An 87,354-nucleotide genomic window follows, 5' to 3' on the forward strand; every position below is an offset into this window, starting at 1 on the left:
ACACCGAGCCGGACGTGAACGCCTGCGCCGCGCGGGCGTCGGCCGCCTTGGTGTCCTTGCCGGTCTGGCTCTTCGACGGCGTCAACGGGGCCGCCTTGCCGGACGCGGGGTCGGTGTCGATGTCGGCGGTCAGCGTGCCGGTCTTGATGTCGTTGTGCGCCTTCACCTGCTGCGGCCGCACCACGCAATCGCGCGGGCGCGGGATCGTCAGCGCACACGCCGGCACACGGAGCACCTGCAGACGGGTGGCGAAGTTGCCGCCGTAGGCGTCACGGAAGCCCGCGTACGAGAACTCTGCCCGCACCTTCCCGGCGCTCTGGCCGGTCAGCCGGGCGGCGATGCCCACTCCGCCGAGCTTCCGTACGGTGTCGGCAGGCAGCGTCTCCACCTTCACCGTGCCGACGTCGGCGGCGCCCTTGACCTCGGAGATCCGGACCGGCAGCCCGCCCGCCGCAACCGCCTTCGCGCCAGGATCCACCTCAGCGGTACCCGGCTGCGGCCACACCGGCTCCTTACGCTCGACCTGCGGCTGGGACTCCTCCGCCCCCTTGGCCACCTTCTCCTTCGCCACCGGACGACCGTCCACCGACGTCTCCGGATCCGGCCCCTCCACCGACGCCGCCGCCGGAACCACGAGGTTGTCCGGCACCCCCAACCCGGAAATCAACACCGCCATCGCCACCGCGATGACCAGCACCATCGTCCGTAACCGCCGCCAGACCCGCATGTCGCCACCTCTTCAAGGCACGCTGACGCAGACCCCGAGAATAGGGCCGAGTTTGTGCCATAAGGACTTGATAAAGACGATCGTTTGGATCGTGATCGACGATCACCACATGGTCAATACCTAAATATCGACAATGAGTATTACGGAATGTTGCCTTCGCGATTCACAGCGAGACCAACTCCATGTCAACCAACTCAATACGCCAGACGGGGCCCGCCTGTGTGATATGCATCACATCTGTGTCGACTGCCGAAATGTAGAACATATGTAGAGGCAGCCTATACGACCGCTAAGCTCGGCCCACCACATCCCCGATTGCCCGAGTGGAAGCTTGAGGCCACGATTCAAACGTTCCAGAACACTCGCATCCGAAGCGGAAGCACCTCGCGCTCGCACTCACCACGAACGTCGTTCTGACCAGACCAAACAGCAGTCAAGCGACGAGCGACAAAGGCCATTATTGAATGCTTTTCATCCTCACGCTGCCTGCCCAGCTCGGTGATTCTGAAGGACAGCGATGGCCTTGCACAGGTGGCCGGCCTTGCTGGGGCTGCAGCGTAGCTTGCGAAGGATCTTCCAGCTCTTCAGCTGGGCGTTCGCCCGTTCACCGGGACCCCGAAGCTTGGCGTGGGCGCGGTTGGCCTGCTTCTGGGATTCGGGCTTGTTCTTGCCCTTGTACGGAGTGCGGACCGGGCCTTCGGCTCCCTGATACGCCGTGTCGGCCAGGGTGATGATCCCGGCCTGCTCCAGTGCGCGCAGGATGCCCCAGATCCGGGCGGCGATCAGGTCGTGGGCTTTTCCGGGCAGTGCTCCGGAGGTCCAGAGGATGGCGCCGTTCGGTGAGGCGATGACCTGCACGTTCATGCCGTGCACCCGGCGCTTGCCGGAGAAGTACGGACGGTCTGCGGCGATCCGGTCGGTGCGGATCAACGTGCCGTCGAGCACCAGGTAGTGCAGCCCGTCCCGCTTCGCTTTGCGCAGCGCCTGCTGCCCCGGGTTGAGCAGCCGCCAGGCCGATCCGATCGCCTTGCGGTGCCGGCGGATCACTCCGGCGACGTAGTTCAGCGTTGAACGCGACAAATCGACGGCGGCGCGATAGAAAAGCATCCGAGGCCCCTGGCTGTGACGGATCTGGTTGTGGTGATCAATCCATCTACCAGGGGTTTCTTACGTCGTCAGGCGAACACCAGGCTCGCGATCATGCTGTGACCAGCAACCCGCCACCAGGGGATGTAAAGCCTCACTGTTGCTGAACGCCGCGTCCGCGCTGGGGCCGGGGGGTCAGCATCCGGCCGCAGGCATTGTCACTGCGATTTCTCCTGTGAATACGAGGCCATCCTTGGGAGAAAGACGCGGCGATGTTGATCACTCTGAGGGCGTCTGGAGCAGGCGAGCACGCATGGAGCACCATGACCCTAGAACTTCATTCCGCCCAGGGCTCAGCCTCACGTTACTCGAGGTCAGCATCATGAGTGCGAGCTATCCTGCGGGATTCGAACACGTGGCCATCGGATTAGGCGGTCGATGCCCCAGGATCCTTGGGCCGACCCCGTCGAGACAAGGGACAGAGAGTTCCGCACATGTTTCGTAAATCATTGGCAATGCGCCACGTTTCGATAAGCCAAGCGTTGCCCACCAACGCCGTCGAACACAAAAACTAGATCAAGCATCATCTCGACTCGTCTTGACAACGTAGCATCGGATTTACGAGCACAGCGGCCATCAGATTAGAAGCAAGATCCTTTAGTGTCGCGCCGTGCCGTTGGGTGACGTTTCGTGCCACCTCAATGCGTTTTGCGTGTCAGGCAATGCCGGGTTCTGACGGCGCATGACGGGGCGTACGAGCACGCACCGAGCCTACCGGCCCACCATACCCATCGTCCCCTCAGCGGCGCTTGGACTTGCCTTACCGCTCAAGAGCCTGTCGGCCAAACGCATGATGCGGTGACGGGTTTCACGGGGTGAGATTGAGCGGTGTGGTGGCCATCAGCGACCATTTGCTGTCGGAGAAGTACGAGCCGTTGTCGTCCGTCCAGACGATCACCGGCCGTCCCTCCCGGTCGAGCGTCATGGCCAGGCCGTCGCCAGGCCCGTTTGCGCATCCCGCTCACCGCGGTACGAGCGCAATGGCCATCCGCGCAGGTGGCGAGCATGACGTACGGGCGGCGGGCCTCCTGGTAGGCCACCAGGACGCGCCCCGCCCGATCAATCACCGGCACCGGCGGTGCGTACGACTCACCGGACAGCGTGACCGTGACGTACTGCGCGCAGTCCCGGGTACGGCAATCGACATACTTGATCGCCGAATCCCGAATGTCCCGATACGCCAGCACCGTCCGGCCGTCCGAGCGCACCGCCACCGCCACGGCGTGACGCGGGCTGTACTGGGTCGGCTCGATCGTCTGGGGCGCCACCGGCCGGGTGACGCGCGGGCGCGCGCAGGCGGGGTCCTCGCACGAGACCACGTGGACCGCGCCGGTTCTGCTGTCCATCCGCGCGACCACCGGACGATCGTCAGCGCCGACCGCGACGGACAGGGTCTGCGGCTCGGGACCGAAACCTCCCGAGGGGACCCGCGCCACCTCCCGGCTGACCGGGCGCGGATATCAAGCGTTGTCCACCGGCCAGCACATTCACCCGCCGGTGGACGACGTGGCCAAGATCCTCGCTGCGGGCGGCCGGGTCTACTTTGACCTGCCGTTTTGGCTTCGCGAGGCGGCCCACTTCAGGCCGTCTCCATCGCCTCGACCAGGACGCGCCAGCCGCGCATGAAGTGCTCGCGCTCTTGGCCTGAGAGCGCCGCCAGGGCGGCGTGCACCGGCTGGAGCTGCCGCTGGACCAGCGTGACCACGGCCTCTCGGTGGTCGGGGTGGATCGTCAGCAGCGTGCGGCGACGGTCCACCTCATCCTCCTGGCGCGCCACCAGGCCGCCCCGGGACAGCTCATTGACAAGCTGGCTGGTCAGGCCGGGTTGAGCGCCAAGTGCCGGGCCAGCTCTCCGACCGCCAACGGGCCGTGCACGGCGATGACGATCAGCGGGGTGAGGTGGCGGAGCCCCAGCCCGGCGGGGATGACGACCGGCGGACCGGTTCGGCGTGACGGACGGGGCGGTGCTCATCAGGCCAGACGGTTTTGTGGCGGCCCGGTGGCGCGAGGCTCCGGAGCGACCTCGCGAGGCGCTGCGTCTCGCCCTCACCTCCTAAACAAGGAGACCTCCGCCCAAATCACCCCCGAGCACGACCTCTGCCGACCGACGACGCGTCCGCTGATGTAGTACGCCTTCGGGACCGTCGCCCTCACAGCGGCTTCTCGCGCAAGATCATCGTTCGCAAAATAAGCACTAAGGACGCAAGACGCGCTTCCGGCGGACCTGCAAGAAGCCCGCCAGAAGCCCCCGCTGGTCGCATGATGTGTATTTCATCCACGTCCGCGGCCTGCCGCTGGCCACCACCGCCAGTAAGACCGGCAAGGCTAGCCGTGTTGTCATCGCCCGTGACGACCTCACCAACCCCGACAGCACCTGAAAGCCCACGAAACGGTGCGACTGGGCAGTTGGGCAGCGCGGAGCCGGCCGGCCCAACGCGCCATGTAGTTAAGTGACGTACTCACCCGTCCTCGCTCGTGGACGGTTCGGCAATGGGCTACACACATGCCACAGATGATCGCTTCGTTGCAGGTCCGTGTCATCGGGCGCCAGTTGCCACAGGCGGGGAAGCCGCCGGGCGGTGGCGGGTCTGCCAGACGATGACGTCGACGGCGCCGCCCTTACATCGCACCTTGGCACACCAGGTCCTCACCGAGGCGCCGAGGCTGCACTGCCGCGACTGACTGACCCGACCGAGTGCGTGGTCTCGGCGTCAGGAGTCCAAACTCCAGTCGGTCTTCGCCCGCTCCAATACCTCCTCCAACGAGTCGACCTCGGCCAGGACGTCGATGGCGGTCTCGCAGGCGCGAGCGGCCCACGCGGCACCGACACCGGTCCCAATGTGGCTGCTGGAGGTAGTTGGGGCGACCACTTGCGACAGCAGGCGAAGGGTGGTCTCCTTGGGGTTGGCGAACGCGATGAGGACCATCTCAGCCAGGGTACGGGGGGCGCCTTCAGGCCACATCTTGGCGGTGTCGCCGACCCATCCGCGGATCGACCTGACGGTGGGGAGATCTCCGCAGTCGTCGGCCGCGCTCTCCCACAGTGGCTCGCGGGGGTCGGATGGGAGTAGCAACATGAGCCGGACAAGCCGCTCCGCGGCGGGGAGCATCTTCTGCACGCGCGTCCCTCCAAAGAGGCAGGTGTAGGCCTCCCCAATGCCGTTTAGTCAGCGATCTTGCTGGTAGCGTCGCTTGGTGATCTTGAGTGGTGTGTTGGGCGGTCCGGGTCGGTTGACGGATCTGGTGGCGGTCGGCGCGTTGACAGCGCTGATCCCCCGCCAGGTCCTGGACGGGGCCATTGCCACACACGAGTGCCGGGAGCGTCGGGTTCGCAAGCTGCCCGCGCACATGGTCGTCTATCTCCTGATCGCATTGTGTCTGTTTCCTGACGATGACTACGAGGAGCTCGCCGAGAAGCTGACCGGGATGCTCGCGTTCGTGCCGGGCTCGCGGTGGGAGCCGCCGACGCGAGGGGCGGTGACTCAGGCCAGGCAGCGCTTGGGCGCCGAGCCGGTCAAGGAGGTGTTCGAGCGTGTGGCCCGCCCCGCCGCCTCCGCGACGACGGCGGGTGCGTGGCTCGGCCGTCGGCGGCTGATGGCGATCGACGGATTCGTGCTCGACCTGCCCGATACTCCGGCGAACCCCGAAGAATTCCCCAAGGACAGCGCGGGCGGGTATGAGACCGCATTTGCGCAGGCCCGGGTCGTGGCCATCAGCGAGTGCGCCAGTCACGCAATCGTCGCGGCGGACGTGTCGGGCTGCTGGGACGGTGAACAGACCTTGGCCTACTCCCTGTACGAGCGGCTGGAGGAGGACATGCTGCTGCTCGCCGATCGCGGCTTCTACAGCTTCTACGCCTGGGGTCAGGCCCGCCGTAGCGGCGCCCAGTTGCTGTGGCGGGTGCAGGCCGGGCTCCGCCCGGACTGGCTGCGCGACCTGGAGGACGGATCCTGGCTCGCGGTCATCACCAACCCCGTGGTCGGCCTGCACAAGTCGCAGAAGGCCCGGCTGCGTGAAGACGCCCGCCAGGGCCGGCCCCTCGACCCCGACCGAGCGGTGATCGTTCGGGTGGTCGACTACACCGTGCCCGACCGTAAAGGCGACCACATCCGGCTGATTACCAGCATCCTCGATCCGGCCGAGGCCACTGCTGAGGATCTGGCCCATTGCTACCATGATCGCTGGGAAGCGGAAACCGGCATCGACCAGCTGAAGACGCACCTGCGCGGGCCAGGCCGGATTCTACGGTCCCGCACTCCCGACCTGGTGCGCCAGGAGATCTGGGCCTATCTCCTCATCCATTGGGCCGCGGCCACCCTGATCTGCGTCGCGGCCACCACCGCAGGGACGGACTGCAAGGTGCGAAGTGGCACCGACCAGACCAAGGACGTCTCCGAGTGGTATGCGAAGCCCGACTCCCAGTACATCGTTCGGGCGATGCCGCCTGACGATCCGACGAAGAACAACTGGTGCTAGATCGAGCCGCAGGTCGAAATCTTCGACGATCCTGAGCGGCCGGACGTCCCGATGAGGTTCTATTTGTGGAGTCAGATCGTTAAGGACGAAAACGGCGACGACCGTCGTGTGCGCCGGAAGGGCGATACCATCAACGCCCAGAACGGAGATCAGGCCGCGGTGCCGCTATTCCGCTGCGACTGGAAGAAGTTCGGATTCCAGAAGGCGGACATCCATATCGGCGGATGCATCAACCACTACGCCAGTCGCGTCTTCGCGATGTCGAAGAAGCGAGATACTCTGTTCCCTGAAGTAATTGAGCACATCGAGACGGCGCTGAATCCAGAGACGAACGCCACCACATTCCCGTACCTGAGGGATGGGCACGACTGGAGCCAGCCCGGGTACCCGCCCACGCGAAACAAACTCGGAAACGAACGTCCCAAGAACATCGCCGGAAACTGGGCCGATCCGAATAGCGAGCCCCTGGCACGCAACCCCGATAAGACAATGAACACAGCGAACCGGAAGTATTTTAGTGATCTAGAGCTACATTTGGATTCCGGAACCACAAGTCAGCAGATCTGGCCAAAGGGGGTCGGCACCAACTACTGCAAGTACTACATGCCGGAGAAACACGGAGAGCCATATTACAACGGCGGCCCGCCTCGAGGCCTAACCAATTCCTGCGACGAATATCCGTTCGCCAGTACCATCCAAGGTGCCTTGCACGCGAAGGGGCGTTTCTCGGTACGCGCCGTGGATCACCAGCAGAATATCGACCATGGTCATGTGCTGCGATCCTTCTTCTCACACTACCGCGTCGGCGGCGACAACGAATTCTGGGGGCTGATCCAGCCCTAATCGTGTAGTCAGTCCGATCCATCCGAGGGAGGGCCCTGTGGCCCTCCCTCACCCCTTCGGCCGCTTGCGGCAGTATCTATCCCAGCTCGCCGTAGAATGCGCTCCATGAACGGCCCCAACACCCCCCGGTACGCATGGGCTGAACGCCTCCAGGTCGTGAGTGGCACAGACCACGATCTCCACAACGGTAGGGGATCTTCGCCGCACCCAACCGGATGGCTGGGAGCGGCTCCCGTCAGTGAAGCCGAGCTCCTCCGTCAGGAAGAGCGCCTCGGCCGCCGCTTGCCACCGAGCTACCGAGAGTTCCTCCAGGTAAGCAACGGCTGGGACGTGAACTCCTTTACCAGTGTGCACCTTCTCCCCATCGCCGAGGTCGGGTGGACGCGCGACGTGGATCCGCACCTCGCGAACACATGGGGTCCCTCGCCTGACTCCCCGATCCCGGAACTGCCCGCCGACTATTTCTTCGACTACGACGCACCTCAGGATCGGGATTTCTTTGAGGTGGGAGACTTTCTGCCGCACACGTTGTGCATTTCCGAGAACGTCGAGGGTAGTGTTTATCTGCTCAACCCGTACATTGTCACCTCGAACGATGAATGGGAAGCGTGGTACTTTGACTCCTTGTACGAGCTCGATGCCACCCGCTTCCGGTCGTTCTGGCACTTGATGGAGCACTTCTTCCGCGATAACGGATTTTGATTCAGTGCGTTATCCCGGCCCGCGAGTGCTCGCAAAGAACCGGGACGCATGGACGTTCCTGGCTAGTACGGCAGCCGCCATTCGTTAGCTGAGCTGGATATATGCGGTGGTCAGGCGGGCTCGGTGATGGAACCAGCGGGCACGTGCTTGATGGCGGCGTCGCCAGGCTGACCACTGAGCAGTCTGTTCCAGGGTCGGTGTGTGGTCGGTGACGGCGTTGAACAGGCGCTTGACCTCTGCGACCGTTAGCCTCGATTCGTCAGAGGGTTGTTCAGGTTCATGGAGTCCGCGGCCTTGCCCGTAATATCCCCGGTGCGGTTGGGGCGGGCCGTCGCATGTCGCTGCGGGGGCGCCGGGTTCCAGTCCGCGAGGAACAGGGACCGGGCCTGGCCGCGCTTGGTGGCCGGCGGCTGACGGGGTTCGCGCTCGTGCGTTTCGTCGAGGACGGAGACTGGTTCGCTGACTGCCCCGTCGTCTTGCACTTCGACGGCATCCAGGTGGAGATCTGCCACTGGAAGTTCGATGAGCTGTCGATCGGCTGGAACACCATCGACACGACGGCCGCGATCAGCGGCTGGGAGTACGTCGAGCAGACGCCAGCGTGGTCCGACGCCGACGAGCGCCTTGAGCCGTTCGTCGGCCAGGAACTCCGCGAAGTCGCTCTGCTTGAGTGGCGGCCATCATCACGTCATGACATGGCGGACGGCACCCTCGCTCTGGGGTTCATCTTCGATACCGGTCGTTTCCACATCGCCAACGCTCTTGATGAGAACAGCATCGAGGTCGGCGAAGCCCATCCAGAGTTCGTGCGACACCGGCTGGACTGGCGCACGCAGCTTGACTAGAACGGCATCCGGTTAATCTCCGTGATCGGTAACAGGGTCGCCTGACCCGGTGCTGATCCGCGAGGACGTAGGCCAGCGGCGTGGGTATGCCAGCGAACTGACCGAGCAACCCGTCGAAGGCGCCCATGCTGTCGTCGACTGCGGGGCCAGCCTCGCCCTGCCGCTGCACCGGCCGTGAGGCCAGCCGGGCATGGCGGAGAAGCGCTCATCGGATCCGTCCGACGGAACGCCCCGTACGTCTCCCACAGCCCCATACCGCGTCCAGCCGGGCCCAGTTCGCGCACATGTCAGTCCGGGCCGTCCCAACTCAGCACGGGACGGTAATCTCACCTGCCGGCGGAGAAGCCGGGGGAAAGCCGCCCATCAGCAGCACATCGTATCGGCCCGATCACGGGAAGCTGATCTTTCTGGCCTTGCCTGAAGCCAGGCAAGGCGTTCAGGGACAGCAATAGCGTTCAGGGGTCAGAACGGACATTCGTCATAGCGTTCCTCAGCGGCGCTGGGCACGATGGCGGGGGTGGATCGCGGTCGGCGGCAGAGAGCGACAGCCTCATCTACGCGGCCCTGCTCGATCAGCAGCCCGGCCACGTGCGAACGACTGCGGCCGGACTCTATGAGCACGGCGATCGCTTCATCGTTTCGCCCTGCCTTTTCCAGCAACCGGGCGAGAGAATCGGCGCGAAGCCCGAACGTCTCTTCAGCGAAGGCCGACGCCTCGGCGAGAGCCTCGTCGATACGTCCGGATTCGGCCAGCAGCATCAACCGCTGATGGCCTAAGAAGGCTTGCAGGTCCTCATCGCCTTCATGGTGCCGGGCCAACTCGGCGACCAGATCGAGGGCCTCTCCGACGAGGCCGTTGTTGACCAAAACGTCCACCACTTCCGTCAGCAGACACCCGCACTCCCGGTCCTCCATCTCCGGACGAGCCGCCGCGACGATCTCGTCCACCCGGCCACTCTCTACGAGCAGACGCACCAGGCTATACACGACGTTCGAAGAGCGCTTCGCGGGCGTGCTGCGCAGGATCGCAATGCCCTCGTCGATCCTCCCAAGTGCCGCCAGCCGTTCAGCCAGAGAACAAGCGGCGTACCCGCCATCAGATCCGGCGTCGAGCTCACGAAGCTCCTCCAGCCGATCATGGCGGGCCAGCATCGCGGTGAACTCCTCGACCTCGTTCACGAAACCGTACCCACCGGCCTCGTTGCTACGTCGCAGCAGATCGAGGGCCTCGTCCACCCGTCCTTGCCGTTCCAGCACCCGACCCATCATGATCACAGCGTTCCACGGTTCACCGGCGCTCATCTTGTCCTCGGCCGCCGGTCGCAGCAACTCGGCCACTTCCTCGTCGCGACCGTGTCCCTCAGTGGCCTCGGCCAGCGCCTGGAGCAGGAACCAGTCGTCCAGGCGAGAACGCAGCACCTCGATCGCCTCAGCCACCCGCCCAAGCCGGGCCAGCAATCTGGCCAACGCGTCCCAGGCGAGGCGCTCACCACCTTCGGCCTGCGCCCGTACCAACCCGATGGCTTCGTCCACGCGGCCTTGGCGCCCCAGCAGATCAGCAGCGGCCTTGACGGCGTACCACCAGCCGGTCTCGGCATACGGCGCGACGACCTCCCAGGCAGACTCCCAGTCCTGCCTGGCGGCCAGTTCCTTCACCGCGCCGGCGGCGCAGGACCACTCACCCGAGCGGGCGGTCGCCACCACCGTGTCGAGGTGTCCGTGCTCGATCAAGCGGTCCACGATGTCCGGCGTCACCCCTTCGTACAGACGCCATTGCCGATCGAGATCATCAGCGTTCATGAACCTGAACTCTAAGGCGAGATTTATGCCACCATGATCGCATCGTTCCGGCAAGGGAGGCTGCTTGGTCGTTTTCGCCTGCGCAGGATGCGGCGCGATGATCACCACGCGAGTGGCGCGGGTGGCGCTTCCCGACCACGCTGGCCAGAAGTACGGCCATGTCCTCCTCTCCGGTCTTCTGGAGCCAGGAACATACGCGGTGGACACTGGAGACGGCCGGCCTTGGCAACCATTGCAGCCCGAGCCGGAAGAGCATGGCGTCCGCCTACAGACGTACTGCATCACAGGGCCCCCGAACAGGATCGGAATCGCGCCGGGCGACGTCCGCGAAACCACCTTCATCCCGAAGCGGTTAGGCGGCTGCTGTTGCGGCTGGGACGGCCAGTACGGTCCCAACCTCGCGTGCGCGGAGTGCGGCAGTCCGGTGGCGACCCGTGTCGACGACTGCGGGTTCTGGCAGGTGGTGTGGCTGGAACCGGACTCCGTGCGCCCCGTCGCCGTCGCTGGCCCCGTCCAGCGGGTGATGGACTGGGAGGAACTGCCGAGCACACCGCCCGTTGATCCACGCGGTTTCTGGAGCCCACAGTGGGAGGCCGCGGTCGCGGTGTCACTGGCGCACCTGCTGGTGGTCTCGGGTGGTAAGCGGGTGTCTGTCCCTGATGGGCCTGTCGCAGAGGCGTTTCGCCGAGCGATCGACAGTCTGCTCCCTCCGGGGCCACCGGAACGACACCTCGTCCTGGCCGGGCCGGGCCTGTCCGCCGCGATCACGGACATCGCCCTGGTGCCACGGCATCCGCAGACCGGTGAGGTGTGGCCGTGCGAGGCAGATGTGGTGGTGCCGCTGGCCGCGGACGTGTGGACGTACATGGCCTTCAACGATGATCGGCGGCTCGTGCCGGCGGCGTACGGGATGCCTGCGGACGTTCGCCGTGATGATCCGCCCCCGCTGCTGCCGCACACTCTTTTCCATCCTGATGGGCGGGTATTTCTCAGCGCGCTAGAGCGGCTGGCGGCGGTTCGGCAGCCGTGGTTGCGTCGCATCTATGACCGGGTGAAAGACCACCCGTACATGGACCCGTTCTCATAGATGTCAGGCTTCGAACCCGGGCGCATGCGCCGCGAGAAGAGCACACGGCAGCCAACCGAGTCGTATTCTTCGCGCAAGAACTCTTTGTCGACTGAACGCGTGGCGAATCAGCGATCCAGCGCTTCGATGAGAGCGAGAGATCGCTTCTACCAGGCCGCGCGTCAATCTCATCAGGGGTGGCGGGCTCCAGATCCCTCGTTCTCCAGGCCGTCACGTCGTGATGTTGAATCGGGAAGGGGTACGGGGTGCCGATGCTTCGCTGCGGCACCCCGTCCCCACGCGCGCGTTAGAGGTCGTCCATCTGCCGAGACCTTTTATAGGCGTTCAGGTGCGACTCGCAGCTGGACCAGCGTCGGCCGATACTGTCAACTACGGTGTACTTGATGTCCTCGGTGCAAGGGTCGTTGGATCCGTTCCCTCCCCATGTGCACCGGTCTCGGCTGGTCCGACCCGGGGGGAAGTCGTTCGGGTCCCAGGGCTTGATGTCCTCGATCTCCATGAGATGCCCTTTGCGGCTTGTGACGAGCGACTGGAGTCAACGGTGGCTTTCAGCCGACGGCGAGATCCTCCCCCGATACGTGCTGATGCGCCCATCCTCTCTCATGGGCGTAGGGATCTGAACCAGCCTGGGCTGGATAAAGAAGAGACCTCCTCGTAGCCCCGTTGCGGCTCCCCCCGAAGAGACGTCGTCACCGAATCTGCGCCCACACGCCAAACACGGCGTGCATGCCTGGCCCAACGAAGAGCCCGTCTAGCCAATCCGTTCCAGTACCAACACGGTGAGAGCCTGCACGTCAGGGCGAAGAACCACACGCGGACCAACCTGCGGCAGGCGCTGAAGAGCCACGTCGGGAGCGAGCCTATAGATGCTCGAACCCGTGTCCTCTATCCCATAGATGCCTCTCACGATCACACATGACCTAGCGAACCTGCCCGCATAAATCCGTCAGGAGGGTGGGCCATATTGAACATTGAGCTCTTTCCATCATGAAGGCGCTGGTCAGGATGGGTCTGCGGAAAGCAGTGGCGGATGAGAGGAGGCTCCCGATAAGACAGCAGTCGACCAAGATCCGATGCCCCAACCGGGAGCCTCGTTGCCGTCTTACCGTGCCTCGATTCCACTGTCCAACGACACCCTGATTCGCCTGGCCGAACTCATCCGCACCCGGCACGCCGAACGCCGCTCCCGGTGCCGGATGTTAGACCCAGCGCAGCAGGCGCTACTGGTCCTGGCCCATTTGCGCAATGGCGACACCGGGCCTTCCCCCACGGAAGTGGACACGCGTTGGGGTGTGTCATGCAGCCAATGTCAGGCTACTTGATCTTTGCTGGCGTAGGTGCTCGTAGGCGACGGGGCTGAGGTGCCCGTTGGCTGATGCCTTCTGCGGGTGTTGTAGCGAGTCAGCCATCGAAAGACCGCGCGGCGGCAGGTGGCGGCGTCGCCGTAGTGGGGTGCGCCTTCGAGCAGCTCAGCGGCCTGCTCCGCCGCGCAGTACGCACCGCCGCAGGCCACAACCCCGAGCCCGGCGCCTGCATCATCGACGCCCAAAGCGTCAAGACCTCCGCCAACGTCCCGGCCACCAGCCAGGGCTACGACGCCGGCAAGAAGATCGCCGGCCGCAAGCGCAGCATCGTCACCGACACCCTCGGCCTGCTGCTCGCCGTGCTGGTCACTGCCACCGGCGTCTCCGACAGCGCCGCAGGCCTGCCGCTCCTGACCCAGGCCGCGGCCGCCCAGCCCACCCTCACCAAGGCCTGGGCCGACAGCGCCTACCGCACCACCGTCATCGACGGCGCCGCCAGCCTCGGCATCGACGTCGAAGTCGTCACGCGCAACCCCGCCACCAGGGGGTTCACCCCACTACCACGCCGATGGGTGGCCGAGCGAACCTTCGGCTGGCTGATGCTCCACCGCCGCCTCACTCGCGACTACGAAGCACGCCCCGACCGCTCCGAAGTCGTGATCCACATCGCCATGATCGACCTCATGGTCCGCCGCCCGACCGGCGAGAACACCCCCACATGGCGCGGCACCTGAACCCGGGACCAAACAGGATTAAAGGCCCACTAAGTAACGGCAGCTTAAGTCCCATTTATAACTACTTGGTCACTTCCGTTTTTCCGCACCGATCGCCAAATTGCCAAGACCGTCCAATTGAATGGCCTTGGTCGTCATATCGATGGATAGCGTCACCCAACGTGACGATCTCTTCAGTTGTAGATCAGTAGGTCTGTGGGAGTTCATGGATCTCGGGCGCGGGTAAACGACCGCGCATGCAGGCGCCTTTGCCGGATATCCCGCCGACCGTCACGGATCGGGAACGCGCGGGATGAACGGGCCGATCAGTTAGAGGATCCGTTGCCGGAGGTGGGGCAGATCTTCTCGCGTGCGGATTCACGGCGCCGGGCCGCGGGTGTGCGTGGCCTGCTGGCGCCGCCGTCGTGCAGAACAGTTGGCAACTGGCTGAGCATGTAGGCGACGCGGGTCTGCACGTCAGCAACACCTTCTGTCCCGGGTGCGTTGGGATGCCGATGAGCTGCGTGATTTCACGCGCCGCTACTCTACGTGGTCGAGGGCGTGAATGATCAGGGTGCCGGGCTGAGCTTGGCGGAGCGGGCGTGCTGGTGGTCGATGAGGCGGGGCTCGCGAACAAGGACCGCGCTTCGGCCAGGGTCTCTCGCCAGTTCGCCGGCTCGCTGAGCGGGTTTCCCGTGCCAGGTGGGGCGTGATGGCGGTCTGGGCCACCGGCGCGTGGCCAGGTGTTCATGGCAGTTCGGCCGTGAGCAAATCATGGTCGAGCCAGTGAGTGGATCACGTTTGGCGATCACGGAGTATCTCGTTCCCGTTACTGAAAACGATCTTTACGTTTAGTTCTGCCTTATGTGATGATCAGGGCCGTTTTGCCATATCCGTTCGAAAGGTTGTGAGTGAACACACGCCGATTAGCGTCCGGCTTATCTGTTCGGACGCGCCGCCGCGCTGCCCTGATCGCGACTCTAACAATGCCGCTCTCGCTCATGAGCGCGCCCGCGATCGCCCAGGGCCCCACGCCACCCCCCACCCCGGGCTCCGCATCGACACCACCACCAGGCGCCACCTCGGATCCCGCCCTCAAGACCGCCTGGGACAAGGCCGCCAAGTCCGGCAAACCGGTCGAGGTCCCCGCCCACTTCACCGAGACCATGAAGGTCTGGGCCAACCCCGATGGCAAGGACCTGCGCGCCGAGGTGCACACCCGGCCCGTGCAGCTGAAGAACTCGGCCAGCGGCGCCTGGGAACCCATCGACCCCACCATCGTCACCCGCGACGGCAAGCTCCAGGCCGCCCGCGTCAAGACCCCGCTGACCTTCGGCCCACGCGGCACCAAGCAGCTGGTGACCGCGGACGGCACGCACGGCAAGACTGGCCTGGGCGTGACCCGCGCGCTGCCGGAACCCAAGATCTCCGGCAACGCGGTCACCTACCCCGACGCCGTTGCCCCCGGCGCCGACCTGGTGGTGCTGGCCCAGGCCGACGGTTTTACCTCCCAGGTGGTCTTCCGGCAGCGGCCGACCGGTCCGGTGACCGTGCGGCTGCCGCTCACCCTGCCCGAAGACACCACGTTCGGTAAGACGCCCCAAGGGCTGCCGCAACTCCAGGACGCCAAGGGCAAGGCCAAGGCCGCCCCGATCGTGCTGACCGCGACGGACGCCAAGGTGGAGGCCTCCCCCGAGCAGGGCAGAACCTCCCCGGTGAAGGCGCGCGTGGAGACCTCCGGCAAGACCTCGGAGCTGGTGTTCTCCCCGGATGAGAAGTTCCTGGCCGACCCGGCGGTGACCTACCCGGTGACGATCGCCGCCGCCTCCGAATGGTTCGGCGGCGGTGCTCCCGCCGACGGCTGGGTCAGCAGGAACGACCCGTACAACAACAACGCCGCGGCCGGGTACCTTCGCGCGGGCACCACCTCCACCAGCGCGGATATCGCCCGCGTGTACATGAAGTTCGACCTCACCGACCCGGTGCTGCAGGGTGCGACCGTCAACGACGCGGACCTGCGGATGTGGAACTACAAGTCCGGCGGGCCCAACGGAGAACTGTGCGGGGACCCGATGGGCGGCTCCGGGATTCGGGCCGCGCGCGTCACCTCCGTATGGACCCTCGACGGCACGTTCGACAGCCTGGACTGGTACAACCAGCCCTCGAGCACGGCCGCCGAGACGGTGAACTGGGCTGGCTACAACTACGACGACCCCAGCGGCAGCTGGTGCGCCAAGGACTGGGAACTCTTCTACGAGGTCACCGCCATGACCCGCGCCTGGATCCAACAAGGCGAGGCCAACCACGGGATCGTGCTGAAGGCCGCCAGCGAGACCGCCGCGATCAACTGGCGCCAGTACTACTCCAGCCAGTTCGGCGGCGGCCAGCCTTACCCGGGCTACCGCCACCCACCCGCCCTCATCATCAAATACACGCCCGCGGTCCAGGAATTTCTCGACATTCCAGCCAATCCTGACGGCAGTCACAGCTCCGCCACCTATCCCGAGGCCCTGGCCTCCCTGCAGAACGACATCTTCACGGGCGAGGAGCCGGTGGTTCCGGCCATCTCACGAGCAGAGGCCGAGGCTGAGGCGAAGCAGTCCGACGTGACGTACGGTACGGCGGACACCGACGTCCAGGTCCCGCCATGGACGACAGCGGAAGAGATCGCTGAGGCGAACAAACCCGAGAACCTGCTGCCAGGGGCGCCCGAGCCCACCCCCACGCCGTCCGCGGACTCCACTCCTCCTGCGATCGTCGATCTGAAACCCGCGGCGAACACCAGGGATGTGGGCAACAAGACGGAGATCGTCGTCGCCTTCGACGAAGCCGTGCAGAACGGCTCGATCGTCCTGAAGGACGGCCAAGGCAATGTCGTCCAAGGCCAGCCCAACCTGCCCACGCTGATCGATGATCCGTTCGCGACCTTCGCGCCGGCCCAGCCGTTGGCGCTGTCGACGACGTACACCGTGCTGATCAGCGGTTTCACCGACGCGTCAGGCAATGTCATGGCGCCCTACTCGTACACGTTCACCACCGGTGCCAGTGAGCAGCCCGACCCCACCCTCCCGCCTTTGCCCACTCCCACGGGGCCACCGCCAGGGCAAGCCCCCGGGCTTGTCGGAGCGTGGGGGCTGAACGAAGGCTCAGGGACGACCGTGGCGGACTCCTCCGGGAAGACCAACACCGGTGCAGGTAGCAACACCACCTGGGCCAACGGCAAGTACGGCAAGGCGCTGTCGTTCAACGGCTCCTCCAGCATGGTCACGGTCGCGCACGCCGCGTCGCTGCGCCTGACGACCGGGATGACGCTGTCGGCCTGGGTCAATCCGACCACGGTGACCGGCACCCCGTGGAAGAGTGTGGTGACCAAGGAACTGAGTGCCGGTGGGGCCTCCTACGCCCTGTACGCCGCCAACGGCAGTGCGCTGCCGTCCGGCTGGGTGCAGACCGCTCCTGAGACCCCGACGACGGCGGAGGGGCTCTCACCGTTGCCGGTGAACACCTGGAGCCACCTGGCGCTCACCTACGACGGCGCCGCGCTGCGGTTGTTCGTCAACGGCCAGCAGATCGACCAGACCCCGCTGAACGGCAGCCTCTACGACGACGGCAGCCCGCTGCGGATCGGCGGCAACGTCATCTGGCGGGAGTACTTCAGCGGCCTGATCGACGAGGTGCGCGTCTACAACCGCGCCCAGACCGCCGCCGAAATTCAGACCGACATGACCACCCCAATCGGGGGAGGCGCCCCGCCGGACACCCAGGCGCCCACCGCGCCCGGCTCGCTCGCCGCGACGGGCGGTCCCCGCAACGCGCAGCTCACCTGGACGGCCTCGACCGACAACGTGGGCGTGGACGGCTACCGGATCCACCGCTCCACGACGCCGGGATTCACCCCGTCGGCCGCGAACCAGGTCGGCTCGTCGCCGACCACCACGTTCGCCGACGCGGGCCTCGCCGCGGGGACGTACTACTACCGGGTCCGCGCCGTCGACGCGGCCGGCAACCTCAGCCCATCCTCGAACGAGGTATCGGCCACCGTCACGGCCCCGCCGACGAACCCGGGCCTGGTGGCCGCCTACGGCATGAACGAAGCCACCGGCACCACTGTGGGGGACTCCTCCGGGCAAAACAACACCGGAGCAGCCCGGGATACCAGCTGGGCGGCCGGTCGGCACGGCGGCGCACTGTCGTTCAACGGCGTGACCAGCTGGGTCACCGTCCCGCACGCCGCCTCGCTGCGGCTGACCAGCACGCTGACGCTGTCGGCCTGGGTACGGCCCGCGACACAGGACAGCCTCTGGCGCAGCGTGCTGATGAAGGAGCACGCCGAGGGCGGCGGCTATGGCCTGTATGCCTCCACCGAACGCTCCGGCCCGGGAGGCTGGCTGCAGACCACCCAGGAGGCCGCCGGCATTGCCAGTCGCACCGCGCTGCCGCTGAATCAGTGGAGCCATCTGGCCTTCACCTACGACGGCGCCGCCGCCAGTGTGTACGTCAACGGCACCCTTGTCGGGCAGGTGCCGATGGCCGGCGAGGTCGTCGACGACGACGGCGCGCTACGCATCGGCGGCAACACCTTCTGGGGCGAGTTCTACAGCGGCCTGATCGACGAGGTACGCGTCTACAACCGCGTCCAGACCGCCAGCGAGATCCAGGCCGACATGAACACCCCCATCGGCGCTGCGGCGGCCGGCGGCACAGCGCGGAAAGTGAGCACGGACGCCGCCTCGAAGCCGGCAGCCGGGATTGGGAAACTCACGGTGTCCGACAGCCGCACCATGGGCGGTACCACCGTCACCTCGACTCTCACTCCGCGCCTGACCACCTGGACGGCTGCTGGGCGTGATGGTAAGGCGAAGGTGGAAGTGGAGATCGCCCACCCGCCGACCAAGATCAGCAAGGCCGCCGGCCCGGGCAACCTCGCCAAGATGGACCAGGCGGGCGCAGGTGAACAACTGATCTGGTCAGGCTCGGCCACCGCCACGAACGGCGAATCACGGATAACGGTGCGCGTTCCCAAGGGCAGGCTGGAGGCCGGTTCGGAGGTGCGCTGGCGCTCGCGCGTGACCACGAGGGATGACAGCACCGGCGAATGGTCGTCATGGCAGGCCCTGCGGGTCACGACCGAGGAGTCTCCAGCGAAGCGGAGCACGGCCTCCACGGCAGCCGCCGCCAGCCGCCTGGAGGAATGCCGGGCCCGGGAAAATCCGCGAGATCTGGGCGAGGCGACGAACAGGTATTCGTACTGCTGGTACCAGTACCGCGACTACACGACGTTCAACGGGCAGACCCATCGGTCCGTAGGGTACATACGCTACCGGGTGACCGTCCTGGGCACGCTCAATCCGAACAGCCGCACCTTTAAGTACGAAGCGTACATAGATGACCTCACCCCATGGGGGCAGGCCTTTGGATGGAACGACGAACTCAGGATCGGCTTTTCCATTTCGAACGAGGAACTCCGTCCGGATGGCACGTCCAACTGCAACCCGGATCCCAGCAACATCCACCGGACGGCCACTTTCAGTCAGTGGAAGGGGTACGACGACCACGTGGTGGTTGAAGCCACGTTCACCTCGCCCTACAACACGAAAAAGACCAAGGCCAGCGAACAACGCAATTACTGTCAGGTGCGGGTCTGGGGATACAATCCTCAAGCACTCAAGAATCCCCGGATCACCTATCGCATGAAATCCAACCTGCGCTGCGACAGTGCGATGTACCTGACGAATTCCGGGTGCGTGTACTACTGGTCCATCCCGCATATGGCCATCAGGCCCTCGACAACCTATCCGCAACAGGTGAATCACCTTGCGTACGCCATCTGGTACCCAGACGGTACTGATCCGCAAACCGACCACCGCGGAAGGTCACTCTTACCTAAGGACATCCCCGGCGGAGACTTGCATGACCGCATCACGCGAACCGGTGACGAGAATCGTAATGCGCGCAACCGAGGACGGTCGGTGCGGACATGCGTGCGAATTCACGGAAGCGGATACGCCGCTGCCTACGCCAGATCGCACCCAGCACCAAATGGCGCACCTGGCAACCCCGGCAACTGTGATGAGTTTCCCTTCGCATCGGTCAGGGAAGGCTCCACCGCCCGCGACCCCAGTACGAACAAATTCCTCGACAACTACTCCGTGGCGGTAATCGACGGACCACAGAATACGAACTGGGGGACCCAGGTCCTGAACACATGGTACAATAACGAGCGCATAATCGACGGCGACGAATTCTGGATTAAATTGACGGGCTGGTAATAATCGCTGTCATAGCTTCAAGCGCCGAAGGTCTCAGGGGCAGCCCTCTGAGGCCTTCGGCCATCACTCCCAGCCTCTCAGACTCAGTCGAATCGGGAACGCATGAACATGCCCGCTCCAAATCCTGCCGACCATGCTTGGCTGACAGGCGATGACTTCCCCCATTGGACGACCGGGTTCTGCGTCACCTTGCTCCCGAACAAGTCGCCCGACTGGGTGGAAGACATCCTGCGCACGTTCCTGGGTGCCATACCGGCCCTCGACACGACACAGCCGTACATCGCCCACATACACGCCGCCGGCAGCGGGTCGATCATGTTCGAGAATGGCGGGTTCGGCGGCATGATGCTTGAGGTGATCCGCCGCCTTTCCCAGGACACAAAGGCCGTCGTGGTGCTACGTGACTTCCTGGGCAACGCTGCGTTCGCCTATGCCATGGACGGCGAGATAATCACCGCATTCGATATCTATTTCCCGGGCGACCGCCGGGGGCGGTCTCCCGACGCACTCAATGACCAACTGTCGGCAGTCGGCCTGCTACCGGCATACGAGTACGTGTTCGATGAGGACGTGGAAGAGGAGGACGAACCGGAGCGAGACCTGAAGGCCGAGGCGATCCGAGCATTGGCGGTGGCTACCGCTGTGACCGGAGTACGGTTCGACAAGAGCCACTTGAATGCCGCCCCTCACGCGGTCTCGCTAGCACACCTCTACGAGAGCGACATCGCCCGACGCTTTGCCTGATTAGGTCACAGGTCGAGCGGCGTGGATCCTGCGGGTCACGATGTCAGGTGGGCCGGGCGTCCCCTTCGGCGCCGACCACGGCCATCCGCGTCGGCCCGGCAGGACCTGTCTCGGCCACAAAGCCCTGATCAAGCACGACAGCTGATGCCCGTAGCGGGCCGGTGCCCGGCACTCGAAGTCACGACCCGAGCTGGGCGCGGACGCGGGCGGTCTCCATGTGGCGGTGGTGCGGTTCGTACAGAGCGAGTGCCGCTGCCAGGCCGTCTCGGCCGCCGTCCGGTCGCCGAAGGCGTCGTGGGCGTCGCCGAGGCCCACCAGCGTGTCGGCCGCCGCCGCGGCACGGGCCGCCTTCGGCATCGGCGCGGCGTTCCCGCTGCTCATGGGCCACGTCACAGCGCCGCGCCACCGGAGCGGGAGCCGCCCTGGCCCAGGTCAGCAACGAGCTCGGCATCGCCATCGGGCTCACCGTCCTCGGCTCCCTGGGCACCGTGATCTACCGCGTCCGGCTCGGCCTTCCGGACGGCACGACCGCCGCCGGCAGCGTCGTCGGCCTGGCCGGGGTGGCCGTGCTCATCCTGGTGCTCGCCCTCACCAGACACGCCCCTGCCCCAAGCCACTTCGTACCAGCGGAAAGCGGCACAGCAGGTGAGGGGCCGGGAGCAGGCCCTGCGGGCACGTCCTTGAGCCGCTACGGCAGCGAGGACCATTGAACGGCAGGCGCCCCGGGTGGAACGCCCGTGCGGGTGCCGACAAATCAGGTCTCAGAGGGCGTCTGAAGAGCGAAGTTTGTGGTTGATTGCCAGTTATGTGTATCGCCAGGTTGGGGTGGTTTCGCCGGTTATGCGTCGGGTGAGGTTGTCGATGGACGCCAGGCGGATCATGGCCGCGGCATGGTCTGGCCGTGTCTCGTAGTCGCGGGCCAGCCGACGGTGGAGCATGAGCCAGCCCAAGGTGCGCTCAACGACCCAACGACGTTTGACGATGTGGAAGCCGGGCTGATTGGAGCGCCGTGCGACGACCTCGACGTCGATGCCCAGGTGGGCACCGTGTTCGACGGCGGCGTTCTTGAAGCCGGTGTCCACCCAGGCCTTGGTGATCGTGGGATAGGTGCGGCTGGCCTGGGTGAGCAGGGTTTTGCCGATGGCGTTGTCGGACAGGTCGGCAGCGGCGACGGTGATGGCCAGGAGTAGGCCGAGGGTGTCGGTCAGGATGCCCCGTTTGCGGTCGACGATCTTCTTGGCTGCGTCGATGCCTTGGGTGTCGAGTGGGACGTTGGTTGAGGTCTTGACGCTCTGGCTGTCGATGACGCAGGCGCTGGGCTTGGGGTTGCGTCCTTCTCTGGTACGGGCGAGGCCGGTCAGGTCGATGCCTAACTGCTCGAAGATGTCTTCCTTGGCCCAGGCGGAGAAGTAGTAGTACACGGTCGTGCGGGGTGGGAAGTCGTGGGGCAGGTACTTCCAGACGATGCCGGTGCGGTTGACGTAGAGGATGGCGTCGAAGATGTCGCGCAGGCTGGTCGATGGGTCTGCGACGGTGATCCCGGCCTGCGCGCGAGCCTGCATGCGTGCGGCTCGCCAGGCGCTCAGGGTCGGCTCGATTAACGCCCAGCGGGCGTCGGACAGATCCGAGGGGTATGGGCGGCGTGAGGTCATAGTCCTCGTGCTAGCAACTATCGCCGCAGAAGGCTCGCACCAGTCGAGTTGGGCGATTCTTGGGTTTTCCGAGATCGGACGGGCAGGAGGGGTCTCATCAGGCAAAATGCCAGCTTGATGACCCCTGTTTGGAAAGGCTGAACAGGGTGAAAGTCTGCCAATCCCTACATCTCGGGCCAGGCCAATATTGGGACCAACTCTGACAATTCATCACCAGATGCCCGCTAAGAGGATGTTTTGTGAGGGTTTGAGGCTTTGATACCTTTATTTCGGTAGCCGGGTTCACCATCGGCGCTGGGGTGTTGCATCGACCGCTGTGGCGAACGTACCGAACACAGGTGGAATCATTGTGCTGGTCGAGGAGGCAGCGTGTGCTGAACGAGTTGAGGAAGACTCAGGCTGGTCGGGCGGCGTTACGCCCCAGACTGGTGGCGGTTGGCTGGGACTATCTGGTGATCGTCGCCTGGCTGGCCCTGCTGGCTGTGGTGTTCGTCCCGCTGTACCTCGCGGGAGTACGGCCGTTCGATGGGCTCGGCATGGTGAGCATTGATCTGCTGATCACTGTGCTGAGCGTGCTGCCTGCCGGAGCGTATCTGACCATCGGCGAGGCAGGGCGGCACCATGCCACGTGGGGCAAGCGACGAGCAGGGCTTGTTGTGGCCACCACGAGGGGGGAGTGGCCCGGTGCGGTACGGATCGTAGTACGCAATCTCGTGAAGTTGCTCCCGTGGCAGTGCGCTCATATGGCGGTGTCTCGGCTGGCAGGCGGCCACGAAGTAATCATCGCCATGCCCCTTCTGGTTGCCGCGTACGCTTTGGCCGGGGTCTCGATCGCGCTACTGCTGGTGCGCCGTGACAGGGCTGCTTTGCACGACGTAGTGGTGGCCACTCGAGTCGTACAGTCACCGTAGTCCTCCGAGTCACGTGCCAGTGCTGAGGACTATTGATCGAAAATCCCTATCGAAACACGGGCATCAAAGCCTCAAACCCTCACAAAAACGCCCTCCTGCGGCTGTGGCGTAGGAACAGGGGGATGTATTCGTCGTAGAAGGCGCCGAGGACTTTCTTTGGTCATGCGGACCAGCCCGCGTGAGTCTTTCGCCCTGCCGGGGTCGGTCGGCGTTCTGCGCGCGCAACTTGGCGCCTACTAATTCTTCCCATCTGGTCGGCGCCCTCCTGATCCATATGGAGTGCGATGAGTTTCCGCCGGCATCCGCCGTGGAGCGGACACCGGCCGGGGACAGAGCAAGGAACTTGTCGGTGTGCGCCATGCCGGGCACGGCGGCCGGCCCCAACGGTAAAGCCGGCAAGGCCATGACGCGCTTCTACAATCGCGACCGGCTCTTGTACAAGGACGATCCATGGTTCTCGCGGTTCGCCTCCAAGCTACTCCCCTATCCGGCCACACCGTCCAACCCGTCGATGGATTCCAACTGCTGGAAACCTGCTGTAGGCGGATACACGAAGTGGCCATAACCGGGACGTGACGCGCGTGTCGCAGAATTAGCATTCATGAGAAGCAGCCTCCGTCGCCGTGCGGCAGCCAGCCTGCCGCACGGCGACGGAGGCGCATATAGGAGGGAACCCCGCTTGAATCCTTCAGATTTCCAAGAGTCAGTGCGGCGCTATCGAAGCTTGTTGAAAGAGGTGGCATGGATGGGCGAAGGGATGGCATGGACGGTGATCGTGCCGGAGTCCGGAAGCCTTTCTCTCGACGAGGTGAGGCGCCGTGTCACCGGTGGCGCGACTCCGCAGTTCCAGGAGTACGAGCCCGGTTACGCGGACCTGACGGCCTTCCGGCGGTCCGGAACGTCGGTGATGCTCTTCCAAGCCGAGGGTTTCACGCCTGTCGGGGAGCAGCCGATGCTGGGGCGCGTCAGTTCGGGCGCGCAGGTCTGGCATGTGCAGTGGAACATCACCGGAGCCCGCAGGCTGCTCTATGCCGCCGACGGTGGGGTCGTGGCCGAGGTCCGCGACTTCGATCCGAAAGGGATTCACGGCACGAACGCCGAGGCTCTCCGGGAAGAGGCGGCTCTGCTCGGTGGCACCCGGGACGCGTTCACTGTCCGGGCGAAGGCCATGGCGATCGTGGAGCAACGGACGAACGTCCGGCTGGAGAGGGAATGGCTTGATCATCCTCAGCCCTCCCTGGAGATCGACTGAGCCTCGCGGGCGCTGGAGCCGCCATGCCCGCCCACGGGTCAGGGAGATGGTGGGGTGGGCGGCCGGCTTGGTACCGGTGAAGATCGCGGTGCAGCGCGGTGACCGGCGGTGATCACCCCTGCTGACACCTGGGTCGGCTATTTTCCGGCAGAGCCCGGCGGCAGCAGCCGCTATCCGTTCCCGACGACCTGCCGGGCCGCGCGCAGCTCGGCGTCGCGGGCACGCCGGAACCGGTCGAAGTCCCGGCGGTGGGCGGCGATGGCGTCGAGCTGAACGCCCTTGTCAGCGGCGGACCGGGCGGCGACCAGCCCGGTTGCCCGCTTGCAGCCGATGTCGGCCGTGGCGACGGCGAGCTCCCGGGACGAGGCGTGGCCGGGTTTCGCCCACGCCGGATCGGGGGTTGAGGAGTTCCTCCTCAACCCCCGTCCTACCGGCGAGCAGCCGAGCTGTTCGCCGGCATCATCAAATGGACGAACTGGCGGGACGGTCAAGGAACAATCAAACTGCCGAACCAGCCGACCTACTACGGCGACGTATCCCTGATCCAGGCGGGATCCGGCCGAGTCACGAGCCCCACCATCTTCATCGGCGGCAGGGACTCATCCGTCAAGGAAGTGGGTGGGCGGGCGGTTCTCGGTCCGCTCTCGGGAAGGCGACCAGTACTGCATCGGCGGCGCCAGCACGAATCCCGAATCCAACGGCCAGATCTGCCGCTTCAAGGTCACCGACATCGGCTGGAAGGTCGAGTACGTAGACCCGAAAACCCGGGAATACATCGGCACGGTGCGGTGGGTTCAGGTCGGCAAGAAAACCGGCAAGTGCCCGGTCGGCGGTGATTCAGGCGCGCCGGTCTACACTTTCCGCCAGAGCGATGGATACGTGGTGGCCAAGGGCATCTTCAGCGGCGGGGGCGGCGATGACGCGCCTGTCCAGTCCACCTGCGTGACTTACTTCACCGACATCCATGACGTGATGAAGACCGTCGGCAAGGACATCTACAAGAAATGACTCCCCTGGGCCCGTCCTTCCTGTGGCGCATGTGCTGCCTCCTGGTGCTGGCCGTCGCGATTTCCATGGCGGCCTCCATACGGGAGTCTCAGCCGCCTGAACCACCCTTCAATGGGTCGATCGACACGGTCGAGGTGGAAGGACGGGCCCTCATCCTGCACGCGTTCAGTATGAACCCCACGGAATGCCTCAAGGCCGACGAAGCCGAAGCGACCGAGCTCGAGACGAGCGTGCGGGTCCGGGTAGTGCTTCGCGACATCTGCCCGCGACATGAGCGCACGCTGCTTGAGAAGTGGCGGGACGAATTGTGGCCGCGTTCTTACATCGGTGGTCGCGGCGGGGTCGTTTTTGTGCCCATCACGCTCGACCAGCCCTTGGGGCGCCGGAAGGTCCTCGACGAGGCGGGCCGCGAAATCCGGGGCTGCCCGATCACGGGCTCGCGATTGAAGACCATGCGACAGTGCCTGACGTAGGCGTAGGTGCCGAATGTCATGTCATGTGACCTGCTGGTATTCGATGCGTGGATGAGTCCGCCGACTCGGTCGCGCAGGAGGATGCGTAACTGTACAAGATGGCGTTCACGATTTCTCGCAGGTCGTGCACAAGCGCTGTCGTACCCGGCCCGCGCCGGGCCGGGTACGACAGGCCGTCAAGGTCGGTTCGATCAACGCCCACCGGTGTGCGGTGCCATAACTCATCACGCCATCTGATCTGACCTTCTAATCCTCAGCACTCGTGTTCTCACGCCTCCTGCACCTGCTGATGGTCCGGTTGTTCGGCCGGTTGACACTCCTCATGCGGGGTGACACCTCCAAGGAGGTGGAAATCTTGGTGCTGCGTCATGAGGTCGCCGTCCTGCGTCGTCAGGTCACCCGGCCACGACCGGACTGGCCCGACCGGGCGCTGCTGGCCACACTGGCACGGCTGCCCACCAGGCTTCGGCTCCATCAGATCGTGACATCAGGCACCTTGTTGTCCTGGCACCGTCGGATGGTCACCCAACGCTGGACTCCACCGATCCCGGATGAGCTGCGTGATCTGGTGGTCCGGTTGGCCAGAGAGAATCCCGATGGGGCACCGGCGGATCCGGGGTGAACTGCTCAGCCTCGGCCATCGGATAGGAGAAGGCACCATCCGCCGAATCCTGGCCACGGCCGGTCTGAGCTTCCCCCCGTACTCCGAACACTTGATCTAAGGTCACCCCCGATCGAATGCGAGCCCTCGCTGGCGCGTCTGTCGTCGCACACCGTGGGGGTGGAGGTGGGACCGATGGCAAAGACACGTGTGCAGGTCAGCAGGCGATACGGCTGTGTGGACGCGGAAACGGGACGTCAGCGAGGCATGGCGTGTCCGCGTCTGCCGGTAGATGACGATCACGGCAGCTGGTATTTCGCGGTGCAGGTACGCAGCCTGGATGGGGAACGGCAGCGCGTCCGCCAGGGCGGTTACGCCGATCCCGAGGAAGCGCAAGCGGCAGGCCGAGCCTTGGCCGCTGCCGATCACGACGGCGGGCGGCGGGCGGCGGGCGGCGGGCGAGCTGAGCCGGGCCATCCCCTTGTATGAGGCGACCCTCGCTAACAGCGAACGGGTTCTGGGCAGCGACCACCCCAACACCCTGATCTCCCGTAACAACCTCGCCGGAGCGATCGGGCGGCTGGTGATCTGAGCCGCGCCATCGCCCTGTACGAGGCGACCCTCGCTGAAACAGTGAGCGGCTGCCGGGGGCGGAGCATCCGACGACAGGCGTAATCCGGAGGAGGCTAGGCGAGACAGTGGTATGGAGGAGGGCTGATCGTTTTCGGGTGTGTTTCATAGGGCGATGCTGATGATGCGGCCGCGGGGCTTGAGTAACGTCCGCGCGGCTTTGATCGGCAGCGTGCCGGCAGTGACGAGGACGAGGTCGAACCGCATTGTGAGCGAGACACTCTGTGGCGTTACATAGGCGAGGGCGGGCACCGACGGTTCGCGGAGTTGACCATCGCGGCAGCCCGGCGCGGGGATCGGCCGTGCGTCCATGTCCGCATCGGCCGGACAGCCGATCTCGGCCGGGCGTGCCGACGGCGTCCACCCGTCGGCACGCCCGGGCCGGGCCGGGAAACGTCAGTCGAGCGGGCCTCCGACCACGACGACGTGGCTGCCCTCCGCGGGCATGTGCGCCAGGCCGCCGCTCCACTTGACGGTGTAGGTGTATTCACCGCCCGCCTGGGGGGTGTCGGTGAAGCCGAACGTCGACTCGCCGTACACCTGGATCGACGGCAGCTGGACCGTCTCGGTGCCGTCGCGATTGGTGACGGTGCGGAAGACCTCGATCAGCACAGATGACGGGAGCCGGCTTGCGGAGGTCAGCGCGCCGCTGAACTGGAGCTCCTTGCCGGCGGCAGCTCTCTCGGGGCCGGAGAGCGTGAGCTCCGTCTGGGCCTTGGCCACCGTGATGTCAAGCGTGGCGGTGGCCTGCCCGTAGAGGGCGTTGCCCGGCCAGCGCACCTCGTACTTGCCCGTCCCACTGAGCGGCCAGGTGTCGGTGATCGTGAAGGTGCCGTCCGCGGCGGTCGTCACCGCCGGGAGGGTCTCGACCGGGCGGGTCGGAAGGTCGCGGGTCACCGTCAGCCGTTGCTCACCGGGGACCGAGCCGCTCGCCAGGGTGAGCCGGCCCGTCAGGGTGAACGGCTGGAGCGCGGTAGCCGAGGACGGCGGCGTCAGGCTGATCGAGGACTTGGCCTTGACCACGTTGACGGTCGCCGACGCCCTGCTCAACCGGAACGCCGAGTTGCCTTGCCAGAGCACCTCGTACCCGATCGTCCCCGTGACCGAGGGCGTGTCGGTGATGGTGAAGGCGCCGTCGGCGGTGGTCGCCGCCGCCGGGAGGGTCTCGCGGGTGCCGTCCGGCAGCCGGCGGGTCACCACCAGCGGTTGCGCCCCCGGTGCCGAGCCGTCGGAGAGCGTGAGCCGGCCCGTAAGCGTGAGCGGTTGGAGCACGGTTGCCGACGACGGGGCCGTCAGGGTGAGCTCCGACATCGGAAGGGCGACGTCGGGCACTCTCCACAGATAGAGCCGGTCGGACTCGCCTTCCACCACGCCGAAGACGTCCTTGCCGGTGTGGACGAGGGTCTTGTCAACCAGCCGCACGTCGGAGTTCGCGTATGTGAAGGTCTTCGTGCCCGTGGCCGTGTCGAAGACGCCGACGGACGTGTCGTCCCACCTCCCGCCGACCACGGAGGCGCCGTCGGGACTGAGTGCGACTGCGTTCGACCGGCCGGTGAACGTCGGCTCCACACCGTAGCTGCGGATCAGGGTCAGATCGATCGTGTCCCAGGCGTCGTACCTGCTGGGAGTGTTGTACGTCGTGAACACCGTCGAACCGTCAGAGCTGATGGCGAGGTCGTTCAGGGCGGAGAAGTCGTGATCGTGGCCGTTGATCTCGCCCCGGAGGGTGGCGCCGGAACCGGACACGTCGTAGACGGCGAAGGAGCCGGGATATAGCCCCTGGCTGCCGACCACCAGAGTCGTCCCCGCGGCGCCCACGATGGGGACGCTGTAGGCACCCGTCACCAGTTGGGTCTGCTCCGGCTGCGGTGCCGCCACGTCGATGCTCACGACGCCGCCGGTGCCGGGCTGGGCGTAACACCCGTGGCCGACGTAGAGCCGGCTGCCGGACAGCGACAGGTACCAGGGCGAAGGGCAGGCGAACGCCTTCAGGTCGATGCGCCGGGTGACGGCGAGGGAGGCGGTGTCGATCTCGGCGACCTGGTTCGCCTCGCTCAGCGCTGCATACAGCCGGGCACCGTCGGGTGCCGCGGCGAGGCCGATTACACCGGGCAGGTCGGTGATGACACCGGTGAGCGAGCCCCGCGAGTCGGCGACAACGATCCGGTCGCTGCCGGAGATGAAGATCTTGTCGTTCGCCGTGGTCACGTCGGAGGCCCAGGAGAGGTGCTCGCCGAGGTCGGTCATGAGATCGGTAGCCATGGCCGCGGGGGCCTGGGCCACGAACAGGCCGGCCGCCAAGGCGACGGCAGCGCCGCGGGTGAGGAGCCGGTGGGTTAATCGGGAGAACGTCGTGCGGGTCGACGACGAGCTTTCTGACATCACAGTCCTTTTGGTTCACAAGTTCGAATAGCAGTAACGATCAACCCATAAAGGATCTTTGGCGTCAAGTTGGACAAGGAGTCATCCGATCACGAATTGACAACGTGTCGAACTCCCGGCAAGCGCCCTGGCGGGCTGCCTGCCCAGAACCCCCAAGCAGCCTCCGACCGCGCCGGGAATGGGGTCCATCGCCGTGCTGGCCGAGAGCTTGCCAACCTCTCGCCGCCGGGCGGACCGATGCGCTCCCAGGGCCCTGCCGAGAGAGGGCCCTGGGAGCGCGCCCAGGACAAACCTGGAGACAAAGCCGGGACCATGGCCAACCGCGGTCCCGTTTTGCATGTTCAAGGCTGTCCTGAAAACGGGTCTTGGGCTCAAGTGATCAGTGCACCACCATAAGTTGATCTTGTGGCGATGGAGGGTCATGTGCGGGACTTCGGGTTCTCGCCAGCTCAGCAAGATGAGATCTGGCAGCGATGGCGCGCGGGTGAGTTGTTCAACTCGATGGGACGCACGCTAGGCGTGCCAATGCATCACGTCCGGCGCTTCCTGGCGCAGACCGGCGGCATCTGCCACCGGCCCCAGCGACGCGCCCTGGCGCGCCTTTCAGCAGCCGAGCGATTTCACGCGGGTTGGCGGCCGGGAAGCAAGATCCTTTAGTGTCGCGGAGCGTCATTTGACGGTAGTTCGTACCGCCTCCGCGCACATTGCGTGTCAAGCGGTGCCGGGCCCTGACGACACGTGACGGGGCTTACGAGCACGCACCGAGCACGGCGAACACCCTATTGATCATTGCATCACAGCTGCGCAAAATGATTCCGCGCTCCAGACCACAGGTAGAGATGACGCCGCTGTGCGTGCTCAGCGCGTGCTCGCACGCCCGAACGGTCCCTCCGGCGCCCCACGGACAAGCCGCTGTCCGACCTGCCTCGAGGAGCGTCATGCCCTCCGTTCAGACCCGGCACGAGCAATCCGAGCCCTTTCCGACCGCGGATGCCCTATTCCGTATGTGCACTACCACGAGCGAGGACGGCAAGGTGGACGATTGAGCGGGCGAGCCGTTCGGCATCGCGTCAAGCCATGCCTCCGTCAACCACAACACGGCAGGTGCTGCGCTGAGCGCTGGTGCCGATGTCCGCCCCGGCCGCCTTGTCCCTGCCGCTCCTATCAGGCAGGCCCTCGTACGCCGTCCTGCTGAATGACGCTCGAGCAGGCCCTCATCGCCGACGTGCTCCCGTCGGGCCAGCACCTTGCCGTGATGAGATGGAGATCATCATCTGCGACGATCGGCGTATGAAGCGCATGAGCGTCGCGCTGGTCATGGCCGGCCTGCTGAGCGTGACGATCCCCGGCGGCGCCGTGCACGCGGCTCCCGCATCGGAGTCCCTCGACTCCGTCGTCAAAGCGATCAAGAAGCAGTTCGCGAAGAAGAGCAGCGTGCACTTCTCCGTCAGGCGACGCGGCGGCCCTCCGCCCTCGGAGGATCTCAAGATCTCCGGCGCGTACCGCTTCAACGCTTCAGGCATGTACGCCGCCGACCTCACGGAGATCTCCTACGAGAAGGCAGCGACGGGGCGATCCCGAGAGATCACCATAGGCCGAGAGTTCTACTCACAGAGCTACGTGCGTTCCGACAAAGGCAAGTACACCTGGAAGTCGCCACCGACACTAGGGGAATGGGACTACGGGCGGAACTTCGCCGGGGTCGTCTGGGGCAAGGATCTGGTCAACGGGATCAACCCGGGCTTTCTCGAGCTGGTCGCCTCTTACGGTGCGACCAGCGCCGACGGCGGAACCTTCGAGGGAGTGAAGACGACCCTCCACAGCGGCACGGTGACGGTTCTCGACCTGGGTGAAAGACAGGCCGGGATCTCCTTCGGGACCGAGGACGGCGGCCCTGGGTTCTTCGGCGGACAGATCACCTGGAAACTCTGGGCGGGCCCGGACCACCTGCCGAGACGCTTCCACGCCATCATGAAGTTCACCCGGCCGGAGGGCGGCAAGGCCGAGACCATGACGATGAACATGATCTATCGAGGATGGGGAACCCCCGTCAAGATCGCGGCCCCGCCCAAGCACCTCATCGCCGACGGCTGGTGATGGACAATCCGCAGAACAACGCGGTACTTCGGAGCTCTCACAGCAAGCCACTCCTGCGCAGCAGCCGGTGAACAATGAGCACGGCGACGACCACGACGCCCAGGCGCGGGGATAGCCGAACGGCCTGTCCCGCTCGGAAACACGGTTTCGTGCTCTGAACTGCATGTGCTGCTCTTCATCGAGCACGGCACCCGACGCCTACACCTGGCCGGAATGACTGCACACTACGCATGCCGATAATTGCATCCGTCCATGTCATAGCCCTGCAAGGGCTTCGCATGGTGTAAGGCTCGAATACTCGATTCATGCGCTGGCCTACAGCCCCTCGGCATGCCTGCAGATCTTGAGGGACCGCTTAAACCACGGAGCTGGAGATCCATTGTGTTCAGCGAACCCTCAGGTCGGACGCAATGGCCGAATATTCGAGCCCCACACGTACAGCGCGGCGACTTGAAGTCCACTGCGCTGATGAAATGCTCGTCGACGGCGTCCTCCGGGCAGATCAGCTCCGCTGCGCCAATGCCAGCGCGATCGGTCGGCCGGTTCTGTGTCCGTAATCTGCCAGTAGGTCGGTCAGGGGCCGAACCTCCATCGCGACATGTTTTGTGCCATGAACGCCCTGAGCGTGGTGAAGTACAAGCACGGTGAGCTGCAGGATGCTCGTGACCTGTTTGAGCGGGCGCTACAGGGGTGGCGCCGGATGCCGGGCGAGGACCACCCCGACACCTGATCTCGATGGACAACCGCGTCCGAAACGCCCTTGAAGATCGCGAAGCCAAGCGCTCATCTCTGGCCAGCAGGTCGCTGCCATCGTCGATCACGCCCTTCTCCCCCTGACCGCCCCACGCCGCTGACCTCGTGCCACCGGCAGTGCGCGGGGCATGAGGGACGCGCTCATCCCGGCCTGCGACGAGGGCCGCACTTCCAGAATTGGGTCAACTATCGCACTCCGTGCGGGTCGTCATGGACGCCGTGGGTACGGATCGAAGGTGATGATCGACGAGCGGGAAGGCGTGGACGTCACGCCCACAGTGGACTGGCTGTTGCATCCCGTGCCCCGGGACGAGTACCTGCGGGACTTCTGGAAGAAGCGGCATTTCCTGCTTCGTCGAAATGCGCCGGATCACTACGGCGACCTGTTCTCACTCGCCCGCTTCGACGAGCTCCTTTCCGGCTCCGACCTTGACGCGGGCTCGGTGCGCGTGGTCCGGGCCGGACGCGCCGACGCGGCGGGCGATGCCGTAGGGAGCCGGCGGCTGGAGGATCTCTACGACCGTTACCGTCGCGGCTCGACGATGATCATGCCCTCGGTTCACGAGCGATGGCCTCCGCTGCGGGACCTGTGCCGGCGTCTTGCGTACGAGTTCAGCGCGAGATGCCGGGTCAACGCCTATCTCACGCCGCCGATGGCGCAGGGGTTCGGCGTACACCGTGATTCCCACGAGGTGTTCGTGCTGCAGGTTGCCGGCGGCAAACGCTGGAAGGTGTACGAGGCCGGACCTGAGCCGGAGCGGACCGGCCCTTGCGAGGAGTTCGACCTGCGGCAAGGTGATCTTCTCTATCTGCCTCGCGGCATCCCACACGAGGCCGCGTCGACGCATTCGGCGTCCCTGCACCTGAGCCTCGGCGTCTTTCCCATCACCTGGGCGGACGTGCTGTTGGCCGGCTGCGAGGCGGCCGTGGACGGCGACGCCGCCTTCCGCGATTCGCTGCCTTTCGGTTTCGCCCGCACAGCCAGGGCTCGTGACGAGACACGGGAGCGCATGCAGGAGCTGACCGCCCGGTTGTGGCGGGCCGTCGCGCCGGATGCGCTGGTCGACGACGCGGTCGACCTGGCGCTCCTCACGGAAGGAGACCGGCTGAACGGGCATCTCCTCGACCTCGTGTCATTGGCTGCCCTCGATCACGACACCGTCGTCCGGCGCAGGCCCGACCTGCGGTGGGAGATCCGGAGGGACGCGGGGACCATGGTCGTCGCGTTTCACGGCAAGCGGCTGAGCATCCCGTCCCGCCACGAGGAAGCCTTCCTCCGCATGGCGACCGGCGAACCCTTCACGACGAGCGGGCTGAAAGGGGAGGCCCGCCACGAGATCAAGCTCTCCCTGGTACGCCGTCTGCTGGAGGAGGGCTTTCTGACCCTTTCACCGCCACTGTGACCGGCTCTTCCGGCTTGCGGAAGATGCAGCGCACCACATGCCAGTGTTTTGGCTCGTCCCTGGCGTCGATTCCGTCGTATCGGTCCTCGCGCACGACGACCGGCTCCAGCCGCTGGAACACCGACCCGGCCGCCGCGCCGCGCAAGAAGGTCCTCCCTTGCCTCCGCCCCGCCCAGGCGTCCTCGGGGCCGAAGAACGTGCAGCACAGGACGCCGCCCGGGGCGAGGCCGCCAGTCATCGCCTCCGCGAGCCGGACGACGTCGGCCCTGGGCAGAAAGGGCAGGACATGGATCGCGACCATGAAGGAGTAGACCCCGGCCGCGATGTCCAGGTCACGGACGTCGGCGTGGACGACCTTGAGTCGCGGGTGCCGCCGCGTGGCCGCCAGCGAGACGGTGCATGGGTCGGTGTCCACAGCGTCGACCGAGAAGCCGGCCGCCAGCAGGAAATAGGTGTCGTTGAGCGGGCCCGCGCCGATGTCCAGGGCACGGCCCCGTACGTCGCCGAGGACGCCGAGCCCCTCGACGACGAGAGAGTTGGGCCCTCGCCCGGCCCGGAGGGAGGCGTAGGTCACCCTGTCCGCTAACCGCTCACCTTGAGGACCATCTGTTCGGCCAGCACCTCGATGAGAGCGATCCGTTCTTCGCCGGTCAGGCCGCCGGGGAGCTCCCTGACGTAGAAGGCGCCGGTGCGGGCGATGAACGCCAGGGCGTCGGCGGCGATCGGGTTGGCGCTCATCAGCGGTCTGCCCGAGGGGTCGAGCAGTTCGACCTGGTTCCCGCCTCGACGCGTCGTCAGCAGCCCCGCCTTCTCGTTCACCACCCGCCGGCGCAGGGTGACTTTGCGGTGGTCGTACCAAACGTCGGGAAGGGGCGACCCGAAGATCTCCGCATAACGATCGCGGAACATCGCGAAGGAGGCGACCGGGCGCTCCCCCTCGCTCGCGCCGGCCACCCCGGGGTCGTTGCCTGGGCTGTGGTGGATGTAACGCCCGAAGTAGTCGCGGCAGAACTTCGTGTACAAGCCGGTGAAGAGGATGAAGTGGTGCCAGGCGTCGTCGACCCGCATCGAGTGCATCCGCCAGAACTTCGTCTCGTCGACCTGAGTGAGCACCAGATACTTCTTCGCCTCGGCGAACAGTTCCTCCGCCTCCTCCTCCGTGTCCGCGATCTGCTCGTTCATGAGCCGTTCGATGAGGAAGGGGGCCTTGTAGTCCAACGCGGCGAGTGGGCTTTTGGTGATCATGGTAGTTCCCTCACTCCTGCGGTGGTTTCACCCGGCAGCTGGAGATACACACGCTGCTGCAGTCCCTGCAGGTCGCACAGGGGCTATGGCAGTCGGAGCGCTGGGTCTTGACCCGCATGTGGAGCCGGCCCGTGCGTATATCCCGCATGTCCTCCGACGTCACCGCGTCCTCGGCTGTGTCGGCCTGCCGGACGACGACGGTGGCGCTCCGTCGCACCCAGACGACCTTCGCGCCGAAGAGCATGACGCTCTGGGGCACGTTTTCGACATGAAGGATGTCCCCTTTGGGGATCTCAATGGCCGAGCCCAGGTTCTCCAGGCTCGGATACAGCGCGATGGATCCGTCGTGCTCCGAGGGGCCCACGTATCCCCAGAGCGTCATCGTGTCCGGCTTTCCCTCCCGGAGCAGCTTGACCAGAAGAGGGTGCTCTTCAAGCGAATCAGCGTCGATGCTCATACCGGTGCTCCCCTTTCTCCCGAAGAGTGACATCGCGCGCCTTTGCCAACAGCGTGACGCGCCGCCGCTTTACCGAATCCGGTGCCGACGCAGCCGAGCCCGGCCGGTCCTTCGCCGGCCTATCGATACTCCGTGATCGCGTTCCGGCCGATCGCCTGCAGCGGCAGGGGCATAAGGTGCAGAGCTACAACCTCGACATCGTCGGCGTGGCTCCGCCGCACCGGTCGGAACAGGCCCGTACGCTGGCTGGACCTGTGCCGCGGCACGGCCGACCCTCGACGAGGCCGCCCACCTACTCGGGACCGACGCCGAGATCGTCGGCGTGGACCTGGACGTGCGCAGCATCCGCCTACCGATCGATCAGTGGCGCTCAGGCCGTGCGCACCTTCTGCGCTCAGCTCAGCACGACCTGGTCGGTCGAAGTGCGGCCATACTGGTGGAACGCCAGCGACCGCTGGGAGATCGACTGTGCGCCTGCCGACAACTGGCTCCCATACCCGCCGTCACGGACGGTGGATGGTGGGGGTGGGGCAAATGGCGAAGGCCCGTGTGCAGGTCAGTAGGCGATGCGGTTGTGTGGATGCGGAAACGGGACGTCAGCGAGGCGTCACGTGTCCGCGTCTGCTGGTAGATGACGATCACGGTAGCTGGTATTTCGCGGTGCAAATACGCGGCCTGGACGGGCAGCGGCAGCGCATCCGCCCTTGCGGGTATGCCGACCGCGAGGAAGCCCGGGCCGCTGGCCAGGCTCTGATCACCGCTGACCGCGACGGTGCAGGGGCCGGATGCAACGTCGGACAGTGGCTGGCAGGCTGGCTGGCCACCAAGGACGCTCTGCGTCCGTCGACCCAGCAGGGCTACGCGACACACATCCGCCTCTACCTCATCCCCCACCTGGGACGGATCCGGCTGCTAAAGCTCACCTCTCGCGACATCAACGGACTACTCGCGTCCCGTCCCTCGCCGCCCGGCCACCAACTGTCGCCAGCCATCGTGGTGCGGATCCACGCCACCTTGCGGACCGCGCTGAACGCGGCGGTCCGTGCCCGGCTGATCCCGGTCAATCCGGCCAACGGCGCCGAACTGCCCACCCCCGGCGACCGCATCCGATCGTCTGGACCGCCGGGCGGACGGCCCGGTGGCAGCAGGCGGGAGAGCGTCCGGCGGTGGCGGTCTGGACCGAACAACAGCTCGCGGCGTTCCTGACCGACATCGCGCAGGACCGCCTGTATACCGGCTGGTGGCTGGCCGCGCTGCAGGCCCGCGCCGCGGTGAGCTGGCCGGGCTGCGCTGAACGGACGTCAACCTGCAGGGCGCGGAGCTGACGGTAGCGCAGCAGCAGGTGCACGCCGACGACCAGATCGTGGTCGGCCCGTCGAAGAGCGCCGCCAGCTGCCGAGAGGTAGCCCTGGACGCGGAGACCGTGCGGGGGCTGATACGGCGCCGCGAGCGGCAAGAGAGGCTCAGCGCGAGGGCGGGAACCCGCTGGCAGGACTCGGGATACGTGTTCACCACCGCGGACGGCGCGCCGCTGCGGCCGGACTACCTCACCGGCCGGTTCCGCCGGCTGGTGGCCGCCTCCGGGCAGCCGCCGATCCGGCTGCACGATCTGCGGCATGGCGCCGCGACGCTGGCGCCGGCCGCGCGCACTGATCTGAAGGTGGTGCAGGCAATGCTGGGGCATGCCAGCATCGTGCTGACCGCCGACACCCATGTCTCGGTGCTGCCGGAGGTGGCCCACAAGGCGGCCCGGAAGACGGCCCGGCTGGTGCTGAACGCCGCGTCCGCACGGGGGCGGCAGCTCAGCGACTGACTCAGCTTTGCCTCATATTTGCCCCATGCCGTCCCAGCGCACGAGCGCGGCTGGAGTTTCCGCAGGTAGAGAAGCGCGCCCTGCAGGATTCCAACCTGCGACCGTCGGATTAGAAGCAAGATCTTTTAGCGCCGCACGGCGCCGCCTGATGGCGATTTGTGCCGTCTTTGCGCGCTTTTCATCTCCGGTAGGGCCAGGCCCTGACGGCACGTGACGGGGCCTACGAGCACACACCGAGCACGACTGACCGCCGGTGGTGGGGTCTGACGGCACGCTCCGGGGGTCGCGATCCTGACCGGGCGCTTCGGCATCGGCCACCGGGCTTATCGCCCAGACCCTGCTGACGTGACTCCCGCGGCGGTCAGTCGCAGCCACAGCTGCAGCCGTCGCAGCAACAGCCGTCCTCGCCCGGGCAGCAGGAGCAGCAGTTGCCGCAGCAGTCGTAGCCGGAGCAGTCGAAGCGCTCGCAGAAGGAGCCCTCGCGGTCCTCGTCCCAGGCGGGCCGGTACAGGCCGCACGTGCAGCAGGTCAGCGCGGCGCACGCCAGCGACAGCAGCCCGCCGGGATCACGCTTCGGCGGCCGTTGTCCCGGCGGCACGTCGGGGTCGCCGAGCGGGTGGCCGGTGCCGTGCGTTCCGGCGATGGCGAAGGCTCGGGAGACGGCGCTGCTGGTCTCCCGCACCAGCAGGGCTCGCGTCAGGCCAGGTCGGGGCAGGTCCAGCCCGTCCACGGCGGCGCGCAGCTCGGCGTGCGCGGCGTCGCAGTGGCGGCGCGCCTCGTCCAGGCCGGTGCCGGTGGCTGCCAGCGGGTTGTACGCCCCGGACGCCCGGTCGTCGGCCAGGTCCTCCACCGCGTCGATCAGGTGTGCCAGCTTCCCGAATCCGCGACCGGCCGCCTCCAGGGCCTCCCGGTTGTGCGGCTTCCCCGCGAGCACCGCTGTGTGCGCGAACGCGGCGGCTACGGCGTCCTCAGTAGGCCCCGTCAACTCTCGTAACCCGGGTGCCGCGCTGCTCCTCGGGGACGCCTGGGCGTGGGCGCGTTCCAGGAGGGTCTGGCGGTCGGCCGCTGCCGTCAGCGGGGTGGGGTCGAACTCCAGCGTGCCGGCCATGGCCGTGCCGGCCGAGGACCAGCGGCCCGCCAGGCGGGTGGCGCCGGCGGCCACCGGGCGGCGGGCGTACACGCCGTCCCCGTCCGCCACGTGGTCGCTCACCTTGCCGGCCGCCAGGAGCAGCGACACCGAGGCCGCCAGCCGTACCCCCTCCGACTCCACTACGTCGGCGCCCTTGAAGCCGCGTAGCGCACACGGGCCCGCCCTCCGGCGCGACGTGGACGTGGGCGACTGGGCTTCGGTGAGGACGGACACGAGCAGGCCGTCATAGTTGGTCACCAGACGGGACAGGTGTCCGTGCTCGTCGCGGAGCGCCAGGCAGAGCCCGCACAGGTGGCCCATCCAGTCCGCGTAGAGCCCTTTGCACAGGACGTGCCGACACGGGCGGACAATGCCGAACATACGTCCCCTTATATGCGTACTAGAGAGCTAACCGTAGCACCAGGCCGCCGGTAGATACCGCGGCCGCGAACGGATCCGCAGGAAGGAGAAGGTGCCCTCACCGACCGGCCTGGAGCACTGCGCCTGCCGACCTAAAAGGACCAAAATCGTTTGGACAACGGGTACCCACATGGCCACCGTTTGCCGTGATCGGATCCGGCTCGGTGCGCAGCCGCGCCGCTTGTCTGACCACCACCCGCGGGCAACTGCGGAAGCCGTTAGAAGCTCAGAACGGATGGCCAGCGGCAAGTCGTTACATCTGGGCCCGCACCTGACCAGCTTGGGGTCATCCACCGGAGCAGATACACCCTCTGTCGACGTGGTGCAGGCCCGGCGGGAGCGCTGAGCTCGTCGTCGCGGTCGGCGTGGTGTTTTCGCGCGACCGCGTCGTCGCGATGCGGCCCGACGGGCGCCGCGTCCTTCCGGTTCACCGACTTCGACCGCATCTCGGGGGAACTGGGCGAGTACGGATGCACGCCGAACGTCTACCTGTACCCCATGACGACCCATTAACGATCCCCGCACCGCCACGACCGGCCCTGGCGGCGCGGGACCTACACGGCTGGTACAAATGGGGCATGAGCGAATCCGTCGGGTATCCCCCGCGGCCGAATGTGCCGGCGGCCCGGCGTGTCTACAGTCGGACGTACCGTGTGTGGGCCCACGTGCTCCTGTGGACGCCGATCGCGCTCACGGTGGCCGGCGTCGTCCTCGGCCTGGGGCTGTTCGCGGCCGCTGACGCCGACCCGACGCACAGTTCGTCCGCGCTTGGCTATCTCGGCCTCGTTGTGTGGGGCGCCCTCGCGGTCCTGTCACCGGTCCTGCTCGGGTCGTTCATCGCCGGGCTGGTCATGCTGAACCGTACGCGCAGTTGAGGCCGCGGCGGGACGCGGCCCGACCCAGAGTGCCGCAATGACCGCCATGACGGCTGCCGCTTGCGCCGGCCAACGAGTGCGGCAGGGTCGGCGCCGTGCAGCGCGCGCGGATCCAGTTCCGGGATCATGGCAAGCCGCCACCTGTTGGCCGCGTACTCCAGAGATCTCCCACCTGTGAGGTTCCACGACACGTGCCGCACCTGGGCGTCCTGGCTGAGCCATTCCAGGACGGGCACCCGCGCGGCGTAACCGAAACCGCCGGGGATCAGTATGCCGTCCAGATAGTCGTTGCCCGTGCTATGCGAGGACGTCGTGTTACGTTGAAGGCGCCTCGTCGAGCTGCGGGCTCGGTGGGGTAGGGATAAGCGGGTCGATCCGAAACCCTTCGGCCGCGAACACCTCCCAAAACGCGGAGGAGAAGAGTGGATCGCGATCGTGGATCAAGAACCGCAGCTCGGCGATGCGCTCCCCCAGGTCCATCACCAGATTGCGGGCCTGCTGGACCGTCCACGCCCCGCTCGGACGCGCGGTCACCCCACCCAGATGTAGCCGCCGAGTGCCGTGCTCGATGAAGACCAGCACATACAGCCGTTTGAGCACGCGATGATCGCGTGGGCCTGAGCGGCCAGGAACCGCCGCCAGGTCGGCCCGGCCCGGCGGGGCGCCGGATCGACACCGGCGGCTTGCAGGATCTCCCACACACTGTGGAGGCCGCGATCTGATAGCCCAGCCGGGCCAACTCGCCCTGAATCCGCCCATGCCCCCCGGGTCGGGTTCTCCCGAGCCATCCGCACCATGAGTGGCTTGACCTGCCGGCGAGTGCCAGGCCGTCCCGGGCGCCGTCTGTCGGTGGAGGTTCACTTGTGTTCGGGTACGACCTCGTTCGGGAGATGAGGTCGTACGCGGACACGCGTAGGCGAGGACTGGACATAGGGGGATTCCGGATGAAGGCGATTGTGGTGACGGACAAGGCCGCGGGAACGGCCGGAATGACACTGGTGGAACGGCCCGAGCCGCAGGCAGCGCTGAACGACGTCGTCGTTCAGGTTCATGCGTCGGGATTCGTCCCGACGGAGATGGAGTGGCCCTCGACCTGGACCGATCGCCTCGACCGTGACCGAACACCGTCGATCCCCGGACACGAGCTGGCCGGAGTGGTCACCGCTCTCGGCTATGGCACCAGGGGCAGGTCGGTGGGACAGCGGGTGTTCGGCATCACGGACTGGACTCGCGACGGCACCCTGGCGGAGTATGTGGCCGTCGAGGCACGCAACCTCGCACCGCTGCCCGGCGACGTCGACTTCACGGTGGGCGCGAGCCTGCCGATCTCGGGACTGACCGCGTGGCAGGGACTGTTCGAGCACGGCCGCCTTCAGGCAGGGCAGAGCGTCCTCGTGCACGGCGCGGCCGGCGCAGTCGGGACGATGGTGACGCAACTCGCACGAGAGGCCGGCGCCTACGTCATCGGCACCGGACGCGCCGCCGACCGTCAGAAGGCGCTCGACTTCGGCGCGCAGGAGTTCGTCGACCTTGAGAACGACACGCTGGAAGACGTCGGCGAAGTCGATCTGGTTTTCGATGTCATCGGCGGCGACATCGGCAGGCGGTCCGCAGGCCTGATCCGAGCCGGAGGAACACTGGTGTCCGTCGTCGGGCCGCCCGAGGCGCGACCCGCCGACGGCCTGGCGATCGACTTCGTCGTCGAGTCCGATCGCGCCCAACTGAGTGAGATCGTCCAGCGGGTACGGGACGGACGACTGCGGACGAACATCGGCAACGTCGCGACCCTCGACGATGCCGTCACCGCCCTCAACCCGACCGAGCGACGCAAGGGGAAGACGGTCATCCGCGTTCGTCCGTGAGGACTCCAGGGCTCGAGGACTCGATCATCGGGCGGCAGGTCGGCACAACCAGGCCGGCATTCCCCGGGCAGCCCGTGCAGATCAAGCTCGTCGACAAGATGTAGCCAGCTTGTTCTGAACTGGGATTTTGCTGCATGATCAGGGCAGCGGCTGTGACCATCGCGAGGTGTTGTTGTCGCTGGTCCACCAGTTGGCGAGGTGCTGATCCGCTCTGACCTGTCGAAGGATGTCGACCTGCTGGTGCTCCGTCACGAGAACCAGATGCTCCGCCGTCAACTCGGTGGCCGGCCGCGGTGGGAACCCGCCGACCGGCTCCGGCTGGCGGCGTAGTCTTGGCTGGTTCGCCGTAGCCAGTGGGCGGAGCTGTTCCCGGTCACCCCGGCGACGATCCTGCGTTGGCATCGCAGCCTCGTGGCGCGTAAATGGACCTTCACCGACAGGCGGCGCCTGGGACGGCTCTGCACCCGCCAGTCGGTCAAAGCACTGATCGTTCGGATGGCGCGGGGGAACCCGACCTGGAGCACCGGAGAATCCAAGGCGAGTTGGCCCGCCTCGGGACCCGATCGCTGCCTCCACGGTGTGGGAGGTCCTGCACACCGCCGGTATTGATCCCGCACCCCGCCGGGCCGGGCCGACCTGGCGGCAGTTCCTGGCCGCTCAAGCCCACGCGATCATCGCGTGCGACTTCCCGGTGGTCGAGACCATACCGCTCAAACGGCTGTATGTGCTGGTCCTCATCGAGCACGGCACCCGACGCCTGCACCTGGCCGAAGTGACCCCGCACCCGACCGGAGCCTGGACGGTGCAGCAGGCCCGCAACCTCGCCATGGACCCGGGTGACCGCATCGCCGGGCCGCGGTTCTTGATCCACAACCGGGATCTTCAGGGAGGTCTTCGAAACCGAAGGGCTGCGGATCATCACCACGCTGCTGCGGACGCCGAGAATGAACGCCATCCGCGAGCGCGTCACCGGCACCCTGCGCCGCGCGAACTCCTGGACCGCACCCTGATCCTCAACGACCAGCGATCCACCCGCCGAAAACCCGTCGTTGCAGGCACGATCAACGAATACCACCACGCCGCTTAACCGCAGCTCAGACCACGTGACTCACCGATGTGCGCACTTCCCACTTACGCGGCTGCTTCTGGTCGCACATGATGGACTTGGACTCATCGATGGCTAGATCTCCTGTCACGATAAGGAAGGCATCATGCCCCCTTCCATCGTCGGGCACGACGGCCCCCTCACCGACCGCCACTTCCCGCTCGGTGACACGCCGACCACCTTCGGCCGCAGGCAAGACTGCAGCGTGGTGCTCTCCAGCGAACGAGCTTCGCGCCGCCACGCCGAGATACGCCACGAGGCAGGGCGTTACATCCTGCACGATCTGGGAAGCCGAAACGGAACGCTGGTCAACGGCAGGCGCGTCACCTCACAGGTGCTCCAACCGGGCGACCTGATCACGATCGGCGACGAGCAGTTCCGCTTCCTGCCCTCCGACGACGTCGCCACGGTCTACGGCGCATCCCCGCTGCCGCAGGCGAGGAGACCCGCCCCATCGGTCGATCCGGGGCCGGTACTCCGGGTGACCGTCTCCGGCGGTGGGCCTGTCGGGCTGAGCTTCGCGCTCCTCCTGGAGCACCTCATGGGATCACGGGTCGTCGTCACTGTTTACGACGGCCGCTGGACGCAGGACGGTGCTCAGGTCGCGTGGAAGGGGCAGGATCAGGGAAATGTACGGCGCCAGCAGGTCGTCACGGTTCAGAGCCGCCAGTACCTGAACCTCCCCGACCCGGTGCAGGCTCGGCTGTTCAAGCCCGGGGCGTACTCCGAGATGTGGCCGCCCGGCCCCGACTCCATCCGAGGACAAGCCCCGCGCAACCTCCGCATCGCCTACATCGAGGACACGCTCCTGGAGATGGCCGGCGAGATGTCCGACCGCATCCGGCTCGTCCCCACCCGCTTCGATCCCGACGAGCATGGCGACAGCGCGAAGCAGGATCATGTGCTCGCCATCTGCGAGGGTGGCCGTTCGCGCACGCGGGAGCATTTCACCGGCAAGTTCGGCACCGCCGACAGCTCGATCTACTCCCTGAACGGCAAGCACCTGCAGGATGTCGTGCTGGGCTTACGCGTCAAGTCCGACCTGCCTGACGCCATGTCGGTCCTGCTGACCGTGGCCCAGAACCGCTACCTGCTCAACGCCCTGGGCGGCGAGGGTTTCCTCAACATGCGACTCACCGACGAGGAGGCCGAGGAGGTCATCGGCATCGATCCCGTCCGTCGCGTGTTCGAGGAGTGTGTCGCCGCCAACCCGTGCATGATGGGCCGCACCGGCGACGGCGACTTCCACTGCTCCACTCACGGCACCTTGTTCCTGCCCGCCCTGATCAAAGGGTCCGCCCTGTGGCGGCGGGTGCAGGAAGGGCTGGCGATGTTCGGCGTGGCCGAGTACAACCTCAGCGCCGTCACCGCCTTCCGGCTCGACATGGTGCAGCGGCCCCGCTTCACCGCGCGCCTGCACGCCCCTACGTCCGCCACTCCGGGCACCTACGGCTTCCTGCTCGGCGACGCCGCCAACGCCATCCACTTCTGGCCGGGTCGCGGGCTCAACAGCGGGCTGGCCTCGGCCATCTCTCTGGCCCGGTCGCTCAACCAGGCCTGGCGCGGGCGGGCCTTCCGCGACGCGGACTTCATCCGCCACGAGGCAGCCATGGCGATGCTCCAGTACCGGCACAAGAGCCGCGCCTGGCAGGCGATGGTCACTACCGACGAAGATGGCGTCACCCGCGCCATCAAGGACAACATCGCCAAGGGCAGCGCCGACGCGCAGGCCGCTCCGAGTTCCGACGCGCAGGCCGCGGCGGACATCGACACACTGATGAACCGGCTCGGGATCGTCCGGGGCCGTCTGTCACAGCGCGTCTCCGGCCTGCCCGACGACGCCGCCCTGCGTGCCCACCTCGGCCGGCTGTCGGCTGAGACTCTGCGCATCCTGGTCATCAGCGACGCGTGGGACACAGTGGTCATGGGCGGTGAAGAGGTCGATATCGACATCTTCTACCGCGAGGAGCCCGCGTCCGCTTCGGGTGGAGAACCTGTGTGGGCTCCACGACTCGCCAGCGAGCGCGAACAGCACACCAGGCTGATCTCCAGGTCGGCAAGCCGATCGCCACGGCCAACGGCACAGGCTCCCCGGTAGACATCGCCGCAGGTCAGCTCACTGCTTCTCTAGGGCTCCGCCTCCGTCCGGAGCTGGATAGGCTCCAAACCATGACCTCGATTGACGTGACTCGGTGAGCGCCACCCGTCTGCTGGTCATTGGAGCCGATGCAGCAGGGATGAGCGCGGCGCACCAGGCAATCCGGGCGGCCGGGACCAAGCTGGCCGTGACCGCGCTGGAGGCGACCGGCGATACGTCGTACTCCGCCTGTGGCATCCCCTACTGGGTCGCCGGAGACGTGTCCGGTGGCAACGCCCTGGTGGCCCGCACCGCTGAGGAGCACCGGGCAGCCGGGATCGACCTGCGGCTCGGCGCCACCGCGACCGGGATCGACCGACAGGCCCGCACGGTCACCTACCAGGATGCCGACGGTGAGCAGGTGTTGGGCTACGACGAGCTGGTGATCGCGACCGGTGCGTCGGCCGTGGTGCCGGACTGGGCCGTCCACCCCGGCACAGGACAACGGTATGCCGGCGTCGCGCCGGTCAAAACGCTCACCGACGGCGCTGTCTGGTTGGACCTGCTCGGGAGGCTGCCCAAGGGCAGTGGCCGGGTGGTTGTCGCCGGCGGCGGCTACATCGGCGTCGAGATGGCCGAGGCCGCCAGGAGACGTGGCTACGAGGTCACCGTGATCACCCGGACTCGGGTGATGAGTTCCTTGGACCCGGACATGTCCGCTCGCATCGAGAAGGGGATGCACGAGGCGGGAGTCCGGGTCGTGGTCGGCTCACCGGTCGTGCGGCTGGACGTGGCGGACGGGCGAGTACGTGGCGTGTACACCGCAGAAGGCGAGCGCTATCCGGCGGACCTGGTCGTGCTGGCGCTGGGGATCACGCCGAACACCGGTTACCTTGACCTCGACACGTTGCCGAGCGGCCCGAATGGCGGTTTGCGACCCGAGCCGGACGGGAGCCTGGCCGACGGGATCTGGGCCGCCGGTGATTGCTGCGAGACCCGGCATCGGCTCACCGGCACGTGGACCTACATGCCACTCGGCACCCATGCCAACAAACAGGGCCGGATCGTCGGCACCAACCTCGTCACACCAGGCGCGCTGCGGTTCGGCGGCGTGCTGGGCACTGCGATCACCCGATTCGCCGAGGGCACGACCTACTTGGAGATCGCCCGCACCGGTCTGAATGAGCGTGAGGCAGCCGCCGCCGGCATCGAGGTGACCTCCCTGGTCACCGAAGGCAGCACGGCCAGCGGCTACATGAGCGAGGCCGACCCGGTCGCGGTGAAGTTGCTGGCAGCGCCGTCGGATCATCGGCTGGTGGGCGCGCAGATCGTTGGCGGGCGTGGGGCGGGCAAACGTATCGACACCGTTGCCACCGCGTTGTGGCACGGCGCGACCGTTGATGACTTAGCCTGGTCAGACCTGTCCTACGCGCCGCCGTTCGCCACCGCGTGGGACATCGTACAGGTCGCGGCCCGGCGGCTGGCCGACCAACTGTAGCTGCAGCTCTGGCTCGACGAGCGCCCCAACTGGCCTCGCGCCGACCACAACCGAGCCCTGTTCCTCAAGATGGCTGACTGCACGCGCCGCCAGCCAAGTCGGGAGTGTTCGCGAGCAAGAATCCTCACCAGTTGGTGAAGGCGCCGTCGCGGGTGCGCAGGTGGGGGCGTTCAGCGGCGATGGCCTGATATTTCCGGGCCTCGGCCCGGTCGATGTCGACGCCGAGGCCGGGCAGGTCGGGGATCTCGAAGCGACCTCCTCGAACCACCGGCCGGGCGGTGAACACGTCCGGCAGCTCGGGCAGGGCTTGGTGCTCCTGCACTCCGATGTACGGTGAAGCCAGGTTCAGGTGCAACGACGAGGCCGCCGTCACCGGGCCGAGCGGGTTGTGGGTGGCCAGCTTGACGTAGTGCGCCTCGCACATGGCGGCGATCTTCCTGGCCTCGGTGAGCCCGGCCGCCACGGCGATGTCCACCCTGGCGTAGTCGACGAGGTCCTGCTCGATGAGCCGCTGGAACTCCCATTTCGACCCGAACTGCTCGCCCGCCGCCAGCGGCACCGCCGTGCGGGATCTCAACGACCGGTACACCTCCAGGCTCTCGCACCGCAGCGGGTCCTCCACGAAGTACGGCTTGGCCGCCTCGATCTCGCGGCACAACGTCACGGCCTCGGGCAGGTCGAGCCGCGTGTGCACGTCGAGGATCAGCTCCACGTCGTCGCCCACGGCCTGCCGTACGGCATGGAACAGGTCGATGCCCCACCGCATCGAGGCCCGCTGGTCCAGGGTGCCGTCCTCGTCATGGGGCACGGCGAAGCGAAGGTGCCGCCAGCCTTCCGCGACGAGCGCCCGCGCCCGGTCCAGGAACGCCTCAAGGTCGTAGTACTCGTCGCCCAGGTGGGCGTAGGCGGGGACGTGGTCACGCGTCCGCCCCCCGAACAGGTCGTAGACCGGCACTCCAAGCGTCTTGCCCCGGATGTCCCACAGCGCCACGTCGATGGCGGCTATGGCGGACGACAGGATGCGATCGGCCGGGAAGAAGCCCCGGCGGAACATCACCTGCCACAGGTGTTCGATCCTGGTGGGATCCTCACCCAGCAGCAGCTCCCCCAGGTGCTCGATCGCCCCCGAGACCGCCTTCTGCCGCGAGCGGATGCCCACCTCGCCGATGCCGTGCACGCCCTCGTCGGTGTCGACGACGACCAGCATCATGCTGTCGCCGTGCTCGGGCAGCGTGAGCACTTCCCAACCAGTGATCTTCACAGATGAACTCCTATGAGAACGTTACCGGGATTCTCAGAAACCCAATCATGCATCCTTCTTGCGGCGATGGCCAGAGCGGATTTAACAGGTTGGTGACCGCGAGGAAACGCTCTTGACGCTTCCGGGAACGTTTGCAACCATCCTCCATACCGGTACGAGGAGGACAGCGTGGCAGTGACGATCAGGCAGGTGGCGCAGGCGGCCGGGGTGTCGGTCTCGACGGTCTCTCGCGCGTTCACCGCCCCCGATCAGGTGCAGCCCCAGACCTTGCAGCGCGTCCGGGACACGGCCGCGAAACTGGGGTACGCGCCCAACCCGGCGGCCCGCTCACTGCGTGGCGGGAAGACCGAGTCTCTCGGGCTGATCATCCCCGACATCGCCAACCCGTTCTTCCCGCCGATCTTCAAGGCGATGCAGGCCCGGGCCCGCAGGCTCGGCTACACCGTGCTGGCCGCCGACACCGACGAGCGGGAGTCCGACGAGCTGGAGACCATTGCCGCGGTCTCCAAGCGGGTCGACGGCATGATCCTGTGGGCCTCCACCCTCTCGGAGGACAGGCTGGGCGAGCTGGCGGAGACCATGCCGGTGGTCCTGGTCAACCGGCACGTGCCCGGCATCCCGGAGATCCGGGTCTCCCTGACCGCCGGCATCTCCCAGGCGGCCGAGCACCTGAAGGCCTACGGCCACACCAGGTGTGTCTTCATCAACGGCTCGCGGCCCGAGCACAGCCGCGGCAAGTCGATAAGGGAGGCGTTCGAGGCGCACGACCTGTCCCTCGTCGAGCTCGGCCCCTACGAGCCGCGCTTCGAGACCGGCCTGCACGCCGCCACCTTGGTCACCTCCGCCGACGCCACCGCGGTGCTCGCCCACAACGACCTGGTCGCGCTCGGAGTGCTGCATCAGCTCGCCAAGCTGGGCGTCGACGTGCCGCGCGACGTCAGCGTGATCGGCATAGACGACACGCTGCTCGCCGAAACCGCCACCCCGTCGCTGACCACCATCCGCATCTCGGCCGAGGAGCTCGCCACCCGGGCCACCGACCTCCTGCTCGACACCATCGGCGGGCGGGGCGGCGGGCGCGTCGTGGAGATCGGCTCCCGGCTCATACCCAGATCCTCGACCGGTCCCGTCCACAGCTGACCGAAGACCTCGCGGTACCGTCCGCCACTCACCGAAACCGACAACCCCGTGGTACGGCCATGCCGTACCACCGCCCCGCCCTGCCGTCTTTAACACCTTTTTTAATGCTATGACCTGAACGCGGGAGTTCAGATGAAGAAGATCACCGCCTCCCTCGGCGTGGCCGTCCTGGCCACGGCCGTCGCCGCATGCGGATCGTCCTCCGGTGCCGGGCAGGAGTCCGGCACCATCACCCTCAGGGTCCAGGGCATGCCACCGGCGACCGACAAGCCGAGCCTGGCCGCGTTCGAGAAGATGGTCGCCGACTTCGAGAAGCAGAATCCCGGCATCGCCGTTGAAGGCTCCTCGGCCGCTTACGACCCGCTGACGTTCTCCGCCAAACTGGCCGGCGGCAAGGTCGAGGACGTGATCAAGGTGCCGCTCACCGAGCCGCAGGGGCTCATCGCCCGCAAGCAGGTCAAGCCGCTGGCCGCGGAGCTGGCCAAGTGGCCGCACTACAAGGAGTTCAACCCGCAGGTCCTGCGGCCGCTGAGCGACTCTGCCGGTGAGGTGTACGGCGTGCCCCAATCGCCCTTCGCGATGGGACTCGTCTACAACCGGGAGCTGTTCACGAAGGCGGGCCTCGATCCCGACAAGCCGCCGACGACCTGGGACGAGGTTCGGGCCCGGGCCAAGCGGATCGCCGAGAAGACCGGCAAGGCCGGGTTCGTGCACGAGTCCAAGAACAACCAGGGCGGCTGGCAGCTCACGAAGCTGACCTACACCTTCGGCGGCGAGATGGAGAAGCCCGCCGGCGACACGTGGGTGGCGGCCTTCAACGCCGACCCGACCAAGCGGGCGCTGGCCCTGCTCAAGGAGATGCGCTGGACCGACGACTCCATGGGTGCCAACCAGCTCAACGACCAGAACGACGTGATCAAGCGGTTCGCCGCCGGCGAGATCGGGATGTACCTGGGCACGCCTGGCACGTACCGGCTGGCCAAGATGACCTACGGCATGCCGAACATCGACGCGTTCGGCATCGGGCCGCTCCCGCAGGCGGGCGGGAACGCCACGCTGACCGGCGGTGACGTCTACATGGTGCCCAAGTCGGCCTCCGCCGAGAAGACGGCCGCGGCCGTCAAGTGGCTGCTGTTCGCCTACGCCCAGCCGCAGTACGACACCGGCGCCGCCGCCGAACGGGCCAAGGCGCTGGCGGCCGACCCGAACGCCGCCGTGGGCGTGCCGACGCTGCCGATGTTCGACGAAGCCCAGCAGGCCAAGATCGACGAAGCCGTCAAGCCTTACGTGAACGTCAAGCTCGAGCACTTCCGGCCGTGGATCGAGGGCACCCCCAGGCTCCGGCTCCGCGCCGAACCCCCGGTGCAGGCCCAGGCCGTCTACGCCGTGCTCGACAGCGTGGTGCAGGCCGTACTGACCGACCGGGACGCCGACGTCGACGCCCTCCTCACCAAGGCCGAAACCGACGTGAACGCCAAGCTCGCCGCGAGCCGGCAGTGACGCTCGCCCCGCGCCTCGCTCGCCGCGAACCGGCGGTGACGGTCGCCCCACGCGCCGGCAGGCGGGGGAACTCCGTCATGGCGTTCCTCTTCCTCGTCCCGGCCTTCGTCGCCTTCGGCGTGTTCTCCTACTGGCCGATGATCCGCGGGCTGCTGATCTCCTTCCAGGAGACGAACCTGGTCGACCCGGCCACGTGGGTGGGGCTGGACAACTTCACCGCGCTCGTCCGGGACCCACTGCTCTACACGGCGATCGCGAACACCCTGCTGTTCGTCGGGCTGGGACTGCTCATCGGGTTCCCGGCGCCGCTGATCCTGGCCACCGTCATGTCGACGGTGCGAAAGGGCGCCGGGGTCTACCGCTTCCTCGTCTATCTCCCGGTGGTGATCCCACCGGTGGTGGCGATCCTGCTGTGGAAGTGGTTCTACGATCCCGGGCACGGCCTGTTCAACGAGTTGCTGGGCCTGATCGGCGTGGGCCCCTTCCCCTGGCTGGAGTCGCCCAGGACCGCGATGCTCAGCCTGGTCATCCAGTCGACCTGGGCCTGGATGGGCAGCACGGTCCTCATCTACCTCGCCGCCCTGGTGACCATCCCCTCGGAGCTCTACGAGGCGGCGCAGATGGACGGCGCATCGATCGGGCGCAGGCTGTGGCACATAACCCTGCCTCAGCTACGCCCCACCATCGGCCTGCTGCTCCTCCTCCAGCTGGTCAGCACCACGCAGGTGTTCACCGAGCCCTACGTCTTCACCGATGGCGGACCGGAGAACAGCACGCTCACGATCCTCCTGCTGATCTTCAGGTACGCCTTCCGGGACGGCGCCTACGGCCAGGCCGCCGCGCTCGCCTTCCTCCTGGCGATCTTCCTGGGCCTGATGTCGGCGATCTACCTGCGAGCCACCCGCGCCTGGAGCTCCTCATGAGCCTGATCTCCCCCGTCGAGGAGCGCCGCCCGGCGGTCAGGGCGGCCGTGCGCGCGGTCCAGTGGCTCACCCTCGCGCTCCTCCTGGTGATCGGCATCGGCCCGCTCTACATGACCGTCAAGGGCGCGGTCTCCCCCGCCACCGACCTGATCGCCAAGCCGCTCGAACTCTGGCCGGGCGACCCGCGGCCGGAGAACTTCGGCACCGCCTGGAACGATCTGGGCATCGGCCACTACCTGCTCAACACGCTCCAGGTCGTCGGCGGCTCATGGGCCGTCCAGCTCATCGTGGCGATCACCGCCGGCTACTCCCTGTCGGTACTGAAGCCCAGGCTCGGCAGGCTGATCTACGGCGCGATCCTGGCCACGATGTTCGTCCCCTACACGGTCTCGATGACCAGCCTCTTCCTGACCATCATCGACCTGGGCCTCGTCGACTCCTACTGGTCGATCTGGCTGCCCGCGGGGGCCAGCGCCTTCAACGTCCTGCTGGCCAAGCGCTTCTTCGACGCGCTGCCGCCGGAGCTCTTCGCCGCCGCCAAGGTGGACGGCGCCAACTCCTGGCAGCTCCTGACCAGGATCGTGCTGCCGATGAGCCGCCCGATCCTGGCCGTCATCAGCCTGATCGCGATCATGCACAGCTGGAAGGACTTCATCTGGCCGCTCGTGGCCATCACCGACCCGGACAAGCAGCCCGTCAGTGTGGCCCTGGCCACGCTGGCCGACCAGGCGCCGCAGGACGTGCTGATCGCCAGCATGGCGATGGCGCTGGCCCCGCCGGTCCTGCTGTTCCTGGTCTTCCAGAAGTACGTCGTCGCCGGGCTCGGTTTCACCGGTGTCAAAGGCTAATCACGAAAGGCAGACCCCCGTGCCGGAAGTCTCCCGTCGTACCCTCCTCCAGGCCGCCGCACTGACCGGCCCACTGATCGGCGCGGCCTCCGCGCTCACCGCCGCCCCCGCCCGGGCGGACGGCCTGTCGATCTCGGCCGACGGCATCGCTCTTGTCGCCGAGGCCGACGGCTCGATCGTGGTCCGCGACGGTTCGGGAACCGATCGTCTCAGGATCGGCCACTTCATGATCAAGGACAGCGTGCTCGGGCAGCAGCGTACGTTCGGCGGCACGCCGAGCCTGACCACCGTGGACGGGCAGCCCGCCCTCCAGGTCGTCTACAAGATGTCGGCGAGCGCCTCGGCGGTGACCGTGCGCGGCACGTTCACCGTGGCCGCCCGCCGGGCGGGCCTGAAGTGGGAGGTGAGCGGCAGCGCCACGCTGACTCCCGCCGGCTACATGTTCGCCCGCACCCTGATCGGCAACACGGCGCCCGAGAAGTACGTGCCCGCCACCGCCTGGACCAAGGACGCGCGTGGCGGCGTGCCGTACGAGGTCAACGCCGGCTCGCTCTATCAGGAAACCTGGGCGGACACCCGAGCCTACTTCCGGCTGTGGAGCTCAAGGCCTGCCTTCACCAACGCCACCTGGATGCACGCACCCGCGGGCGAGGATGGGGCGACCCAGGTCGAGCTGGTCCTCGGCGACATGCGGCCGGGCGCGGCCAACGCCGTGGCGAGCGCCGCGCCGCTCGGCGTGGACGTGTGGAGCGACCAGCCTTTCGGCCTCTACGAGCCGGGCGCGGCCCTGGCCGTGAACGCCCAGGTGGTCAACGGCGGCGCCGCGGCCAAGCCGGTGAGCCTCACCTGGTGGGCGCGCGACTTCAACGGCGCCGTGCTCGGCGGCGGCCGCCTCGACAGGACCGTGGAGCCCAGCGGCGCCTGGACCGAGGCGCTCACCGTGCCGGCGCCCTCGCAGGGCATCGTGTTCGTCGAGGTCAAGGCCGCCTCGGGCGGTGAGGAGGCGTTCGCGCGCACCAACCTGGCCACGCTGAAGCCGCACGCCTACCAGAGCGAGGGCATCTTCGGCATCTCCAACTACACCTGGCTGCTTGTCCCGGACAAGGAGCAGGTCGGCCGGTTGATGCAGAAGATCGGCGTCAAGTGGGTGCGCATCGCCTACGACGGCGCGCCGGGCATCCCGCCCGCCGAACTCGACGCGCTGGGCATCGGGCACAACGTCCAGCTCGGTGGGGTGATCTACAACGGCACGGCGGAGCAGGTCGCCGCCTGGGCGGACGACCGCGCCAGGATCGCCCGCGAGTCCGGCGCGACCTACTTCGAGGTGGCCAACGAGCTGAACCAGCCCTGGATGTCGGGGCAGAAGGCGGCCGAATACGTGCGCGACGGTCTGAAGCCGATCCACGACCGGCTCAAGGACTCCGGCATCAAGCTGATGAACTGCGGCCTCGGCGGCATGGACTACCGGTGGACGGCCAACTTCCACGCGGCCGGCGGCTGGGACCTGATCGACGCGTTCGCCTTCCACCCGGGCCGCGGCAACTTCACCGCCGACCACGCCCCGCCGCCGGAGGAGTGGGAGCAGGGCTCCAACGGCTCCTACTGGAACTTCCTCGGCTCGTTGCGCAAGGCCAGGCAGACGTTGGACGAGTACGGCGGGGACAAGGAGCTGTGGCTGACCGAGGCCTACGCCTGCACCCGGCCCAACGCCTGGTGGAACGACACGATCCGCCAGGCCGCGGAGAACACGCTCCTGCAACTCGCCCTCTGCCTGTCGGAAGGGGTGGACGGGGTCAACTGGTACCAGCCGCACGACAGCACCATCCATCACCCGCAGGAGGCGGACCCGAACAACGCCGAATACCACCACGGGCTGCTGAACCGCGACACGAGCATCAAACCCACCCTGCTCGCCTTCGCCACGGCCACGCGCCACCTGGAGGGCGCGACCTTCAAGCGCTGGCTCACCTTCGCCGACCCCGATCTGAAGGGCCTGCTGTTCGACACGCCGCGGGGCAAGCTGGCCGTCCTGTGGAGCCGCAAGGACGGCTACATCCTCAACCGGGACCATGGTGAGGACCAGTGGTATCCGCATCCCGAGGCCTGGGAGGACCACTGGCCGACCAAGACCCGCCTGTCGCTGAAGACCTCCGGGCAGACGGTCCGGGAGATCGACTGCATCGGGCAGGAACGCACCATCACCGCCACCGGTCGCCGCGTGCGGGTCACCCTGGACGGCGCACCGCGCCTCTACTACGGGCTGGAGCTATGAGATCGGAAACCCTTTCCCGCGACGTGACCGTGGTCGGCGGCGGCCTGGCCGGCGTCAACGCCGCCGTCGCCGCGGCCCGGCTGGGCCGTACGGTCGCCCTCGTCACCAACCGGCCCGTGCTCGGCGGCAACTCCAGCAGCGAGGTACGGGTCTGGGTGGTCGGGGCGACCGGCCACGGCAAGAACCACCACGCCCGCGAGGGCGGCATCATGGGCGAGCTCTTCCTGGAGAACCAGTACCGGAACCCACACGGCAATCCGTACTTCTGGGACACGACCGTCCTCGACCTGGTGCGGCAGGAGCCGAACATCGCGCTCTTCCTCAACACCGACGTACGGGAGGTGTCGTGCTCGGCGGGGCGGATCGACTCCGTGTCCGGCTGGATGATGGGCTCGGAACGGCTGATCACCTTCGAGTCGCCGATCTTCCTGGACTGCACCGGGGACGGGCTGGTCGGCCACCTGGCCGGCGCCCGCCACCGGATCGGCCGTGAGGGGCGCGCGGAGCACGGCGAGCCGTGGGCGCCCGAGGCGCCCGACGACATCACGCTCGGCAGCACGCTGCTCTTCTACACCAAGGACGCGGGTGAGCCGGTCCGTTACGTCCCGCCGGGCTTCGCCAAGGACATCACCGAAACCTCGATCCCCGAGCGGCGGATCATCAGGGCGGGCGACAACGGCTGCGCCTACTGGTGGATCGAGTTCGGCGGCGAGCTGGACACCGTGCACGACAACGACCGCATCCGGGACGAGCTGTGGTCGGTCATCTACGGCATCTGGGACTACATCAAGAACTCGGGGAAGTTCGACGCCGAGACCATGACCCTGGAGTGGGTGGGCGCGCTGCCCGGCAAGCGGGAGTACCGCCGCTTCCTCGGCGACCATGTGCTCACCCAGCACGACGTGCTGGACCAGACACCCTTCGAGGACCGGATCGCCTTCGGCGGATGGTCGATCGACCTGCACCCGCCGCAGGGCATGTACGCGAAGGAGGACGGCGCGAGGCAGCGCTACGCCGACGGGATCTACCACATCCCGTACCGGTCCATCTATTCGCAGAACGTGCCCAACCTGCTCATGGCCGGGCGGAACATCTCGGCGTCGCACGTGGCGTTCGGTTCGACCAGGGTCATGGCCACCTGCGCCACGATCGGCCAGGCAGCCGGGACGGCGGCCGCATTGTGCGTCGCCGACGGCGTCTCCCCCCGGGAACTGGACGTGCGCGCTCTGCAGACGACCCTCCTGCGGGAGGACGGCTCGATCATCGGCCTGCCGTACGAGGACCCCGCGGATCTCGCTCGCGCGGCCACCGCCGCCGCGTCGGGCACGTTGTCCCGGCTGGAGGTGGAGACCTCGGCCGAGACCTGGCCGCTGGAGGCGGACGCCGGCCTGATCCTGCCCGTCGACCCGGCCCTGGACTCGGTGGAGCTCATGCTCGACGCGGCGGCCGGGGCCGAGCTGATCGTGGATCTCTACGATCCGATGCTGGGCCAGAACTACGTGCCGCGGGACCTGATCGCCTCGCTCACCGTTCCGGTGGAACCGGGGAAGAACCAGTGGGTCCGCGTGGATCTGTCGTTCCGGCCTGCTCGGGCGCAGAACGCGTTCCTCCTGATCCACGCGAACCCCGACCTCGCCCTCCACGTCGCCGACCGGCCCACCCCCGGCGTACTCTGCCTGACCCGGGTTCCGCTGCGCCCCCAGGACGAGGCACCCCAACTGCTGCGGGAGTGGTCCGACTCGGGCCTGCTGCGCCGTACGTTCTGCCACCGGACCGGCCCGACCGATGCCTTCGCGCCGTCCAAGGCGCTCGACGGCTTCCAACGCCCGCACGCGGGGCCCCACATGTGGGTGTCGGATCGGCTGCCCGCCACCCTCGAACTGTCCTGGCCCTCGCCGGTGACGATCAGCCGCGTCGATGTGCTGGCCGACGACGACGTGAACGAGGACCTGATCAACCTGCACCACCACCGCACGCCGTTCGAGGTCATGCCCACGCTGGTCCGCGACTACCGGTTGGAGGTGCGGCAGGGCGGCGGCTGGCGGACGGTGTCCGAGGTGCGCGACAACCGGCGGCGCCGCAACGTCCACGACCTCGAGCCGGTCACCACCGACGCGCTGAGGATCGTGGTGGACGCCGGCAACGGGACCCCGTACGCCCATGTCGTCGCGGTTCGCGTGTATTCGCCGGTATGAGTAGACGCATGAAGCGTGTCCTGGTCACCGGCGCTGCCGGCCGTATCGGCCGGGCCGTCCTCGACCTGCTCGGGCAGCAGGGGATCACGGCCAACGCCCTCGTGCTGGAAGATCCGGGAGATCTGAGGGCCGAGCTGGTCGTCGCGGGATCCGCGACGGACTCGCACGCCGTACGGAAGGCCCTCAAGGGGGCGGACGCCGTGATCCATCTCGCGGCGATCCCCACCCCCGAACGGCATCCGGCCGAGGAGGTCTTCGCCACCAACACCCAGGCCACCTTCACCGTGCTGGAACAGGCGGGCCGGGCCGGGATCAGGCAGGTGTGCACGGCCAGCAGCACGGCGATCTCGGGCCTTCCTTTCGCCGCGCGCACCCTCCACCCGCGATACGTCCCGGTGGACGAGGAACAGCCGTCCCTTTCCGAGGATCCCTACGCGCTGTCCAAGCAGGTCGACGAGCTGACCGCCCAGATGATGTCGCGACGCCACCGCATGTCGGTGACCGCCCTGCGCCTGCCGTACGTCGGCGGCTTCGACGAGCGCCTCCTCGACTTCGCAGGCAGGTGCGAGCTGGACCCCGGCCTGCACGCGGCCGGACTGTGGGCCTACCTCGAAACCCGGGACGCGGCCCGGGCGTGCCTGCTCGGCCTCGCCCTCGGCGGCTGCCACGTCATCACCGTGGCGGCCCCGGAAACCCTCGTCTCCCACCCCACCGAGGATCTGCTCCGCCGTTTCCATCCCACGACCGAGATCCGCCGTCCGCTGCCGGGCCGCACGGTCCCCCTGAACCTGGCCAGGGCGACCGGCGTTCTGGGCTTCAGCGCGGAATTTCACGTGTGACGATGACCTGTGCGCAGGTGGCCGGGATCGGGTGGGCGCGGGGTGCGTCGGAGGTCAAGGTCCCACAACCTGACCGTTCCATCGACACCGGCGCTGGCCGGCATCGCTTCGCGTCGGGACAAGGACGTGGAGCTTCTCGTCCTGCGTCACCAGATCGCCGTCCTTGAACGCCAATTCGGCGCTGACACCGGAGTGAGATTCGCGCCCGAGGACCGGGCCCTTCTCGCGCTCTCCTGACCTCGCTGCCGCGCGAGGTCCTGCGCCGATTGCGGCTTCTCGTTCGCCCGGATACCGTCCTGCGCTGGCACCGCGATCTGATGAAACGATGTCACGCCCATATCTGCCGACCAAAGCGACGTGGGCGCCCCACCCACGGTCCGCTCCATCCGCGCCCTCATTCTGCGCCTGATTCGGGAGAACTCCGGCTGGGGTTATCGGCGGGTGCACGGTGAGCTCGCCACGCTCGGTATCGCGGTCGCGCCGTCCACCGTCTGGGAGATCCTCACGCAGGCAGGTCTTGATCCGGCGCCCGAGCGGGCGTCCACCACCTGGGCCGACTTCCTGCGCTCGCAAGCAAACGCCATGCTGGCCTGCGACTTCATCGAGACCGTCGCTCTCAGCAGGCAACGCCAGCGCCTGAGCGTCGAAAGGCCGGATCCAGAGTTCGCGGTGTCTCTGCAGGCATCGTGGCGCGCCACCATTGTGGGAGGTCCTGCACGCCGCCGGTATTGATCCCGCACCCCGCCGGACCGGGCCGACCTGGCGGCAGTTCCCGGCCGCTCAAGCCCACGCGATCATCGCGTGCGACTTCCCGGTGGTCGAGACCATACCGCTCAAACGGCTGTATGCGCTGGTCTTCATCGAGCACGGCACCCGACGCCTGCACCTGGCCGGAGTGACCCCGCACCCGACTGGAGCATGGACGGTGCAGCAGGCCCGCAACCTCGCCATGGACCCGGGTGACCGCATCGCCGAGCCGCGGTTCTTGATCCACAACCGGGATCTTCAGGGAGGTCTTCGCAACCGAAGGGCTGCGGATCATCACCACGCTGCCGCGGACGCCGAGAATGAACGCCATCCGCGAGCCCGTCACCGGCACCCTGCGCCGCGAACTCCTGAACCGCGTGCTCCACGAATACCTGATCCACCACAACGGGCACCGGCCGCACCAGTCCAGGCAACAACGATCTCCGGACACCGCGCCGCTCGCCAGAGGCGACTGGGCGGACGTCGCCCGCGTGTCCCGCAAGGAGGTGAAATGACGACACATCGAACAGCTCTGCATGCAGGCGATGAAACTTACCTCGGAGGAGGATCCAGGCGCGCAGTTCGGCCACGGTGTCGTGGGATTGAGTAGGGGCTACTCAGGTGAGCCGGGTCCGCCTGGCCGACACTCGCGGTCATGCGGACTCTTCTCGCCCTGCTTCTGATCGCCGCGGCCGGCTTATCCGGCGGGCCCGCCGCCCACGCCGCCGCCGGACCGGTCAGCGCGGCCTGCACGTTCCTGGACTCCTCCCCTGTCTCCGTCAGGGAGGGGGAGGGACCGCGGATCCGGATCACGTACCTGAACAGCAGCGACGAAAGTGCCTGGTTCGAGTCGATGGTGGAGGCGAACTTCCACTACTGGCATCCCACCGTCTTCCACCGCCAACTGCTGGCCAAGGAGACGGGACTGGTGCAGGCCGAGATCAACCTGCCCCCGGCGTACGGCCAGGGGCCGGGCGAAACGTCGGGGCTGCGCGTGAAGATCACCTCGTCACAGACCGGCGACACGACGATTGGGACCTGCGGGACGATGATGCGCGTACGGCAGGCCCCGGACGGCGATCAGGACGGGCTGCTGGACTCCTGGGAGCGCGACGGCATCGACTACGACGGTGACGGCACCGTCGACCTGGCGCTGAACGCGGCGCCGTACAACGCGGACCCCGGCCGCAAGGACATCTTCGTCGAGCTGGATTGGATGCGCTGTGAGGCGACGTTCTGCAAGCGCCCGCGCGAGCTGTCGGACGCGGCAATCAAGCAGGTCGTCGACGCGTTCGCCTGGCGGGGAATCGCCCTGCACGTCCACAAGAGCGAGCAGATCCCAGAGGCGGAGGGCATCGCGTTCGACACCAAGGCTCCGGGGAGCTGGGACGACTTCGACGACATCAGGACCGGGTACGAGGAGTACAAGTGCGACGGTGCCTTCGGTGACGTGCTCGACCGGATCTCGCGCAACTGCGAGAACATTCTTGGCGCCAAGCGGCTGGTCTTCCGTTACGCCGTCTCGGCGCACGGGGTGACCGGCAAAGGTACCCAGTCGGGGCAGGCCGAGGTCGGCGACGACTCCCTCGACACGGTGAACGGCTCCGCCCTCGCCAACATCGCGCTGCCCGGCGGCAACGACTTCGCGATCACCCTGGGCACCTGGGACGGCACGGACATCAAGGATCGGGAAGGCCAGGTCTCGGTGGAGGCCGGGACGTTCATGCATGAGCTCGGCCACACGCTGGGCCTGCAGCATGGCGGCGTCGACAGCTTCAACTGCAAGCCGAACTACCTCAGTGTGATGAACTACACCCACCAGTTCGCCAACGCCAACAATCCGGGCAGGCCCCTGGACTACCAGGAACACGAGCACGCCAATCTTGAGGAGAACGGAGGGCTGGACGAGACGAGCGCCGCCGTCCCCGGCACCGGCAACCGCACAGTCATCTATGGCGTGGCAGGCGCGCTGAAGACCACAGACGGCGGCCTCGCGGTCGACTGGAACGGCGATGGCAAGAACGAGAAGGGTGCGACCGGCGACGTCAACCACATCAATCTCAAGGGCGACACGACCTCCTGCCCCGCCTCACCCGGCCAGCGGCTGCGCGCGTGGAACGACTGGGAACACCTGAACCTCGACTTCCGCAAGAGCTCGATGTTCCCCGACGGCGCGCACAAGGGTGTGCTCGGCGCCGGTGCTGCGGAGATCACCGAGGAAGCCGCCGAGGCACTCAACCCGCACGTCGACCTGACCGCCGCCAAGACCGTCGACAAGGAGCAGGCCGCCCCGGGCGAAACCCTCACCTACACGGTCACCGCCGGCAACAAGGGACCGGCGACGGCCACCCGGGTGTCGATCGACGACGCCATGCCCGACGGAACGCGCACCGCTCGCTCGGTCGCCGACCTGCCCACCGGCGGCTCGGCCAGGGAGAACTTCACGTACACCGTGCCGTGCACCGCGCCCGACGGGACCGTGCTGACCAACACGGCGACGGTCGCGGGCGTCAACGCCGCGGGCTATGCCGAGAGCGGGACGCTGGCCGACAACACCGCCACAGCCTCCACCACGGTCCGCCGCCCTGCCCTGACGCTGCAAGCCACCGCGACGGGAAGCGATCCCCTCACCTACACGATCAGCTACCGCAACGCCGGAGGCGGGCCCTCCTCGGGCGCGACGCTGACCGCCACGCTGCCCGCCGGCCTCTACTACGGCACGGCGCAAGACACGCCGCCCGACGCCGTCACCCGCGACCCGGACGGCACCACCACGCTGCGCTGGAACGTCGGCGCGGTCGCTCCGGGAGCGTCCGGCACCATCACCTTCAGCGCCCGGCCCAGCCTGCTGCTGGAGGAGGGTACGACGGTGACCATGCCGGTCTCGCTCTCCTTCGGCGACGGCGGCGATTGCCCCTACGCCCCGGCACAGGCCACGGCGCAGACGCGCATCACGCTCCCGGTCGCCACTCGGGACCCCAGGCCGCTGGCCATCTGGACAATCTTCCCGTCGCTGCGCACTCCTGAGGCACTGGCCCGCGTCCAGGCGACCGACCAGCGCTATGACATCTCCCCCGCCGACGGGCAGCTGACGCAGGCGGAGTTCGCCAACGCGGTCGGAGTGCCGCTGCTGCAGCCGCGCGCCCTGCGCGCCGAACTGCTGGCGACTTACCTGAACCTGGCCACCCGCCGGATCCACGCGAGCACCGCCATCCGTACGCCGCAGTCCGTGGCGCTCGGGCTGGAGACCGTGGGCGACGCCGTACGGCACGCCCAGGCCACGCTGGCGCTGCCGGTGGGCGCCCGCCACATCGCAGCCACGGTGCTGCTCAAGGAGATCAACGCCGGGCTGGCCGAGCGCTGGTGAACATGACGGTTCCGTGATGCGGGCCGGGCGGATCGCGGCGGAGTCGGCGCGACCAGGGCTGTGGGTGGCCCGCGAATGGCGGACCGTTAGCAGCGGGGCCAGCGCCATGACAGCGCTGGCCCCCTACTTGCGCCGCGTGACGTCAGCCCCGAAGGGCGGCGCGGCGGTTGTCAGTGCTCAGGGGTAGGGTGTGCGGTCCAGCGACGCTCAATGAGTGAGCCGCCGCGGGCTCGGCCCTGTTTGCCATGATGCGTGACCAGCAGAGAGGAGTACACCCGTGACAGACGCGACGTCCCTCCTGCTCGAACGCCTGCACGCGGCCGGCCTGACCGACGTCGTCGCGGTCGAGCCAGCCACTGGAGGCCTCGCCGCGACCGCGGGGCTCGCGCGCCACGGTGACGGCACGTCGGTGTTCGTCAAGGCGTTCGGCGAGCCGCCGTCGGACGACGCCTTCGCCGCGGAGGCCGAAGGGCTCACCATGCTCCGCGAGGCGGGCGGCGTCGCCACGCCCGAGATCATCCTCGCGGACCGCGACCTGCTCGTGCTGTCCGTGCTGCAGCCCCGGCCGGGCACCGAGGCCTTCTGGGAGCAGCTCGCGCATGCGGTCGCCCACCTGCACACCACCACGCGGTACTCCCGATTCGGGTGGCATCGGGACAACTGGCTGGGCCGTCGTCGGCAGGTCAACACCTGGGATGACGACGGGTACGAGTTCTTCGCCCAGCACCGCCTGCTGCGCTGGCTCGGCGAGCGTCGCGTCCGGGAGGCGCTCGACGTCGCGGACCGGGCGGCGCTGGAGCGGCTGTGCGACCGGCTGCCCGAGCTGCTGCCGGTCAGGCCCGCGTGCCTGACACACGGCGACCTGTGGGCGCTGAACGTCATGGCCGCCCCCGACGGGCGGCCCGCACTGATCGACCCGGCCGTGTCGTACACGTGGGCCGAGGTCGACCTGGCCCACCTGTGGACGACGGCGCCGCCGCCCGAGGCGCACGTGTTCTTCGAGCTGTACGCCGAGCTGACCGGGCTCGACCGCGACTGGCGCGAACGCATGCCGATCCTCCAGCTGCGCCAGCACCTGGCCGTGATCGCCCAGTTCGACCCCGACTGGGGCGCCGCCGATCTCGTGCGCGCCACGCTCGCCCCGTTCCGGCGGCGGCCCTGAGCTCAGCTCAGACCCACCTCATAATCTTTCCCGACAGCGAGGATCTCGCTGCCTACCGCGCGGACCCTCGGCGTTTAGCCGCTGCACCACTGCTGGAATCGGCTGGGGCAGCGGTCGAACTGCTCCCGGTCCGCGACGCGCAAAGCCGTCGGGAGGCCGGCGTCCGCTTCGGTGGCCAGGACGATGTGGTCATCCCCGTCAGGAAGGTAACCCACGACCAGGGTCTGGCTGACCGGCGCGGCCGGTCCGGTGATGGTGAGGAGGACACATCTCATGCCGAAGCGGTAGAGCACCACGCGGCCTCCAGAGACCCGGAACATCGCCTGGTTGACCCAGCCGAGGAGAGACAGCAGTGCCGTGTCGATGGCCTGACGCACAGCGTTCTCCTTCGCCGGGCCGGTGCGGGTAGACGTCAGCATTCCAGTGAGCGCGTGATGGAGAAGATCGTCTTCGGCGGGGGTCCGGTCACCGATGCTTTCTCCGTCATCTCGTCGGCGATCTCCACGCCGCCGCGCAAGGACTCGACGACCTGGCGAAACCGCCCAGCTGCCCCTCGGCCTGGCCGCCTGTAGCCGACCCTCCAGTGCGGTGGCCACCAGCGTCGCCGGAAAGGCGATCAGCCGCCACCCGGCGAAGTTCGGTGTCCGCCAACCCGTGCTAGGCCGACCGAAAGCCAGGGCCACAGCGCTGAATCAGGTCTACATGCCCTGCCTAAGAGAACCGACGCCTCAGGTGCACCGTCACCTCGTCGCCGAGGTCCTTGCCGATGATCTTCCGGAATGGCGCTCGAAGCGGCATCATGTGTGTGCCTCCACCGATCGGCAGCATGGTTGCCTCATAGGCGTGCCCGTCCACGGTGCCTGCGACCTTCACGGCCTTCCCGGTGCCGAAGAAGTCCGCCGAGCCGGACATCTGCACGCAGGGCCAACCGCTGTTGGAATCGGCAACTATTGAGGCGGTGAACGTGACATCGATTTCGCGCGTCGTCGTTCTCTTGTCATCAACCATGGTGGAGTCCTCCGTTTCGGGTAAGGGCTGGGGCGCCCGGGCCCGTCAGCTCATTTGAGTCGATGGGCCGCCCGGACACGTACGCGACCGGATGGTCCCGGCGGAGGCCGAGCGGGCGCCGACAAGCCGGGTGACCTTCGGCACCGCGGCACTGGTGGTCCGATGGCTCGCCGCAGGGAAAGAAGCGAGCTCTGGGTCCTGGCGGAGATGTTCCGGTCTCAGCGCTCGTGCAGGACGTCGCGCAGCCGGGCGGCGAAGCGATCGGGGTCCTCTACGAAGCCGGTGTGGTCGCCGGGGAACAGTGTGGGCTCAAGGCCCAGTGCCGTGGCCAGCGCCCGAGAGGTGCGGTCGCACAGCTGCCTGCTCGAGTCGTCGCCGATGCCGACCACGATGTCGATCGGGGTCGCGCGCAGGACGTCCAGGTCAGGCTGCCATCGGGTCGTCGCCCGCAGTTCGTGGGCGAACCAGCGGCGTTCGTCGGCGACTTGCCGCGGATCGCGGTCCCCGCCGAACATCGTCTCCAACGCGCCCTCGGGCATGATGATGTTGGCCTGGGCCATGACCTTTGCCCAGGCCCCGACGACGTCGCCGGCGAGATATGTGGCAATGAGGTCATCGGTTGTGGCGTGTAGCCGCTCACGATCTGCCAGCAGCTCGATCAACGGGGGTTCGTGGGCGATGACGGTGCGGACCTGCTCGGGATGGGTCTGCGCCAGAGCCAGGGCGGTGACCGCGCCGCCGCTGGAGCCCAGGATCGTGGCCGGTCCGGCGTCCAGATGTGTGAGCAGCCGGGACAGGTCGTCGGCGCGCAGCGGCGGGGTCGAATCCTGGCCGGGGTCATCGAGTGGGCTGCGGTTGATGCCGCGCGGGTCGGTGGTGAGGACGGTGTGGTCGGAGGCCAGCAGGTCGGCCAGCGGCGCGAAGGAGGTGGCGTCCATCGGGGCGCCGAGAAGCGCCACGAGCGGACCCTGACCGCGCACCTCGTAATACAGGCGTCCGCCCGGGATCTCGATGATGTGGCTGGTGAAGGGAATGGTCGACGAATGGGTCATGGGAGTTAGCCCTTTCCGGTCACGGGGTGGAATTCCGGCCGGCGATGCGGCCGGCAGGTCAGTCATGTGGTGGAGCTGGGGGCATCGGCTCGACGGTGAGCGTTCGAGGTGGTGGTCTGGGTCCGGATGACCGCGGCGAACAGGGGCGGTGCCGCGGCCGCCACGACCAGGGCCAGGGCCGCCGGGATCACCAGGGCCAGCGACAGCGTCGCCGCCGTGGCGACGTAGCCGATGAGCGCCGGTCCGACCAAGCCTCCGCCGTAGCTGATGGTGGTGACCATGGAGAGCCGTCGAGCGCTCCCGTCGCCCGCTCCGAGCAGACTGGTCACGATCGGCCACACCACCGCCATTCCGGCGGCCGCGAGGGCCCAACCGGCGATGGCGCACCCCACGCGCGTCGACGCGGCCGCGGGTAGTGCACCCGCCAGCAGCACCAGGCCATATCCGGCGGTAGCGGCGCCGCCGGCCAGCCGGATGGTGCGTACGGCGCCGAGCCGGGCACGTACGGCGTCACCGAGGAAGCGCACCAGCGTCATCGCCGCGAAAAAGACCGTGTAGACCAGCGAGCCTGTTGCCAGATCGCCACCGAGTGTCCGGGTGGCGTGCACACCCGCCCAGTCCGTGGCGGCGCCCTCGGTGATGAAGGCGGCAGCACCGACCACCCCAAGGGCGATCACCAGCCCTGGACGGAGCGGCGCCGACTTCTGTACGGTCCTGCCTTCCTTCCGGACGTCCGGGCTCGGCGGCGTCGGCTCGTCCAATTTGCCGCCGGCCGCCAGCATGGCCAGAGCCAGCGTGAGCGCACCGGCGGCCATCAGCAGCCGCACGTCCGTACCGACACGCAGAGCTGTCGTGACCACCGCGCCGCCCGCCACCGCACCCAGCGTCCAGGTGCCGTGCATCGTCGCCATGATGGGCCGCTCCAGCGCACGTTCGACGGCCACGGCTTGAACGCTCAACGCCACGTTGAGCACGCCCATCGACATTCCGAGTACGATCACGGCGATCATCAGCGACTCGACGGAGGCCGCGACGGCGGAGCCGGTCAGTGCGAACGACGCGGCTGGAGCGGCCGCCTTCAGCACGCGCCGCCCGCCCCACCGATCAGCCAGCCATCCGGCGACCGGCATCGCCGCGAGCGCCCCGGCGGCCAGGGCCATCAGGAGGCCGCCCAGCAGCCCTTCGCCGAGGTCCAGTCGTGCGTTCGTGGCGGGGAGCGTGGCGCCCCACAACGCGTTCAGCACACCGGTCAGTCCGTAGTAGAGCGTGACCGTCCCTCGTGCGGCCATGGTCTCCTCCCTTCCACGGTGGATCTCGTGATGCGATCCTGGCCGACCTCACCGCACAGGGTCCAACACTTGTTCGAGTGATACTTACGCGCCAAGTGTGTTAATCGGGTAAAACGGAGCCGTGCCTGACGACGTGGAGATGCGGCTGCTGCGCAACTTCGTGGCCGTGGCGGAGGAGCTGCATTTCAGCCGTGCCGCCCAACGGCTCTTCCTGGCGCAGCAGGTCCTCAGCCGCGACATCCAGCGCCTGGAGGATCGGATGGGTGTCCGGTTGCTGGAGCGCACCACCCGCCGTGTCACGCTCACGTCGGCAGGCAGTCTGCTGCTGGGCCGGGCGCGAGAAATCCTGGCGCTCTATGACTCGACCATGCTGGAACTACGCGGCCAGCCACGCTCATTGACCGTCGACGTCGTCGGCTCCGGCCTCACCCCCGCGTTGGTCCTGGCGGCGGCGCGTGCGCGGGCTCCAGGGGTGGAGTTCTTCGCCCGCTTCTACACCGGCACCGAGGCGGCTGTGCCGCTGGTGCTGTCCGAACGACTGGATGTCACGTTCGGCCGCCATCCGGGGCTGCTCAAGGGAGTGCGCCACCGCGTTGCCCGGTACGAGCCCATCGCTGTGCTGTTGCCCGAACACCACCCGCTGGCTCGGTTGGACGTCGTGTCACTGGAGTCGCTGCGCGGCACCGGGGTGTGCATCCGCGCAGGCAACCACGCGACACCTGGCTGGGAGCACGCGGTCCTCCAGTTGCTGGCCCCCTTCGGGGTCGATCCGGCCATGGCACATCCACACGTCCAGGGCGTCGATGAGCTCGTCCAGCACATCCGCGACCGCAACGCACCCATCCTCACCATGACCACTCAGCCGGCCGTACCCGGCGCTGTCCTGCGTCCGCTCAACGACCCGGTCGCCCTGTTCCCCTGGACGATGGTGTGGCGCGCCGACCTCGATCACCCCGGCCTGCGCGCCCTCCACGAGGCAGTGGACGATCTGACCGCCACGCACGACTGGCTGTCGGCACCGGACGACGCCTGGGTCCCCGAACCCGAAGCAAGCCGGCCGACCGGGTCGAGATGACCATCGGTCCCCTCTGCGGGGATGCGAGTCGTCGAACACCGGTAGCGCCACACGACGCACCAGGTCGGCGGGCCTGGCACGGAGGCGCGGCCCATGGTCGGGTCCGGTGACGGCAGCCGCTTCACGTCTCCGTTTTCTGCTCGGCGATCAGGGCCTCTATACCGTCCAGAATCCGGTTCAGCCCGAATTCGACGTCGCTCTGGGGAAGCTCGTCCTCGATGTAGGCCAGATTCATCATCAGCGTGGCCGCTCTCGGATAGCCGCGATCGCCCAGCAGCGGCAGCAGGAACTCGAGCGTCGCCGCTGACGCCTCCGCCTGCGCGGTTTCCTTCATGGTGTGCGCCAGACGCGCGACGCTGCGCGCGTAACCGTCGAGGAGCAGGGCGCAGCCGAGCGTGTCCTGCTCGTTCAGCCCGGAATCGGCCATGCCCTCCAGGAAGGTTTCCAGCCATCCCACCAGATGAGGCGTCATGGGGGCGGTGTGGACGGGCACGTCCAGCACCCATGGGTGTACCTGCGCGCGGCCGATCATGGCGCGGGTCCACTCGGCGGCCGCGTCGCGCCAGTTTCCGGCCTGCCGTACGGATTCGGGAGGCGGCCCCCAACCGGCCTCGGCCAGCAGGACGACCAGCTCTTCCTTTGAGCGGATATAGCGGTAGAGGGCGTTGGCGGTGACGCCCAGCCGCCCGGCGATCTTGGGCATCGAAAGCCCGGCGAAGCCCTCCGCGTCGGCGACCTCGACGGCGACCGCGACGATCCGCTCGACGCTGAAGGCCGGCTTGGGCCCGCGCCGTCGCGCGGACGGCGTGAAGCCCCACGCCAGCGCGATACCGGGCGGCAGCTCCGCCTCCCTCTTGTCATCCACCACGGAGCATCATCCCACGACAAGAAAACTGTTCATGCCTTACACTAATTCTGCTGGACCAGGATGAGGAGGCTGAAAGTGAGCGAGTCGGACAGCGCGGAGGCGTTAGTGGGACGCCTCCTCAGGCCCGGGCAAGTGCCTGTGTCGGCGGCGGAGCGGCAGGCGGCGGCCGACCGGCTCGACCGGGCCGAGTTCGCCGGATCGATCTCTGGTGAACAGGCGGACGAGCGGCGTGCCCGGTTGTCCACCGCCAGGACGCGGAACGATCTGGGAGTGGCTCTGAGCGGCCTGTCCGGCTCGGAGCCGACGATTCTGCCGCGCCTGCTGAGCCTCGTCACGCTGGTGTGGTTCGGCGCGGTCCTCATCCAGCTCGCCGTCTGGTTGATGATCGGTTTCATCGGAGGGCAGTTCTCCGACCTGTGGTGGTTGTGGAGCGTGGTCGTCGGCGGTGCCGTGGTGGGCGCGCTGTGGCTCGTCGCCGAAGGTCAGTACCGCGCCTGGCTGTCGGGGGATTCCCGATGACGACGGCGAACGCGCCGGTCCACCTCGACCAGGTGCGCAAGACCTACGGAAGCGGCCAGAACGCGGTGACGGCGCTCGCCGGGGTGTCCATCGGCTTCCCCCCGGGCAGCTTCACCGCGGTCATGGGGCCCTCCGGTTCGGGCAAGAGCACACTGCTCCACTGCGCCGCCGGTCTCGATGAGCCGACCTCCGGCACGGTCACCCTCGCCGGCCGGCCACTGGCTGGGATGAGCGAGACGGACCTGACCCTCCTGCGCCGTGATCACGTCGCCTTCGTCTTCCAGGCGTTCAACCTCATGCCCGCCCTCAACGTACGCGAGAACGTCACCCTGCCCGCCATGCTGGCCGGACGCGAGGCAGACCCGGCCTGGGTGTCGGAGGTCATCGCCAGGGTCGGTCTCCAGGACCGGGTCACGCACCGCCCCGGTGAGCTCTCCGGAGGCCAGCAGCAACGGGTCGCCATCGCCCGCGCGCTGGCGAGCAGAGCGTCGGTGCTCTTCGCGGACGAGCCGACGGGAGCGCTGGACAGCCACACGGCGGTCGAAGTGCTCACGCTGATCCGCGACCTCGCCCGCATGGGGCAGACGATCGTGATGGTCACCCACGATCCGGTCGCCGCGTCGTACGCCGACAACGTGATCTTCCTCCTGGATGGCCAGTTCGTGGCGGAGATCCCCTCCCCCACGGCCGCGGAGGTGGCCGATCGCCTGGCCCGGCTCGGCTCCCTGGCGAAGGCGTCCCCCGCGAAGAAACACGACAGCGCGGCACGAGGTCAGCGATGATCAGACTCTCTCTGGCCAGCCTGCGCTTCCGTGCTGCGCAGTCCCTCGCCACCTTCGCCGCCGTGCTGCTCGGCTGCTCGCTGCTCACCGCATGCGCCGGGCTCTTCGAGTCGGCCATCCGCCTCGAAGCACCGGCGCAACGGCTCGGCGGGGCCGCCGTCGTCATCGCCGGTTCAGCCGGTTTCCACCTGCCCGACGAGGAGCCGGAGACAGTGCCCTACGCCGAACGGCCGCGCGTGGATCCGGCTCTGGTGGCCCAGGTGGGCAGCATACCCGGCGTCGGCCGCGCGATCCCGGACTTATCCTTCCCCGCTGTCGTGGTCGCGAGGGGCCGGCTGCTGGGAACGCCGCTGACGGGACACGGGTGGGAGTCCGCCGCGCTCACCCCGTACACGCTGGGCCGGGGTGCGGAGCCGCGCTCCGCCGGCCAGGTCGTGCTCGACGCCGCCCTGGCCGGCGCTGCCGGCAAGGGGCCGGGCGACAAGATGGACATCGTGGTCGGCGGGCAGCCGCAGTCCTTCACCGTAACCGGTGTCGCACAGACGCGACACCAGGTCGATGCCCCAGCGATCTTCTTCTCGGCCCCGGACGCGAAGCGGTTCTCCCCCCGCCCTGGCATGGCCGACGCCATCGGCGTGCTCCCCGCCGGCGACACCTCGGCCGAGGAACTGGCGCGGCGGCTGGAGGGCAGGCTTGCCGCGGATCTGACGATCCTCACGGGCGACGATCGGGGCACGGCCGAGTTCGCAGGCATCACCGCGAGCCGGTTGCCCCTGATCCTGCTGTCGAGCATCTTCGGCGGCCTGGTGCTCGTGGTCATGACGCTCGTGGTGTCGGCCACGATCAGTCTCACCGTACGCGGGCGCCGGCGGGAGCTCGCACTGCTCAGAACCGGTGGGGCCACCCCTCGGCAGGTCCACCGCATGGTCGTGGCCGAGACGATGCTCGTGTCCGCGCTCGCGGCGCTCGCCGGAACGCCGCTCGGAGGGCTGCTCGGCCGCTCGATCTTCTCCCTGAGCGCGGAACGCGGTGTCGTGCCGCCGCAGCTGGAGTTCCGGCCGGGCATCATCGCGTTCGCCGCCGGACTCCTCCTGGCCCTGCTGATCCCCTGGCTGGCCGCCGTCCTCGCGGCACTACCCGCCGCCCGGGTACGGCCCATCCAGGCCCTGGCCGAGGCTGCGATCCCCCCAGCGGGCGTCGGGCCGACGCGCCGGCTCCTCGCCGTCGTGCTGGCCGGAGCCACCGTGATACTGGCCGTGACGACGATGTTCCTTGATCCGGACACCGCATCGGCAGTCGGGGGCCCGGCGGTCCTCACCGGAGGCGTCGCCGTCGCGCTGGTCGGCCCGGAGCTGCTCGACCGGCTGGTCGGCAGGGCAGCCGGCGTCATCGGCAAGACCGGCGGGCCGGGCGGCGTACTCGCCGTCATCAACACCCGGGCCAGGGCCACGCACTTCGCGTCCGTGCTGACACCCCTCGTGCTGGCCACGGCCATCGCCCTGAGCAACGTGTACGCACAGACGACACACGATGACGCCGCCGTACGGCGCCAGGTGGAGCAGTTCCAGGCGGACGCCGTCATCACCTCCGGCGCAGGCGGTGTCTCCGCCGCTCTCCTGGCGCAAATCCGCAGGACACCCGATGTGGCCGGCGCGTCCGAGCTCGTGTCCAGCAGAGGCTGGATCGAGAAGCCCTACGACTCTCGCGGCAGCGACCCAGGCACCCTGCTGGGCATCGACACCCAGGACAAGGCACCGGTCCTGGCCACCCCGGTCACCTCGGGCTCGCTGCGCGGCCTCACTGGAGAGACCGCCGCCCTGCCCGAGGCCCAGGCGGAGGAACTCGGCATCAAGCTGGGTGACCGGATCAGGGTACGGCTCGGGGACGGCACGCCCGCCGACGTAAAGGTCATCGCCCTGCTCGACAGCCCTGCCGACCAGGGCGCAGTCGTGCTGCCCGCCGGACTGCTCGCCCCGCACACGACCGCGGGCCTGCCGTCCGCGATCCTCGTACGCGCCGCCTCGAATCAGGACACGCTGGTCAGCGCGCTCGAGAAGCACACGAGAGCCTGGCCGGACATCGCTGTCGGCGACCGGAGCCGCCTGTCGGCGATGTTCTCCGCGGAGCTGGGCATGCAGGCCTGGATCAGCTACCTCCTCGCCGTGCTGGCGATCGCGTACGCCGCCATAGCCACCGTCAACACACTGGCCGTGTCGGTGTTGTCGCGGCGCCGGGAGTTCGCCGCGCAGCGCCTCGCCGGCGCCACCCGCCGGCAGGTACGGCGGATGTTGGTCGTCGAGGGTTCCATCGTGGCCGCGATCAGCGTGGCGGTGGGCACGGTGATCGCCGCGTTCACCGTCCTCCCGATGGCCATCGCCGTCGGTTCGATCGTACCCACTGGCCCGATCTGGGTGCTTCTGGCGATGATCGCGGCGATCATGCTGATCGTGGTGCCGGTCACGCTCATCTCGGCCCGGCTCGCCATGCGGCGCGGACCCATGGAAGTGATCAGCTCCCCAGCCGTCTGAGCAAGGAATTCCCCGACTCACTCACCCCGCTGTCGTCACGACTTTGAGGCATCCCATGAGAAACAGCCTTCGGGCCACCATGACCGTACTCCTCTGCCTTTTCACCGCGCTCACCGCAGCCCCACTGGCGACAGCCGCGAGCCGTCAGGCCGGCGCGGATCCGGCGGTGGTCCGTACCGAAACGGGACTCGTCCGAGGCACGCTGCACAAGGACTACCGACTCTTTCAGGGCATCCCGTACGCGGCGCCGCCCGTGGGGGCGCTCAGGTGGGGATCGCCACGCCCCGCCGCCGGATGGACAGGAGTGCGCGACGCGACCCGGCCCGGTCCCTCATGCGCCCAGACCATGGACTTCATCGGGGACAAGCCGAGCACCACCGAGGACTGCCTGTACCTCGACGTGACCACACCAAGGCGATCCGACCCCTTTCGTACGAAGCAGCTGCCCGTCATGGTGTGGATCCACGGCGGTGGTTTCCTGGGCGGCTCCGGAGCGATCTACGGCGCGGAGCGGCTGGCCGCCAAGGGCGACGTCATGGTGGTGACGTTCAACTACCGCCTCAATGCGCTCGGATTCCTGGCGCACCCCGCGCTGAACGGCGGTCCGGCCCGGCACGGGTCCGGCAACTTCGGGATCGAGGACCAGCAGGCGGTACTGCGGTGGGTACGAGCGAACGCGGCGTCGTTCGGCGGCGATCCACGCAACGTCACCCTCTTCGGAGAATCCGCCGGCGGCATGTCGAGCTGCGTCCACCTGACGGCACCGGGATCTCGCGGCCTGTTCCAGCGCGTCATCATGCAGAGCGGACCGTGCACCCTGCGCTGGCCATGGGCCCCGAGCTCGGCGGGACCGGATGCGGAGACCTGGCGTCCCAAGCCGCGGGCGCAGGCCGAGAAGCAGGCGATCGAGATCGCCACCGCCGCAGGCTGCGCCGACCCGCGCACAGCCGCCGCGTGTCTGCGCTCCAAGTCCGTGTCCGTCCTGCTGAAGGCCGTCGGCCCGCGCGGGCTCGCACCGGCCTATGGCGGAGGAGTGCTCCCCCGAGATCCCGTACGCGAGCTCAGGTCCGGCGCGTTCGCCCAGGTACCGGTCATGCACGGCATCACCCGGGATGAGCACGTCACCTTCCAGGTCGGCTTCGACGCCGAGGCGGGCGGGCCGATCGCGCGGAAGGACTACCCGGCGGTGCTCGGCAAGTTCCTGGGGCTGGACGAGAAGCAGACCGCCAAGGTGATCCGCCGTTACCCGCTGAGCGACTACAGGGGCTCGACGAGCTGGGCGATGGCGAGCACGCTGACCGACTGGGCGTGGGCCTGTCCCGCGGTGGAGACGAACAAGCTGCTCGGCCGGCGTGTGCCCACCTACGCGTACGAATTCGCGGACCGGACGGCGCCGTGGTTCAAGGAGGCGCCGCCGCAGAGCTATCCGACGGGTGCCTACCATGCCGGGGAGCTCCAGTACCTGTTCTCCCGCGCGTACGCCGGCCATGCCCTGTCACCGGCGCAGCGGCAGCTCTCCGACGAGATGATCGGCTACTGGACCCGCTTCGCCCACGACGGCAACCCCAACGGCGATCAGGCAGCCGAGTGGTCGCCCTACAGCGCGTCCCGCGGCCAGGTGCTGTCGCTCGCCCCTGGCCAGGACGGGATCGCCGAGGTGAACCTCGCCCGCGAACACCGCTGCGCCTTCTGGAAGTCCCTGACCTGAAGCCGAGGTCACGGTGCGGAACGGCACCAGACGATCGGCGTTAGGGAAACGGCTCACTCCGCGATGCGGCCGAGGCCGTGACAGCCGCGGCTACGACGCGAAACAAGAAGGGAACGACCGCAAGCCGTTCACGAAACGACCGAGCAGAACCGGGCACCTTGACGGAGAGCAGAAAACCGACTGAAGGAGGGAAGATGGGGTGGTCGTCGGCGATGATGACGCGGATCGGATCGCTCACGGCGCCTCCAAGGGAGGCTTGCACGCACCACGGTGCCGTGCGGAGTCCGGGGGTTCGATGATGCAGGTGCCGCCCGGTTCCGGTTCGCGAGCACCGGAACCGGCAACGTCCCTGGACATCTCACTTGCCGAGGTAGGCCCGTGCGGGGTCGGCGGCGGGCAGGTCGGACGGCATCAGCCGGACCGGGAGGATGCTGTGGTCCGGCAGCCGGCCGGGCCGGTCGACCACAGCCTGCTGCTCGATCAGGTACTCGTTGACGACCGTCCCGGCCTTCGCGCTGTCCTCGGCGTCCGGCAGCAGATCCTGGATCCCCATGAACGCGTGGGACACCGGGTCGAACAACATCCGCTGCCAGGGGTCGTCGCCCATGCCCCCGCCGCCGGCCCCGTCGATCGCGATCATCCGGCGGCCGCCCTGGACCGTGACCTCGCTCCTGGTCGCACCCGCCCGGCGCGACACGGCCTGGAACACGGCCTCACGCGCGGACGGCGGGATCAGCGCGAACACGTCCACCGCCTCCGGCTGGTTCCCCGGCCCGAACGCCCACGTGGGCGCCCGCAGCGCCGCCACCCGTCGCGGGTTGTCTCCCACGGCCGCCTGCTCGATCTGGGTCAGCCAGCCCTCGACCGACTCCACCGTTGCCGGGGTGGGCAGCGCCGGCACCATGACACCCGGTGACGCCATCCACGGCAACCGCACGTCCCCGCGCAGGTCCTGCCCGGCCTTCCCCGCCCGCATGTCGGCGCTGAGCTGGGTGGTCACGTGCCAACCGGGCCTCATCACCGAATAGGAGGACTCCCCTGCCGGACGGCGCACCCCGTTGTGCTGGACGGCTGCGCCCCGGCCGTCGGCCGATGCCCAGCTCTCATCGATCCCGGTGCTCTCCACCCACCCCTTGTCGCCGCCGTGGGCCCGCTCCACGAACCGGACCCGGGTGTAGACATACTGGGCGGCCGCCAGCGGCGGATCTGCCGCCGGTTCCGCTGTCGCCGGCCGCCCCGCCGTTGTGGCGGGCGGCGCAGCCGGCGACGTCCCGTCGTGCGCGCCCAACGGGAGCAGCCCATGCGCCGTCACCGCCACGACGGCGACCGCCGCGGCCGCTGCCAGCGGCACGCCCCACCGCAGCCTCCGGCCCACGACCCTCCCGAGCCGAGCGCCCCGGCCGGTGCGGGCCCGTACCGCCGCCTCCACCTGCGCGCCGGGTACGACCTGCGTCGGCCCGAGCCGCTCACCCATCTGCCGCAACGCCGTCATCTCATCCATCTCCGCGTCCATGTCAGCTCTCCTGGGTCGTCGTCAGGGCGTCCCGCACGAGACGGCGGGCGCGGTGCAGGCGGGAGCGTACGGTCCCGAGCGGGATCCCCAGCGCCTCGGCGACCTCGGCGTACTCCAGCTCCGCCCAAGCCACCAGCAGCAGCACGTCCCGGTCACCCCGCCGCAGGGAGCGCAGCGCGGCGGACAGCCCGACATCCACCGACCGGGCCAGCGCGGCCTCGGACGCGTCCGGCACGCCGTGGCCGAGCGGAACCGCCTCCAGCGCCGCCAGCGTGCTGAGGTGAGCACGTTCGGCACGCCAGCGCCGCGAGATCTGATGCACCGCGATCCCCATCAACCACGGACGGGCACTGTCCCGCTGCCGGTCGAACCGCCCCCGGATCCGGAACGCCGTCACGAACGTGTCCGCCGTCACGTCATCCGCGTGCTCGGTCCCCATCCGCCGCAACACGAAACCGTGCACCGCCGGCGCGTGCCGGCGGTACAGCTCCCCGAACACGTCCGGATCCGTCACCGACGCGGCCACCACGGCGGCGTCCGACCCCACCACCATGCCGACGTCCGTGTCCGCCGCGTGGCCGACTTCTGGTCCTGGTCGCATACCCCCGCCTCTCCCTCCCCCGGCGCCGCGGGCGCCCTATCATCCTTGTTGCCGAAAACCCGCGACAAAAGTTCACGCCACACCGGGATGGAGGGCATCAGGCAGGCGCCGTCCCACAGCCACTGAGCCAAGCGCGGCGATGACTGAACACGGCCAGTCCGGAATCATGATGTCCTGGTCCCCGCTCCGCCCAGCGACATGGCAGAGTCTGCCCTTCTTCGCGAGATTCGCCGCAACTTATGAGCCCGCCCAATAGCCGAGCAGGGGGATTGCTCCGCCTGGCTCGAAAATTGATGAGTTCGTGGGCAGGCGGCAGCGAACCTCGACCACGATCTCAGGTGAGGTTTCTGCGATGGGATTTAGTCAGGCAGCTGGTTGCACGGTCTTGCCGGTGAGGCGTTCGAGTTGGCTGATGAGATCGCGAGCGAAGACCCGCCAGAGGTGACGCAGGTCGTAGGCATAGGCGATGAGGATGTTGGGTGAGCAGTCGCGGGCCGCAAGGAACCGCAGGAAGCCCGAGACCACCTCGACGGGTTCGCCCTCATCGTTGAGTAACTCGACCCGGAGCTTTCCGCCGTCCAGGTGCTATTGCCGTACGCGCATCGACACCTCCAGGATCGACGTCCCACCCGGGAGGCTGCTCTGGCTACATCGTGTTGCCAGTGAGGTCTGCAGAACGTGAGGTGTCCATGTAACAACATGGCCGTGGGAGTCCACATAGTTGCCCTCGACCTTCATCGTGGTGCCGTGCCGTACCGCACCCTCGATCATCGCGTGCACCTCCGAGGCCGAGGCACACAACGTCTGGGAGTGCACGACCATGGACCCGCGCTCGATGTGCCAGTAGATGAGGATGCCGCGACCTCCGTACCGCGAATGCCACTCGGTGAAGATGTTCTGGTCGTAGGCGCGCACGTGTGTGGAGTCGGAGGCGACGGTGGTCGTGCCCTCGCCCTACAACTCCACGTCCCAGACGGTGAACGTCGCGTTCGCGACGTCCTGGGCGACCTGCGGGGTCAGATAGCGGCGCCGCACGTAGGGGATGGCGTCCTCGCTATGGACGTGGCCACCGAGGTGACGGGCTTCAGGCAGCCGGTGCGCAGCACCGCCTCCTTGACGTTCTCGGCCAGCCACACCGCGAGCTTCGTCGCGTCCACCGTCGTGCAGGTGCGAAAGCCCAGGTGCGTGCGGATCTGACTGCGGTGGTATTCGATCGTGGCGCCGATCTCGGAGCGTCTCAGCAGTCGGCCCCGGGCACGTCGCACACCCTCACGGCCATCTTCCGCGCCTGCCCGACCAGGCCGCGGAAGTCCTTCAGCGGCAGGCTCTTGGACACTCGGCCAGTCTCTCCGACGACGTACAGCGTGGACCCGCGCCGCATCGCGACGTACCTGAAGGAGGTCTCGTGATTCACGCTGCCGGCCCGCAGCGCCTCGTCGCCCGCGGTTGCGGGCTTGGTGAAGAAGCGCGAGCGGCGCAGGTAGCCCTTGTCCACGACCGCGCAGCGCGCCAGGCGCGTCCGTAATTGCCGCATCGCCCGCTCGGCGTACGCGACGTTCTTGTAGAGGACGAGCTGCTCGTCCTTCATGTCCATGTCGTCATCCGAGGTGTAGACCATTGTCCTGACCGCCACGCGGCCTGTGTCCCACGCCTTGCCGGTGTCGCACGGGTCCAGCCGCAGGGCCTTGCCTGTGGAGTCGCTCTTCTCGTATGCCTCCCCCGACTTGGCAGGTGGGTGCGACTCCATGAACAGCGTCCCCTTCGGCAGCCCGCCAAGGGTGCCGACGACCGCCGCCGTTGCCAGCGCGGCAATTCCCGTATGCAGCATCAAGCCTCCCCGTTGATCTAACAACGGGTACGACTCCGGCTGGCTCCGTTTTGTTCGTCTCTCTGTGAGGCTCCAAGAAACGGTAGTCATTATCAGAAGGCGTTGCGTCGTTTGCGCTGGGCAGGGAAGGCTGGTCAGGGACTTCGCGGGCGGGCTAGGGCTGCGGTTGAGCGAACAACCCGGGACGAGCCGCACGCCGTGGCCAGGCAGCCGCCGGGGTAGCGGGTAGTGCCACCCCGGCGGCGGGGTCACTTGGCGGCGAAGGCCAGCAGTGCCTCGTTGACCTCATCGGCGTGCGTCCACAGCAGGCCGTGCGGGGCGCCCTCGACCTCGACGTAGTGCGCCTCCGGGAACGCCTCGTGGAAACGACGCCCGGTGGCGTCGATCGGGAGGATGTTGTCCCTGGTGCCGTGCAGGATGAGTGACGGCTTTCCGGCCGCGCGCACCGCCGCGACGTCCTGGCGGAAGTCCTCGATCCACGCCGCCACCACCGCGTACGCGGCGACCGGGGCGGAGGTCGTGGCGGTGTTCCAGTTGGCGGCGACGACCTCCTGGCTGATCCTCGTGCCGAGATTCTCATCCAGGTTGTAGAAGTCCTTGTAGAACTGCGTGAACCAGGCGTATCGGTCGGCGCGGGCAGTGGCGACGATGCCGTCGAACACCGACTGCGGTACTCCGGCGGGGTTGTCGTCCGCCTCCACCAGGTACGGCTCCAGCGACGCCAGGAAGGCCAGCTTGGCGACGCGCTCGTGGCCGTGGTTCTTGACGTAGCGGGCGAGTTCGCCGGTGCCCATGGAGAACCCGACGAGAATGACCTCGCGCAGGTCGAGCGTCTCCAGCAGCGTGTTCAGGTCGGCTGCGAAGGTGTCGTAGTCGTACCCGCTCCCGACCTTGCTCGACTGGCCGAAGCCGCGGCGGTCGTAGGTGATCACCCGGTAGCCGGCGGCGAGCAGTTCGCGCGTCTGACGCTCCCAGCTGTGCCCGTTCAGGGGGTAGCCGTGGATGAGGACGACCGGCTGACCGGATCCCTGGTCCTCGTAGTACAGCTCGACGTCGGTGCTGTTCTCGGTGCCTACCTTGATGTGGCCCATGAGAAATCTCCCTCCAATCCGCTAGAGAACGATCGTTCTCCGCGTATGTCCACTACAGTAGAGAACGCTGGTTCTCTGCGCAACTGGAGCTCTCGTGATCGATGAGGAAACAGCACGTGACCAGGTCGTCTCCACCGCCGACCGGTTGTTCTACGCCCACGGTGTCCAGGCCGTCGGCATGGACGCCGTCCGCACCGAGGCGGGTGTCTCGCTGAAGCGCATCTACGCCCTGTTTCCCTCCAAGGACGACCTCGTCCTGGCAGTGCTCCGCCACCGGACCGAGCAGTGGGACACCGGCGTGGCCCGCGCCCTCGCCGCCGCCCGCACGCCGCGCGACCGGATGCTGGCCGTCTTCGACTTTCTGGCGGAATGGTTCCGCGAGGACGACTTCCGGGGCTGCGCCTTCATCAACTTCTTCGGCGAGCTGGCCGGTGGCAGCAGCCGGGTCGCCGAGGCGGTCAGGGAGCAGAAGACCTCTTTCCAGTGCCATGTCGCCGACCTGGTCCGCGAGGCGGGTGGTCCCGGCTACCTCGCCCCGCAGCTGGCCCTGCTCGCCGAAGGCGCCCAGACCACGGCCGCCATCACCGGGGACCCCGCCACGGCTGCCCACGCCCGCGCCGCCGCCGAGACCCTCATCGGTGCCGCCTTCAGTCCTGCCAGCAGATTCTGACCAGCCTTCCCTGCCCAGCGCAAACGACGAAAAGGACATCGACTCGCGCACGTTATCCAGTACATCCCGCGGACGTCGGTGTGAGCGCGGCTGCAGAACGGAAGGTCTCGCCCTGCGCTGCGGCGCTGTCGACCTCGCTGGGGCCTTCCCCCTGCTGCGGTGCATCCGACCGATCGAGTACTGGCTGTCCAGCCTTCCTCCCGATACCGACCCGGCCGACCTGGTCCGGTACGGCAAGATCCGCTGGCGGATCGAGCATGATTATCGCGAACTGAAGACCGGCCTGGGACTGGACCATTTCGAAGGCCGGTCTTGGACCGGCTGGGCGCCTCCAGCGGCGGGCCTACATCGGGGCAGCGTCTGGCGGCGCTGGCGGACACGAAGCTGGCGGGCCGTACTCAGCGGTTACGCGAACGGCGGGCCGCCGGCGAGTCCCTCGACGAGCTCCTGGCCGACGCATTCGCGCTCGCCCGGGAGGCGTCGTGGCGGGCCGAGGGGTACCGGCCCTCAGAGAACGGACTCGAGGCGGCGGCCGCGGTGCATCACGGGTCGATGGCCGAGGTCAAGGGCCGCGTAGCGGCGGCCGCGGTGGTGACCCTGGCGGCGTACCCGGCTCAGCTGCCGCCCGCGCGGAGTACCTCGCTCAGCCGTCGTCGGCGGCGTAGCGCCGATTCGACGGGCACCACGACGGCGACCGCCGCCAGGAACACGACCGCCACCAGGCCGAGCCCCCACCACGGCACCGCCAGGGCCGGATCGGCGCCGGTGAGCAGGCGCAGGGCGAGCGAGCCGAACGTCAGGCGGGCGAGCAGCACCCCGAGCAGCGGACCGCCCACAGCGGCGACCACCACCGGCGGCAGCAGTTCTCCCGCGGCGACCCAGCGAGCCTCCCGGGGCCGCAGCCCGAGGGTGCGCAGCCGGGTCAGGGTCTGCCATCGCTCCGGCGCGCCGGCTGCGGTGCCGAGAGCGAGTCCCAGCAGGCCCAGAACCGGCAGGGTTACCGCCGAGACCCACGCCAACCGCAGGAGTCCCGAGGCCAGCGGCCCAGCCGCAGTCCCGTGGCCGACAGCGGCGCCCAAGGTGAGCACGTACGAGGCCAAGGCCACGGAGGTCACGAGCACCAGCAGCGGTAGCACCCGGGCCGAGGTCGCCGCCGCCCTCGCGGCCCCGAACACCGCCAGCGGCCGGCTCGACCGCAGAAGCCGCTTGAGCACGAAGCGCATCACGAGGGACAGCGCCCGCGCCAGCATGAGCGCGCCTGCGAGCGCGCCGAGGGCAGGCGCGCTCGCGGGCAGCACCCCGCCACCGATTCCACGCTGGTACAGAGCGACGATGGCGCCGGACGCGGCCGCCAGCACCCCGGTCTCAAGGGCGGCCCGCCGCAGTCGTACGGTGTTGCGCACCCACCGCCGCGCGCCCCGGTTGGCCGGGACGCGGCGATCCCGGGTGGTGCGGGCGGCGGTGAGCGTGCCGAACGCCGGTCCGGCGGCGACGGCGGTGACCACCACGGGAGCCACCCACTCCCAAGAGACCCCCGGCGCGACGGCCCGGGCCAGACCGAGCCCGGCCGCCGCGGCCAGCAGCGCCATCACGGCGGATTCGAGCAGCAGCTCGCCGCCGATCACCGGTAGCGACATCCCCCTCTGCCGGGCGGCGGCCAGGGCGGGAGCACGGCGGTGTACCAGCAGGTCGGCGGCGAGCAGCAGTACCAGGACCGCGACGGCGAGCAGGGTGATGAGCAGGATGGACGCCTGCGCGGACGCGGCGTCGACCTGGGAGCTCACGTTCCGCAACACCCCGTCGAGCCGGGTCTCCCACTTCAGCGAGCCGTCCCGGGCGCCAGAGGAGCCGGAGGCCGCCTTGAGCGCGACCACCTTCGCGGCGACCGACGGGACCTCGTCCCAGGTGAGCCGGGTCGGTTCGGGCGTGAACCAGACGGTACGCCGCAACTCGTCCTGGCCGAAGGCGAGCCGGGCGTCGGGCAGCGAGTCGCGTGACAGCAGCCCGGCGAACCGGGTGCTTCCCGTGCCGTCCGCGCCGACGACGGGACTCAGTAGCGAGGGGAGGAGCCGCCAGGCGGGATCGGCGCTGTCCCCAGGCCGGAAGATGCCGCTGACCTGGACCTTCTTGACATTCCCCTGGTCGTCTGCCAGCGGGATGCGGGAGCCGGGACGGAGCTGGAGAGCGGCGGCGCCCGCCTCCGACAGGCCCACCTGCACCGGCCACGGCGGCGCGCCGTAGGGAACCTCCGCCGTCGCGGAGGCGGTGGGCCGGGGCGGGCCGCCCGCGATCCAGGTCACGTCGGGCCCACCGTCGCGGGCCACATAGGCGAGCTGGAACGTACGCAGCACGCTGCCATCGGTGATCTTGAGGGTGGGGCTGGTGACGGTGCCGACGGGTGGACGCAGGGCGGCGCGCAGGCCGGGGCCGAGTTCGTCCGTCGCCCTGGCTCGGAGGTCGTCGACGTCCTCGGCGAGGCGAGGGTGCCGGACGCGGCTGCCGTTCGGCCCGTCGTCGCCTTCCATGCGGGCGTGGACCTGGAGGTCGCCGCCGGTCCTGCGTACCGCGTCCCGTACGGCGGCGTCGGCGGTCGCGGACAACGTCGGCGGCATCGCGCCGGCGAGCAGCGTGACGACCGCCACCACGACGGCGGCCAGGAGCAGCGGCCCGGCGTCCGCGCGGGCGCGGCCGACGACGCTGGGCCAGTGCGGTGCCGGGATCCTCACGACGCCACCCGCAGATACGCGGCATCGGCAAGCCGGGCCTGGACGACGACCACCGCGCTCACCGCCAGCGCGCACCCGGCCAGCAGCCCCGTGAGCAGGGCGGCCTCGGCGGCCCACGGCCAGACGGGCAGAACCTCGGGGACGGGAGCGGCGCCCGTATCGGAGCGGACGAGCAGAGGCGCGACGACGCGGGTGGCCAGCGCGCCGACGACCGCGCCCGCCGCGAGCAGCGGCAGCAGGATGCCGACGTGCTGGCCGAGCAGCACGGTACGGATCTCGCGCCGGGTCATCCCGAGACCCCGCAGGCGCGCCATCTCGACCGCGCGGGCCCGCAGGTCGAACGTCACGTGCAGGACGATTCCGGCGATCATCAGCAGCACTGCGGCCGGTACGAGCAGCCGGAGCACGGCCGGGAGCCCGGCCCGCAGCGGGCCGCCCGTGAGCCGGGCGGTCTCGGACGCGCGCGTGGTGACGCTGCCGAGGCGGAGATCGGCCGCATCACCTCTGGCGGGATGGCCGACCCACCACGCGTCCACGGGCATGTCGAAGTCGCCGCTGACGGCGAGGGCACGGGAGAGGGCGTCGAAGTCGGCCAGGATGGCCGCGGCACCCGGAGCGGACGGCACGGCCGGCAGCACCTCGGCCACGCTGACCTGTACGGGGGTGAGGCCGACGGTGAGGTCGAGCCGGGAGCCGCGCCGGGCGTCCACCTCGTCGGCGAAGCGGGCGGAGACGGCGACGGGCACCGGTCCCGGGGCCGGGAAAGCAGTGGCGACCAGGTTCCTGGCGGCGTCCGGCGGGCCCTTCAGCGCGACGGTCGTCGTCATCCTCAGCTCGGTACCCGCGGGGGTGCTGGTCAGGGCGACGGCCGGATTGCCGAGCTGCCCGGGGGCCGGCCCGGCTGAGGTGGCGGTCCAGGGCGATGCCCCAGAGGCTGTTCCCGCCACGGTGAGAGTCACGGCGACGCGGCTGTCCCCCGTCGGGGGGTCCGCCAGGGCATCGGAGTGACCGGTGCCTACGTTCCCCGTCTCGACCGCGAATGGAAGGGACACCGCGACCAGCCGGAGCCCTTCGGCCGTCGCGCAGTCCGGCAGCGGATGCGCTTTGCCGTCGAGCGGGATGGGTTCACCGGTGCAAGGAGTACGCAGCCCTGTCGCATCCTGGAACAGCAGCCGGAGCGTCACGGTGAGCGGCGTCGTACCGGTTGCGTTGGCGACCAGGGAGAGCGCGGCTCCGGCCGGGACGGGAACACCGGCGGCGCGCGTCGGCGGCGCGAGAGCGGCGCCCACGGCGTTCCAGGTGCGTCCGTCGTTCAGCCGTCCGCGCAGCAGCGTCCCGGCACGAGTGGTGTCCACGGCGATCAGCCGCGGCGGGTCACCGGCGCCGCCGAGCCACTGCCCGACCGCGACGCCACGATCGGTGGCCGGGCTCACCTCTCCCCCGCTGGCCGCGGCGACCACCGGGCCCTGCCCGGCGGCGGGCGGGGCGATGAGGGTGAGCGCGAGATCGGTGCCGACGGACAGATCGGCCTGGTCCTGCTGGGAGCGCTGCCACGTGGCGTCGAACCCGATCCCGTACGTGGCCGCCGCGCAGCCCAGCCCGATGAGCAGCCCCGCCGCGACCGCTTGTGGCCTGCGGGCGGCTTCGAACGCGGCCAGCGGAACCATCAGCCCGCGAGCCCGTCCGGCCAGCCGTTCCACACCGCGCAACGCGGGCCACATCAGGCGCAACGCCACCGCGGATCCGGCGATGAGCAGCAGCGCGGGAGCGAGCACTCGTACGGCGTCCACGGGAGACCCTGAACCGGTCGGCTGATCGCGTAACTGCCACCAACCGACGGCGGCGAGCGCCACGAGCAGCAGGTCGGCGCCAGATCGGGCAAGCAGATCCCGCCGCCCGCGTACACCTCCTGAAGAGGTCCGCAGCGAGGGCACGACGAGCACCACCGCCAGCGTCAGCGCGCCGCCGGCGACGGACAGCACCTGTACGGCGTTCACGCCGAAAGGCGTGGCGAGCCCGGCCCCGGCCATAGGCGGCAGCCGGGTCAGCCCGGCGTGCAGGGCGGACGACGCCGGGATCGCGACCGCGGTGGCGAGCACGGCGAGCGCGCCGGCCTCGACGAGCGCGGCGGTGGCGAGTTGACCGCGGCCGACGCCCAGCGCGGACAGCAGGGCGGTCTCGTCGCTGCGCACACCGGCGCTGAGCCGACCAGCGAGGGCGAGGGCGGTCGCGGTCAGGACGAGGCCGATGGCGGCGACGGCGAGCACGGCGGCCGTGGTGACCCGCTGCTGATCGTGGGCGGCCAGCAGGGTCGAGGGCAATCGGGAGGCGACTCGCTGGATCCGTACCCGGTCGCCGAGCGTCTGCCCCAGCCGGCGGTCGGCGCCGAGCACGGCCTGGGTGACGGTGTCGAGGTCACGGCCGGCGGGAGCGGACAGGTCGGGGTGGGCGCTGATCTCCAGCCGGTCGAGGGTGGAGCCGCCGCCGAGCAGGTCGGCGAGGTCGACGATGAACGGCCCGTACGCGTGAACCGGCTGTGCGGAGCGGCCGTCGTGGTAGGCCGGATCGTATCCGGTGGCGGCGAGGGGGTCACGGTCCCAGCCGGTGCCCGGCAGCGGGCGTACGACCCCGACCACGCTCACCTCGATCCTCTGGTCGGGATCGTCGGCCAACTCTCTGCCGAGGCGGACCCGGCTGCCGACGGTCAGGCCGAGCTGCCGTGCGGTGCTTTCCAGGACAACGGCCTCCGTCGGCGCGACACCCGCCCGCGGCAGGCGTCCGGCGGCCAGTTGGGTGCGGGCCGGCAGGTCCTCCATCCCCGACAGATAGGCCACAGCCGGAACACCGGCGCTGGGGAGCGACCGCATCGCGGACGACGCGCGCGCGGCCGTCGTTGTCGCGAACGGAGCGAGGGCCGAGGTCAGCACGCCGAGGGTGTCGTCGGCGACGGATCTCGCGTGCTCGCCGCGAATGGTGACGGTGTAGGCGGTGACGTCGATCTGGTCGGAGGTGGCGCGAGAGGCGGCGGTTTCCAGGGCCTGCTCGGCGGTACGGGTGAGCAGGAGGGCGCAGGTGCCCAGCAGCGTGGGGCCGACCACGGCGACGGCCAGGAGGGCTGCCAGCAATGGCCATTCCGCACGGGCTCGCCGGGCGACCAGCCTCAGCACGGACAGCTCTTACTGATCACGCATCGCCCCGGCCGTTGGAGCGTCCGTCAGAGCGCATGCCGGGATGCTCGTCGAGATGCCCGTCGTTGATGCGGATCACCCGATCCGCCAGCGCGAGCATCGTCGGATCATGCGTGGCGACCAGCGCCGTCACCCCCTCGGACTCCACCACCCCGCGCAGCAGTGCCATCACCGACAGACCGGTCTCGGCGTCCAGCTGCCCGGTCGGCTCGTCCGCGATCAGCAGCCGGGGCGAGGCGGCCAGCGCCCGGGCGATCGCCACCCGCTGCTGCTGCCCGCCGGACAGCTCAGCGGGTAGCTGCTCGGCGTGGGCGGCCAGTCCGACCAATTCCAGCAGCAGCGCGACCCGCCGCTCACGCTCCACCGGCGGTACGCGGGCCAGCCGCAGCGGGGCGCCCACGTTCTCCGCGGCCGACAACACCGGGATCAGGCCGAAGGTCTGGAAGACGTACGAGACCTTCTCTCGCCGTAGCAGGGACAGGCCGTCCTCGTCGAGGGCGGTGATGTCCGTTCCGTCGACGAGGACCGTACCGGAGTCCGGGCGGTCCAGGCCGCCGATGATGTTGAGCAGCGTGGTCTTGCCGGAGCCGGACCGCCCGACGAGGGCGGTCATGGTGCCGGCCGCGAGCTCGAACGTCACATCCCGCAACGCGTGCACGGCGGTCGCCCCGCTGCCGTACCGGCGATGAACGCCACGCACGCTGACCAGGGACCCGCCGTTCATCCGGCCCCGCCGCCGTCGGGACGGATCGCGACGTGATCGGCTTCCAGCACCAGCCGGACCCGTCGCGTCAACGCCAGCGCCTCCCGGTAGTCGCGCGGCACCTGAATCCGCCCTGCCCGGTCCATCACCGCGTATTCCTCGGCGATCACCTGCGGGGCGCCGTCATCTCCGGTGGCGGTACGCCGCAATACCTCGCTGCTCGTGCGCCCGTCGCGAATCGCCACCGTCCGCTCCACCTGCCCACTGACCGCGGGATCGTGGGTCACGATGACGACGGTGACGCCCAGCCGCCGGTTGATCTCCCGCAACAGCCCGAACACCGCGGCCGACGTGGCGCTGTCCAGTTCCCCGGTCGGCTCATCGGCCAGCAGCACCCTGGGCTCGTTGGCAAGGGCCACCGCGATGGCCACCCGCATCTGCTGCCCGCCGGACAGCTGCGCGGGCCGCCGCTCGGCGCACTCGGCGACGCCGAGCAGGTCCAGCAACTCGGCAGCACGCCTGCGGCGTACCCGGCCGGGAGTGCGGGCCGCTGTCATCGGCAGGTCGACCATCTGCCGCGCGGTCAGGTACGGGATGAGGTTGGCGGCCGTCTGCTGGCGTACGAGTCCCACGGTGTGCCGCCGATACCGGACACGATCGGCCCGCGACATGTCCAGCAGATTCCACTGATCGACCCGCACCCGCCCGGCGGTGGGAGCGTCGACCCCGGCCAGGATGGACAACAACGTCGACTTCCCCGACCCGGACGCTCCGACGACGGCCACCATCTCCCCGCTGTCCACGACCAGGTCCAGCCCCTGCAGTGCCTGCACCTCGACCGACCCGGACTGGTAGATCCGCACCAGGCTCTCGCACACGATCAGCGCGTCTCGTCCGAACTCCGGCGCCTTCGCAGGAGGCTGCGGCAGGGATAAGGGCGTGATGGACATCCCCCTCCTCAACCCCCGCACGGCTCTGCCTTAGGGCCAGACTCTATCGTCCTCGCAAATCGGACCCCAAGACCATTTCACACCGCGGATCTCACCGTGCGCTCGCGTGAAGGGTGTCGATACTCCGTTCACGGTCGTGAGCTGCGGGTTTGCTTGGCTTCCCGGCCGGAGCGGCGCGGGCCGCCGCACCGCGGCGGCTCCGTCACCTAGGACGCCGCCAAGCACGAGCTCGGCCAGGTGCGCGACCTGCTCGCGCCAGCCGATCCGCGCGAGCCCGCCACCCGCACCCAGATCGCCGACCTGATCAAGCGCACCCTGACCGACACCGACGCCCTCCCAAACGCCTGAACGATCCGCCGCAAGATCACCCAGGAGATCACCGTCGAATAATCGCGGCGTTCGACGACACCATCGCCGAACGCCGCGCCGACCCCGACCCGCAGGTCCGGGCCACGGTGAAGTAGCGGCGGCACCCTGACCGTGAACCGGCAGCTCACCGCCCACGTCCTGCGCGCCCGCCGGCAACAGCGACTGCAGGAACGCCTGGCCAAGGGCGAATTGCTTCTGTGGTTGGTCGAGTCCGGCGATGGCTGCAGCTGTGGTGCGGGGCCGGGCCCCGACCCCAGCATGGCCACGGCGAAGGTGGTGGGCTGTGAGAGCCAAGGACAGGGGTCAAGGCCCCAAGACCCGGAGGATAACAAC

Annotated in this window: 76 protein-coding genes and 5 pseudogenes (1 of these 81 cut by a window edge); 48 read left to right on the forward strand and 33 right to left on the reverse strand. The window is 68.1% G+C overall.

What is annotated here, in order from left to right; translation table 11 throughout:
- From ABZX61_RS35465 to ABZX61_RS35480, 4 genes are all read right to left on the reverse strand, one after another.
- Positions 1–727, reverse strand: the 5' end (the start) of a protein-coding gene (locus ABZX61_RS35465) for a DUF5615 family PIN-like protein (protein WP_355200443.1). 5,951 nt of this gene lie to the left of the window's left edge; only the first 727 of its 6,678 coding nucleotides appear in the window; its start codon is at positions 725–727; the stop codon falls past the left edge of the window.
- Between the two features lie 477 nt (positions 728–1,204).
- Positions 1,205–1,834 (reverse strand): transposase family protein, encoded by a 630-nt coding sequence (locus ABZX61_RS35470; protein ID WP_355200444.1) that lies wholly within the window; start codon positions 1,832–1,834, stop codon positions 1,205–1,207.
- Positions 1,835–3,452: 1,618 nt separating this feature from the next.
- Positions 3,453–3,629 (reverse strand): hypothetical protein, encoded by a 177-nt coding sequence (locus tag ABZX61_RS35475; RefSeq protein ID WP_355200445.1) that lies wholly within the window; start codon positions 3,627–3,629, stop codon positions 3,453–3,455.
- Between the two features lie 955 nt (positions 3,630–4,584).
- A complete protein-coding gene (locus tag ABZX61_RS35480) occupies positions 4,585–4,992 on the reverse strand; it encodes a hypothetical protein (protein WP_355200446.1) in 408 nt (135 codons plus the stop codon).
- A gap of 76 nt (positions 4,993–5,068) precedes the next feature.
- Here ABZX61_RS35480 and ABZX61_RS35485 point away from each other — a divergent pair, with 76 nt between their 5' ends.
- From ABZX61_RS35485 to ABZX61_RS35500, 4 genes are all read left to right on the forward strand, one after another.
- Positions 5,069–6,349: an IS4 family transposase gene (locus tag ABZX61_RS35485; RefSeq protein WP_355200447.1), complete on the forward strand. Its 1,281-nt coding sequence runs from the start codon at positions 5,069–5,071 to the stop codon at positions 6,347–6,349.
- 51 nt (positions 6,350–6,400) lie between these two features.
- Positions 6,401–7,192, forward strand: coding sequence for a NucA/NucB deoxyribonuclease domain-containing protein (locus ABZX61_RS35490; protein ID WP_355200448.1), 792 nt, complete (start codon positions 6,401–6,403; stop codon positions 7,190–7,192).
- A 105-nt stretch (positions 7,193–7,297) separates the two neighbouring features.
- On the forward strand, positions 7,298–7,894 hold the full coding sequence (locus ABZX61_RS35495) for an SMI1/KNR4 family protein (protein ID WP_185087774.1): 597 nt from the start codon (positions 7,298–7,300) through the stop codon (positions 7,892–7,894).
- A 428-nt stretch (positions 7,895–8,322) separates the two neighbouring features.
- Positions 8,323–8,739, forward strand: a complete 417-nt coding sequence (locus tag ABZX61_RS35500; protein WP_355200449.1) for a hypothetical protein — start codon at positions 8,323–8,325, stop codon at positions 8,737–8,739.
- A gap of 462 nt (positions 8,740–9,201) precedes the next feature.
- Here the strand turns inward: ABZX61_RS35500 and ABZX61_RS35505 are convergent, their stop codons facing one another.
- On the reverse strand, positions 9,202–10,539 hold the full coding sequence (locus ABZX61_RS35505) for a hypothetical protein (protein WP_355200451.1): 1,338 nt from the start codon (positions 10,537–10,539) through the stop codon (positions 9,202–9,204).
- 97 nt (positions 10,540–10,636) lie between these two features.
- Here ABZX61_RS35505 and ABZX61_RS35510 point away from each other — a divergent pair, with 97 nt between their 5' ends.
- Together ABZX61_RS35510 and ABZX61_RS35515 are read left to right on the forward strand one after the other, a co-directional pair.
- Positions 10,637–11,626, forward strand: coding sequence for a hypothetical protein (locus tag ABZX61_RS35510; protein WP_355200453.1), 990 nt, complete (start codon positions 10,637–10,639; stop codon positions 11,624–11,626).
- Positions 11,627–12,720: 1,094 nt separating this feature from the next.
- Positions 12,721–12,882 (forward strand): annotated as a pseudogene (locus ABZX61_RS35515) (IS5/IS1182 family transposase); the annotation flags it as partial.
- Positions 12,883–12,921: 39 nt separating this feature from the next.
- Here ABZX61_RS35515 and ABZX61_RS35520 read toward each other — a convergent pair.
- Positions 12,922–13,058: pseudogene (locus tag ABZX61_RS35520) on the reverse strand (IS3 family transposase); the annotation flags it as partial.
- Between the two features lie 84 nt (positions 13,059–13,142).
- Between ABZX61_RS35520 and ABZX61_RS35525 the strand changes: the two are divergent.
- The 3 genes and pseudogenes from ABZX61_RS35525 to ABZX61_RS35535 form a co-directional block, all read left to right on the forward strand.
- A pseudogene (locus ABZX61_RS35525) lies at positions 13,143–13,664 on the forward strand (transposase); the annotation flags it as partial.
- 980 nt (positions 13,665–14,644) lie between these two features.
- Entirely contained in the window at positions 14,645–19,912 is a 5,268-nt protein-coding gene (locus ABZX61_RS35530) for a LamG-like jellyroll fold domain-containing protein (protein ID WP_355200454.1), read from the forward strand.
- Positions 19,913–20,014: 102 nt separating this feature from the next.
- Positions 20,015–20,656: a DUF6461 domain-containing protein gene (locus ABZX61_RS35535; RefSeq protein WP_355200456.1), complete on the forward strand. Its 642-nt coding sequence runs from the start codon at positions 20,015–20,017 to the stop codon at positions 20,654–20,656.
- On the opposite strand, the gene ABZX61_RS35540 is transcribed toward ABZX61_RS35535, so the two are convergent.
- Entirely contained in the window at positions 20,657–21,037 is a 381-nt protein-coding gene (locus ABZX61_RS35540) for a hypothetical protein (RefSeq protein ID WP_355200458.1), read from the reverse strand.
- Positions 21,038–21,144: 107 nt separating this feature from the next.
- Between ABZX61_RS35540 and ABZX61_RS35545 the strand changes: the two genes are divergently transcribed.
- A complete protein-coding gene (locus ABZX61_RS35545; RefSeq protein ID WP_355200460.1) occupies positions 21,145–21,366 on the forward strand; it encodes a hypothetical protein in 222 nt (73 codons plus the stop codon).
- Positions 21,367–21,459: 93 nt separating this feature from the next.
- Here the strand turns inward: ABZX61_RS35545 and ABZX61_RS35550 are convergent, their stop codons facing one another.
- Positions 21,460–22,308, reverse strand: coding sequence for an IS5 family transposase (locus ABZX61_RS35550; RefSeq protein WP_355200462.1), 849 nt, complete (start codon positions 22,306–22,308; stop codon positions 21,460–21,462).
- 371 nt (positions 22,309–22,679) lie between these two features.
- Here ABZX61_RS35550 and ABZX61_RS35555 point away from each other — a divergent pair, with 371 nt between their 5' ends.
- Both ABZX61_RS35555 and ABZX61_RS35560 read left to right on the forward strand, forming a co-directional pair.
- Positions 22,680–23,219 (forward strand): RDD family protein, encoded by a 540-nt coding sequence (locus ABZX61_RS35555; protein WP_355200464.1) that lies wholly within the window; start codon positions 22,680–22,682, stop codon positions 23,217–23,219.
- A 745-nt stretch (positions 23,220–23,964) separates the two neighbouring features.
- A complete protein-coding gene (locus ABZX61_RS35560; RefSeq protein ID WP_355200465.1) occupies positions 23,965–24,471 on the forward strand; it encodes a hypothetical protein in 507 nt (168 codons plus the stop codon).
- Between the two features lie 170 nt (positions 24,472–24,641).
- On the opposite strand, the gene ABZX61_RS35565 is transcribed toward ABZX61_RS35560, so the two are convergent.
- Positions 24,642–24,890 carry a hypothetical protein gene (locus ABZX61_RS35565; RefSeq protein WP_355200467.1) on the reverse strand — a complete coding sequence of 83 codons (249 nt, stop codon included), beginning with the start codon at positions 24,888–24,890 and terminating at the stop codon, positions 24,642–24,644.
- Between the two features lie 199 nt (positions 24,891–25,089).
- Between ABZX61_RS35565 and ABZX61_RS35570 the strand changes: the two genes are divergently transcribed.
- The 4 genes from ABZX61_RS35570 to ABZX61_RS35585 all read left to right on the forward strand — a co-directional run bounded on the left by ABZX61_RS35570 (position 25,090) and on the right by ABZX61_RS35585 (position 27,145).
- Positions 25,090–25,479, forward strand: coding sequence for a hypothetical protein (locus tag ABZX61_RS35570; protein ID WP_355200469.1), 390 nt, complete (start codon positions 25,090–25,092; stop codon positions 25,477–25,479).
- Complete coding sequence (locus tag ABZX61_RS35575; RefSeq protein ID WP_355200470.1) at positions 25,476–25,952, forward strand: hypothetical protein; 477 nt, start codon at positions 25,476–25,478, stop codon at positions 25,950–25,952. Before ABZX61_RS35570 ends, ABZX61_RS35575 begins: the two co-directional genes overlap by 4 nt.
- Before the next feature lie 262 nt (positions 25,953–26,214).
- Complete coding sequence (locus ABZX61_RS35580) at positions 26,215–26,574, forward strand: hypothetical protein (RefSeq protein WP_355200472.1); 360 nt, start codon at positions 26,215–26,217, stop codon at positions 26,572–26,574.
- Positions 26,575–26,893: 319 nt separating this feature from the next.
- Positions 26,894–27,145, forward strand: a complete 252-nt coding sequence (locus ABZX61_RS35585; RefSeq protein WP_355200474.1) for a tetratricopeptide repeat protein — start codon at positions 26,894–26,896, stop codon at positions 27,143–27,145.
- Between the two features lie 143 nt (positions 27,146–27,288).
- Here the strand turns inward: ABZX61_RS35585 and ABZX61_RS35590 are convergent, their stop codons facing one another.
- Positions 27,289–27,495, reverse strand: a complete 207-nt coding sequence (locus tag ABZX61_RS35590; protein ID WP_355200476.1) for a hypothetical protein — start codon at positions 27,493–27,495, stop codon at positions 27,289–27,291.
- A gap of 84 nt (positions 27,496–27,579) precedes the next feature.
- Positions 27,580–29,565 (reverse strand): WD40 repeat domain-containing protein, encoded by a 1,986-nt coding sequence (locus ABZX61_RS35595; RefSeq protein ID WP_355200478.1) that lies wholly within the window; start codon positions 29,563–29,565, stop codon positions 27,580–27,582.
- Between the two features lie 1,290 nt (positions 29,566–30,855).
- Between ABZX61_RS35595 and ABZX61_RS35600 the strand changes: the two genes are divergently transcribed.
- The 3 genes from ABZX61_RS35600 (at position 30,856) to ABZX61_RS35610 (ending at position 33,818) form a co-directional block, all read left to right on the forward strand.
- Positions 30,856–31,662 carry a hypothetical protein gene (locus ABZX61_RS35600; protein WP_355200480.1) on the forward strand — a complete coding sequence of 269 codons (807 nt, stop codon included), beginning with the start codon at positions 30,856–30,858 and terminating at the stop codon, positions 31,660–31,662.
- Positions 31,663–32,260: 598 nt separating this feature from the next.
- Positions 32,261–32,392 (forward strand): tetratricopeptide repeat protein, encoded by a 132-nt coding sequence (locus ABZX61_RS35605; protein WP_355200482.1) that lies wholly within the window; start codon positions 32,261–32,263, stop codon positions 32,390–32,392.
- A gap of 262 nt (positions 32,393–32,654) precedes the next feature.
- Positions 32,655–33,818, forward strand: a complete 1,164-nt coding sequence (locus ABZX61_RS35610) for a cupin domain-containing protein (RefSeq protein ID WP_355200572.1) — start codon at positions 32,655–32,657, stop codon at positions 33,816–33,818.
- On the opposite strand, the gene ABZX61_RS35615 is transcribed toward ABZX61_RS35610, so the two are convergent.
- The 3 genes from ABZX61_RS35615 to ABZX61_RS35625 are packed head-to-tail and all read right to left on the reverse strand — an operon-like array spanning position 33,754 to position 35,520.
- Positions 33,754–34,392, reverse strand: a complete 639-nt coding sequence (locus ABZX61_RS35615; protein WP_355200483.1) for a class I SAM-dependent methyltransferase — start codon at positions 34,390–34,392, stop codon at positions 33,754–33,756. The genes ABZX61_RS35610 and ABZX61_RS35615 overlap by 65 nt on opposite strands.
- A gap of 8 nt (positions 34,393–34,400) precedes the next feature.
- Positions 34,401–35,063, reverse strand: coding sequence for a hypothetical protein (locus ABZX61_RS35620; protein WP_355200485.1), 663 nt, complete (start codon positions 35,061–35,063; stop codon positions 34,401–34,403).
- Positions 35,064–35,073: 10 nt separating this feature from the next.
- Complete coding sequence (locus tag ABZX61_RS35625; RefSeq protein ID WP_355200486.1) at positions 35,074–35,520, reverse strand: hypothetical protein; 447 nt, start codon at positions 35,518–35,520, stop codon at positions 35,074–35,076.
- Positions 35,521–36,054: 534 nt separating this feature from the next.
- Between ABZX61_RS35625 and ABZX61_RS35630 the strand changes: the two genes are divergently transcribed.
- Together ABZX61_RS35630 and ABZX61_RS35635 are read left to right on the forward strand one after the other, a co-directional pair.
- Positions 36,055–36,726, forward strand: a complete 672-nt coding sequence (locus tag ABZX61_RS35630) for a hypothetical protein (protein ID WP_355200488.1) — start codon at positions 36,055–36,057, stop codon at positions 36,724–36,726.
- 136 nt (positions 36,727–36,862) lie between these two features.
- Positions 36,863–37,333 (forward strand): tyrosine-type recombinase/integrase, encoded by a 471-nt coding sequence (locus ABZX61_RS35635; RefSeq protein WP_355200490.1) that lies wholly within the window; start codon positions 36,863–36,865, stop codon positions 37,331–37,333.
- A 361-nt stretch (positions 37,334–37,694) separates the two neighbouring features.
- On the opposite strand, the gene ABZX61_RS35640 is transcribed toward ABZX61_RS35635, so the two are convergent.
- Positions 37,695–38,843 carry a DUF5685 family protein gene (locus tag ABZX61_RS35640; protein ID WP_355200491.1) on the reverse strand — a complete coding sequence of 383 codons (1,149 nt, stop codon included), beginning with the start codon at positions 38,841–38,843 and terminating at the stop codon, positions 37,695–37,697.
- Between the two features lie 617 nt (positions 38,844–39,460).
- Here ABZX61_RS35640 and ABZX61_RS35645 point away from each other — a divergent pair.
- Positions 39,461–39,757, forward strand: coding sequence for a hypothetical protein (locus ABZX61_RS35645; RefSeq protein ID WP_355200493.1), 297 nt, complete (start codon positions 39,461–39,463; stop codon positions 39,755–39,757).
- A gap of 315 nt (positions 39,758–40,072) precedes the next feature.
- Here ABZX61_RS35645 and ABZX61_RS35650 read toward each other — a convergent pair whose 3' ends face one another.
- Positions 40,073–40,357 (reverse strand): hypothetical protein, encoded by a 285-nt coding sequence (locus tag ABZX61_RS35650; RefSeq protein ID WP_355200495.1) that lies wholly within the window; start codon positions 40,355–40,357, stop codon positions 40,073–40,075.
- Positions 40,358–40,701: 344 nt separating this feature from the next.
- Between ABZX61_RS35650 and ABZX61_RS35655 the strand changes: the two genes are divergently transcribed.
- The 5 genes from ABZX61_RS35655 (at position 40,702) to ABZX61_RS35675 (ending at position 46,299) form a co-directional block, all read left to right on the forward strand.
- Positions 40,702–41,619, forward strand: a complete 918-nt coding sequence (locus ABZX61_RS35655; RefSeq protein WP_355200497.1) for an NADP-dependent oxidoreductase — start codon at positions 40,702–40,704, stop codon at positions 41,617–41,619.
- 198 nt (positions 41,620–41,817) lie between these two features.
- On the forward strand, positions 41,818–41,949 hold the full coding sequence (locus ABZX61_RS35660; RefSeq protein WP_355200499.1) for a hypothetical protein: 132 nt from the start codon (positions 41,818–41,820) through the stop codon (positions 41,947–41,949).
- A gap of 247 nt (positions 41,950–42,196) precedes the next feature.
- Positions 42,197–42,706 (forward strand): hypothetical protein, encoded by a 510-nt coding sequence (locus ABZX61_RS35665; protein WP_355200501.1) that lies wholly within the window; start codon positions 42,197–42,199, stop codon positions 42,704–42,706.
- Between the two features lie 124 nt (positions 42,707–42,830).
- A complete protein-coding gene (locus ABZX61_RS35670; RefSeq protein ID WP_355200503.1) occupies positions 42,831–44,822 on the forward strand; it encodes an FHA domain-containing protein in 1,992 nt (663 codons plus the stop codon).
- 94 nt (positions 44,823–44,916) lie between these two features.
- Positions 44,917–46,299 (forward strand): FAD-dependent oxidoreductase, encoded by a 1,383-nt coding sequence (locus ABZX61_RS35675; RefSeq protein ID WP_355200505.1) that lies wholly within the window; start codon positions 44,917–44,919, stop codon positions 46,297–46,299.
- 124 nt (positions 46,300–46,423) lie between these two features.
- On the opposite strand, the gene ABZX61_RS35680 is transcribed toward ABZX61_RS35675, so the two are convergent.
- Positions 46,424–47,560 carry a mandelate racemase/muconate lactonizing enzyme family protein gene (locus ABZX61_RS35680; protein WP_350727283.1) on the reverse strand — a complete coding sequence of 379 codons (1,137 nt, stop codon included), beginning with the start codon at positions 47,558–47,560 and terminating at the stop codon, positions 46,424–46,426.
- Positions 47,561–47,728: 168 nt separating this feature from the next.
- Here ABZX61_RS35680 and ABZX61_RS35685 point away from each other — a divergent pair, with 168 nt between their 5' ends.
- The 11 genes from ABZX61_RS35685 to ABZX61_RS35735 all read left to right on the forward strand — a co-directional run bounded on the left by ABZX61_RS35685 (position 47,729) and on the right by ABZX61_RS35735 (position 62,553).
- Positions 47,729–48,700, forward strand: a complete 972-nt coding sequence (locus tag ABZX61_RS35685) for a LacI family DNA-binding transcriptional regulator (RefSeq protein ID WP_355200507.1) — start codon at positions 47,729–47,731, stop codon at positions 48,698–48,700.
- A gap of 132 nt (positions 48,701–48,832) precedes the next feature.
- Entirely contained in the window at positions 48,833–50,200 is a 1,368-nt protein-coding gene (locus tag ABZX61_RS35690; RefSeq protein ID WP_355200508.1) for an extracellular solute-binding protein, read from the forward strand.
- A 77-nt stretch (positions 50,201–50,277) separates the two neighbouring features.
- Positions 50,278–51,123 carry a sugar ABC transporter permease gene (locus ABZX61_RS35695; protein WP_355200510.1) on the forward strand — a complete coding sequence of 282 codons (846 nt, stop codon included), beginning with the start codon at positions 50,278–50,280 and terminating at the stop codon, positions 51,121–51,123.
- On the forward strand, positions 51,120–51,971 hold the full coding sequence (locus ABZX61_RS35700) for a carbohydrate ABC transporter permease (protein WP_355200511.1): 852 nt from the start codon (positions 51,120–51,122) through the stop codon (positions 51,969–51,971). Before ABZX61_RS35695 ends, ABZX61_RS35700 begins: the two co-directional genes overlap by 4 nt.
- 19 nt (positions 51,972–51,990) lie before the next feature.
- On the forward strand, positions 51,991–54,243 hold the full coding sequence (locus ABZX61_RS35705; RefSeq protein WP_355200512.1) for a hypothetical protein: 2,253 nt from the start codon (positions 51,991–51,993) through the stop codon (positions 54,241–54,243).
- Positions 54,240–56,438, forward strand: coding sequence for an FAD-dependent oxidoreductase (locus ABZX61_RS35710; RefSeq protein ID WP_355200514.1), 2,199 nt, complete (start codon positions 54,240–54,242; stop codon positions 56,436–56,438). The genes ABZX61_RS35705 and ABZX61_RS35710 overlap by 4 nt, the downstream gene beginning before the upstream one ends.
- A gap of 8 nt (positions 56,439–56,446) precedes the next feature.
- A complete protein-coding gene (locus ABZX61_RS35715) occupies positions 56,447–57,277 on the forward strand; it encodes an NAD(P)-dependent oxidoreductase (protein WP_355200515.1) in 831 nt (276 codons plus the stop codon).
- 357 nt (positions 57,278–57,634) lie between these two features.
- The gene (locus tag ABZX61_RS35720) at positions 57,635–58,009 is read left to right on the forward strand and encodes a hypothetical protein (RefSeq protein WP_355200517.1); all 375 of its coding nucleotides are present in this window, start codon (positions 57,635–57,637) and stop codon (positions 58,007–58,009) included.
- Between the two features lie 335 nt (positions 58,010–58,344).
- A complete protein-coding gene (locus ABZX61_RS35725; RefSeq protein ID WP_355200519.1) occupies positions 58,345–58,539 on the forward strand; it encodes a hypothetical protein in 195 nt (64 codons plus the stop codon).
- Positions 58,540–58,679: 140 nt separating this feature from the next.
- On the forward strand, positions 58,680–61,391 hold the full coding sequence (locus ABZX61_RS35730) for a hypothetical protein (RefSeq protein ID WP_355200521.1): 2,712 nt from the start codon (positions 58,680–58,682) through the stop codon (positions 61,389–61,391).
- Between the two features lie 277 nt (positions 61,392–61,668).
- On the forward strand, positions 61,669–62,553 hold the full coding sequence (locus ABZX61_RS35735; RefSeq protein WP_355200523.1) for a fructosamine kinase family protein: 885 nt from the start codon (positions 61,669–61,671) through the stop codon (positions 62,551–62,553).
- A 74-nt stretch (positions 62,554–62,627) separates the two neighbouring features.
- Here the strand turns inward: ABZX61_RS35735 and ABZX61_RS35740 are convergent, their stop codons facing one another.
- The 4 genes from ABZX61_RS35740 to ABZX61_RS35755 all read right to left on the reverse strand — a co-directional run bounded on the left by ABZX61_RS35740 (position 62,628) and on the right by ABZX61_RS35755 (position 65,902).
- Positions 62,628–62,930: a hypothetical protein gene (locus ABZX61_RS35740; protein ID WP_355200525.1), complete on the reverse strand. Its 303-nt coding sequence runs from the start codon at positions 62,928–62,930 to the stop codon at positions 62,628–62,630.
- 334 nt (positions 62,931–63,264) lie between these two features.
- The gene (locus ABZX61_RS35745; protein WP_355200526.1) at positions 63,265–63,561 is read right to left on the reverse strand and encodes a DUF1905 domain-containing protein; all 297 of its coding nucleotides are present in this window, start codon (positions 63,559–63,561) and stop codon (positions 63,265–63,267) included.
- A 218-nt stretch (positions 63,562–63,779) separates the two neighbouring features.
- Positions 63,780–64,613 carry an alpha/beta hydrolase gene (locus ABZX61_RS35750; protein WP_355200528.1) on the reverse strand — a complete coding sequence of 278 codons (834 nt, stop codon included), beginning with the start codon at positions 64,611–64,613 and terminating at the stop codon, positions 63,780–63,782.
- A 62-nt stretch (positions 64,614–64,675) separates the two neighbouring features.
- Positions 64,676–65,902: an MFS transporter gene (locus tag ABZX61_RS35755; RefSeq protein ID WP_355200530.1), complete on the reverse strand. Its 1,227-nt coding sequence runs from the start codon at positions 65,900–65,902 to the stop codon at positions 64,676–64,678.
- A 121-nt stretch (positions 65,903–66,023) separates the two neighbouring features.
- Between ABZX61_RS35755 and ABZX61_RS35760 the strand changes: the two genes are divergently transcribed.
- Positions 66,024–66,977 (forward strand): LysR family transcriptional regulator, encoded by a 954-nt coding sequence (locus ABZX61_RS35760; RefSeq protein WP_355200531.1) that lies wholly within the window; start codon positions 66,024–66,026, stop codon positions 66,975–66,977.
- A gap of 121 nt (positions 66,978–67,098) precedes the next feature.
- Here ABZX61_RS35760 and ABZX61_RS35765 read toward each other — a convergent pair whose 3' ends face one another.
- Complete coding sequence (locus ABZX61_RS35765; protein ID WP_355200532.1) at positions 67,099–67,845, reverse strand: helix-turn-helix domain-containing protein; 747 nt, start codon at positions 67,843–67,845, stop codon at positions 67,099–67,101.
- A gap of 75 nt (positions 67,846–67,920) precedes the next feature.
- On the opposite strand from ABZX61_RS35765, the gene ABZX61_RS35770 reads away from it, so the two are divergent.
- The 4 genes from ABZX61_RS35770 (at position 67,921) to ABZX61_RS35785 (ending at position 73,382) form a co-directional block, all read left to right on the forward strand.
- Positions 67,921–68,364 (forward strand): DUF1707 domain-containing protein, encoded by a 444-nt coding sequence (locus tag ABZX61_RS35770; protein ID WP_355200534.1) that lies wholly within the window; start codon positions 67,921–67,923, stop codon positions 68,362–68,364.
- Positions 68,361–69,146, forward strand: coding sequence for an ABC transporter ATP-binding protein (locus ABZX61_RS35775; protein ID WP_355200536.1), 786 nt, complete (start codon positions 68,361–68,363; stop codon positions 69,144–69,146). The genes ABZX61_RS35770 and ABZX61_RS35775 overlap by 4 nt, the downstream gene beginning before the upstream one ends.
- Positions 69,143–71,674, forward strand: a complete 2,532-nt coding sequence (locus ABZX61_RS35780) for an FtsX-like permease family protein (RefSeq protein ID WP_355200538.1) — start codon at positions 69,143–69,145, stop codon at positions 71,672–71,674. The genes ABZX61_RS35775 and ABZX61_RS35780 overlap by 4 nt, the downstream gene beginning before the upstream one ends.
- A 79-nt stretch (positions 71,675–71,753) precedes the next feature.
- A complete protein-coding gene (locus ABZX61_RS35785; protein WP_355200539.1) occupies positions 71,754–73,382 on the forward strand; it encodes a carboxylesterase family protein in 1,629 nt (542 codons plus the stop codon).
- Between the two features lie 40 nt (positions 73,383–73,422).
- On the opposite strand, the gene ABZX61_RS35790 is transcribed toward ABZX61_RS35785, so the two are convergent.
- The 5 genes from ABZX61_RS35790 to ABZX61_RS35810 form a co-directional block, all read right to left on the reverse strand.
- Positions 73,423–73,620, reverse strand: coding sequence for a hypothetical protein (locus tag ABZX61_RS35790; protein WP_355200540.1), 198 nt, complete (start codon positions 73,618–73,620; stop codon positions 73,423–73,425).
- Positions 73,621–73,740: 120 nt separating this feature from the next.
- A complete protein-coding gene (locus ABZX61_RS35795; protein WP_355200541.1) occupies positions 73,741–74,895 on the reverse strand; it encodes a hypothetical protein in 1,155 nt (384 codons plus the stop codon).
- Between the two features lies 1 nt (position 74,896).
- Positions 74,897–75,496, reverse strand: a complete 600-nt coding sequence (locus tag ABZX61_RS35800) for a sigma-70 family RNA polymerase sigma factor (protein WP_355200542.1) — start codon at positions 75,494–75,496, stop codon at positions 74,897–74,899.
- 363 nt (positions 75,497–75,859) lie between these two features.
- Positions 75,860–76,021, reverse strand: a complete 162-nt coding sequence (locus ABZX61_RS35805; protein ID WP_355200543.1) for a hypothetical protein — start codon at positions 76,019–76,021, stop codon at positions 75,860–75,862.
- A 60-nt stretch (positions 76,022–76,081) separates the two neighbouring features.
- Entirely contained in the window at positions 76,082–76,411 is a 330-nt protein-coding gene (locus ABZX61_RS35810) for a Tn3 family transposase (protein WP_355200545.1), read from the reverse strand.
- Positions 76,412–76,552: 141 nt separating this feature from the next.
- On the opposite strand from ABZX61_RS35810, the gene ABZX61_RS35815 reads away from it, so the two are divergent.
- Complete coding sequence (locus tag ABZX61_RS35815) at positions 76,553–76,693, forward strand: hypothetical protein (protein WP_355200547.1); 141 nt, start codon at positions 76,553–76,555, stop codon at positions 76,691–76,693.
- Between the two features lie 40 nt (positions 76,694–76,733).
- On the opposite strand, the gene ABZX61_RS35820 is transcribed toward ABZX61_RS35815, so the two are convergent.
- The gene (locus ABZX61_RS35820) at positions 76,734–77,324 is read right to left on the reverse strand and encodes a hypothetical protein (RefSeq protein WP_355200549.1); all 591 of its coding nucleotides are present in this window, start codon (positions 77,322–77,324) and stop codon (positions 76,734–76,736) included.
- Positions 77,325–77,572: 248 nt separating this feature from the next.
- On the reverse strand, positions 77,573–78,415 hold the full coding sequence (locus ABZX61_RS35825; protein ID WP_355200551.1) for an alpha/beta hydrolase: 843 nt from the start codon (positions 78,413–78,415) through the stop codon (positions 77,573–77,575).
- 94 nt (positions 78,416–78,509) lie between these two features.
- Between ABZX61_RS35825 and ABZX61_RS35830 the strand changes: the two genes are divergently transcribed.
- The 3 genes and pseudogenes from ABZX61_RS35830 to ABZX61_RS35840 form a co-directional block, all read left to right on the forward strand.
- Positions 78,510–79,085 carry a TetR/AcrR family transcriptional regulator gene (locus tag ABZX61_RS35830; protein ID WP_355200553.1) on the forward strand — a complete coding sequence of 192 codons (576 nt, stop codon included), beginning with the start codon at positions 78,510–78,512 and terminating at the stop codon, positions 79,083–79,085.
- A 169-nt stretch (positions 79,086–79,254) separates the two neighbouring features.
- A pseudogene (locus tag ABZX61_RS35835) lies at positions 79,255–79,410 on the forward strand (transposase); the annotation flags it as partial.
- Positions 79,398–79,643: pseudogene (locus tag ABZX61_RS35840) on the forward strand (hypothetical protein); the annotation flags it as partial. The pseudogenes ABZX61_RS35835 and ABZX61_RS35840, both read left to right, overlap by 13 nt.
- A 56-nt stretch (positions 79,644–79,699) precedes the next feature.
- Here ABZX61_RS35840 and ABZX61_RS35845 read toward each other — a convergent pair.
- The 4 genes from ABZX61_RS35845 to ABZX61_RS35860 are packed head-to-tail and all read right to left on the reverse strand — an operon-like array spanning position 79,700 to position 86,652.
- Positions 79,700–81,811, reverse strand: a complete 2,112-nt coding sequence (locus tag ABZX61_RS35845) for an FtsX-like permease family protein (RefSeq protein WP_355200555.1) — start codon at positions 81,809–81,811, stop codon at positions 79,700–79,702.
- Positions 81,808–84,978 (reverse strand): FtsX-like permease family protein, encoded by a 3,171-nt coding sequence (locus ABZX61_RS35850; protein ID WP_355200556.1) that lies wholly within the window; start codon positions 84,976–84,978, stop codon positions 81,808–81,810. Before ABZX61_RS35850 ends, ABZX61_RS35845 begins: the two co-directional genes overlap by 4 nt.
- A 16-nt stretch (positions 84,979–84,994) precedes the next feature.
- Positions 84,995–85,699 (reverse strand): ABC transporter ATP-binding protein, encoded by a 705-nt coding sequence (locus ABZX61_RS35855; protein ID WP_355200558.1) that lies wholly within the window; start codon positions 85,697–85,699, stop codon positions 84,995–84,997.
- 20 nt (positions 85,700–85,719) lie between these two features.
- Entirely contained in the window at positions 85,720–86,652 is a 933-nt protein-coding gene (locus ABZX61_RS35860) for an ABC transporter ATP-binding protein (RefSeq protein ID WP_319709680.1), read from the reverse strand.
- Positions 86,653–87,132: 480 nt separating this feature from the next.
- On the opposite strand from ABZX61_RS35860, the gene ABZX61_RS35865 reads away from it, so the two are divergent.
- A partial coding sequence (locus tag ABZX61_RS35865; RefSeq protein ID WP_355200560.1) for a hypothetical protein occupies positions 87,133–87,354 on the forward strand: 222 nt, incomplete at its 3' end.

This window comes from Nonomuraea sp. NPDC003709, from assembly GCF_040610775.1.
Taxonomy (GTDB): Bacteria; Actinomycetota; Actinomycetes; order Streptosporangiales; family Streptosporangiaceae; genus Nonomuraea; species Nonomuraea angiospora_A.

What these genes read in the sequence shown, in the direction of transcription:
- ABZX61_RS35715 (WP_355200515.1), top strand. Translation starts at nt 56,447, where the DNA reads ATGAAGCGTGTCCTGGTCACCGGCGCTGCCGGCCGTATCGGCCGGGCC.
- ABZX61_RS35690 (WP_355200508.1), top strand. Translation starts at nt 48,833, where the DNA reads ATGAAGAAGATCACCGCCTCCCTCGGCGTGGCCGTCCTGGCCACGGCC.
- ABZX61_RS35800 (WP_355200542.1), bottom strand. Translation starts at nt 75,496, where the DNA reads ATGCGACCAGGACCAGAAGTCGGCCACGCGGCGGACACGGACGTCGGC.
- ABZX61_RS35590 (WP_355200476.1), bottom strand. Translation starts at nt 27,495, where the DNA reads ATGGACGCACGGCCGATCCCCGCGCCGGGCTGCCGCGATGGTCAACTC.
- ABZX61_RS35505 (WP_355200451.1), bottom strand. Translation starts at nt 10,539, where the DNA reads ATGAACGCTGATGATCTCGATCGGCAATGGCGTCTGTACGAAGGGGTG.
- ABZX61_RS35530 (WP_355200454.1), top strand. Translation starts at nt 14,645, where the DNA reads ATGAGCGCGCCCGCGATCGCCCAGGGCCCCACGCCACCCCCCACCCCG.
- ABZX61_RS35730 (WP_355200521.1), top strand. Translation starts at nt 58,680, where the DNA reads ATGCGGACTCTTCTCGCCCTGCTTCTGATCGCCGCGGCCGGCTTATCC.
- ABZX61_RS35655 (WP_355200497.1), top strand. Translation starts at nt 40,702, where the DNA reads ATGAAGGCGATTGTGGTGACGGACAAGGCCGCGGGAACGGCCGGAATG.
- ABZX61_RS35550 (WP_355200462.1), bottom strand. Translation starts at nt 22,308, where the DNA reads ATGACCTCACGCCGCCCATACCCCTCGGATCTGTCCGACGCCCGCTGG.
- ABZX61_RS35630 (WP_355200488.1), top strand. Translation starts at nt 36,055, where the DNA reads ATGGCGAAGGCCCGTGTGCAGGTCAGTAGGCGATGCGGTTGTGTGGAT.
- ABZX61_RS35535 (WP_355200456.1), top strand. Translation starts at nt 20,015, where the DNA reads ATGAACATGCCCGCTCCAAATCCTGCCGACCATGCTTGGCTGACAGGC.
- ABZX61_RS35750 (WP_355200528.1), bottom strand. Translation starts at nt 64,613, where the DNA reads ATGACCCATTCGTCGACCATTCCCTTCACCAGCCACATCATCGAGATC.
- ABZX61_RS35780 (WP_355200538.1), top strand. Translation starts at nt 69,143, where the DNA reads ATGATCAGACTCTCTCTGGCCAGCCTGCGCTTCCGTGCTGCGCAGTCC.
- ABZX61_RS35775 (WP_355200536.1), top strand. Translation starts at nt 68,361, where the DNA reads ATGACGACGGCGAACGCGCCGGTCCACCTCGACCAGGTGCGCAAGACC.
- ABZX61_RS35725 (WP_355200519.1), top strand. Translation starts at nt 58,345, where the DNA reads ATGAACGCCATCCGCGAGCCCGTCACCGGCACCCTGCGCCGCGAACTC.
- ABZX61_RS35670 (WP_355200503.1), top strand. Translation starts at nt 42,831, where the DNA reads ATGCCCCCTTCCATCGTCGGGCACGACGGCCCCCTCACCGACCGCCAC.
- ABZX61_RS35495 (WP_185087774.1), top strand. Translation starts at nt 7,298, where the DNA reads ATGAACGGCCCCAACACCCCCCGGTACGCATGGGCTGAACGCCTCCAG.
- ABZX61_RS35695 (WP_355200510.1), top strand. Translation starts at nt 50,278, where the DNA reads ATGGCGTTCCTCTTCCTCGTCCCGGCCTTCGTCGCCTTCGGCGTGTTC.
- ABZX61_RS35585 (WP_355200474.1), top strand. Translation starts at nt 26,894, where the DNA reads ATGGGGAACGGCAGCGCGTCCGCCAGGGCGGTTACGCCGATCCCGAGG.
- ABZX61_RS35490 (WP_355200448.1), top strand. Translation starts at nt 6,401, where the DNA reads ATGAGGTTCTATTTGTGGAGTCAGATCGTTAAGGACGAAAACGGCGAC.
- ABZX61_RS35560 (WP_355200465.1), top strand. Translation starts at nt 23,965, where the DNA reads ATGGGCGAAGGGATGGCATGGACGGTGATCGTGCCGGAGTCCGGAAGC.
- ABZX61_RS35620 (WP_355200485.1), bottom strand. Translation starts at nt 35,063, where the DNA reads ATGATCACCAAAAGCCCACTCGCCGCGTTGGACTACAAGGCCCCCTTC.
- ABZX61_RS35795 (WP_355200541.1), bottom strand. Translation starts at nt 74,895, where the DNA reads ATGGACGCGGAGATGGATGAGATGACGGCGTTGCGGCAGATGGGTGAG.
- ABZX61_RS35575 (WP_355200470.1), top strand. Translation starts at nt 25,476, where the DNA reads ATGACTCCCCTGGGCCCGTCCTTCCTGTGGCGCATGTGCTGCCTCCTG.
- ABZX61_RS35785 (WP_355200539.1), top strand. Translation starts at nt 71,754, where the DNA reads ATGACCGTACTCCTCTGCCTTTTCACCGCGCTCACCGCAGCCCCACTG.
- ABZX61_RS35645 (WP_355200493.1), top strand. Translation starts at nt 39,461, where the DNA reads ATGAGCGAATCCGTCGGGTATCCCCCGCGGCCGAATGTGCCGGCGGCC.
- ABZX61_RS35510 (WP_355200453.1), top strand. Translation starts at nt 10,637, where the DNA reads ATGATCACCACGCGAGTGGCGCGGGTGGCGCTTCCCGACCACGCTGGC.
- ABZX61_RS35815 (WP_355200547.1), top strand. Translation starts at nt 76,553, where the DNA reads ATGGACGTGGCCACCGAGGTGACGGGCTTCAGGCAGCCGGTGCGCAGC.
- ABZX61_RS35820 (WP_355200549.1), bottom strand. Translation starts at nt 77,324, where the DNA reads ATGCTGCATACGGGAATTGCCGCGCTGGCAACGGCGGCGGTCGTCGGC.
- ABZX61_RS35540 (WP_355200458.1), bottom strand. Translation starts at nt 21,037, where the DNA reads ATGAGCAGCGGGAACGCCGCGCCGATGCCGAAGGCGGCCCGTGCCGCG.
- ABZX61_RS35625 (WP_355200486.1), bottom strand. Translation starts at nt 35,520, where the DNA reads ATGAGCATCGACGCTGATTCGCTTGAAGAGCACCCTCTTCTGGTCAAG.
- ABZX61_RS35595 (WP_355200478.1), bottom strand. Translation starts at nt 29,565, where the DNA reads ATGTCAGAAAGCTCGTCGTCGACCCGCACGACGTTCTCCCGATTAACC.
- ABZX61_RS35825 (WP_355200551.1), bottom strand. Translation starts at nt 78,415, where the DNA reads ATGGGCCACATCAAGGTAGGCACCGAGAACAGCACCGACGTCGAGCTG.
- ABZX61_RS35640 (WP_355200491.1), bottom strand. Translation starts at nt 38,843, where the DNA reads ATGTTCGGCATTGTCCGCCCGTGTCGGCACGTCCTGTGCAAAGGGCTC.
- ABZX61_RS35610 (WP_355200572.1), top strand. Translation starts at nt 32,655, where the DNA reads ATGATCGACGAGCGGGAAGGCGTGGACGTCACGCCCACAGTGGACTGG.
- ABZX61_RS35745 (WP_355200526.1), bottom strand. Translation starts at nt 63,561, where the DNA reads ATGGTTGATGACAAGAGAACGACGACGCGCGAAATCGATGTCACGTTC.
- ABZX61_RS35600 (WP_355200480.1), top strand. Translation starts at nt 30,856, where the DNA reads ATGAAGCGCATGAGCGTCGCGCTGGTCATGGCCGGCCTGCTGAGCGTG.
- ABZX61_RS35710 (WP_355200514.1), top strand. Translation starts at nt 54,240, where the DNA reads ATGAGATCGGAAACCCTTTCCCGCGACGTGACCGTGGTCGGCGGCGGC.
- ABZX61_RS35755 (WP_355200530.1), bottom strand. Translation starts at nt 65,902, where the DNA reads ATGGCCGCACGAGGGACGGTCACGCTCTACTACGGACTGACCGGTGTG.
- ABZX61_RS35470 (WP_355200444.1), bottom strand. Translation starts at nt 1,834, where the DNA reads ATGCTTTTCTATCGCGCCGCCGTCGATTTGTCGCGTTCAACGCTGAAC.
- ABZX61_RS35605 (WP_355200482.1), top strand. Translation starts at nt 32,261, where the DNA reads ATGTTTTGTGCCATGAACGCCCTGAGCGTGGTGAAGTACAAGCACGGT.
- ABZX61_RS35700 (WP_355200511.1), top strand. Translation starts at nt 51,120, where the DNA reads ATGAGCCTGATCTCCCCCGTCGAGGAGCGCCGCCCGGCGGTCAGGGCG.
- ABZX61_RS35860 (WP_319709680.1), bottom strand. Translation starts at nt 86,652, where the DNA reads ATGTCCATCACGCCCTTATCCCTGCCGCAGCCTCCTGCGAAGGCGCCG.